Raw genomic sequence first — 113,880 nt, 5'->3', positions numbered from 1 at the left:
ACTCACCAGAGTGGGCAAAACATCGCGCTGTGTACGACTGCCCCTATTCCGATGAATGGCAGGAGTGGGCATCCCGTGACAAGCATCCCATGAACCAGACCGATTTTGCAGAGTTCCTGGAAAACCACATCCAAGATATCGCGCCGATCAGTGATAACTATAAAGGCCCATCCGGTACAGAACTGCTCGAAATGGTGCTGGCTTTCCAAGAGACGCGTAAAGCTGAGTTCAAGTCTGTGCGTCGCCTGCAGGACGGTACGTTCCAGATGTCCTACAGCGATGAAAAGGATGGCTCTGGTAATACTTCCCTGCCTGAAAAAATCAGTCTGGCTATCGCACCATTCCACAACGGCGCGCCTTACCAGGTTGAGGCCCGTATCCGCTACCGCCTGAAAGACGGCGGCTTAGCTCTTTGGTACGAACTTATCGAACCGAAAAAAATCGTTGAGCACGCTTTTACTGAGATCGTCGTAGACCTGGAAAACCAGCTCGAAAACATCCCGGTTTATGAAGGCTCAATTAAATAAAGTGCAGTCTTATGCGCCACCGTGTGTGGCGCATAGTGAAGCATTTTCACCCCCTCAGAATGGAAGATAATTATGGCAACTTTAAGTCAGCGTTATGCAGCTCGTGAAAGTATTGGTTCTGATATTTCTACCCGGAAAACTTTTTTAGTTCCCCTCAATGAAATTTATGCCGAGGAAGGCTATAACGTCCGTGAATTAAACCAAGCGCATGTTGAAGAATTTAGGGACGCGTTTATTGCTGGGGAGTTTATTCCGCCGCTGGCTGTCGAAATAACAGAGCAAGGCGTGAAAGTTATCGACGGTCACCACCGCTTCCACGGCGCGTTGCTGGCTACTGCTGCCGGTCATGAAGTGAAACGCCTTGAGTGTAAAGATTTCGAAGGCACCGAGGCCGATAAAATCGCATTCATGGTCACCAGCTCACAAGGGCTGGCGCTTACCCCTATAGAGCGCGGCGCGGCTTACCTACGCCTGGTTAATCAGGGTTGGACTAACGCGGAGATCGCCAAGAAAGTTAAGCGTTCTGAGTCCGATATCCTCCAGCACCTGCAATTGCAGGAATGCAGCCCCTACATCAAGAGCCTGGTGCGCGCGGGTTCCATTAACTATGCCCTGGCTATTCAAATTAACCGCGAGCATGGCGTATACGCCGACCGTGAAGCCGCGCGCTTAATGAAAAAAGCCGAGGATGCAGGTAAGACAAAAATCACCAAGAGCGTCGCTCAGCCACAATTTAGCGCCAAGAAAGCCCGGCGATTGCTTGAGCTGCTGTTTGATGCTGTGCCAATCGTTCAAGGCGATACAGATTCGCTGATGTTGGCTAAAGGCGTTAAGGACGAGGTCATGAAGATAATTAATGATTATCGCAATGAAGGCCACCAGCAATGAGTATCAACCTGAATAATGCGCCTTTGTGGATTACTGCAAAGGCGCTGGAAAAATTAAAACAGTTCCGCGCCGGTCGATTATTCCCCAAAAGAACCTATGGCAAGAAATACCTGACCCTTCGTGTAAATAAACGCTGGCGCTTACTTTCAAAAGACGACGGACATAATTGGCAATTGCTTACCCACAATGATTACAACTGCGTGATCGATAAATAGAGGGAGTGGTAATGATCCACTATCACGGCGGCCCTATTACGCCTGATACGTGCGCTATGAAAGCCTGGCGTGCGCGGCATGCGTTTATCTCTTTTGTGCACGACAGTCAGCTCGGGTTGGCTGCTGAAATCTGCCAGTCGTTTGCCATCGACAACGGCGCGTTTTCTGCGTGGAAGGCGGCAGGCAAAAACAAAATTGACTGGTCGGATTATTACGCGTTTGTTGAGCGCTGGAAAAATCACCCTGGATTCGACTTTGCGATTATCCCCGATGTGATCGACGGTGGCGCAGCTGAGAACGATGCATTGCTCGGCGAGTGGCCGCACGGAAAATTCGTCGGCGTGCCGGTATGGCACATGAACGAATCAGACGATCGGTTTATCCGTCTATGCCATGAGTATCCCCGCGTTGCCATCGGCAGCTGCGGCGAGTATGACGTGCGCAGGCCAGTGCTTGCAGTTACACGGATGAAAGACATTATCCGGCACGTTGTCGATAAGCACGGCCAGCCGATTTGCAAGTTGCACGGACTACGCATGCTGAACCCACAGATATTCACGAAATTGCCGCTCTCCAGTGCTGACAGCACGAACGTAGCCCGCAACATCGGCATCGATAAAAAGTGGAAAGGTGCGTATTCGCCAGCGTCGAAAGAAACGCGGGCAGCAGTTCTGGCTGAGCGAATCGAGGCATTTAACAGCCCAGGCACGCTCGAATACAACGCAGAGGCTGAACGATTCACACCTCAGCTCTCACTGGAGGTTTAACGTGGGTAAGTTCATGCAATCCTTCATCCCGCGTCGCCAGTTTAAGCACAACCCAGAACGCTTCAATGTGCTTTCGAGCGGTGGCGGAACCCAGAGCAACGCAATGATCTGCCTGATTCATGCTGGCGTCTTGCCAAAGCCCGACGTGATCGTTATGTCGGACACCGAGCGCGAAGCAAGCAACGTTTTTACATACCAAGCCAAGCATATCAAGGTGCTTTGCGATGAAGTCGGCATCGAATATCACATCGTTCCGAAAAGCCTTTACGCCACCTACGACATCGTCGGGCCAGATGAAGATGAGCCATTGCCTGGATACTTCTCCACGCGGAACGGACGTGACAAGGACGGGGGGTGTACAGGCAAAAAGCCCGCCTTCTGTAGTGATAAGTGGAAGCGCGAGGTAATTCAGCGATTCCTCAATGATAAATACGGAGAAAGGTATCTCACAAAGCGCGGCGTTGATATGTGGATGGGGATCAGTATTGAAGAGGCGGCGCGTCGCATGAAGGTCACAGATGGGAAATGGCGCCGCCGTTATCCACTCATCGACATGATGCTGACAAAGCAGATGTGCATCCAGTGCGTAGAAGATTACGGCCTCCCAACGCCACCCGCATCGCTCTGCTGGATGTGCCCAAACCGCGATGACGACCTGTGGTTGTTCATGAAAGAGAACGTTCCTGAAGACTTCCAGCGGGCCTGCGAGCATGAGAGGGAGATCCAGAAAATTTGGCCGTGGTTGTGGCTGACAAAATATGGTGTCCCACTTGCTGAGGCACCACTAAAACCAAGCGGCGGCAAAGGCGCTCAGATGGATTTGGTGCAGTTCTGTGATTCTGGAATGTGTTTTGTATAGGGCCGAGGCCTAGGAGAAAGAACAATGAATATATTCATCGGTGTGATTCGTACACTAATTTTTGTCGCGTCAGTGCTTCTGGTTTCTGCCATGAAAGTCACTGCTTCAGGCCCTTTCGGTTACTTCATCGCTGGCGTGTTACTCAGCCTCTACTGCTGGATCATTCTGAAGGCGCTGGACTACATGAAGGATTACCGTCATGGACAATAAGCTGAGCGAACTGAGCAAGCCGGTGGCGTGGACTGACGAGCGCGGGAATCTGTGCACCAACCGAAACAAAGAACGCGGGCTGGAGAGTCGATACCACCAAGACTACGAGAAATACACGACACCTTTCTACTCGCAAGAGTACGTCTCCGCCCTGAAACACGAATCCGCTGTTAACTGGGAGGCAGCGGCATCGCTGAACGTTGAAAACCAGGAACTGAAAAAGCGCATCGCCGAGCTGGAAGCCAAGCTGGATACGCCGGTGCGGTTGCCTCCGGCGGATAGCCAGGGGCGTTACCACGGGATGATGACGCGGTTTGCTATCAAGAAGGCTGGCTTCACCGTAGAGGGGGATGAGTAGGATGGGAACTGCTGACTATCTGTATGACGTGCTTGTCCCGGCAGCGTCAGAATTCAATAAAACGCTTATGGATCGCAGCCGTGGATTTATGGCCATTCGCAAGGGTAAATCATGCCGGGCAAAATTCTTCTCCAAGGCCGCAGAAAAGGCTTGGGTCAAGCTCTGTGCTGAGCGCGGGCTTAAAAACGATACGAAACTGGAATATTGACCATGACACTAACGCCTAACACCCAGGATAAATATAGATGAACCATTTGATGCTTGACCTTGAAACGCTGGGTAAGAAGCCCAGCGCCCCTATCTTGACTATCGGCGCTGTGCTTTTTAATCCGCACACCGGCGAACTTGGCGAGCAGTTCTACACCGCCGTAGACCTGCAAAGCGTCATGGCCGGTAAGGCGACACCTGACGCCGATACGATTATTTGGTGGATGAAGCAAAGCAGCGAAGCCCGCGCAGCTATCTGCGTTGACGGTGCCCCGTCGTTGCTGTCTGCGTTATATGACCTGAATAAGTTTATCCGGGCCAATGTCGCCAATCCTCGTAGCCTGCGCGTGTGGGGAAACGGCGCTGTATTCGATAACGTGATCCTGCGTGAGTCTTACCAGCGTGAATGCGTTCCGTTGCCGTGGGAGTGGTACAACGACAGGGATGTGCGCACTATCGTTGAGCTAGGCCGCGAGGTTGGCTTTGATCCTAAGCGTGATATGCCGTTTGACGGCGAGCGCCACAACGCCTTAGCCGATGCTATCCACCAGGCGAAGTATGTTTCCGCAATTTATCAGCGCCTTTTTCCAGCAGCAGAATAACCCACCAGCCTTCCCGAGGTAACTATGCAAGACATCAACCTAATCCCTGAAAAGGAGGTCATGGCGAAGCTTGGCATTTCGTCACGATCGACCATGTACACCTACCAGAACAAACACTGTTTCCCTAAGCCGGTTCGCACTCACCCAAAAGCATATTTAGAGAGTGCGGTTAATCAGTGGATACTCAACGGCGGAATCAACCAGAAAGCTGCTTCTTAACATGCCAGAAAAGCTTATCGGCATGTATCTCATACCCTTCCTTTTGCCCTTCTATCCAATCATGCTTGTTGTAGACGGCCATCACTCCACCCAGTTCATGCCCCAACATTCTTTCCGTAATGTGTGGGGCTACTCCCTCCTCTGATAGGCGTGTCACCAACGTCCGCCGGAAATCGTGCGCACGCCAATACCCTATATCCAGACATTCACGAATGCGTTTTATGTAACGATTGGCAGCAGAGATCGTTAGAGGTTCCGTGATCAAATTCCCTGGGAAAAGAACCTTGTCATACGTCAGCATTGCCTTTTCCAGCAACGGCTCAATTTGCTTGAAGATCGGACGCCGGATTTCCTTTCCTGTTTTGCTGTGCTCTTTTGGTACAGTCCAGAGCATTTCTCTCAGATCAAACTCATGCCGTTCAGATAACCTCAACTCGGACAACCGCGCTCCCCAGAGCATGAGCATTTGGTGCAAAAGCTTATTTGAAGTGGATGCCCTGCTGCGCTCTATGGCGATCCAAATTTCTGCCAGCTCAAAATAAGTAAGAATTCTATCCCCGGTTTCAGAACGGCTCCCTACGTCACGAGGCTCAACCTTCATTACTGAGCAGTCGGGTATAAAATGCCGACGGATACACCACCCCATTGCTGATCGCAACTGGACAAGTAGTTGCCGCGCCCGCCTGCTGTTTTCCCTTTCCTCTTGAGTAAACAAATCAACCCATTGCTTAACAGTAATCTCTGCTACTGGACGCCCTTCAAAAGCATCACTTAAACGTTTAATGACAGTCGATTTATACAGCTCTCTGGTGTTATCACGAAGCGAGACATCGACGTAGTTTTCCTTCCAATAATTCAAACAGTCCTTCACCGTTGCCCTGTTGCAGATATCTCCGCTTTTATCAAAATACTGGCGCGGGTCTACCCCTCGGTCATAGAGAGTTCGCAGCTCTGATGTGATTGCACGAGCCTCTTTCAAAGCGACTGCAGGATACCTGCCAATCCCTAATCGTTGGGCTTTACCATGCCACCGGTATCGATACTGAAAGTTGATTACCCCTTTGGGCGAAATGCGGGCGCTAAGCCCATCGGCATCGGACACTTCAGGACTTCCCGAATATGGTTTACCATGTAGTGAGCGCAGTTTTGTATCGCTGAGAGCCATAATAATTTTTTGTACGCAGTTGATTTAAGGTTATGTACCAAACCTGTACACAATAGCACATGGACGAAGGCAAACAAGTGAATACAATCTTATGCAAGAATGGACAAACAAGGCAGTTAAAGCGCTAAAAAACACTTTTAAATCGGTACGTTAAATAACAAATGCGGACAACCCTAGACAGTGAAAGACAACGATAGACAGAATACTTTCTATATTCACGACTATGAGACCTTCGGCAAGAGCCCGTCGCTGGACCGCCCGGCGCAGTTCGCCGGCGTGCGCACCGATATGGATTTCAACATTATCGAAGAGCCGCTGGTCATCTACTGCGCCCCGGCCGACGACTACCTGCCGGAACCCGAGGCGGTGATGATCACCGGCATCACGCCGCAGGTGGCGCGAGCCAAAGGCGTTAACGAGGCCGAGTTCACCCGCCAAATCCATCAGGCCTTCAGCGTGGCCGGCACCTGCATTCTCGGTTACAACAACATCCGTTTCGATGACGAAGTGAGCCGCAATATCTTCTATCGCAACTTCTACGATCCCTATGCCTACAGCTGGCAAAACGGCAACTCGCGTTGGGATCTGCTGGATGTGATGCGCGCCTGCTACGCTCTGCGCCCGGACGGCATCGTCTGGCCGGAAAACGAAGACGGTTTCCCCAGCTTCCGCCTCGAACACCTCACGCGCGCCAACGGCGTCGAACACACGCAGGCTCACGATGCGATGTCGGACGTTTACGCCACCATCGCGATGGCCAAGCTGGTCAAGCAGGCGCAGCCGCGGCTGTTCGATTTCCTGCTGCAGCACCGCAACAAGCACAAGCTGAACGCCCTGATCGACGTCGCCGACATGACGCCGCTGGTGCACGTCTCCGGCATGTTCGGCGCGGCGCGCGGCAACACCAGCTGGGTGTCGCCGTTGGCCTGGCACCCGGACAACAAGAACGCGGTGATCATGTGCGATCTGGCCGGCGACATGACGCCGCTGTTGACGCTGAGCGCCGAGCAACTGCGTGAACGGCTGTACACCCGCCGCGACGATCTGGCGCCGGATCAGGCGCCGGTGCCGATCAAGCTGGTGCACATCAACAAATGTCCGGTGCTGGCGCCGGCCAAAACCTTGCTGCCGGAGAACGCCGAGCGGCTGGGCATCGATCGTCAGGCGTGTCTGCAAAATCTGCAGCTGCTGAAACAGCATCCGGAAGTGCGCGAGAAAGTGGTCGCGCTGTTCGCCGAAGCCGAGCCGTTCAAAGGCGCCGACGACGTCGACGCCCGCTTGTACGACGGTTTCTTCAGCGACGCCGACAAGGCGGCGATGAGGATTATCCAGCAGACCAAGCCGCAGAACCTGCCGGCGCTGGATCTGGCCTTCAGCGACGGCCGCATGAAAGAGCTGCTGTTCCGCTTCCGCGCGCGCAACTACCCGAATACGCTGGACGACGCCGAGCAGCGCCGCTGGCTGCAACACCGTCAGGAAGCCTTGAGCGCGGAGCGCGTGCAGAGCTATCTGCTGCAGCTCGAATCGCTGTATAACCTGCACGAAGGCGACAAAGAGAAAACCGCCCTGCTGAAAGCGCTGTTCGATTACGGCAAAGAGTTGGTGGGATAAAAACCCGCAGCAAGCAGAAAAGGAAAAGGCCGCGAAAGCGGCCTTTTTTGTGGCTGAGGAGACGGCTCGCGCTTAGGCGGCGTCTTCGCTCGCTTGCGGCACCGGCAGACGGAAGCTGCGGGTGACGAAGGCCAGGTAGATCAGGCCGATGGCCGCCCAGACCAGGCCCAGCGTCATCGAGCTGGCTTCCAGGTTGATCCACAGCGCGCCGACGGTCAGTGCGCCCATCACCGGCAAGATCAGGTAGTTGAACGTGTCCTTCACGGTGCGGTTCATCTTGTCGCGAATATAGAACTGCGAGATCACCGACAGGTTGACGAAGGTGAAGGCCACCAGCGCACCGAAGTTGATCAGCGCAGTCGCGGTCACCAGGTCAAACGACACTGCGGACAGCGCGATGGCGCCAACCAGCAGCACGTTCAGCGCCGGGGTACGCCACTTCGGATGCACATAGCCGAAGAAGCGAGTCGGGAACACGCCATCGCGGCCCATTACATACATCAGACGCGAAACGCCCGCGTGCGCCGCCATGCCTGACGCCAATACCGTCACGCAGGAGAACACCAGGATCACCGACTGGAAGAACTTGCCCGCCACGTACAGCATGATTTCAGGCTGCGACGCGTCAGGATCCTTGAAGCGCGAGATGTCCGGGAAATACAGCTGCACGAAGTAAGACACCACGATAAAGATGATGCCGCCGATCAGCGCCGTCAGGAAGATGGCTTTCGGGATCACTTTCTCTGCGTCTTTGGTTTCTTCGGACAGCGAGCTGATGCCGTCGAAGCCCAGGAACGAGAAGCACAGGATGGTCGCGCCGGTAATCATCGGCACCACGTGAGCGTTATCGGACCAGAACGGGCGGCTGCTGACCAGCGTACCGGCGCCTTCGCCGTGGTAAACGCCGTTGATCACCAGGCCCAGGAATACGATCATGATCGCCACCTGCACCACCACGATGATGGAGTTCAGGTTAGCCACCAGCTTGATGCCGCGCAGGTTGAAAATCGTCATCAACCCGACCAGCACCGCCACGAAGATCCAGGACGGGACGCCCGGGAAGATCGCTTCCAGGTAAATCTTGGCCAGCAAAATGTTGATCATCGGCATGAACAGGTAGTCCAGCAGCGATGACCAGCCCACCATAAAGCCGACGTGCGGACTGATGGCTTTCTGGGCGTAGGTGTAGGCGGAACCGGCGGAAGGGAACTTCTTCACCAGCTTGCCGTAGCTCAGGGCGGTAAACAGGATCGCCAGCAGAGCGAAGGCGTACGCGGTCGCGACGTGACCATCGGTCAGGCCGGATACGATGCCGAAGGTATCGAAGATGGTCATTGGCTGCAGATAAGCCAGACCCATCATCACTACCGGAACCAATGTCAGGGTTTTACGCAGCTGAGTGCGCTGAGCCGGAGCGGCGTTAAGGGTGTTATCGGACATTGTTCAGCCCCCCCTTACCTTGAGCCTTGCGGATGGCGGACACGCCAAGACTTAAGGTTGCGGGGAAACTTCGCAACGAGCGACTTAATTCTAAAAGAAGGGGATTGTAAGCTGGATAACGGGTCGAGTTAACCTCGGCTGCTCCATAGTCGCTGCGGCCACAGCGGAAACCGGCGGGCACCGGCGCTAAAGTGAAAAATTGCCCCATCTTTCTAATCCTCATGAGTCACGACCATAAAGTTTTGTTTGATCGTGCACGAAACTATTTATCTATCCGGATCGGTGTCCGGCCTCGCTTGGTGTATGAAACGCTACGTTGGTAAAACTAAATGCAAAAAAAATAACCGACGCTTTCAAAACGTCGGCTATCTGCATTTGAGATATTTTGCACCAGAATGCCTCCGGATGACAAGATCCGGAAGCCCTCAAATACAAATTCTTTTTGTCGATCGAACGGAAAACCAGCCCGGCAGGCGAATTAATCCGCTACCGGCAGGCCGGTCGCCCGCACATACTTCTTACTTTATACGCCCATTCAGGCATTTTTCAACATCCAGTCGATCTCTGTTTCCGTCACCCGCCGTTCAAACTGCAGCAATTCGTCCGTCTTGCAGGCGTGATAAACCTGGGTGAAACGCTCGCCCAGATAGTGGGTCAACGCGTGCTGATGTTCAAACTCGTACAGCGCATCGCTCTGGCGGATCGGCAGCGGCAGCCCCTCCTGCTCCAGCCCGTTGCCGGTCACCGGCTCAGGCAACGGCAGCGCGTTGTCCAACCCGTACAGCATGCCGGCCAGGATCGCCGCCATCACCAGATACGGATTGGCGTCAGCGCCGGCCACGCGGTACTCCACCCGATGATTCTCCGGTTCGCCGCAGGGGATGCGCAGCGCCACGGTGCGATTGTTGTGGCCCCAGGCGGCCTGGATCGGCACATACATCCCCGGCTGGAAACGCCGATAGGCATTGACGTTCGGCGCCAGCAGCGCCATCGACGCCGGCATCAGGGTGATCATTCCGGCCAGCGCCTGTTTCAGCAACGGTGAATCCTCGCCTTCGCCGTCGGCGAACAGGTTGTTGCCCGCCCCGTCCTGCATGCTGACATGCACGTGCATGCCGCTGCCGGCGTAATCCTCATAGGGTTTGGCCATAAAGGTGGCGTGCATACCGTGGTTCTCGGCCACCAGCCGTACCAGCCGCTTCAGCGCCAGCGCGTGATCGCAGGCCAGCAAAATATCGTCGGTATGACGCAGGTTGACCTCGAACTGCCCCGGCGACGCCTCCGCCACCGCGCCGTCCGCCGGCAGCCCCTGCAGCTTCGCCAGCGCGTCGATATCGTTCAGCACCTCAGCGAAATGGTTCAGGTTATCGACGGAATACACCTGGCTTTGGGTGTTGCGCTCCTGGGTGCCGGGCGCACACGGCGGCTGCAAATCGCCTTCCGCGTCGCGCAGCCTATCGATGAGATAAAACTCCAGCTCTACCGCTGCCACCGGGAACAAGCCGCGCTGTCGCAGCGCCTGCCACACGCGGTTCAGCACATTACGGGGTTCAACGTCAAAGGGAGTGCCATCTTCATCCAGCATGGTCAGCAACACCTGGCCGATATGCTCCGGATCGGCGGCCGACGGCGTCAGCGAGCCGGGCACCGGCAGACAAATGCGATCAGGCTCGCCGAGCTCCTGCCCAAGGCCGGTCTCCTCCACCACGTTGCCGAGGATGTCCATGGCGAACACCGACGCGGGGAAGTAGCTGCCTTTTTCCAGTTTTTTCAACCCTGAGACGGGTATGCGCTTGCCGCGGAAGGAACCATTGAGATCGGTGAGAAGGATATCGACATACTGCGTGGCGGGATGGCGTTCCAAATAATGAGCAACCTCATTTTGGAACGCGCTACTTCGCCTCTCTTCATGATGCTGTGCAAAATGTTCAACTGCTGCGCTATTGGTTTGCATACGTCACCCGCCATTATGCTCTTAAGGCGCGTTAGCGCCCGTCCGCCGTTCGATTCAACACATGATTGGATTTCTCGCCAGGTCGCGCCGCTGCCGGGCGCTCAAAATAACATCCACAATATGAAACATAGTATTAACAGAATGGGTTTGCAAATGTTACAATCCTGTTTGATTATTCATCACCGACTGCTAAATTGATAAAATATTGACCGAAAAGGCCTTGCTGCCATTTTTACGTCAACTATTTCGTCCAACGCACCGAGAGTGAATATGGGCAATATATTTTCCAAACCCACCCTAACTACCGATATCATGCAGCATCGTTATCGACCAGACAGGCACCCGATAGCGATCTTCATTTCTACCTGTCGCCCTTACCAGAAGGAAGTACCGCTATGAGCGAAGCCAGCTTGGCACCGGGCAAACGCCTGTCACAGATCCGTCAGCAATTGGGTTTGTCGCAGCGCCGGGTCGCCGAACTGTCCGGGTTAACCCACAGTGCGATCAGCACCATCGAACAGGACAAGGTCAGCCCGGCCATCAGCACGCTGCAAAAGCTGCTGAAGGTGTATGGCCTGTCGCTGTCTGAATTCTTTGCCGAACCGGAGGCCGTCGACGAACCGCGCGTGGTGATCGACGCCGAAGATCTGATTGAGATCGGCAGCCAGGGGGTGTCGATGAAGCTGGTGCACAACGGCAGCCCGACGCGCAACCTGGCGATGATGCTGGAAACCTACCAGCCCGGCACCACCACCGGCGAAAAGATCAAGCATCAGGGCGAAGAGATCGGCACCCTGCTGGAGGGCGAGATCGTGCTGACCATCAACGGCCAGAGCTATTGCCTGACCGCCGGTCAGAGTTACGCCATCAACACCGGCATTCCGCACAGCTTCAGCAATACGTCGGCGCGCATTTGCCGCATCGTCAGCGCACACACCCCTACCACCTTCTGACCGCTTCTCGCACCGGCGCAGCCTGACGCGGGTTGCGCCCCTGCCTCTCCACGTTTTTCATCGCCGTTATGCCATTTTGTTGGTTGCCAACGGCGCAATCTGTGTTACAACAGAGCAAAACAGCCATCTAAACATCTAAACGGCCTTACTACCCTATGTCAACCGCAACGCCTTCACGCCTCGAGATGCGCAATATCTCGATCGCCTTCGCCGGCTTCAACGCGCTGCAGGACGTGGACTTCACGCTGCAGGGCGGATCAATCCATGCGCTGGTCGGCGCCAACGGCGCGGGTAAGTCGACGCTGATGGCGATCCTCTCCGGCGCCCACGATCATTATCGCGGCGAGATCCTGATCGACGGCCAGCCGGTGGCGATCCACTCCCCGCTGCAGGCGCGCCGTCACGGTATTCACGTGGTGCAGCAAGAGGTCGACGTCGCGCTGATCCCCACGCTGTCGGTAGCGGAAAACATCATGCTTGACTGGCTGAACGAGCCGGGCCACTGGCTGAACTGGGCGGAGCTGCACCGCCGCGCCGCGCAGCTGCTGCAGCAATGGGCGCTGCCGCTCAACCCGCGCAGACGCCTGGCGGACTGCACGCTGGCGGAAAAACAGCAGGTGCTGCTGGCGCGCGCGCTGTCGCACCGCTGCCGTTTTCTGGTGCTCGACGAGCCGACCGCGCCGCTCGATCGCGCCGAGAGCGAGCGCCTGTTTAACGTGGTGCGCCGCCTGCAATCCGAAGGCATCGGCATCGTGTTTATTTCCCACCGCATCCATGAACTGAGCGACATTTGCGATCGGCTGACGGTGCTGCGCGACGGCCGGCGCGTCAGCGAAGACGCCATGCGCGGGCTGAGCGGCGAACAGGTCGTCGAGAAGATGCTCGGCCATCGGCTGGACGACATTTTCCCGCCGCCGCGCCCGCCGCACCCAGAGCGAACGCTGCTGCAGGTGGAGGGCTTGCGCGATCGCCATAAGCTGCGCGACGTTTCGCTGCGGTTGCATGAGGGCGAGATCCTCGGCATCGCCGGGCTGGCCGGGGCAGGCAAAACCGAACTGTGCAAGGCATTGTTCGGCGCCGGCGCCGTGCAGCTCGAGCGCGGCGAACTGCGCGGGCAGCCCTGGGCGCCACGCGCGCCGCACCTGTCGGTCGAACAAGGATTGGCGCTGGTGCCGGAAGAACGCCGCAAAGAAGGCATTTTCATCGACGAGGCGATCCCGATGAACCTGAGCGTCAGCGCCGACGACAGCTTCTCGCGCTGGAGCCTGTTCAACCGGCGGCAAGAACTGCGCTGGGCGCGCGAGATCATGCAGCGTCTGAACATTCGCGCCTCCGGCCCGCAACAGCGGCTGGCGCGCCTGTCAGGCGGCAATCAGCAAAAAGTGGCGATCGGCAAATGGCTGCGCGGCGACGCCGAGGTGCTGATCTTCGATGAGCCGACCAAGGGCGTGGACATCAAGGCCAAACAGGAGCTGTTCAGCCTGATCGACGGCCTGGCCCGCGCCGGCAAAGGCGTGATTTACGCCTCCGGCGAGTTCGCCGAGCTGATTGGCCTGTGCGATCGCATCTGCGTGCTGTGGGACGGCCGCATCGTGGCGGAGTTGAACGCCGCCGACATCGACGAAGAAACCTTATTGCTCTATTCCACCGGAGGAACCCCTGCGTGAGTAAAGAATTTGCCTTGCGGCCGGCGCTGCCCTGGCGCCAACAGCTGTTCGATTTCCTCTACAAGTGGGGCATGCTGCTGACCGTGGCGGCGCTGATCGCCCTGTTTGGCCTGGCGTCGGACAATTTTCTCGATGCCAACAACATCATCAATATCCTGCGTTCGATCGCCATCGTGACAGTGATCGCCATCGGCGTCTCCATCTCGCTGTCGGTCGGCGGTTTCGATCTGTCGGTCGGCTCAACCGCCTCGTTGGCCAACGCGCTGGTGATTTCACTGTTCGTCTGGCACGGGTTCGGCACCACCGGCGCCATCGTGGTGACGCTGCTGCTGTGCACACTGGTCGGCCTGTTCAACGCCCTGCTGATCGTGGTGTTCAGAATTCCCGATATGCTGGCGACGCTGGCCAGCCTGTTCGTGATCCAGGGCGTGGCGATGACCTACAGCTACGGCGGTTCCATCACCCAAAACATGGTGCTGCCGAATGGCGACATGGCGGAAGGCCTGATCCCGGAGGTGTTTTCCGCCCTCGGCCAGGTGCCGGTGATCGTGCTGATCATGCTGGCGGTCACCGTGGCGGTGCAGCTGTTTCTGTCGTTGACCAAGCACGGCCGCCGGATGTACGCCATCGGCGGCAACCCCGAGGCGGCGCGTCTGTCGGGCATCCGCACCGTGCGTTACAGGGTTGCCGCTTACGTCATTTCCTCTTGGCTGGCGGCGCTTGGCGGCATCTTGCTGGCGTCACGTATCGGCTCTTCGCAGGTCAATGCCGGCGGCGGCTATCTGATGGACGCGGTGGCGGCGGCCTATATCGGCTTCTCGCTGGCGGGCTCCGGCAAACCCAATGCGCTCGGCACCCTGATCGGCGCTGTGATCCTCGGCGTGCTGCAAAACGGCCTGGTGATGCTGTCGGTGCCCTACTACGCCATGGACATTATCAAAGGCCTGGTGCTGGCGCTGGCGCTGGCCATCACCTACATCCAGAAACGCTGATCCCCCCGGCGCACGCCCGCTGCGCCGCTTTTCCCTTTAATTCATCCGGTTACCCTTTCCCGCCAGCATAACAAGCATACAAATGATATGAATTATCATTAGCGTTTACATTCAGTAAAAAATCCTTACAATACCCTCACGCAACGCTGACGAAGCGAAGTATTTCTCAGCGAACGATGAATGATTTCATTAGAAATTCAATTGGTTAATTACTTTCACTTCAATCCAGGAAAGGTTCACCTCATGGAAACGCCACGTTACAGCAAGCTCGCCGCTCTGGTGATTGCCTCACTCAGCGCCACCGCCGCACTGGCCGCGCCGCAGAACGACACCCAGGACACCATGGTCGTCACCGCCTCCGGCTTCCAGCAAAAAATTCAGGACTCCGCCGCTTCCATCTCGGTGATCCCGCGCCAGCAAATCGAAGACAAGGCTTACCGCGACATCACCGACGCGCTGAAAGACGTGCCGGGCGTGGTGGTCACCGACGGCGGCAGCAAAAGCGACATCAGCATCCGCGGCATGTCTTCCAAGTACACCCTGATCCTGGTGGACGGCAAGCGCGTCGATACCCGCGGTACCCGCCCGAACAGCGACAACGCCGGCATCGAACAAGGCTGGCTGCCGCCGCTGGAAGCCATTGAGCGCATCGAAGTGGTGCGCGGGCCGATGTCTTCGCTGTACGGTTCCGACGCCATGGGCGGCGTGATCAACGTCATCACCCGCAAAACCTCACGCACCGAGTGGAAAGGCTCGCTGCACGGCGATGCCACCCTTCAGGAAAACCGCGATTCCGGCGACCTGTTCCAGACCAACGCCTACGCGTCCGGCCCGCTGGTTGAAGGCCTGCTCGGCCTGCGGGTCAACGGCCTGCTCTCACGCCGCGCGGAAGATAAAATCGTCAACGGTTACAATGAACAGCGCATGCGCAGCGGCACTGCGGTGTTCACCCTGACCCCGGACGAAAAAAACGAATTCGACTTCGAAATCGGCCGCTCGCTGCAGGATCGCAACAGCACGCCGGGCAAATCGGTGGTGGCGGAGCGCTGCAGCAAAGGCAAATGCACCCCAACTTCCCGCAGCGAAGATCTCTACACCCGTACCAACTACTCGCTGACCCACAACGGTTATTACGACTTCGGCAACTCCACCAGCTACGTTCAGCGGGAAGAGACCAACAACCCGGGCCGCAAAATGAAGATGTACAACACCATCTTCAACACCCAGAACCAGTTCGAGCTGGGTTCCCACATGCTGAACCTCGGCGGCCAATACCGCTATGAGAAACTGGGCGACAGTGGCAACCAGCTAAGCTCGGCGCAAGACGTCAATCAACTGACGCGCTGGAGCTGGGCGCTGTTCGCCGAAGACGAATGGGCGCTGACCAATGACTTTAGCCTGACCAGCGGCATCCGTATGGACCGCGATCAGAACTTCGGCAGCCACTGGTCGCCGCGCATGTACGGCGTTTGGCACCTGACCGAGCAGTGGACGCTGAAAGGCGGCGTATCCGCCGGCTACCGTTCGCCGGATCTGCGCCAATCCTCCGCCAACTGGGGCCAGGTCACCGGCGGCGGCGTGCGTAAAGGCATCATCGTCGGCAACCCGGATCTGCAGCCGGAGAAGAGCCTGAGTGAAGAGATCGGTCTGATGTGGGATAGCCTGAAAGGCGTCAACGCCGGGGTCACCGTCTTCAACACCGACTTCAAGAACAAGATCACCGAAGTGCGCCGCTGCGAAGACACGCCGGACTGTAAGATCGGCAATGACGTCTACGACTTTATCAGCGATCGCGTCAACGTCGACAAAGCCAATATGCGCGGCGTAGAAGCCACCTTCGGCTGGCAGATCAACAAAGACTGGAAGTGGAACACCAACTACACCTACACCTCTTCCGAGCAGAAGAGCGGCGAGTTCCAGGGCAAGGCGCTCAACCAGATGCCGAAGCACATGGTTAACACCGTGCTGGATTGGCGCGCCACGCAGGACCTCAGCCTGTGGTCGCGCGTTAATTTCCGCAGCAAAACGTCTGAGTATCTGAGCCGTACCTCGATGGCCAAGAGCACGCCGTCCTACACCTTCGTCGATGCGGGCCTGAGCTACCAGGCGGCGAAAAACCTGCAGCTGACCGGCGGGGTCTACAACATCCTCGACAAGACCGTGGATTACGATCACTACAACACCACGCTGGACGGCCGCCGATACACCGTCGGCATGACCTACAACTTCTGATGCCCCTGGGCGCGCGCCGCGCGCCCTTTTCATTCCATCACCGTGAGGAAGCTCCATGAAATTACGCCGCTCCCCCCTGATGATCGCCCTGCTGGCCGCGATGGCGCTGGCGGGTTGCCACAGCAAAACCGATACGCAGGTAGCCGCTACCCCGGCCACCGTCAACGTCCAGCACCTGAACGGCAGCACCGAGGTGAAGAAGCACCCGCAGCGCATCGTGGTGCTGGATTACGCCTCGCTGGAAACGCTGCAGCTGCTGGACGTCGAGCCGCTGGCGCTGCCCGGCAACCGCAAGAACTTGCCGGATAGCCTGAAGCGCTATCAGGACGACAAATACCTCAATGCCGGCACCCTGTTCCAACCGGATATGGCCGTGCTGCGCGCCGCCAAACCGGATCTTATCCTGATCGCCGGCCGGGCGTCCAAAGCCTATGACGAGCTGAACACGCTGGCGCCGACGTTGAACATGTCCGTCGATCAGCAGGATCAGTTGGGCAGCCTGAAACAGCGCACCTTGCAGTTGGGCGAGCTGTTCGATAAGCAGCAACAGGCGCAGGCGGCGATCGACAAGCTGGATGCGCAGATCGCGGCGGTCAAACCGCAGGCCGCCCAGGCCGGACGCGGGCTGGTGGTGCTGTTCTCCGGCGGCAAGATCAGCGCTTACGCCCCCAAGAGCCGTTTCAGCTTCGTCTATGACGCCCTCGGCTTCGCGTCCGCGTTGCAGTCCGATGAAAAAGACGTGCGCGGCAACAAGCTGACGCCTGAGCAGGTGGCCAAGCTGAATCCGGACTGGCTGTTCGTCATCGACAGAGACGCCGCGACCGGGCGGCCGAACGCGGTGGCGCCGCAGAAAATCCTCACCGGCACCGCACTGAAGAAAACCACGGCGGTGAAAAAAGGCCAGGTGGTTTACCTGCCGGCGGCCGAGGTCTATCTGTCCGGCGGCATCGTCACCGCCCAACACGTCGTCGAACGCGTGAGCGAGGCGCTGAATCACACTGCGCGATAAAGAAAGCCCGGCGATGCCGGGCTTTTTCTTGGGTTAAATCGTCGGCTGGTTTACCAAACCGTCTATCAGCACCTGCGGCGTGCCCTGCGAGCAACGTTCGATGCGCCCGCGCACGCCGTAGACCCGCGCCAGGCTCTGCGGCGTAATCACCTGATCCGGCGCGCCATCGGCGATCAGATCGCCATCCTGAAGCATCAGCACGTGGTCGCCGTGACGCAGCGCGATGTTGATGTCATGCACCACCACCACCGTCACGATATTGCGCTTGCGGGTTTCACGGCGCACCAAATCCATCACGTGGAACTGATAGTTGAGATCGAGCGCGCTCAGCGGCTCATCCAGCAGCAGCAGCGACGGCTGACGGATCAGCGACTGCGCCAACCCCACCAGCTGTTTCTGCCCGCCGGACAGCTGATCGAGATAACTCAACGCCAGATGGGCGATGCCCAGTTGCTCCAGCAGGGCCATCACCTCCGCTTCGCTGCCGGCGTTGCTGCGGCCGCCCGAGGCGCGCTGCGCCACGATAATCGACTCCAGCACGTGCAGGTGCACCCCGGCGGGCAGCGACTGCGGCAGATACACCACTTTCTCCGCGCGACGGGCGAACGGCATCTGCATCAGATCGCCGTCGTCCAGCCACAGCTTGCCCTGCGCCGGGTTCAGCCCGGCCAGCGAGCGCAGCAGCGTCGATTTGCCGCTGCCGTTCGGCCCCAGCAGCACGGTGATTTGCCCGCGCGGCAGCATCGGCACCGAGAGATCGTCGATCACCTGACGTTTCGGGTAGCCCGCCGAGAAGTGTTCTATGCGCAAGCCCTGGTTCATACGTTCCCCCGATGGCGCAGAATAATGCTCAGGAAGAACGGCACCCCGACCAGCGAGGTGACGATGCCCACCGGAATGATCACGCCGGGCACCAGATTTTTCGACGCCACCGAGGCCATCGACAGCACCAGCGCGCCAATCAGCGCGCTGGCCGGCAGGTAGAAACGGTGATCTTCGCCGAAGATCATGCGGGCGATGTGCGGCGCCACCAGGCCGATAAAGCCGATCGGCCCGACGAAAGCCACCGCCAGCGCCGAGAGCATGCTGATGCGCAGCAGCGTGGTCAGCCGCAGACGACGCACGTCGATGCCGAAGCTCACCGCCCGGTCTTCCCCCAGACGCAGCGCGGTCAGTTTCCACGAACTCATCATCGACAGCGGCAGCAGCACGGCGAACACCCCGAACAGAATGCCCAGCTTGTCCCACGAGGCGCGCGCCAGGCTGCCCATGGTCCAGAACACCAGCCCCTGCAGCGTGTCCTCGCTGGCGATGAATTGCATCATCGAGACCAGCGCGTTGAAGGTAAACACCAGCGCGATGCCGAACAGCACTACGCCGGAGGTGGCGACCCGCGTCCAGCGCGTGATGCCGTCGAGCATCAGCGCGGCGAACAGCGCGAAGATAAAAGCGTTGGCGGAGATGAACCACTGATCGGGAATGCCCGGAATGCCGATGCCGAGCACGATCGCCAGCGCGGCGCCAAAGGCCGCGGCGGAAGACACCCCGAGGGTGAAGGGACTGGCCAGCGGGTTATTCAGGATGGTCTGCATTTCCGCCCCGGCCAGGCCGAGCGCAAAGCCCACCACCACCGCCATCAGCGCATAGGGCAAGCGGATGTCCCAGACGATCACCCGCGTGCCGGCATCGGCCGCGGCGGGGTCAAGCAGCGTTTGCCATAAGGAGGACAGCGACAGGCCGGACGGCCCCATGGTGAAATCCAGCAGCAGCGAGCCCAGGATCGCCAGTGCCAACACGCCCATCATCAACAGGCGATGGCGAAGAATATGCTGATAACGCCCCATCACGCCGGCGTTGGGTTGCCCCTTGGCGTCAGTCATGGGATCGGTGGATACGCTCATTCGTTAAGATACCTGTTACAACCATCATGACAGCGGCGCGAAGGCGTCCGCCGTAAACCGGAAAGCGCGCGGCGACCGCCTGCGCGCAGCCGCCCACAATAAAGCAAACGATAATACTTATCAATCATATCAATAGGTGAAAACAGCGTTGTCGAAATGTAATAATTTGTTTTTTCTCGCCATTTTTCAAACCACCACGCTTTCCCCCGCCAACGGCCAGTAGGTTAATTATTCTGAAAATTATTCCTGATCCGACCAGACTCTGACAAATAGCGGCAAAACCACATAGAATCCAAAACCACAGCACCGCGCGTGCAAAAAACTTTCAGGCCGCCGCAAGAGCGGCCTTATTGACGAGGCTGTAATGAGAAGTCCATCTCCGGCGGTAACGCCCAAACGCCCGGCGCTGCTGAACTGGCTGTTGCACAGCCCGCTGCACGCCGATGACGAACCGTTTCAACGCCAGCTGCGTCTCACGCTGACGCCCTCTCCTCTCACCCCCTGGTTGAATGCCGTGGGGCCGGCCGCGCTGTTGGCGGGGTACGCCTGGCTGAACCAACCGCTGGTCGGTATCGGCCTGCTGCTGCTGTTGCTGCTGTTGACCGCCGGGCGCGCCAGGTTGGCGCAAAGGCGCCAACCCGCCTGGCCGAACGCCATGCTGGTGACAGTGTTGTTGTGGGCGCTGCTGGTTGGCGCCAGCGCCGCGCTGGCGATGCTGTCGGGCCGCTTCGTGCTGATCCTGTTCGCCGGCCTGACCATTACCGCCCTGGCCTGCTGGCTGATGCAGCGCCATGCCGCCGCGCCGCGCTTCGCGCTGCTTGAGGTGATCGCGCTGACGCTGCCCTACCTGCTGGCGGCGCCGCTGTCGCGCGTGCAAAATCTGTTTGTCCTGGCGGATCTCGCGCCGCTGTGGCTGGTGCTGGCCCATGGCATGATCGCGCGCTACCATCGCCAATTGGTGCAGCACGTCACGCTGGCCTGGGAGAAGCAGCAGGCATCGCACCGCGATCGCCTGACCGGCTTTCTCAACCGCGCGGGCGGCGAGGTGGTGATGCGCAGCATCTGCCGCCCCGCAGCGGCGCAGCCGATCTCCCACCTGTTCATTCTCGAATTCGGCCCGCTGGCGGCGCTCTACCAAAGTCACGGCGTCCAGATCGGCGACGACGTGCTGCGCACCGTCGGCGAGCGCCTCAAGACGCTGATCCGCCCGAACGACTACGTCTGCCGCTATACCGGCGGTCTGTTTCTGATTCTGGTGCACGATCTGCCCTACGGCGCGGAAAGCGAGTTTCTGGCGCGCATTGTGCCGCCGCTGGAGGCGCCCTACGATTTTGGCGCGTTCGGCGAGGTGAACATGCGGCTTAACGCCGGCATTTTGGCGCTGACGCAGAATTACGCGACGGTAGAGAGTTTGATGAGCTCGGCGCAGCAGGCGCTGGCGGAAGCCAAAGGCGGGAAAAAGTAAACCCAAACGCGGCGGGAACTCCCGCCGCGTGTCACTCACCGAAGATTACTTCACGTCCATCTTCGGGAATTCCATTTCGCTGTACTTCACGACACGGGTGCCTTGCGACAGCTTGTAACCGAACCAAATCAGCAGGAACAGCGGAATGCCGATGTAGGTCGCGGTCACGCCGTACCAGTCAATCTTGTCTTGCAGGAAAGCCTGGTAATTCTGGCCCAGGGTAATGATCAGGCACAGCACGAAGGCGAAGATCGGCCCCAGCGGGAAGAACCCGGAACGGTACGGTAAGTCGTTGAGATCGCGCCCCTGCAGCATGTAACCGCGACGGAAACGGTAGTGGCTGATGGCGATGCCCAACCAGGCGATGAAGCCGGTCATGCCCGAGGTATTCAGCAGCCACAGGTAAACCGACTGGTTGCCGAACATCGAGGTCAGGAAGCACAGCCCGGCCACCACGCAGGTCGCGTACAGCGCGTTGCGCGGCACGCCGCCTTTCGACAGCTTGGCGAAGATGCGCGGCGCTTTGCCTTCGGACGCCAGGGTGAACAGCATGCGGGTCGATGCGTACATGCCCGAGTTACCGGCGGACAACACCGCCGTCAGGATCACCGCGTTCATCACCGCCGCCGCCGACAGCAGGCCGGCATGCTGGAACACCAGGGTGAACGGGCTGACGCTGATGTCTTTCACATCATTGCGCAGCAGGCTCGGATCGGTATACGGAATGATCAGGCTGATGATCAGAATGGCGAAGATATAGAACAGCAGGATACGCCAAAACACCTGACGCACCGCGCGCGGGATGTTTTTACCCGGATTTTCCGATTCGCCGGCCGCGATGCCGATAAGTTCTGTGCCCTGGAACGAGAAGCCGACGATCATGGCCACGCCGATCATCGCCGAGAAGCCGCCGGCGAACGGCGCATCCCCAATGGTCCAGTTCTGCCAGCCGGCATGCTCGCCGCCTTTCAGAATGCCGACAATCATCAGCACGCCGACGGCGATGAAAATAATCACGGTGCTAACCTTGATCAGCGCGAACCAGTATTCCGCCTCGCCGAACCCTTTCACCGAAATGTAGTTCAGCAGGAACATCAGGCCGAGGAACAGCGCGCTCCAAACCCAGCCGGGAGTGTCCGGGAACCAGTAGCTCATCACCAATTGCGAAGCCACTAGGTCAACGGCGATGGTCACCGCCCAGTTGTACCAGTAGTTCCAGCCCAGTGCGAAGCCGAAGCCTTCTTCCACGTATTTGGCGCCGTAGGTGGAGAATGAACCGGAGACCGGCATAAAGGCCGCCAGTTCGCCCAGACTGGTCATCAGGAAGTACACCATCAAACCGATCAGAGCGTAAGACAGCAGCGCCCCGCCGGGGCCTGCCTGAGAAACCGTGGCGCCCGAGGCGACGAACAGGCCGGTGCCGATGGAGCCGCCGATGGCGATCATGGTCAAATGCCGGGCTTTCAGCTCGCGGCGCAATCCGGGAGCTTGCTGCCCCGATGTTTTTATATCCTGCTGAGCCATTCGTTCCCTATCTATCTGCTCTTCGAAAAATGAGGGCGGATTGTAACAAATACCCGCCGGTGAACTAGCAACATTGCACCGATATAAGATAGCTTCATAATTCAGAGGCAATTATTAGCCGCGGCCCTTATGGCCTTACTTACTCTCATTAATGTGAGCGCGCGCAGGTTTTTATGCTTTCTTTTGCCTGCGCGGCGATAGAAGACGTGACGCGCTGTCGATTACAGCGCGCAATAGCTGAGAAAACGCTGCAAGGCGTTGGAAATGTGCTTTTGCCGATGGCGGATCAGGTACAGGGTGCGCCGCAGCGGCGGCAGCGGCACCGGCAGTTCCACCAGCGCGCCGCTGGCCAACTGCTCCGCCACCACGCGCCGTGACAGGCAACTGATGCCGATACCGTGCCGCACCGCATGCTTGATCGCCTCCGAGTTGCCGAGCTCCATCACCAGCTGGAAGTGCGGCAGGTGCGCCAGCAGCAGATGATCCAGCACCTCGCGGGTGCCCGAACCGCGCTCGCGCAGGATCCAAGGCGCATTCGCCAGCGCCTCCAGCGTCGGCGGCTGGCGGGTCAAGGGATTGTCCGGCGCGGCGAACACCACCAGCTCATCCTCCAGCCACGGCTGCGTCACCAGCTCCGGCATATGGCAAGGCCCTTCGATCAGCCCCAGATCGACGCGGAAATCCGCCACCGCCACGATCACGTCCTGGCTGTTGCCAACGTTCAGCTCCAGCGGCGTGGCCGGAAAGTCCCGGCGGTAACGGGCGATCATCTCCGGCAGCATGTAGTTGCCGATGGTGCTGCTGGCGGCGATGCGCAGCGCCCCCCCGTCATGGCGAAACAGCTGCTCGATCTCCCCCGCCTGCTCCAGCAGCGCCAGCGCCTTGGGATACAGCAACCGGCCGTGTTCGTTAATCACCAGCCGTTTGCCGACGCGATCGAACAGCTGCACGCCCAGTTGCCCCTCCAGATCCGCCAGCGCCGCGCTGACCGCCGACTGCGACAGCGCCAGCACCACCGAGGCCTGAGTGGTCGAACCGCTTTTCAGCACTTCGGTGAAGACTTCCAGTTGACGCAACGTGATATGCATAGCCGTCCCGGTATTGAAAAAGGGTTCTGCCAGAGAACCGCAAAATTAATGTCAACATGATGTGGGTAGCCCGGCCAGGCTACCCCGTTTGCGGCCAGTTCGGCGCGCTACTTGCCCAAGGCGACCAGCTGCGCCGCCGCGGCCAGCGCCGCCTCGCGCGGCGTGCCGGCTTCGTCCCGCTGTATCAATTGCAGCATCGCCACGAGATGGTCGCGGTCGATCGCCTTGTTTTCTTCAATCAACCGCCGCACCGCGCGCCCCACTTCCTGATCTACCTGCTCTCTGCGTTGATCGTCGGTATCCATCGCCTGCTCCTGTTCAGTTGGAAAGTTGACGGCGGCTTGCCGCTCCACCTCACCCTAGCCGCAATGCGACTTTATGCCAATGCCTGACGCAATACCACTTATTCAGATAGGTTATAAATATATAATCAATTTCTCTTTTATTCAGCCCAAACGTACTCTTAGCAGCAAGAAACAGACTGAAGGACTGACTTTTATGGCGACTGATACCACTCACACTTACCCCGAGCGACGCTTTCCGCTGTTCGGCCTGCCGCGGCTGGTGCCGGGGCTGGCGCTGACCGGCGCGCTCACCGCGCTGGCCGTCTGGGCCGGCGATATTCCCTGGGTGGCGGAGCTGGGGCTGGGGGCGTTGACGCTGGCAATCCTGCTCGGCATTCTGGTGGGCAACACGCTGTACCCCCGCTGGCAAACCGTTTGTCACGGCGGCGTGCAGCTGGCCAAACAGCGCCTGCTGCGTTTGGGGATTATTCTTTACGGCTTCCGGCTGACCTTTCAGCAGATCGCTGACGTGGGCGCCAGCGGCATTATCATCGACGCGCTGACCCTGATCACCACCTTCCTGCTGGCCTGTTGGCTCGGCAAGAAAGTGTTCGGCATCGACAGCCAAACCGCGATACTGATTGGCGCCGGCAGCAGCATTTGCGGCGCGGCGGCGGTGATGGCCACCGAGCCGGTGCTGAAGGCCGATTCCAGCAAAGTGGCGGTGGCGGTTTCGACCGTGGTGGTGTTCGGCACCCTGGCTATCTTCGTCTATCCGTGGCTGTATCAGTTGAATGAACACTTCCAGTGGCTGCCGTTCAGCCAGGAAACCTTCGGCATCTACGCCGGCTCCACCATTCACGAAGTGGCTCAGGTGGTCGCCGCCGGGCACGCCATCGGGCCGGACGCCGAAAATGCGGCGGTGATCGCCAAGATGATCCGCGTGATGATGCTGGCGCCGTTCCTGCTGCTGCTGTCGGGCTACATCAGCCGCGGCAGCGCAGGCAAGGCGGAAAAATCCGCCATCACCATTCCGTGGTTCGCCGTGCTGTTTATCGCCGTCGCCGGGCTGAACTCCTTCAACCTGCTGCCGGCCACGCTGGTGCGCCATCTGATCACCGCCGACACCTGGATGCTGGCGATGGCGATGGCGGCGCTGGGGTTGACCACCCACATCAGCGCCGTGCGCCAGGCCGGGGTGAAACCGATTCTGTTGGCGACGCTGCTGTTCGTCTGGCTGCTGGTCGGCGGCGGCGCGATAAACCAACTGGTGCAACACCTGCTGTAATCGCCCTCGGCGGCCCGCTTCAGCGGGCCGCCGCTTTTCGCCATTCAATCCGCCCGCCATCAATGCCATAATGTCACCGATAACACAGGAGAATGAAGATGAAGTTTGTCGGTGCACATGTCAGCGCGTCAGGCGGCGTGGATCAGGCGGTTATCCGCGCGCACGAATTGGAGGCGACCGCGTTCGCCCTGTTCACCAAAAATCAGCGTCAATGGAAGGCCGCGCCGCTGGCCGCCGACGTTATCGATAAGTTCAAGAGCGCCTGCGCCCAGTACGGCTTCGGGCCGGGGCAGATCCTGCCGCACGACAGCTACCTGATCAACCTGGGGCACCCGGTAGCCGAGGCGTTGGAAAAATCGCGCGAGGCGTTTATCGACGAGCTGCAGCGCTGCGAACAGCTGGGGCTGACGCTGCTGAACTTCCACCCCGGCAGCCACCTGCTGCAAATCGATGAAGACAAGTGCCTGGCGCGCATCGCCGAATCGATCAATATCGCGCTGGACAAAACCGCCGGCGTGACGGCCGTGATCGAGAACACCGCCGGCCAGGGCAGCAACCTGGGCTTCAAATTCGAACACCTGGCGGCGATCATCGACGGCGTGGAAGACAAAAGCCGCGTCGGCGTCTGCATCGACACCTGCCACGCCTTCGCCGCCGGGTACGATCTGCGCACCGAAGAAGAGTGCGAGCGCACCTTCAAGCAGTTGGGCGACATCGTCGGTTTCAACTACCTGCGCGGCATGCACCTGAACGACGCCAAGAGCGAGTTCAACAGCCGCGTCGACCGCCACCACAGCCTGGGGGAAGGCAACATCGGCAAAACGGTGTTCAGCTACATCATGCGCGATCCGCGTTTCGACAATATCCCGCTGATTCTGGAAACGGTAAACCCGGACATCTGGGCGGAAGAGATCGCCTGGCTGAAAGCGCAGCAGTAACGCGGCGCCCAAACGACAAAACCGGAGCCTGGGCTCCGGTTTTTTTATGGCTGGATCGCCGTTACGCCACGCTGGCCGCCGGTACTTCAGCACGTTTCAGCAGGGCATAAGCCACCCCGGCCAACAGCGTGCCGGCGGCGATCGCTACCAGGTACAGCAGCACCGGCGAAATCGCGCCTGGGATCAGCAGCACGAACAGCCCGCCGTGCGGCGCCATCAGTTTGGCGCCGAACGCCATCGACAGCGCGCCGGTCAGCGCCCCGCCGGCGATGCAGCACGGCAGCACGCGCATCGGATCCCGGGCGGCGAACGGAATCGCCCCTTCGGTGATGAAGCACAGCCCCAGCACCAACGCCGCCTTGCCGCCTTCCTGTTCGGATTTCGGGAACTTGCGGCGCGCCAGCAGCGTCGCCAGACCCATCGCCAGCGGTGGCACCATGCCCGCCGCCATGATTGCCGCCATCGGCGCATACACCGAGGAACTGAGCAGCGCCACGCCGAATGCATAGGCCGCTTTGTTCACCGGGCCGCCCATGTCGGTGCACATCATGCCGCCGAGGATTGCCCCCAGCAGTACGGCGTTGGCGGTGCCCAGCGATTGCAGCCAATGGGTCAGGCCTTCCATGATTTTCGCCACCGGCGTGCCGACCACGTAAATCATGATAAGACCGGTGATCAGGCTGGCCACCAGCGGAATGATCAAGATGGGCTTCAGCGCTTCCATACTCTGCGGCAGACGCAGCTTGCTGCTGATCGCCTTGGCGACGTAACCCGCCAGAAAACCGGCGATGATGCCACCGAGGAACCCGGCGCCGGTGCTCACCGCCAGCATGCCGCCGATCAGGCCCGGCGTCAGGCCCGGACGATCCGCGATGGAAAAGGCGATGAAACCGGCCAATACCGGCACCATCAGCGCAAAGGCGGAGCCGCCGCCGATCTGCATCAGCGCCGCCGCCAACGTGCCTTTGACTTCAAACGCCTTGATGCCGAACACGAAAGACAGCGCGATACACAGGCCGCCGGCCACCACCATCGGCAGCATGTAGGACACGCCGGTCAGCAGGTGACGATACGGGCCGTTGCCCTCTTTCTTCTTCGCCGCCGGCGCCGCGCCGCCGCGCTGCTGCGGCTGGAACACTTCAGCTTCGGCCAGCGCCTTGTCCAGTTCCTGCGCGGTTTTCTTCAGCGCCAGACCGGTGGAAGTACGATACATCGGTTTACCGGCAAACTTGTCCAGATCCACCTCGATGTCCGCCGCGACGATCACCAGATCCGCCGCCGCCACTTCTTCCGGGGTGATGGCGTTACCGGCGCCCACGGAGCCGCGCGTTTCCACTTTCACCCACCAGCCGCGTTTCTTCGCTTCACTTTCAATGGCTTCGGCCGCCATAAAGGTGTGCGCCACGCCGGTTGGGCAAGCGGTGATCGCCACGATGCGTTTTTGCCCATCGGCTTTCACCGGCGCCGCCGCCTGCGGTGCCTGATAGGTTTCAGCTTCGGCCCTGGCGCGCGCCAGAAAAGCGTCCGGTTCACGCACCGCCTGTTCTACATCGCCCACATACACCAATTTGCCGTTCAGCCCGGCGTCAGCAGGGGCAGCCTGCCCCGCCACCGCCACCAGTTCGGCGTCCTGCAGCGACTCGACCAGCGTCAGGCCGGTTTTGGCCGCGGCGGCCTCCAGCATGCGTTTCGCCAGGTGGCCACGGGCCTGCCCCAGCGAACTGTCTACCATCAGCAGCGTTTTCATTCTGCCTCCTGCTATTGATTGAAAGGTTTCAGATCGACGCGCGCCATCATCGCGGCCAACTGGGGACGATCGGTCACGCCGACGTTGCTCTGGCTGACCGCCAGCGCCGCTACCGCCGTGGCCAGACGCAGAGTGTGTTCGCTGGATTCGCGCATCAGCAGGCCGTAAATCAGACCGCCTACCATCGAATCGCCGGCGCCCACGGTGCTGACCACCTCACAGGACGGCGGTTTGGCGATCCAGGCGCCGGATGCGTTAACCCACAGCGCGCCTTCCGCGCCAAGGGAGATAACCACGTGGGCGATGCCCTGCTCGCGCAGCGCATGCGCGGCCTCGACCACGTCCGCCAGCGTCGGCAGCGGGCGACCGGCCCAGATTTCCAGCTCGCGGCGGTTCGGTTTGACCAGCCACGGCGAGGCCTTCAGCCCGGCGACCAGCGCTTCGCGGCTGCTGTCGAAAATGATGCACGGGCACTTGGCGCGCAGCTGGGTCATCCAGTCGGTAAAGGCGTCGGGATCGACGCCGGCCGGCAGGCTGCCGCTCACCGCCACCATGTCAAATTGGCCCAGCCAGCTCAGCGAGTCGCTGACGAAGCGATCCCAGTCCTGCGGCGTCACTTCGAAGCCGGAGAAATTGAAATCGGTCACTTCGCCGTCTTTTTCCGTCAGCTTGACGTTGATGCGGGTGCGCCCCGGCACCACCTGAAAGCGGTTGGCGATCCCCAGATCGCTGAACAGCAGCTGGAAACCGTCCTGATTGTCTTTGCCCAGGAAGCCGCCGACGGTGACGTCGATGCCCAAATCCTTCAACACCTTGGCGACGTTGATGCCCTTACCGGCGGCGTGCAGGCCGGCGGTTTTTACCCGGTTGACTTCCCCGCGCTCGATCTGCGGGCAGAAACCCACCAGATCGTACGCCGGGTTCAGGGTGATCGTTGCTACTCTTCTGCTCATGCTGCGCCCTCGCCCAGTCCTTCATTAATCGCTTCGCCTATCGCCTTCAGCGCGGCTTCAGCATCTTCTCCATTGGCGGTAAAGCGCAGGTGATGCCCTTTCTTCACGCCCAGCGCCACCACCTTCATCAGGCTGCGCCCGTTGGCCGGCTTGCCGCTGCCGTCCAGGTTGGTGACGGTGATGTCACTGTTGAAACTTTTGATCACGTTGACCAGCGCCGTGCCCGGCCGCGCGTGCAGACCATGCTCGTTGCGGATCACGAATTCGGCGCTCAGCACGCTGCTTTCCTCAGCCACTTCACTGGTCAGCAGCGCCAGCACCCCGGCGGCATCCGCCTTCAGCAAACGTTCAGCTTTACTGGCCAGCAGCAGATCGCTGAGGTAGTTGAGCACCGCCAGCGGCTGCGCGTCGGCGACCGACACCGTCAGCAGCAGCGCCACCGGCTCGCCGTCTTCCACGAAAGCCTGCGCCGGGCGGCTGACGGTGGCCGCGCTGGCCAGGTTGCCTTCGACGCTGTCGCTCAGCCAGATGCCCTGCCCCAGGTTCAGCGGCTTGCGGGTGATGACATCACTGACGAACTGCGCGTTGACCGCGCCGGCCTTTTGCAGCCGGCCGGCGTTCAGCGCCTGCAGCGTCATCAGGCTGTCGGCGGCGACGTCGAGCGCAATCAGCGAGACGTCGAACTGGAATTCGGCGCTCTGCTGTTCGCCCATCAGCAGGCTGCGCAGTTCCTCCGCAGAGGTGGTTTGCGCCAGCCGCTCCGCCACGCTGTCATCGCTCAGGACGTGAGTGAGCTGGCGCAGCAGCGCCAAATGCTCGTCGGAGCGGGCGGCGATGCCGATCGCCACATAGGCGGTCTGGCCTTCGCCCCACGCAATGCCCTGCGGGAACTGGAACACCTGCACGCCGGTTTTCAACACCAGATCGCGAGTATCGGTGGTGCCGTGCGGAATGGCGATGCCGTTACCCAGATAGGTGGACGTCTGCAGTTCGCGCTGCAGCATGCCGTCCACGTAACCGGCGCTGACGCAGCCGGCGTCGGTCAGGGCGGCGGCCACCAGGCGGATGGCCTCTTGCTTACCGTCGGCAACGGCGCCCAGATGAATGTCTTGCGGTGACAACTGGAACATGATTCTCCTCTCCTGCTGAATTGAATCGTTTCAGCTTCATTGAGAAAAAGGAGCGTTACCCGTTCGCCACAAGCGGCCGGACAACGCTGAAACGTTTCAAGGAGTGTGTGAGCTGCACAAGACGAAAGCAAGCTTTCTCCCTTTCGCCATTGCAGATTTTTGAGCTTACGCACACTTTCATCGGCTCATTGGTCAGCGCCGGAGCAAAATGACATACTGTGCTGAAACTTTGCTGACGGAGAAAAGCATGAACGTAGTGACGGGCGTCGGGGTGATCATCGTCAACTCTCAAGGCGAGATTTTGTTGGGTAAACGCTGCGGCTCCCACGCGCCCTTTTGGTCGATCCCCGGCGGGCATCTGGATGCCGGTGAAACCTTCGAGCAGTGCGCCCAGCGCGAAATCGCCGAAGAAACCGGGTTGCTTATCGATCCGCCGCGCTTCGTTGGCGTCAGCAACAATCTGCAAACCTGGCGCGCCGAAGGCAAGCACACCGTGTCTATCTGCCTGCAGGTGGATCACCCCGGCGGCAACGCTGAGCTGAAAGAGCCCGAGAAATGCGCCGAATGGCGCTGGTGCGCGCCGGACGCCCTGCCGGAACCCCATTTCGAAGCCAGCCGCACGGCGATCCGCCTGTGGCTGAGCGGCCAGGCCTATCTGCCCACGGCCTGACCCATCGCGAGCGCGCGCTGCGCCGCCCACCGCTATATAAAATAGAATATAACGCTATTTTTTGCGATATATGCCATTTTTTTGACTACGAATAACCCTATAGGGTTAACCCTCTTCTATCATTACCCCTGCAATCGACGTGGCATTCTGACCTCCGGTCGGTGGCCTTTTGGCAAGATTTTATTTTAAATTCATAATTATAAGCGGGTTTACCATGAGCAAAAAACTGACTGGCTTTGAAAAAAAGCGCCGGTGGGGATGGCTATGGCTTTTGCTGCTGGGGATTATCCTCGGCGCGGCGCTGTTGGCCGGGACCGCCACCGTCTTCCATAAAACCAGCGATACCACCTTCTGCGTTTCCTGCCACACCATGCAACAGCCGCTGGCCGAATATCAGGGCAGCGTCCACTTCCAAAACACCAAGGGCATCCGCGCCGAGTGCGCCGACTGCCACGTGCCGCACCAGCCGATCGACTACCTGTGGACCAAGATCCGCGCGGTGAAAGACATTTACGGCGAGATGGTCGGCACCATCGATACGCCGGAAAAATACGAAGCGCACAAGCTGGCGATGGCGCAGTCGGTCTGGAAAACGCTGAAAGAGAACGACTCGGCCACCTGCCGTTCCTGCCACAGCTACGACGCCATGGACATCACCGCCCAGCGCCCTGAGGCGCGCCTGCAACACCCGGTGGCGATCAAACAGGGCGAAACCTGCATCGACTGCCACAAGGGCGTGGCCCACATCCTGCCGGACATGAGCGGCGAAACCCAGGCCGGCGCCGCCGAGCTGGCGAAGGCCGCGGCGTTGACCGCCCCGGGCGCCACCACCCTCTACACCATCGCCACCGAACCGTTCTTCCTCGGCGCGGACGACAGCCATAACGCCGGCAACCTGATGCCGTCCACCGAAGTGCAGGTGGTGAAACAGGAGGGCGACAAGGTGCTGGCCACCGTGAGCGGCTGGCAGCAAGACGGCGTCAGCGAAGTGTTTTACGCCGCGCAGGGTAAGCGCATCCTCAGCGTGCTGCTGGGTGAGGACGCGCGCCAACAGCTGAAGACCGCGTCGACTCAGACCGATGCGGAAACCGGCCTGGTCTGGCATCAGGTTTCTTTGCAGGTGTGGCTGCCGCGCAAGCAGCTGATCGACGATCAGCAAAAAATCTGGCGTTACGCCGCGGACATGATGTCGGCCAACTGCACCGGCTGCCACGGGCTGACCGCGCTCGATCGCTTCAACGCCAACCAATGGATCGGCGTCATCAAAGGCATGGCGCCGCGCACCTCGCTGACGCAGGAACAGCTGCGCGTGCTGACGCAATACGTACAAAAACACGCCAGCGACATGCCACCTGCCGCACCGGCCAAGCTTTAAGGGAGAAGCGCAATGAGCAACCAACAACCGTTAAAAATGAGCCGCCGCCGCTTCCTGACCGGCGCCGCCGCGCTGACCGCCGCCCCGCTGCTGGCGGGCTTATGGCCCAAAGCGGCACTGGCGCAGGCCATCAGCGAAGCGCTGCCGCAGTTCATCGTCTTGCGTCAGGCGCAAAAAGGCATCCTGACCGGCGCCCACTGGGGCGCGTTTGAGGCCATCGTGCAGGACGGCAAGATGGTCGGCGTGCAGCCGGTGCAGGACGATCCGTATCCCAATGAGCTGATCACCATGGCGCCTTATCAGGTGCACGCCGAGAACCGCATCAAATACCCGATGGTGCGCAAAAGCTGGCTGGAAGGCGGCCCCGGCAGCCGCACCGAGCTGCGCGGCCGCGATGAGTGGGTGCGCGTCAGCTGGGACAAAGCGACCGAGCTGGTGTGCAATGAGATCGTTCGCCTGCAGAAAGATCACGGCCCACAGTCGATCTACGCCGGTTCCTACGGCTGGAAAAGCGTCGGCATGCTGCACAACAGCCGTACGCTGCTGCAGCGCCTGATGAACCTGACCGGTGGTTTCCTCGGCTACGCCGGCGACTACTCCACCGGCGCGGCGCAGGTGATCATGTCGCACGTGGTCGGTTCGATGGAGGTCTACGAACAGCAGACCGCCTGGCCGAACGTGATCGAGAACAGCGAGTTGGTGATCCTGTGGGGCTGCAACCCGATGGTCACGCTGAAGAACAGCTGGAACGTGCCGGATCACGTCGGCCAGACCGGCTTCGAAGCGCTGAAGAAGAAAGGCACCCGGGTGATCAGCATCGATCCGGTGCACAATGACAGCGCCAAGTTCGTCAATGCGCAGTGGATCGCCCCGCGCCCTTACACCGACGGCGCCATGCTGATCGGCATCGCCCACACGCTGCTGACCGAGAAGCTGCATAACCCGGACTTCCTGAAAACCTATACCGTCGGCTTCGACAAGTTCCAGGCCTACCTGCTGGGCGAGAACGACGGCGTGGCGAAAACCGCCGAATGGGCGGCCGACATCAGCGGCGTCGATGCCGACACGCTGCGCGCGTTGGCGCGCGAGATGGCGAAGAGCCGCACCATGATCATGGGCGGCTGGGGCATTCAGCGTCAGCACCACGGCGAACAGCAGCACTGGCTGTTGGTGACGGTGGCGGCGATGCTCGGCCAAATCGGCCTGCCGGGCGGCGGCTTCGGCTTCAGCTACCACTATTCGTCCGGCGGCAGCCCGACCGCCAAGGGCGGCATCATCGCCGGCATCTCCGCCGGCAATGCGCCGAAGAACTCGCCGGCGCCGATCCCGGTGGCGCGCATCGCCGAATGCCTGAGCAATCCGGGCAAAACCATCGACTTCAACGGCGCCAAGGTCACCTACCCCGAGGTGAAAATGGTGTATGTGGCGGGCGGCAACACCTTCCACCAGCATCAGGACACTAATAACCTGGTCAGAGCCTGGCAGCGGCCGGACACCATCGTGGTCAACGAGCCTTACTGGACCGCCACCGCCAAGCATGCCGATATCGTGCTGCCGGCCACCACCAGCTACGAGCGCAACGATCTGGAAATGGGCGGCGACTATTCGCAGCTCTACGTGTTCCCGATGCATCAATGCGTGCCGCCGCAGCACGAATCGCGCAGCGACTTCGACATCTTCTCGGCGATGGCGGCCAGGCTGGGCGTGCAGGAAGCCTTTACCGAAGGCAAGGACGAAACCCAGTGGCTGAAAGGCATGTACGACGACATGAAAAACCAGGCGCGCGCCGCGCGGGTGGCGCTGCCGCCGTTCGACATGTTCTGGCAATCCAACAACTACGTGCGTTTCCCGGTGCCGGAGGCCAATAAGCAGTGGGTGCGCTTTGCCGACTATCGCGACAACCCGCTGCTTAACCCGCTGGGCACGCCGTCGGGCAAGATCGAAATCTACTCCGACGCCATCGCCAAAATGCATTATGCGGATTGCCCCGGCATCCCGACCTGGATGCCGCCGCACGAGTGGTATCGCGGGCCGGAAGCGGCCAAGTATCCGCTGTCGCTCAATACCGCGCACCCGACCAATCGGCTGCATTCCCAGCTCGACAATACGCCGCTGCGCAAGAAATACGCGGTGGCGGATCGTGAGGCGATCCTGATCCACCCGCAGGACGCGCAGCCGCGCGGCATCACCGGCGGCGATCTGGTGCGGGCGTTTAACGATCGCGGCCAGATCCTGGTGGGGGCGGTGGTCAGCGAAGACGTGCGGCCCGGCGTGGTGCGCATCAGCGAAGGCGCCTGGTTCGATCCGGCCGATCCGGCGCAGCCCGGCTCGCTGTGCAAGAACGGCAACGTCAACTGCCTGACCTTCGACATCGGCTCTTCCAGCCTGGCGCAGGGCAACTGCGGGCAGATGGCGCAGCTGCAGATCGAGAAATATCAGGGGCCGGCGCTGAAAAATACCGCACACGCGGTGCCGCAAGGCGCCTGATTTACCGGCAAGCAAGGGGGCGCGGCGCGCCCCTGTTTTCCTCGTCGCCGCGCGACAGAGTCGCTGACTCTGCGCCGAGGGATAGCGGTTTGCGTTTCTTTTCAACGGGCGTATGATGCGCGCGAGCTCCCTTTTTCGACGAATTATCAACCGCCATGCCGACTTCATCCGCAGTAACGCGACGCACGCCCGATCTCACTTCGCTGGCCTTTTTGGCGGTGGCCTTCCTGACCGGCATCGCCGGCGCGTTGCAAACCCCGACGCTGAGCCTGTTTCTGGAAACCGAAGTCAAGGTGCGGCCGGCGCTGGTCGGGCTATTCTTTACCGGCAGCGCGGTGATCGGCATTCTGGTCAGCCAGTTTCTCGCCGGCCGTTCGGATAAAAAAGGCGACCGCAAATCACTGATCTTCCTCTGCTGCATGCTGGGCGCGTTGGGGTTCACCCTGTTCGCCTGGAGCCGCAACTATTACCTGCTGCTGCTCGTCGGCGTGCTGCTCACCAGCTTCGGCTCCACCGCTAACCCGCAAATGTTCGCGCTGGCACGCGAACACGCCGATCGCACCGGGCGCGAGGCGGTGATGTTCACCTCTATCATGCGCGCCCAGGTCTCGCTCGCCTGGGTAATCGGCCCGCCGATCGCCTTCGCGCTGGCGCTGGGATTCGGCTTCAAGACCCTGTATCTGGCGGGCGCGGCGGCCTTTGTGTTGTGCGGCCTGCTGGTGTGGCAGCGGTTGCCTTCGATGCCGAAAGCCGTGGCGACGGGCGCCCCGCTGGCCGCGCCGCGGCAGCATCGCCGCGATGCGCTGCTGCTGTTCGCCGCCTGCACCCTGATGTGGACCGCCAACAGCATGTACCTGATCACTATGCCGCTGTATGTAGTGCACGAACTGCGGCTGCCGGAGCGGCTGGCCGGGATATTGATGGGCGCCGCCGCCGGGCTGGAGATCCCGATCATGCTGCTCGCCGGGCTGGCGGCGAAACGCTGCGGCAAGCGTTTCCTGATGCGCGTGGCGGTGGCCGCCGGCGTGCTGTTCTACGCTGGTCTGCTGCTTATCACCGGCAGTGGGCAACTCATCGCTCTGCAGCTGCTGAATGCGGCGTTTATCGGCGTGCTGGCGGGGATAGGCATGCTCTATTTCCAGGATTTGATGCCCGGTCAGGCCGGCACGGCCACCACGCTGTTCACCAATACCATTCGGGTGGGTTGGATCATCGCCGGCGCCCTCGCCGGCGCGGTGGCGGAAATCTGGAGCTACCATGCGGTGTTTTACGCCGCGCTGGCGATGGCGGCAGGCGCGACGCTGTGTCTGTGGCGGTTGAAAGACGCTTAAGGCGCGGTGTCCGCTTCCAGCCTGGCGAGATAAATCAGCGCCTGATCGCGGTGATCGTGGCACATGTCGCGGCTCGGCTGCAGGCTGCCGCACACCTTCGGCCGCAACGGCGAATGAAACAGGCCGCAGCGCAGCCGTTCATCCAGATGAATGCAGCGGGTATTGGCGGGCTTGCCGTTTGGCATGCCGGGGATCGGGCTGGATATTGACGGCGCGATACAGCAGGCGCCGCAGTCGCTGCGACAGTCCATCAGCGCTACTCCTGGCGGGCTGGGGAAAAGAAGCGCGACAATAGCAGCCGCGTGCGGTGGCCGCCAGCAGAATCCCTGCGCCTTGGCGATCTTTACACTCGTCCCGCAACCCTCTTACCCCGGCCGATTCACCGCATGGCGAATAAACGCCCAAAAAGCCGCAATTTAAAGACAAAAACGCGTGAAGCGTGCAATTCCCACGCTTTACATGCGCCATACACACATGTACCATTGAGCTAGTACAAAAGAACCTCTTCCCTCAGGAGCACGCATGTCTACGGACACCATCCAGAAGCTGGCCCGCCCTTCCGTCCTCGGCGGCGCGATGATCATTGCCGGAACCGCCGTTGGCGCCGGCATGTTTTCCATTCCGATCGTCACTTCCGGTGTCTGGTTCAGCGGCTCCGTCGCGCTGCTGGTGTATACCTGGGCCTGCATGCTGCTTTCCGGCCTGATGATCCTCGAAGCCACGCTGCACTACCCGAGCGGCGCCAGCTTCAACACCATGGTCAAGGATCTGCTGGGTAAGGGCTGGAACGCCGTGAACGGCCTGTCGGTGGCGTTCGTGCTGTACATCCTGACCTACGCCTATATCTCCGCCGGCGGCTCGATCATCGCGCACACGCTGGAGGGCATCGTCGGCGTCGGCCAGACCACCGCCGGCCTGGTGTTCGCGCTGGTCGTGGCGTTTATCGTCTGGCTCTCCACCCGCGCGGTCGACCGCCTGAGCACCATTCTGATCGGCGGTATGGTGATCACCTTCGTGATGTCGGTGGGCGACATGTTTACCCACGTGCAGCCTGCGGTGCTGTTCAATACCGGCGATGACCAGGCCAGCTATCTGCCTTACGCCCTGGCGGCGTTGCCTTACCTGCTGACCTCGTTCGGCTACCACGGCAACATTCCCGGGCTGGTGAAGTACTACCACAAGGACAGCGGCTCCGTGGTGCGCAGCCTGGTGTACGGCACCCTGTTGGCATTGGCTATCTACATCCTGTGGCAGTATGTGATTCAGGGCAATATCGCGCGCGACGCCTTTAAGCAGGTGATCGCCGAGGGCGGCAACATCGGCAGCCTGCTCAAGCAAATGGGCAACGTCTCCAGCAGCCAAACCGTCAGCCAACTGCTGAACGCCTTCTCCTATATGGCGCTGGCCAGCTCGTTCCTCGGCGTGTCGCTGGGCCTGTTCGACTACCTGGCGGACTTCTGCAAGTTCAAGGACGACGCCGTCGGGCGCAGCAAGACCGCGCTGGTGACCTTTGTGCCACCGACCCTGGCCGCGCTGCTGTTCCCGAACGGTTTCCTGTACGCCATCGGCTTCGCCGGGCTGGCGGCCACCATCTGGGCGGTGATCGTGCCGGCGCTGATGGCGCGCGCCAGCCGCCGCCGCTATCCGCAGGCCGGTTACCGCGCACCGGGCGGCAACGGCGTGATCCTGTTCGTCATCCTGTTCGGGTTGATCAACGCCGCCGCGCATATTCTGTCGCTGTTCGGCCTGCTGCCGGTCTTCCGGTAATCCTCGAAGGGAGAGCGCCTGCTCTCCCTTTCCCGCACTGTTTTTACGCCGGGCTATTGCCTGAAATCGGCGGCGCGAGTACCTTGTCGCAACTTCTCTAATACTCTTCATTGCGGATGAATTGAAATGGCAAGAGCTAACGAAATTAAGCGCGGCATGGCGATCAGCTACAACGGCAAGCTGCTGCTGGTAAAAGATATCGACGTGCAGAGCCCGAGCGCCCGCGGCGCCAGCACCCTGTACAAAATGCGCTTCTCCGACGTGCGCACCGGCCTGAAAGTGGAAGAACGCTTCAAGGGCGACGATATCCTGGACACCATTTCCCTGTCGCGCCGCAAGGTGAACTTCTCCTATATCGACGGCGAAGAATACGTGTTCATGGATGACGAAGATTACACGCCGTACATCTTCAAGAAAGACCAGATCGAAGACGAGCTGCTGTTCATTCCGGAAGGCGGCCTGCCGGGCATGCAGGTGCTGACGCTGGATGGCCAGGTGCTGGCGCTGGAGCTGCCGCAGACCGTGGATATGGAAATCGTCGAGACCGCGCCGGGCATCAAAGGCGCTTCCGCCAGCGCCCGCAACAAACCGGCCACCATGGCGACCGGTCTGGTGATCCATGTGCCGGAATACCTCAGCGCCGGCGACAAGATCCGCATTCATATCGCCGAACGCCGCTACATGAGCCGCGCCGACTAGTCGCGCCAGCGGGGCCGATGCTCGGCCCCGTTTCATTTTCCGCTACGGTAATTCCGGGAAAAAGCGCCGCTTGAGCGCCAGCTCGACGCCGCGCAGCTCCGCCAGCCCTTTCAACCGCCCGATGGCCGAATAGCCCGGATTGGTTTTCTTTTTCAAATCGTCCAGCATCTGATGCCCATGATCGGGGCGCATCGGGATCGGCCGCCGATCGCCCGCCCGCTGCCGACGCAGTTCTTCGTTCAGGATCGCTTCGATCACCGCCACCATGTCCACATCGCCCTGCAGATGCGCCCCCTCGTGGAAGCTTTTCGGGTTTTCCTCGCGGCAGGTGGCGCGCAGGTGGGTAAAGTGAATGCGATCGCCGAAGGTTTCAATCATCCGCACCAGATCGTTGTCGGCGCGCACGCCGTAGGAACCGGTGCACAGGGTGAAGCCGTTATGAATGCTGTCGACGGTCTGCTTCAGCCATTGCATGTCTTCAATCGTGGAGACGATGCGCGGCAGGCCGAGGATCGGCCGCGGCGGATCGTCGGGATGCACCGCCAGCCGGATGCCGGCCTCTTCCGCCACCGGCACGATGGCGCGCAGAAAGACCGCCATGTTTTCGCGCAGCTGCGCCTTGTCGATGCCGTCGTATTCCGCCAGGCGGCGGCGGAACTGCTCCAGCGTATAACCTTCTTCCGCCCCAGGCAGCCCGGCGATGATATTGCCCGTCAGCGTGGCTTTCTCCTCCTCGCTCATGGCGGCGAAATAGGCTGCCGCCTGACTGCGCTCTTGCGGCGTATAGTCGGCCTCGGCGCCGGCGCGCTGCAGGATATGCAGCTCGAACGCGGCGAAGGCGATCTGATCGAAACGCAGCGCTTTGGCGCCGTCCGGCAGCGAATAGGCCAGATCGGTGCGCGTCCAATCGAGGATCGGCATGAAGTTGTAGCAGACGGTATCGATGCCGCAGGCCGCCAGGTTGCGCAGCGTCTGCTGGTAATGGGCGATATGCCGCTGCCAGTCACCGCTGTGAGTTTTGATTTCCTCATGTACCGGCACGCTCTCCACCACCGACCACACCAGCCCCTTTTCCGCCAACAGCGCCTGTCGCGCGCGGATCTCGTCGATCGGCCAGACTTCGCCGTTCGCGATATGATGCAGCGCCGTCACCACCCCGGTCGCCCCGGCCTGACGCACGTCGTCCAAAGAAACCGGATCGTTCGGGCCATACCAACGCCATGTTTGTTCCATGTATTGTCCTTATGCCTGTCTCGCACCGCAATGCTGTTATACCAGTTTAATTTAGATGTCAGTTATCTTTAACTTACTCTTTCGCCACGCGCTGTCAAAACCGAACCCCTCATTGGTTGATCCACTTCACGCTTCTGGCTTATTTTGGACTGACCAATTCCTTTAACCGGCCGACATCCTTACACTGGTCGCAGTTTTTTATCGCCGGCGCCACCCTGTCTATGTGGCAGAAAACTGGTCTGCTAACTTGGCGCAAGTGGCCCGCCAGCTGTCTTACACGCTTTGGAGATGAGATGAAAACGATCGCCAACACCCCGCTGCCCGGCGCCGTCCGGCAGCCGGGCTATGACCGCCGGGCCCTGCGCAGCCGCATCGTGCACCTTGGCTTCGGCGCGTTCCACCGCGCGCATCAAGCGCTGCTGACCGATCGGGTGCTGAACGCCCACGGCGGCGACTGGGGCATTTGCGAGATCAGTCTTTCCGGCGGCGTGCCGCTGTTTGAGGCGCTGCGGCAACAGGATCATCTGTACAGCGTGCTGGAGAAAGGCGCGGACGGCCATCAGGCCATCGTGGTCGGCGCGGTGCATGAGAGCCTGCACCGCAAGCTGGAGGGCATCGCCGCGGTGCTGGAGAAGCTGGCCGAACCGCAGGTGGCGATCGTCTCGATGACCATCACCGAAAAAGGCTACTGCATCGAACCCGGCAGCGGACGGTTGGATCGACAGCATTCGGGGATCGTCGCCGATCTGGCGTGGCCGCATCAGCCGCAGACCGCGCCCGGCATTTTGGTGGAAGCGCTGCGGTTGCGGCGCGAACGCGGCCTGCCCGCCTTCTCCCTGCTCTCCTGCGACAATATTCCGGAGAACGGCCACGTGTTGCGCCGGGCGGTGCTCGATCTGGCGCAGGCGCGGGATCCGTCGCTCGCCGACTGGATCGCCACCGCCGCCACCTTCCCCTGCACCATGGTGGATCGCATCGTGCCGGCCGCCACGCCGGCCACGCTGGATGAGATCGCCGCCGCGCTGGGCGGCGTGCGCGACGAATGCGCCATCGCCTGTGAGCCCTTCATTCAATGGGTAGTGGAAGACAACTTCACCGCCGGACGCCCGGCGTGGGAGCTGGCCGGCGCCCAGTTGGTCAGCGATGTGCTGCCGTTTGAACACATGAAACTGCGCATGCTGAACGGCAGCCACTCGTTCCTGGCTTACTTAGGCTACCTGGGCGGCTACCGCTATATCAACGAGTGCATGGCGGATGAGCACTACCGCCGCGCCGCCCTGCGGTTGATGCTGGACGAACAGGCGCCGACGCTGAGCGTCACCGGCATCAGCCTGCCCGACTACGCCGCGCAGCTCATCGCGCGCTTCAGCAATCCGGCGCTGCAACACCTCACCTGGCAGATCGCCATGGACGGCACGCAAAAGCTGCCGCAGCGCCTGCTGGACGCCGTGCGCTGGCATCTGCGGCACGGTGGCGACTATAGCGGGCTGGCGCTGGGCGTGGCGGGCTGGATGCGTTACGTCGGCGGCGTCGATGACGCCGGTGAGCCGATCGACATTCGCGATCCGCTGGCAGACGTGCTGAAGCAGACGATCGCCGCAACGCCGGACGATCGGCGGCGCGTAGCGGCGCTGTTGGCGTTGAAATCGGTATTCGGCGAAGCGCTGGCGGCGCATGCGGCATTTACCGACGCGGTGACGCAAGCCTATTTGTCGCTGCGCGATCGCGGCGCGCGTGAAACGGTGAAGGAGTGGGTGATGCGGTGAGGAGCCTGCAGGGCCGAGAATAACCATGCCGGCGTAACGTTACGCCGGCATGGCGGAACGACTTAACGATAAACGACCGTCATAACAGCGAGTTTCTTCTGTTGGTCCACCCACTTCATTTCGGTTGTGCCTAGATTTAGCGGAAGTTCTTTGCGTGTAGCATCAAAACCTGACAACGCTTGCTGGGCCTGATAACGCTGGCCGTTGCGGTAACATTGCGTATTCGCCTTAGAATCTGCAATCTTGACCGTGCAAGGACTTTCAACGATAGAACCGACGAAGCGAATTACCCCACCGGCCACGCCTGCATGACTCACTGCCGTCCATGAAAACAACATTCCTACGATCAAAAATAACCGAAAGGTATTCATGGCAACCTCATTTTTAGTTAAGCCAATTTAACCATAGAGGATCTTGTTAGGAATAATCGCAAGGAAAGGGACAGGATTTGATCGTTAATCGCGTCATTAACAATGTAAAAACAAGCTACTAACAAAAGTTAACCGTATCTAATACAGGGTTTTATCTAAGAATTTTCTTGCAAAGAAAGGTGGATTTTATCGGTTGAAAAGCGCAGGGTGACGTGCAAAATTTGCGAGATAGAGCACAAATTAAATCGCGGTCGTTTCACCGATACGGCTGCGTAACTCATTTATTAAGCAGGTTAATTTTTGCGCCAGGAATGATTAATGACCAAAACCAATTTGATTACCGGTTTCCTCGGCAGCGGCAAAACCACCGCTATCCGCCATTTGCTGGCTCATAAGCCCGAACATGAACGCTGGGCGGTATTGGTCAATGAGTTCGGCGAGATCGGCATCGACGGCGCGCTGCTGGCGGACAGCGGCGCGGTGCTCAAAGAGATCCCCGGTGGCTGCATGTGCTGCGTCAACGGCCTGCCGATGCAGGTGGGCCTGAATATACTGTTGCAGCAGGCCAAACCGGACCGGCTGCTGATCGAGCCGACCGGGCTCGGGCATCCGAAACAAATCCTGTCGCTGCTGACCCAGGAGAGCTATGCCGGCTGGATCGATCTGCAGGCTACCCTGTGCCTGCTGGATGCCCGCCAGCTCAGCCAACCCCGCTACCGCGACAACGAAAACTTCCGCGATCAGCTGGCCGCGGCCGATATTATTTTGGCCAGCAAAAGCGATACCTACCGGCCGGAAGACAGGCTGGCGCTGGAGGCCTGGAAGGCGCAAGACCCGCTGCAACGGCCCTGCTACGCCATCGTGCAAGGCGAAGCGGATGTCGCGCTGTTGTCACTTCCGCGCACGAATCGTACAGAATTGCCGGACGCGCAGCATCATCATGGTCAGGCGAAAAAGCAGGGGCTGGCGGCGCTGCGGCTACCGGAGCACGCCCGCTGGCGGCGAGCGTTGAATGAAGGGCAAGGCTTCACCAGCTGCGGCTGGATTTTTGACGGCGATACCCGGTTCGACACCGTCGGTTTCATGGAATGGGTGCGACTCGCGCCGGTCGAACGCGCCAAAGGCGTGGTGCGCATCCCCGAAGGCACATTGCTGATCAATCGTCAGGGGCAGGATCTCAACATCGAAACCCGCCCGGTCGCGCCGCTCGACAGCCGAATTGAGCTTATCCACAGCGAAAATGCCGATTGGAATGCCCTGCAATCCGCCTTGTTTAAGATTCGTTTAAGTTAGACCCCGTACCGTTGCCCCCCGGTTGCCGCAGGGTAGCCGGGTTTTATTTCGTTTTCATTTTTCCAACAGGTTATGTCATGACACGCCGCAATTTACCCTTCATTCTCTTCTTCAATTTACTGGGCGTTGCGCTGTTTCTGTCCTGGTTCCTGCCGGCCAATCACGGCGGCTGGTTTACCCTGGATTCGGCGATCTTCTTCTTCTTTAACCGCCATCTGGCCACCGACCCGGCGTTTTTGCATCTGGTCGCCATCACCAACAACCGCGCGTTCGACGCGATCTCGCTGCTCGCCATGGGGCTGCTGTATCTGTACTTCTATCTGAAGCAGGACGCCGCCGGCCGCCGCCGCCTGGTGATCACCGGCGTGGTGATGCTGCTGACCGCCGTGGTGCTGAACCAGCTTGGCCACCTGCTGCCGGTGAAACATCCAAGCCCCACCCTGACCTTTGACAATATCCATCGCGTCAGCGAGCTGACCGGCATCCCCACCAAGGACGCTTCTGGCGACAGCTTCCCCGGCGACCACGGCATGATGCTGATTATTTTTTCCTGCTTTATGCTGCGCTATTTCGGCCGCGGCGCCTTCGCCGTCGCCCTGCTGATTACGGTGGTCTTCTCATTGCCGCGCGTGATGATTGGCGCCCACTGGTTTACCGATATCGCCGTCGGCTCATTGTCCGTAGTGCTGGTTGGCGCCAGCTGGGTGCTGATGACGCCTTGCAGCGACTGGATCGTCGATCGGTTGAATCGCCTGTTGCCCGGCAAGTACCGCCCCGGCCAACCATAATTTGTGTCTATGACTCATTCCGGGAGGCGCCCGCCTCCCGTCCTCTCCCCCTCGCCGCGCGCAAAAATTTCCCCGCCGTTCGTTAACGCTTTTGCAACCTGATTTCACGCCAGATTCATACATCGGACAATTGGCGTTTTTTATATGAAGATTTACATTATGTTACATCACAAATTCATATAAAAAAGACGGGAAAAAGGCTCGCAATCCCCTATTGGTTCCGGTAATCTCAGATGCGTTTGTGCCTGGTTTAAGTCGAATCAGTATGAAATCCGATAAAAATGTGCGTTCTCGCACGTTTTCAACGGTAACTGGTTGTCGATGCAACAGGTGCGGACTAGGCTCGTTTCGTTTGGCATTTTTCAGATAGCGACTTTCGTCGTTAAGGACTTCAAGGGAAAACAACAACAATGGTCAAATCTCAACCGTTTCTGAGATATTTTTTGCGGGTAGTCCCTGCAATTGCCGCTGCGGTTATGCTGTCAGCGTGCAGCTCGACTCACACTTCGAACTTGAATAACGCACAAACTGAGATGCGTGCAGTTAATGACAAAGACGGTCTTTTACTGCAAGCCTCTCAGGATGAATTCGAAGCGATGGTCCGCAACGTTGACGTCAAGTCAAAGATTATGGATCAGTACGCGGACTGGAAAGGCGTTCGCTACCGCTTAGGCGGTGACACCAAGCGCGGCATCGATTGCTCGGCGTTTGTGCAGCGCACCTTCCGCGAACAGTTCGGCATGGATTTACCGCGTTCAACCTATGAACAGGAAGATCTCGGCAAGAAAATCCAGCGCACCAAGCTGCGCGCCGGCGATTTGGTGCTGTTCCGCGCCGGTTCTACCGGGCGCCATGTCGGCATCTATTTAGGCAACGATCAGTTCGTTCACGCCTCCACCAGCAGTGGGGTCATGATTTCCAAGCTGACCGATAACTATTGGAATAAACGTTATCGAGAAGCGCGCCGGGTGCTGACCAACGGCTGACGGCGCAACGCCCTGAAGATCCTGAATACCAAACGAGCGATAAGCGCCGCCCACGGGCGGCGTTTTTTTTGGGCTGTCGAGCGGGTATCATCAAGATTGATCCCTGCCTTATCGTCACCGTTCCCCACTTAACACTGCCGCACGTCGTTATTTTGATAAACTGTTGGCAGGAAATCGCACCGTCGAGGAAAAACTCGCCTATTATCGTCAGATGACGGCAACGGCGCCCCGGCGTTATTTAAAACGTTTCCGCTGATATTATGCGCATGATATTTCTGTCGGCGACGCCGCATATTTAAACGGCGCCGCCGGTTGGTACGGGATAAAAAGGCAAAAATGAAAAAAAAGCCGCTGGCACAATCCATTAACTGGCTGCGCGACACGCCTGACGCCCTGTTGCAGAGGGCTCGGTTATGGGCTTGAAAAGAGCTTTCGCCCGCAGCGTGTCTCACCGACAACGCAGCCTGGCCAAAAGCGGTGTCGCCGCCCTGGTATTTTTTACGCTATTCACCGCGGTCACGCTTTCTTTGATCAATCACCAGCGCACGCAATATCAACATAAGGTCGAAGCGCGCACGCAAAAGTTCACGCTGGGTTATATCTCGCATCTGACGGCGGTGATGCGGCAAATGATGCCGCTGCTGGACAAGCCTTGCCTCTCCAGCCAGTCGGACATTACCTACCAGGCGGCCTTTACCAGCGGCGTACGCACCTTCCTGTTGGTGAAGGACGGTTACGCCTATTGCTCCTCCGCCACGGGCGACATGATGTTGCCGATGAAAAATATCTACCAGGATATCGACTGGGATCTGCCTCTGGATCTCAAGCTGCAGCAAGGTACGCCGATGGTGCCAAACAAACCGGCGGTTGCGGTTTGGCTGCGGCATCCCGGCGAAAAGGCCACCGGCATCCTCGCTACGCTGGACATCGATCTGATGCCCTACCTGCTGTTCACCTCGCACGACGAACAGGCGCCGGGCATCGCCATCGTGATGGGCAACCGCGCGCTGACCACTTTCAGCCCGAACCTGATGCCGGTCAATCAGCTGCCGAAGGGCAAGGCGGATAACCTGACGCTGCCCAATCTGCCGCTGACCATCCTGTTCTACAACGAGAAACTGACCCCCAACGACATTCGCCTGACGCTGCTGGGCAGCTTGGTGCTGTCATTGATGACCGGCGTACTCTGCTACTACATGCTGCTGCTGCGGCAAAGCCCGGAACGCGCGCTGCTGCGTGGCATCAAGCGCAACGAGTTCTTTATCGAATACCAGCCGGTGTTCCACACCGACAGCAACAGCATCGGCGGGCTGGAAGCGCTGATCCGCTGGCAGCATCCGATCGAGGGCCGTATTCCGCCCGATGTCTTTATCCCCTACGCCGAAAGCAACGGGCTGATCGTGCCGCTTACCCGCCACCTGTTCAGGCTGATCGCCGAAGATGTGCCACAGCTCGCCAAAGCGCTGCCACGGGGAGGTAAAGTTGGCCTCAACATTTCCCCCGCCCACCTCAGCGCGCCGTCGTTCCACCAGGACGTGTATGAACTGTTGACGCAGCTGCCGGGCGATTACTTTACGCTGGTGTTTGAAATCACCGAACGCGGCATGGTGGAAGAAGAGAGCGCGCTGGCGGAGTTTGACTGGCTGCACAAACAGGGCATCGAGATCGCAGTGGACGATTTTGGCACCGGGCACAGCGCGTTGATCTATCTTGAGCGCTTCACCATGGATTATCTGAAGATTGACCGTGGCTTCGTCAACACCATCGGCCAGGATACGGTCACCGCGCCGGTGCTGGATGCGGTGATCTCGCTGGCGAAAAAGCTGAAAATGCTGACGGTGGCCGAGGGCGTGGAAACCGCCGAGCAGATGCAGTTCCTGCAAGAGCACGGCGTCAACTTCATGCAGGGGTACTACTTCAGCAAGCCGCTGAGCATCGATGATTTCGTCGCTTACTGCAATGCTCATCAGGTCTTTGATTATCAGGAAAAAAATAGTTAATCTTTAAGCATCTTTACCCTGCGCCCGCCCGAAGAATGTTATGCTGGGCGCAGGCTGTACTTTATTCCACAGCAGGAGCTTACCGTCTGATGTCCGTGCGCATTTTCGCTGCTCTGGTGCTCTCGGCACTGAGCTTCGGTCTGCGGGCCGAAGCCCTCAACGAAAGCTACGCTTTCGCCCTTCTCGGTGAACCGAAATACGCCACCGACTTCAGCCATTTCGACTACGTCAACCCGGCGGCGCCCAAGGGCGGCGACGTGCGGCTGGCGGCCATCGGCACCTACGATAACTTCAACCGCTTCGCTACCCGCGGCGTGCCCGGCGAGCGCACGATGGAGCTGTACGATACGCTGTTCACCAACTCCGACGACGAACCCGGCAGCTATTACCCGCTGATTGCCGAATCGGCCCGTTTCCCGGCCGACATGCGCTGGATGGAATTGGATATCAACGCCCGCGCCCGCTTCCAGGACGGCAGCCCGATCACCGCCGCCGACGTGGCCTTTACCTTCAATAAATTCATGGCCGAAGGCGTGCCGCAGTTTCGCTCCTATTACAAAGGCGTCACGGTCAAGGCCATTTCCCGGCTGACGGTGCGCATCGAGCTGCCTAAGGCGAACCGTGAGCAAATCCTCAGTCTGCTCAGCCTGCGCGTATTGCCGGAAAGCTTCTGGAAAAACCATAAGCTCAACGAACCGCTCAGCACCCCGCCGCTCGCCAGCGGCCCGTATAAAATCGGCGATTACCGCCTCGGCCAGTACATCATCTATCAGCGGGTGCGCGACTACTGGGCCGCCAATCTGCCGGTGAACCGCGGCCGCTACAACTTCGACAGCATTCGTTACGATTATTACCTGGACGATAAGGTATCACTGGAAGCCTTCAAGGCCGGCGCTTACGATTTCCGCATCGAGCCGTCGCCCAAAAGCTGGGCCACCCAATATCAGGGCGGCAACTTCGCGCGCAACTACATCATCAAGCAAGACGAGACCAACCAGGCGGCGCAGAATACCCGCTGGCTGGCGTTCAATCTGCAAAAACCGCTGTTCGCCGATCGTCGGATACGGGAAGCGATCGGCCTGGCTTTCGATTTTAACTGGATGAACAAGGCGCTGTATTACAACGCCTATCAGCGCGCCGACAGCTATTTCCAAAACACCGCCTACGCCGCCCGCGGCTACCCGGACGCCGCTGAACTGGCCTTGCTGGCACCGCTCAAGGGCCAGATACCGCCGGAGGTATTTACCAGCATCTACCAACCGCCCGCCTCCGACGGTAGCGGCAACGATCGACAAAACCTGCTGAAGGCGACCCAACTGCTGAAAGAAGCCGGTTGGGTGGTCAAAAATCAAAAGCTGGTCAACGCCAAAACCGGCCAGCCGTTCACCTTTGAACTGATGTTGCTGAGCGGCAGCAACTTCCAGTACGTGCTGCCGTTCCGCCACAACCTGCAACGGTTGGGCATCGATATGCAAATCCGCGAGATTGACGCCTCTCAGTACACCCGCCGCATGCGCGAGCGCGATTTCGACATGATGTCGACGGTGTATATGGCGATGCCGTTCCCCAGCGCCGATCTGCAAATTCTGTGGGATTCGCAGTACATTGATTCCAGCTATAACACCCCCGGCGTCAAAGATCCGGCGGTCGACAGCCTGGTCAGGCAAATCGCCGCCCATCAGGGCGACGAAAAAGCCCTCTTGCCGCTCGGCCGCGCGCTAGACCGGGTGCTGACCTGGAACAACTACATGCTGCCGATGTGGTACTCCAACCACGACCGCTACGCCTATTGGGACAAATTCTCCACGCCGTCGATTCGCCCGGCCTATGCGATCGGCTTCGACAACTGGTGGTACGACGTCAACAAGGCGGCGCGCTTACCGGCTCAGCGGCAATAAGGAGTCGGAATGGCGGCCTATCTGATACGCAGACTGTTATTGGTGATCCCCACGCTGTGGGCGATCATCACCATCAACTTTTTTATCGTGCAAATCGCCCCCGGCGGTCCGGTCGATCAGGCCATCGCCGCCATCGAGCTCGGGCACGGCAGCGGGTTTGGCAGCGGCGGTGTCGGCGAAGGCCTGGGCCACGCCCGGACGGGCATCGCGGCTGGCGACGGCCAATATCGCGGTTCGCGCGGCCTGGATCCGGAGGTGATCGCCGAGATCACCCAACGTTACGGTTTCGACAAACCGCTGCACGAGCGCTACTTCACCATGCTGTGGAACTATATGCGCTTCGACTTCGGCGACAGCCTGTTTCGCGGCGCTTCGGTGATGCAGCTGATCGGCCAGAGCCTGCCGGTCTCCATCACGTTGGGCCTCTGGAGCACGCTGATCATCTATCTGGTGTCGATCCCGCTCGGCATCCGCAAGGCCGTCCACAACGGCAGCGCGTTCGATACCTGGAGCAGCACGCTGATTATCATCGGCTACGCCATTCCGGCTTTTCTGTTCGCCATTCTGATGATCGTGCTGTTCGCCGGCGGCAGCTACCTGGACTGGTTCCCGCTGCGCGGCCTGGTATCGAGCAACTTCGACACCCTCTCATGGCCGGCGAAGATCGCCGACTATCTGTGGCATATCACCCTGCCGGTGCTGGCGACGGTGATCGGCGGCTTCGCCACCCTGACCATGCTGACCAAAAACGCGTTCCTCGACGAGATCCGCAAACAGTACGTCACCACCGCCCGTGCCAAAGGGCTGGACGAGAAAAAAATCTTGTACCGCCACGTGTTCCGCAACGCCATGCTGCTGGTGATCGCCGGTTTTCCAGCCACCTTTATCAGCATGTTCTTCACCGGCTCACTGCTGATTGAGGTGATGTTCTCGCTCAACGGCCTGGGGCTGCTGGGTTACGACGCCACGCTGCAGCGCGACTACCCGGTGATGTTCGGCACGCTGTATATCTTCACCCTGATCGGCCTGCTGTTGAATATCCTCAGCGATATCACCTACACCCTGGTCGATCCGCGCATTGACTTCGAGGCCCGCCAATGAGCCGCCTTAGCCCGATCAACCAGGCGCGCTGGGCGCGTTTTCGCCGCAACCGCCGCGGCTACTGGTCGCTGTGGATCTTTTTGGTGCTATTCACCCTGAGCCTGGCCGCCGATCTGATCGCCAACGACAAACCGCTGTTGGTGCGTTATGAAGGCCGGTTGTACCTGCCGTTTATGATTAGCTACAGCGAAACCGCCTTCGGCGGCGAACTGAATACCGAAGCCGACTATCAGGATCCGTTCGTGCAGCGGCAGATCGAACGGCACGGCTGGGCGGTCTGGGCACCGATCCGCTTCAGTTACGACACCATCAACTTCGCCACCGAGGTGCCCTTCCCTTCGCCGCCTTCGCGGCACAACCTGCTGGGCACCGACAGTAACGGCGGCGACGTGCTAGCCCGGGTGCTGTACGGTTTTCGCATTTCGATGCTTTTCGGCCTGGCGCTGACGCTGTTTTCCAGCCTGATCGGCGTGTGCGTCGGCGCGACGCAGGGGTATTACGGCGGGCGTTTCGATCTGTGGGGGCAACGCTTTATCGAAGTGTGGTCGGGCATGCCGACGCTGTTTCTGATCATTCTGCTGTCGAGCATCGTCCAGCCCAATTTCTGGTGGCTGCTCGGCATCACCATCCTGTTCGGCTGGATGAGCCTGGTGGGCGTGGTGCGCGCCGAATTCCTGCGCACCCGCAATTTTGACTATATCCGCGCCGCGCGCGCCATGGGCGTGCCGGATCGGGTAATCATGTCCCGCCATATGCTGCCCAACGCCATGGTGGCGACGCTGACCTTCCTGCCGTTTATCCTCTGCGGCTCGATCACCACCCTGACGTCGCTCGATTTCCTCGGTTTCGGTCTGCCGATAGGCTCGCCGTCGCTCGGCGAATTGCTGCTGCAAGGCAAAAACAATCTGCAGGCGCCGTGGCTCGGCATCACCGCCTTCCTGGTATTGGCAGTGCTGCTGTCGTTATTAATCTTTATCGGCGAAGCGGTGCGCGACGCCTTTGACCCCAGCAAGGCGCATTGATATGGCCACTCCTTTGCTCGCTATTCAGGATCTCAGCATCGCCTTCCGCCAGGGCGACACCGTCACGCCGGTGGTCAACGAACTCTCGCTGCAAATAGCGCCGGCGGAAACGCTGGCGCTGGTAGGGGAATCCGGCTCCGGCAAAAGCGTCACCGCCCTGTCGATACTGCGTCTGCTGCCCGCGCCGCCGGTGGTTTACCCTGCCGGCGATATTCTGTTCAACGGCGAGTCGTTGTTGCATGCGCCGGAAGCTGCACTGCGCAAGGTGCGCGGCAATCAGATCGCGATGATCTTTCAGGAACCGATGGTGTCGCTCAATCCGCTGCACACCATCGAGAAGCAACTGGCGGAAGTGCTGATGCTGCACCGCGGCCTGCGGCGCGAAGCCGCGCGCGCAGAGATCGTCGAATGCCTGGAGCGCGTCGGCATCCGTCAGGCCAAGAGCCGGCTGCAGGATTACCCGCATCAGCTGTCCGGCGGCGAACGCCAGCGGGTGATGATCGCCATGGCGGTGTTGACCCGCCCGAAACTGCTGATCGCCGACGAGCCCACCACCGCGCTCGACGTGACTATCCAGGCGCAGATCCTGACGCTGCTGCAAGAGCTGAAGCAAGAGATGGGCATGGGGTTGCTGTTCATCACCCATAATCTGAATATCGTGCGCCGCCTGGCGGACAACGTGGCGGTGATGCGCCAGGGGCGCTGCGTAGAGCAAAACGGCCGCGCGCAGCTGTTCAGCCGGCCGCAGCATCCCTACACGCAGCAGCTGCTGGCCGCCGAAGACGTCGGTGAGCCGCTGCCGTTGCCTGCCGCGGCCAACGCGCGCTCCGGTGACGAGCGGCCGCTGCTCAAGGTGGAAGATCTGCAGGTGCGCTTCCCCATTCGGCGTGGCCTGCTGCGCCGCACGGTGGATTATCATTATGCATTGAAATCATTGAGTTTCGAGCTGCGCGCCGGGGAAAGCGTCGGGCTGGTGGGAGAATCCGGCTCGGGTAAAAGCACCACCGGGCTTGCGCTATTGCGTCTGCTGGCCTCGCAGGGCGCCATCTGGTTCGACGGCGAACCGCTGCACCCGCTCACGATGAAACAGATGCTGCCCTACCGCAGCCGAATGCAAATCGTCTTCCAGGATCCTTATTCCGCACTGAATCCGCGCCTGAGCGTGCAGCAGATCATCGCCGAGGGGCTGGAGGTGCACCAGCGACTTAGCCCCGAGCAGCGGGAACAACGCGTGATCGAGGTGTTGCGGGAAGTCGGCCTGGATCCGCAGCTTCGCCACCGCTATCCCACCGAGTTCTCCGGCGGCCAACGCCAGCGCATCGCCATCGCGCGCGCGCTGATCCTGCAGCCGCAGCTGCTGATCCTCGACGAGCCGACCTCTTCACTGGATAAATCGGTGCAGGCGCAGATCCTGACGCTGCTGAAATCGCTGCAGCAACGCCATCGGTTGGCATATCTGTTCATCAGCCATGACCTGCAGGTGGTGCGTTCGCTATGTCATCAGGTCATCGTACTGCGACAGGGGGAAGTGGTTGAACAGGGAGACTGCCGGGCGATTTTCGCGGCGCCCGCGGCCGACTATACCCGTCAACTGCTGCAGTTGGCGGATTAGCGGCGAATTCAGAAGGGGTATTGCGCGCTGAGCGGTTCGGCGATCGCGGCACCGACGTTTTTCAGGCGGCACATGGTGGCGCTCTCGTCGCTGCGCTGCACGAACAGGCAAGGTTCCCCTTCCCATTCGACGATCGCACAGTCGACCTGAATCTCCTGCAACGACAGATTGAGCTGTTGCATGACCTGCCAGGCCTCGGCTCCTTCATGGCTGAGCAACTTCAGCCCAATCAGGTTGTTATCTTCGTCTATTCCGTTAAACGGAATCGGTTCGACCTTCACGCCGGTGAAACCGGATAGCCAACGATAACTTTGCGGCAAGCGATGCACTACCGAAAGTTGGATACTCTCCACATGAAATCCCTAGTTTGAAAAGGTGAAACACTTTTACCTGACAGGGTTACTAAGTTATAGCCGTTGACTCCCGACTCTGCCGCGCACAAATGTTATTTAAATGTAAATTTTGCCGCAAGCCATTAACCTGACCCCGTGCTTGCCGATGCCGTGCCACTTTTTGGCGCGCCGTGCGGTGTTATTTCACGGCATTTTGCGACTCAGCTCGCATTTTTGCGTTATATGTAACCCTTTCCCGCAGCGATCTCAACTCTTTTTTCTTGCAATGCGACTACTTTTTCGTCGCCATATTTTTACAATGAAGAAACATCTTACCCGTCACGTTAGCGCAGGCACTGTTGCTAATACCTTGATTTACATCAACCCTAATACAAACCCCCCGCGCTGCTCAGCCAACAGCGCGCCGCGCTACTCGGGGAATATTGGGCGGCACGCTGGCGGATTTTTTTAACAAAAAGCACACAGATGGGAAAACGGCCAATTAATTAGCTTGCGTATATTTAGCAACAAATTTTTCATTGCCGGTTGCTCCCTGAAATGGCAGGGCGCAACCCCGTGACGATGCGGAGCGACACGCCCCGCATCGGGAGAACATCAGGCTGCGCGATCGCGCGGCCGGCTGGCGTAAACATAGAACAGCACCGCCACGATGCTGCACAGCGCCATCGAGGTGACCATTGGCCAAGCGCTTTTGCCCGGCGCCATCGACAGCACCGCCCCCACCAGCGCACCGATGCTGAAGCGCAACGTGCCGGCCAGGGAAGAAGCGGTGCCCGCCATATGCGGAAAATCATCCAGGATCACCGCCATGGCGTTGGAGGAGATCATCGCGATGCACCCCAGATAGACCGCAACGCCGATCACCAGCGCCCAGAATCCCAGGCCCACGGTGCTCACCGCCATCAGCCACAGCCCCATCGCCAGCTGTACCAGCAGCCCCAGCTTGAACATCTTGACCGCACCGAAGCGCCGCACGTTGCGGCTGTTGATCAGCGTCGTCAGGAACAGGAAGACGATGTTCAGCGCAAAATAGTAACCGAAATGCTGCGGCGAAACGTGGTTCAGTTCGATGTAGACGAACGGCCCGGCGCTGAGGAACGAGAACATGCCCGCAAACGAGAAGGCGCTGGCCAACATATAACTCAGCACCCGCTTATGGCGGAACAGCGAACCGAAGTTGCCCAGCGTGGTGCGCAGGTGGAACCGTTGTCGCCGCTCTTTCGGCAACGTCTCCTTGATGAACAAGGCTACCAGCAGCGAACCGATCAGCGCCGCGGCGCCCATGGTCCAGAAGATGGCGTGCCAGCTGAACCACAGCAACAGCGCACCGCCGATCATCGGCGCCAGCAGCGGCGCAATGGTCATCACCAGAATGACGAACGACATCATGCGCGAGAACTCATCCTTGGTGAACATATCGCGCATCAGGGCGTTGATCACCACGCTGGCGGCCGCCGCCGCCAAACCGTGCAGGAAACGCAGCCCGATCAACTGATCGATAGACTGCGCCATGGCACAGGCGCAGCCGGCGATGGCGAAGATCAGCGTTCCCCACAGGATCACCGGCTTGCGGCCGATGCTGTCCGACATCGGCCCATAGAACAGCTGCCCGAAGGCGAAGCCGAGCATATAGGCGCTGAGCGTCATCTGCACGCTGCCGGACTCGACGCCAAACTGGGCGGCGATCACCGGCATGCTGGGCAGGTACATGTCGATGGCCAACGGCATCAACATGGACAACAGGCCCAGAATGAAAATCAAACCGAGATGAGAGGTTCGGTTCTGTTGCACGTTCCACGACTCCTTAATCGGCCGCAATCAATGATCGGTTATCAGTCCTGCAGGTGCGGCGCGCCCACGCTGGCGATCTCTTCTTCCGTCAATGGGCGGTATTCGCCCGGCGCCAGATCGTCATCCAGCGCGATGGCGCCGATGCGCTCGCGGTGCAACGCGATCACCCGGTTACCGACGGCGGCGAACATCCGCTTCACCTGGTGGTAGCGCCCTTCGCTGATGGTCAGGCGCACCACGTGCTCGTCGACCTGCTCCAGCGTCGCCGGCCGCGTCAGATCTTTCTCGTTGTGCAGTTGCACCCCTTCAGCGAAACGCTGCGCAGTGTCTTCCGCCAACGGGTGCTCCAGCGTGACCAAATAGGTTTTCTCGCAGTGGTGGCGCGGCGACGTGACGCGGTGCGACCATTGACCGTCGTCGGTCATCAGCACCAGCCCGGTGGTGTCGATATCCAGCCGCCCGGCGGCGTGCAGCTTGTACGCGACCGGCTCATCGAGGAAATACAGCACCGTCGGATGATCGGGATCGTCGGTAGAGCAGACGTAGCCCTGCGGTTTGTTGAGCATGAAATAGCGCGGGCCGTTCTGCTGCTGCAGCGGATTGCCGTCGAACGCCACTTCTTGCTCCGGGGTCAGTTTAATCGCCCCGCTCTTCACCACCTCACCGTCCACGGTGACGCGTTTAGCCCGAAGTTCGCGCGCGACCAGCGCACGGCTGATGCCTAACTGCTGAGATAAAAACTTGTCCAATCGCATGGGATCTGCTTTGCCTGTCGTTGTTATGATCGCATTGATCGTATTGCCAAAATATGACGCCCGCCGTTGCACCGGGTGCAAATAGCAGGTTCAGGGGGGAAATCGCGTGGGGGAACAGCGATTGCTGTCACACAAGTATAGCGACACTACGCGTTGCCCGACAGAGGTAATTTTCACGCTTCTCGCACCGCGCGTGCGCAGAAGGCATAATAGTAAAAATTTTTCGGCCGCCCGGGGCGTAAAATGTCGCTGTTTCTGTGGGAACGGAGGCGACAAGATCTGTACCCGGCGGCCCATTCCACTCTACGGCGTTCATTTATGGCCTTTACCCTACGCCCCTACCAACTGGAAGCGGTCGAAGCCACCATCAACCATTTCCGGCGGCGTCCCGAACCGGCGCTGATCGTGCTGCCGACCGGCGCCGGCAAAAGCCTGGTGATCGCCGAACTGGCGAAGCGCGCCCGTGGGCGGGTGCTGGTGTTGGCGCACGTCAAGGAACTGGTGGCGCAAAACCACGCCAAATACTGCGCCTACGGCCTGGAGGCGGACATCTTCGCCGCCGGCCTGCAACAAAAAGAAAGCGCCGGCAAAGTGGTGTTCGGCAGCGTGCAGTCGGTGGCGCGCAACCTGCCGCTGTTCAACGGCGCCTTTTCGCTGCTGATCGTCGATGAATGCCACCGCATCAGCGATGACGACGACAGCCAGTACCAACAAATCATCCTGCATTTGCAGAAAACCAACCCGCAGCTGCGGCTGCTGGGGTTGACCGCCACGCCCTATCGTCTGGGCAAGGGCTGGATTTACCAGTATCACTACCACGGTTTCACCCGTGGCGACGGCGCCAGCCTGTTTCGCGACTGCATCTATGAGCTGCCGCTGCGCTATATGATTAAGAACGGCTTCCTGGTGCCGCCTGAGCGGCTGGACATGCCGATTGTGCAGTACGATTTCAGCCGGCTGGAGGCCAGAAGCAACGGCCTGTTCAGCGAAGCGGATCTGAACCGCGAGCTGAAGCGGCAAAACCGCGTCACGCCGCACATCATCAGCCAGATTGTGGAATACGCAGAGGATCGCAAAGGCGTGATGATCTTCGCCGCCACCGTCGAACACGCCCGCGAAATCCACGGCCTGCTGCCGAACGGCGAAGCCGCGCTGGTCAGCGCCGAAACGCCACCCGCCGAGCGCGATGCGCTGATCGAGGCGTTCAAACAGCAGCGGCTGCGCTATCTGGTCAACGTCGCGGTATTGACCACCGGTTTCGACGCGCCGCACGTCGATCTGATCGCGATCCTGCGCCCGACCGAGTCCGTCAGTCTGTATCAGCAGATCGTCGGCCGCGGGCTGCGGCTGGCGCCCGGCAAGGAAGATTGTCTGATCCTCGACTACGCCGGCAACCCGCACGATCTGTTTACGCCGGAGGTCGGCGTCAGCAAGCCGCACGGCGACAGCCAGCCGGTGCAGGTGTTCTGCCCGGCCTGCGGCTTCGCCAATCTGTTCTGGGGCAAGTGCACCGAGAACGGCGACATTATCGAGCACTACGGCCGCCGCTGCCAGGGGTGGCTGGAAGACGACGACGGCCACCGCGAACAGTGCGATTACCGCTTCCGGTTCAAGAGCTGCCCGCACTGCGGCGCGGAGAACGACATCGCCGCACGCCGCTGCCATCAGTGTCAGGAGGTGCTGGTCGATCCTGACGACATGCTGAAGGCGGCGCTGAAGCTGAAAGACGCGCTGGTGCTGCGCTGCGGCGGCATGGAGTTGCAAAGCGGCCGCGATGACAAGGGCGAATGGCTGAAGGCCACCTATTACGACGAGGACGGCACCAGCACCAGCGAGCGTTTCCGCCTGCAGACGCCGGCGCAGCGCAAAGCGTTCGAGATGCTGTTCCTGCGCCCGCACCAGCGCGCGCCGGGCGTGCCGTTCGCCTGGCACACCGCCGCCGACGTGCTGGCGCAACAGCAGGCGCTGCGCCATCCGGATTTCGTGGTGGCGCGCAAACGCGGCCAGTTTTGGCAGGTGCGCGAGAAAGTGTTCGATTATCAAGGCCGTTTCCGCCGCGCCAATCAGTTGGCCTGAGCGAACGGCCCTCAATCTGGGCAGGTTTTCGTTGCCCTGCGGGCGGCTTTCCGTTAAAATGCCGCGCGCTTTACCTGGGCCTGCCCAGCGTTAAAGCGGAATTCCGAACTTGCTACTTGGGTCGCCTGTAGCAGGGTAAATTTTCTTTTAAGAGAAAAAACAATGTTCACTATCAATGCAGAAGTACGTAAAGACCAGGGTAAAGGTGCGAGCCGCCGCCTGCGTGCAGCAAACAAATTCCCAGCTATCGTTTACGGTGGCAAAGAAGCTGCAGTTTCCATCGAATTGGACCATGATTCTGTTAAGAACATGGAAGCTAAACCAGAATTCTACAGCGAAGCAGTAACTCTGGTTATCGACGGTAAAGAAACCAAAGTTAAGGTTCAGGCTGTACAGCGTCACCCGTTCAAGCCAAAACTGGCTCACATCGACTTCGTTCGCGTTTAATCGCTACGTTTTCGAACCTTTCGGGACGCCGAAATAAAGAACGCCGCAATTGCGGCGTTTTTTATTGTCTGCGATTCGGCACGCTTACTTGCCGCTGCCGGTCCGGCGTTGCAGCTGATCGCGCAGGTTCGGCGGCGTGCCTCTGATGGTCAGCGTGTCGGTGGCCGCATCCCAGAAAATGCGCTCGCCCAGCAGCATGGCGTCGAAATTCAGGCTGATGCCGCCGCCGCTGCCGGCAAATTTGGTCAGCTGGCGCAGCGTGCCGCGATCCGCCGGGAAGCTTTCCTCCAACTCATACCCTTGCTCGCTGGAGAACTGCATGAAGTCTTTCTCGCCGACCGGCGACAGCTCCTGCGACAGGGCCTGCAGTTCAATCTCTTCGCCCGCCTGCAGCTGTTCGTTGCAGTAGCTGTACACCTGTTGGCGCACCGACTGGCGCTCGTTCTTGTCCAACTGCGCATCGGCGCAGTAGTCGTCCACCGCCTGCAGCAGCCCACGGTTTTGCGCCTTGGTGTCCAACCCTTCGGACGCCGCCAGGAAATCCATGAAGAAGTCGGCGACCTTGCGGCCTACGCGCCCGCGCAGGAAGGTCAGATAGCGGGTCGATTCCGGGTTGGTTTCCCATTCGGTCAGATCGATGCGCGCGACGATATCGGCGTTGTTGATGTCCAGATAGTGCGTGGTGTTGATATCCAGCTCTTCGTTGACGCGCATGCTGTTACGGCTGTTCAGCACCGCGATCAGCAAGTACTCCACCGCCAGATAACGGTATTGGCCGAACAGCACCACGCCGCCTTCGGCAAACGGATACTTCGCCAGTTCGTCGCGCAGGCGGCCGGTCGCCGCGCGGCTGAAGGCCAGAAAGTCCTTATCGTCCTTGCGGCAAGTGCGCAGCGCTTCCGCCAGCTCGCTGCCTTCGTTGAACAGGCCCAAGGCCTTGCTCTTGGCGCTGTAGACGCGATGCAGTTCCGTCATCATTTCTTCCACCGCCGCGTTGGTGGGAAGCAAGGTATCGCGCAACACCACGTCCAGCGTTTGCTCGTCGCGTTTCACCAATTGGTGCAGAGCGATCTGGTCGATATCCAGACTCATGATAAATCCTCCTGTTCTTTAGGCGCGTATTCAAACACTGAAGACCCCGCCCTGCAATACTAAAAAGCCGCGGCAAACCGGAAAGGCGCTGCGAGGAGCAGCCCCGCCGCGGGCGCCCCCTTCCCCAAATGACAGGAAGTGATAAAAGAGCGGAAAATCACTGCCCTATACGGTAAGATAGGGCACTTTGCAGATTACTAAGCGCAATTTTATGCCACAATCATCCCGTTACAGTGACGAACACGTTGAACAACTGCTCTCAGAGCTGGTCAATGTTCTGGAAAAACACCATACCCCCACCGATCTTTCCCTGATGGTGCTGGGCAACATGGTCACTAATTTGATCAACACCAGCGTTGCCCCCGCGCAGCGGAAAACCCTGGCAAGATCGTTCGCGGAAGCCCTGCAGGCTTCTGTCCGTGAAGATAAAGCACATTAATATTGACTTATGGTGACAAACCGTCAGCGTTATCGTGAAAAAGTCTCCCAGATGATCAGCTGGGGGCACTGGTTCGCCTTATTCAACATCCTGCTCGCCCTTGGGCTGGGCAGCCGCTACCTGTTTGTCACCGACTGGCCCGCATCCCTGCTGGGCCGGGTCTATGCCTTTGTCAGCCTGCTGGGGCATTTCAGCTTTATCGTGTTCGCCGGCTATTTGCTGGTGATCTTCCCGCTCACCTTCGTGGTGATGTCGCAGCGGCTGCTGCGATTTATTTCCGCCGCGCTGGCCACCATCGGGCTCACGCTGTTGCTGGTCGACAGCGAAGTGTTCTCCCATTTCCACCTGCACCTCAATCCGGTGGTGTGGGATCTGGTGGTCAACCCGGATCAAAGCGAACTGTCGCGTGACTGGCAGCTGATGTTTATCTGCGTGCCGGTGATCTTCCTGGTGGAGATGCTGTTCGGCACCTGGAGCTGGCAGAAGCTGCGCAGCCTGAACCGCCGCCGCTTCGGCAAGCCGCTGGCGGCGCTGTTTATCAGCGCCTTTTTCGCGTCGCACCTGATTTATATCTGGGCCGACGCCAACTTCTATCGCCCGATCACCATGCAGCGGGCCAACCTGCCGCTCTCGTACCCGATGACCGCGCGCAAGTTCCTCGAAAAACACGGCCTGCTCGACCAGCAAGAGTATGAGCGCCGTCTGGTGCAACAGGGCAACCCGGAGGCGGTGTCGGTGGAGTATCCGCTCAGCGATCTCAGCTACGGCGATAAAGGCAGCGGCTATAACCTGCTGATGATCGTAGTGGACGGCATTCGCGCCAAAGACGTGGCGCAGGACATGCCAACCCTGACCCGCTTCGCCCAGGAAAACGTGCGTTTCAGCGATCATTACAGTTCGGGCAACCATGCCGATACCGGGCTGTTCGGCCTGTTCTACGGCATTTCCCCGACCTATCTGGACAGCGTGCTCGCCGGCCGCAAGCCGTCAGCACTGATCAATGCGCTCGGCGATCGGGGCTACCAGCTGGGGCTGTTCTCCTCCGATGGCTTCAATGCCAGCCTGTACCGCCAGGCCCTGTTGACCGACTTCTCGCTGCCGACGCCGGCGCCGCAAAGCGACGCCCAGACCACCCAGCAATGGCAGCGTTGGCTGGCAGACCAGGGTAGCAAAGAGCCGTGGTTCTCCTATATCAACTTCAGCGGCGCCGAGCCGACCGAAGGCGACAAAAAACCGGTCCCGGCCGACTTTATTCGGCGCTATCGCGCCGGCGCACAAGATGTGGATACCCAGATAGCCCAGGTGCTGGACACGCTGAAACAGCGCGGCCTGCTGGATAAAACCGTGGTGGTAATCACCGCCGAGCACGGCGTCGAGTTCAACGACAGCGGCAAAGGCCAATGGGGCGCCGGCACCGCCTTCAACCAGGCGCAGCTACAGGTGCCGTTGGTGATCCACTGGCCGGGCACCCCAGCGCAGACCATTAGCAAGCTGACCGGCCATAACGACGTCATGCGCACCTTGATGCAACGCCTGTTGCACGTGAAAACCGCGCCGAAAGACTATTCGCAAGGCGAGGATCTGTTCACCGCCCAACGCCGCAACAACTGGATCGCCACCGGCGATGGCAACCAGCTGGTGATAACCACGCCGACACAAACGCTGATGCTGGACAACAGCGGTAACTATCGCGTCTACGATCAGAACGGCGAAGAGATAAAGGACGAGAAACCGCAGCTTGCTCTGCTGTTGCAGGTGTTGACCGATGTAAAACGCTTTATCGCCAACTAACTGCTTAAAACTAAAGCAATCAAGTGGCGAGGCGCTTGCATTAACATCGGGAATCGGTAGTATGATTTTTCATAGCGTCGGCATGTAGCGCAGCCTGGTAGCGCACCGTCATGGGGTGTCGGGGGTCGGAGGTTCGAATCCTCTCATGCCGACCAAATTTAAGAAAACCTGCTGTAACAGCAGGTTTTTTTTCGTCTGCACGTCGAGAGGATGAGAATCTCCGAAGGAGGTTTGAGCCGAACGTAGTGAGACCACGTTGCTTTAGCAACGGCCCGCAGGGCAAGCATCGAAGATGCGCATAATCCTCTCATGCCGACCAAATTCAAGAAAACCTGCTGTAACAGCAGGTTTTTTTCGTCTGCACGTCGAGAGGATGAGGGCGCAGCCGCTGCGCCACTGTCTCCCCCAACGATCATTGCGCGCCTCGCTTTCACGACGGCCTTTCGCCTTATCAAGCTCAGGCTGAAATTTTGTCTTGTTGGTTTTCGGGCGCCGCGGCGATGAACGCCGGGAGCTGAGTACAGGCGTCGTAAACCGCCTTACAGCGCGGATACCCGCTCAGATCGCACCCCATCCGCAGGGCATTCGCCCACTGAGGGATCAGGCAGCAATCCGCCAACGTCGGGGTATCGCCAACGCAGAAGGGGCCTGGCGGCCTCTGGAGCAACAGCTGTTCTACGGCGCTCAGCCCTTGGCGGATCCAGTGCGCATACCAGCGTTTTTTCTCTTCATCGCCCACCTTCAGCTCTTCACTCAGGTAGCGTAACACCCGTAGGTTATTGACCGGGTGAATATCACAGGCAATGACATAGACGATTTCCAGTACCCTGCTGCGCGCCGGATCGGCCGCCGGCAACAGCGGCGACTGAGGGAAATGGCGATCCAGCCAGTCGGTAATCGCCAGCGACTGGCTGAGAGACTCGCCGTCGTCCGTGAGCAGCGTCGGCACCAGCCCGACCGGGTTCATGCGCCGATAAGCCAGCTCATTCTGCTGCCCGATGCGAATATTGACCCCCACCGTCTGGTAATGGAGGCCTTTCAGCGCCAGCGCAATGCGCACGCGATAGGAGGCTGAGCTATTAAAAAAACTGTACAGCTTCATCATTCACCTCTGAATCGGCCTCAGACAATCTTCACGGCGATAGGGGTTAGCCCCTCTACATTGCCGGTAATCACATCGCCTTTCACCACCGCGCCTACCCCTTCCGGCGTGCCGGTAAAAATCAGATCGCCGGGCTGCAGCTCAAAAAAGCCGGACAGATAGCTGATGGTTTCATTCACCGACCAGATCAGATGGCGGATATCGCTGCGCTGGCGATCGCTGCCGTTGACCTGCAGCCAGATAGGCGCGTTGTTCACGTCTGCGCTGTCGCCGGCTTTATGCAATGGCGCGATGGGCGCAGAAAGATCGAACGACTTGCCGATTTCCCATGGGCGCCCCATCTGACGCATGTCCATCTGCCGATCGCGGCGGGTCATGTCCAGGCCTGTGGCATATCCCCAAATGTATTCATGCGCCTTTTCCAGCGGAATATCGCTCCCCCGTTTACCAATCGCCACCACCAGTTCGATTTCGTAGTGATAGTTGTCGGTTTGCGACGGATACGGCAACGCCAGCGTTTCGCCGGCCGCCACCGGCACCACCGCATCGGCAGGCTTGCAGAAGAAAAACGGCGGCTCACGATCCGGGTCAAAGCCCATTTCGCGGGCATGCGCGGCATAGTTGCGCCCGACGCAGTAGACACGGCGCACGGGAAACTGTTTATCACTCCCCACGACAGGAACCGTCACGGGGGCTTGCGGTGCAAATACGTATTGCGTCATTTTGTCTCTCCCAAATTAATAACGTGCTTCACGGAACAGTCCCAGAGCTTCCTGAACCGGCCGGTCCGAAAAACTGAATAACACGGTGTCTTCGTCCGCCTGGAACGACACGTCGAACCAGGTCGGCGCCACGAAGATATCTTTTGCCGAAAAGTGAAGGGTTTCGCTGCCGATGCTGACCTGACCGCGCCCTTCCACCACGTGATAAATGGTGCTGTCCGTGGTTCGCGCTTTCCGTGAGGAAAAGCCTTTCGGCAGCAGCTGCAGGAAGGCGCCCATCGAGGGCATGGGGTAGCCGCCGGTCACCGGGTTGGCGTAGCGCATCTTGTACCCTTCCCATTCGTCGGCGTCCCCCATGCGGGTGAGGTCATGCAGCGCTTCCCGGCTGCGATCGTAGCGGTAGTTGAAAATGGGCGATGAGTTGCCTTTCTGGTGGCGCAGCGGCAGCATATTGGCCGCATAGCGCGGTAAATAATCCCCCTCCTGGCGCGTCACGGGCTGCTGCTCTTGCGGATAGTCTTCCGCGAAACCGCAACCCAGCAGGTTCACCAGCGGCAAATCCAGCCCGTCCAGCCATACCACCGGCTCCTCGCCGGGATTACCGTGATCGTGCCAGCGCCACTGCGGCGTCAAAATGAAGTCGCCTTCATGCATTTGCGTACGTTCACCGTCAACGGCGGTAAATGCCCCTTTCCCTTCGACGATAAACCGCAATGCCGACTGATTATGGCGATGGCTCGGCGCGACTTCGCCCGGCATGATCAACTGCAATCCGGCATACAGCGTCGGGGTAATGGAGGTCTGTCCGCGCAGCATCGGGTTTTCCAGCACCAGCACGCGGCGAACCGCCTCTTTGGCGCCAATCAACTCGCCGCTGGCCAGCAGATGCGGGCGAATCGCCTGATAGTTCCAGTAAGCCGGGGCGCAGTTTGCATTCGGCGTCGGCGGCACCAAATGGTGCAGCGACTCCCACAATGGGGTCAGGTTCTGCCCTGAAATATGCCGGTAGAACTGCTGGCGGCTGGGATTAACATCCTGATTGCGTTCAGGCATAGGGATTCTCCTTTTCATTCACGACGCTGCGCGAGGCAACGTATCAGGGGCTGGGGCAGACTGGCGAACGACAGCCGTCAGCAGCATTAACATCACCGTACTGATCGCCGCCGGCACGGCAATAATGAAAAATAGCGTATCGAATGAGAAATTCATCGCCATCATCACGCCGCCGGCAAGCGAGCCGACAATCGCGCCGCAGCGGCCAATGGCATTGGACCAGCTGACGCCGGTCGCCCGGCTTTGCGTCGGATAGAGCGTGGCGGTCAAGGCATTCAGCCCAACCTGCGAACCGCTGATGCCGATGCCGGTGCCGAAGATCGCCAGCGCCATCGGCCATAGGCCGTTCTCACTCAGGCCAATCATGGCGATACAGACGGCGCCTAAGGCGTAGCTCACCGCCAAGACCCGGAAGGGATTGTATTTGTCCATCAACGCGCCCAGCCCCAGCGCCCCCACCGTGCCCCCCATCTGGAAAGCGGCGGTCACCCAGGAGGCATGCTGCAGATCAATACCGCGGTGGTTAAGCAGCGTCGGCAACCAACTGGAGAGCAGGTAGATGATCAGCATGCTCATAAAAAAAACCGCCCAGAGCATAAGGGTGATACGCAACTGGCGGCCGGCAAACAGCGGGCTGATGCTGCCTTTGGCCGCCGTGGCGGCTTCGCTCAGATAAAAATGGGTTTCTTCATCGCACTCTCGGGTGATGGCGCTGACCGTTTTGGCAATCACCTTGTGCGGCAGTTGGCGGCGAACCTGCCAGCGCGGGGATTCCGGCAGGGCAAACAGCAGCACCACAAAGAGTATCAGCGGCAAAACGCCACCGAGCACCAAAATGCCGTGCCACCCCATCACCGGCACCAGTTGGGCGCTGACGATCCCGCCCAGGGCTGAACCGAGCGTGAAACCGCAGAACATCAGCGTGACCAGCGCGCCACGGCGGCGAGCGGGCAGATATTCAGAGGTCATCGTGATGGTGTTCGGCATCGCGCCCCCCAACCCCAGGCCGGTGAGAAAACGCAAAACGACCAGCGTTGACAGATCGGGGGAGAAGGCCGAAATCAGGCTCAGCGCGCCAAACAGCGCCACGCAAAGCTCGATGACACGCTTGCGGCCAAAGCGATCAGCAAGCGGGCCGCAAAGCAGTGCACCCGCTGTCAACCCCAGCAGCCCCGCGCCAAACAGCGGCGCCAGTTCACCGGCGGTCAGTTGCCACTGGGCGCGGATGTCGGGTGCGATGAAACCAATGGCGGCGGTGTCAAAACCATCCAGCATCACCACCAAAAAGCAGCAGATGATAACGCGCCACTGCGTCTTACCGATGGGAGCAGCATCGATCAGAGCTTGTAAATCACGCCATTGAGTCATAGTGAGCGCCTCGGTGCGGGTAGGGAGATGTCTGTCTTGTTTTAGGTATGTTACGAATTTGTATCCTTAGCGATAAAATGTACAATGGCTTTTCAGGCGGAGACATAACCGGAGGGTTATAGCAAATGGCGAACTGGGCGCAGAAAATGAAACTTCACCATCTGCAAATGTTGGTGGCGTTGGGCGAGCAGGGAAATCTGACCCACGTTGCCCGGATGATGAACATCTCCCAACCCGCTCTGTCAAAATGGTTGTCACAGCTCGAAGATGAGATTGGGATCACGCTGTTTGAGCGGCATAGCAAAGGGCTGCGCCCCTCCGAGGGGGGAAAATTGCTGCTTCAGCATGCGCAGCGTTTGATCAATGATCTGGAGCGTTCGCAGTCTGAAATCGCCCGCTTTAAGCAAGGCGGGCTGGTGGGAAGCCTGAAAATCGGCTGTTCGCCGGTCGCCACCGACTGCGTTTCGCAGGCCATATTGAGCCTGCTGCAAGAAATGCCAACGCTGCATCTCAATATTGAGGAAAAGGTGATGACCCCGCTGCTGCACGATCTGCTCGCGGGCGCGGTGGACGTCGTCGTGGGCCGCGTTGGCGGGCGGGCGCTGCAACTGCCGCTCAACTATCAAGTGCTCTACACCGAACCGGTATGCTTTGTTGCCCGCCCTCACCATCCGCTGGCAAAATTCGCCTCCCTCACCTGGCACGATCTCACCCACTGGCGCTGGATTGTCTGGCCGACCGGCACGCCCATCCGCCTCAGCATTGATAATGCGCTGGCGGATAACGGCGTGATGCTGCCCGAAAACACGGTTGAATCGGCATCCATGAACGTCAGTACCAACCTGCTGCAAAGCAGCGATATGATCTCCATTCTTTCCCTACGGCTGGCGCAGCGTTATGCCAGCCAGGGGCAGTTGGCGATCCTGAATCTGCCGAAGATAGAGCAGAAAGGCAGCGTGGGCGTCTTCTGGCGCAACAGCGAACCGCCTTTTGCCGCGCTGAGCCGCTTTTTGCAGCTGCTGACGCAGGCTTAATACCCCCACCTGCAGCCACAGCAGATTTACGGCTGCGCCTACGCGGAAAGCTTGACGATGGTCGCAGGGATCCCCTGACGCACCGCCGCACCGGTCACCCAATCCAGCCAGGTATTCGGCACTTCGCGCGTCGGATCGGCAAAGCCCAAATCGTTGAGGTTGATGCCGGCGGCGATGCGCTCATCCATCGCCAGCGGTTCGCCGTCCAGGTAGTGCTGACTGGCCCCCATCTCCCGGTGGCCGTAGCCGTGTTCCACCGCGATCACGCCGGGCATCACGCCCGTCAGTAAACTGATCTGCGCCTCTCGACTGCCGCCCGGCGTGCTGATGCGCACCCGGTCGCCGTGTTGAATGCCGAAACGTGCCCCGTCTGCCGGGTTCAGCGCCACCAGGTTCACCGACTTCACGTCGTGCAGGCGCCGGATCACCGCGGTAGAGCTGCTCATCACATTGGATTTGAAGGACATCAGGCGCAGTGGCCACTGCCGTTCAGGGTAGAGCGCTTCCACCGCGCGGCCGTCCGACAAACGCGCCGGATAGCAGGTGGGGCAGCCGCTGAAGCGCTCGCCGGTGATCGCATGCCGGTGCTTCGCCACTTCCGCATTCCAGATCTGCAGCGGTTTCTCCCAGCGGTTGCCCACGCTGCCGTCGCGGCGGCCGCTGTCATGATCCGCGAATCGGCCGCCGCGGCTGTAAATAAACGCCACGCGGTCGATTTCCTCGGCGCGCAGCGTCTGCGCAAGCTGCGGCAACAAGCGATCGACGCCGCTCAGCGTCAGTTCGTCCGCCCTCACGGCCGGCACCGGCGCCTTGCCGGCAAACGCCACGTTGGCGGCGGCGCGCAGATAATAATCCTCGGCGCGGTTGAGCGGCAGCAGCCCGCCCTGACCGTCGCCGATAGCGCGATCGCCGAACCCCGGCAGCGCCAGGCGTTTAGCGACGGCGATGCAAAACGCCTCCATGGAAATCGGCTGCCCTTGCGCCGTTTTCGCGGTCGCCGGCGTCACTATCGGCCAGCGCGCGGTAGTGGCCTTGCTGGCGACGCCGCCCCAGGGGGCGCTGAACCCCCAGCTCTCAAAATTATGGGTGTCCGGGACGATATAGTCGGCCAGCGCCGTCGTTTCGTTGATAAACGCATCGATGGCGATAAACAGCGGCAAACGCGCCGGATCTTTCAATCGTTCCTCCGCCACGCCGCGCAACCCGGCGATACCGTACAAGGGGTTGGTCATGTTCGAGATCCAGGCTTTCAGCCCGTACGGATACCCCGCCAACGCCGATGTCAGCAGTTCGGTCAGTTGCCCGGCGACGAACGGATACCAGGGCGCCCTGGCCGGCCAGGGGGAAACGCCCGCCGCCACTTTTTCGCGGTATTCGTCAGAGGTTTCATAGGCGGCCTTGCTGCGCGCGATATTCAGCCCCTTTGGTTTTACCAGGCCGGGAAACTCGACCAGGTTATAGCGCGGCCCCTCGGCGAAGCCATTGAATTTACCGCCGCCAACGAACACGCCCCCCGCCAGGCTCAGGTTGCCGATCAGCACGTTAAGCATCATCACCGACCAGGTATTGTAAAACCCGTTCGCCGCCATCATCCCGCCATGGGCGATCACCGCCGCCTTGCGCCCGTGGGCGGTAAAAGCCTCGGCCAGTGCCGCGATGCGTGCCACCGGCACGCCGCATTGCCGGCTGTACGCCTCCGGCGACAGCTTATCGGCGGCCTCTTTCAAACACTGGAAGCCGCTTTTCACCCCCACCTGCGCGCCATCGTGCAGCGTCACCGTACGGCTTACCCACAGCTCTGCGCTGTCGCACGTCTCGGCCGCCACCAGCTCACCCGCGCCGTTGACCACCAGCGGCGACGCCGACCCGGCGCCGTTCAGATCGGCCAGCGTCAAATGCTGCCCCGCGCGCGGATGCTCGTTCTCGGCGATCACCAGATGCGTGGCGTTGGTCCAGCTCTTCTCGCCGGCGCGTTGCATGGCGGCCTCCGACGGGATGGCGAGATAAGCGGCCTGATAACGCCGGTTGTCGAGGATCCAACGGATCATCGCCATCGCCAGCGCCGTGTCGGTGCCCGGCAATATCGGGATCCAATGGCCATGATCGTCCGCCAACGTGGTGGTCAGCGGCAGCGCCGGCGCCACCACCGCATAACGGAACTCGCTGCGCAATCTGGCGCTGGCCAGTTGCCGAGCCTGGCGCTTGAACGGGTTGCCGGACTGCGCCGGCGAAGTCCCCATAAACAGTGCGAATTCGACCTGTTCCCAGTCGGGTTTCACATGCGGGTTCTTGTCCAGATCGTTCATCAACGCGCCGGAACCGGCACGGTAGGCCAGCCCGCAGTAAGCGCCGTGCGCGCCGAAGTTTTTGCTGCCGAAACTGTTCTGGGCAAAGCGCCGCAGGAAGCTATCGCGCCCGTCGTCACCGGCGTTGGTCACCAATAGCTGGTTGGCTTTCGGCCCCAGCCCCGGCCGTCGGGCATCGATCGGCGTCTCCAGATCGCGGATCGCCCGCAGGCCGTCCACATGCCCCTCGCCGAACAGATCGCCGCCTTCCACCACGTCGGCGATCAACTGCTCAAAGCTGATGCGTTGCCACTTGCCCTCGCCGCGCTTGCCGACGCGCTTCATCGGCTCCAGCACGCGCAGCGGGCTGTAAAGCCCCTCCAGCAACGTGGCGCCGCGCGCGCAGGCGGTGGAGCGGGCGTCGAGGCCGCTTTCGCCGCCCAGCTGCGCCAACGCGTCCTGCAGCGGCAACGCAGAGTCGACGTGCCGTTCCTGAGACAGCGGATGGTACGGGTTGCCGGCAATGCGCAATACCCGGTCGGTCTGCCTGTCCACCCGTACCCGCACGCCGCATTGCGTCCAGCAACCGAAACATTGGGTCATCGAGATGGCCTGCTGCGGATTGCCTTGCCACTCCGGCATTGCCCGTCCTTCGGGCGGCAGGGAGTTGCCGTAGATACGATCCAGAGTCACCCGCCCTGAAGTGCCGTGAATCAAGCCGTCAATCGCCCGTTTGGCGACTTCGCGATAGCTCAGGCCGAAAGCGGACAATCCGCCGAAGGCCAGGCCCACTTTCAACCACTGACGCCGGGTGAATTTAGCCATGTTGTTTTCTCCGCAGTAAAAACGCCTGTGCTTCACGCACCATGATCATTAACGCCAGCCACAACCCGAAGGTGCCGACGATCGCCAGCAAACCGTCGGTGCCGAGCGGCAGGCTATAAGGGGAGTTAGACGCGTTGTATTTCGGAATGGTTTGTACCTCGATCAACAGCGTCCAGCGCATCAGCCAGCTCAGCCCCAGTGCGCCGGCCACCAGCAGCGGCGCGCCGCCGCGCGGCAAGCGCCGATAGCCGGTCCAGGCGGCGCAGGCCAGCGTCAGCCCCCACAGCGCAATCCATCCCGCGGCGTACCGGCGCGCCATCGCCTGCGTCTGCAGCCAGTGGCGTACCGCCGCGCCGGATAACGTATCGCCGCATCCCCACAGCAGGATCGCCCCGCCAAGCAGCAGCAACGTCAGCAACATCGCACGCGCCAGCGGCGCTTGCAGATCGGGCCGTTCGCGCAATGTCAGCAGCAGCAAAGCCAAGAGCGCCGGCAGCGCGCTGAGGAACATCACGATCGGAAATCCGTAGCTGAACCAGATTGGGCGGGCGCGCACGATGGAAACCTCTCGCCCGGTGTACAACAGCAGGCCGATAGCCACCAGCGCGCAGGCGGGCGCGATCCCACGCAGCAGCGCAACCGGTCTGCCCGTCAGCCGCGTAAATTCAATCGCGATAAACCACAGGCCGATCAGCAGGGTAAACAGCGGCAAGAATAGCGCGCCCCACGGCATCCACGACCAGGGCGTCGGGTAGGCGTAGAAATGCCAAAAGCGGGCGGTTTGATGCAGGTCGGCGGTCAACGCCAGCGGCGCGGTGATGGCGCACGTCAGCCCGATAAACAGCGCCGCACGCTCCAGGCGTGCGGCGTTGTCCCCTCCGCGCCAGCGCCACACGCAGGCCAGCAGCGCGGCGCAGGCGGCGATGCCGATAAAGAAGAAATATTGCACGGCCCACGGCAGCCAGCTCACTGCCTGCGGCTGGCTCAGTACTTCTGCGATCATCAGTTGGCGGCTCATCGTCCCTCCCCCCATAAGGCGACCTGCGCCCGCCCCGGCAGCGGCGTGACAAAGGCGTCATCCAGCCCCAGATAAAACACGTGGGGCGCGGTTTGGTTCTCCGGCTTGAGGACCTTGATCTCGGCCTCGTGGCGCCGCAGCAGCTTGCTCAGCGTGCTGTGCGGATCGCGCATATCGCCGATGATCCGCGCCCCACCCACGCACGACTCCACGCACGCCGGCAGCAATCCCGCTTCCAGCCGGTGCGCGCAGAAGGTGCATTTGTCCGCCGTTTGGGTGGCGTGATTGATAAAACGGGCATCGTACGGGCAGGCCTGCACGCAATAGGCGCAACCCACGCAGCGTTTGTTGTCGACCACCACGATCCCGTCCTCGCGCTGGAAGGTGGCCTGTACCGGGCATACCGGCACGCAGGGCGGGTTGTCGCAGTGGTTGCACAGCCTGGGCAGCAGCACGTTGGTCGCGACGGATTCGCCTTCGAGGCTGACCTGGTACTGGTTTACCGTGGTGCGGAACTCACCGTGCGGCGTCTGGTTTTCAATGGCGCAGCTCACGGTACAAGCCTGGCACCCTACGCAGCGCCGCAGATCGATCAGCATCGCGTAACGGCGGCTCGCATCCCCCTCGCGCCGCGTCGGCGCTAACGTCAGCCCGGCCTCCGCCACGGGGATCAGCGAAGCCCCCGCCGTCAACACGCCCAGCCGCTGTAAAAACTGCCGTTTACCGAAATCCATGCGCCTCTCCCACGTCCTGGGCATCACCCCGATCACGCTATTGATGCCCGTTAGATGAATAAACAATGTCGATGATTTACAGTGTAAAAATGACATTGGGCTCAGCTCTATTGTGGTTAACCACATACCGAACCTAACGTTGATCTAAAACAAGTGACGGCAGGCAGATTGCCCATCAGGAGGGGCTGTGAGGGTCGTGTTATTACTGCTGTTCAGTCTCGGCTGGGGTATGGCGGCACAGGCGGGAGAGTGGTCGGTCGGCGTGCTGGCGATGCGCGGCGATGCGGCGACCGCGCGTGACTGGCAGCCGCTGATCGACAGTCTCAACGGCAGCGTCGGCGGTGAACGCTTCCGCCTGCAGCCGCTCGATCTGGCGCAGATGCGCGAAGCGGTCAATCGGGGCAGCGTGCAGTTCGTGGTCACTAATCCGGCGCAGTTCGTGCAGTTGAACAACCACTATCATCTGCGCTGGCTGGCGTCGTTGCGCGCCGCCAACGGCGATCGGGCAACGGGTAACATCATCGGCAGCGTGATTTTGGTGCGGCGCGACAGCGGCATTACGACGCCGCAGGCGCTGATGGGCAAAACGGTGGGCGCCATCGATCCGCAGGCCTTCGGCGGCTATCTGACCGGTTATAAGGCGCTCAGCGACGCCGGCATACGGCCCGAGCGCGATTTTCACCTGCGCTTTACCGGTTTTCCTGCCGATGCCCTGCTCTATCTGCTGCGCGAGCGCGCCATTCAGGCCGCCATCGTTCCCGTCTGTTTGCTGGAGAAAATGGATCGGGAAGGCCTGATCAACCCAGCGGATTTTCGCCCGCTGTTGCAACGGCCCACATCGGTTCCCTGCGTCACCAGCACGCCGCTTTACCCCAACTGGTCGTTCGCCGCCCTGCCCGGTCTGGATAACTCACTGGTGGATGCGGTGGCAAGAGCCTTGCTGACCGCCCCACCGCAATCTCCCTTCCTGTGGGGCGCCCCGGCCTCGACCAGCGAGGTGGAAGCCTTGCTGCGCGCCGTCAACCAACACCCGGAACAGCGGCGGCTGTGGCTGGACATCAAGAGCTGGCTGATCCAGCATCAGACGGCCGTCGGCCTGTCGCTGGCGGTGCTGGCGCTGTTGATCGTCAACCATATCTGGATCGCGCTGCTGGTACGCCGGCGCGGGCGGCAGTTGCTTCATGCCGGAGAGCAACTGCGGCGACAGGAGCAGGCGCTGGAGAATGCCAGACAGCTGAACGTATTGGGGGAAATGGCCTCCGGCTTCGCACACGAGCTCAATCAACCGCTGGCGGCTATTCGCCACTATGCGCAGGGGTGCCTGATCCAACTGCGCAAAACGGACGCCGGGCACCCGCTGCTGACGCCGCTTGAAAATATCGACCGGCAGGCGCAGCGCGGCGGCGAGACGATTCATAACCTGCGCCAGTGGGTCCAGTCCCCCAGCGAGAAGGGAGACAGAGCGAGCTGGCGCCCCATCGCGGTGAGCGAAACCGCCGAGCGGGTGTGGACACTGTTGCGCCTGACGCAGCGCTATCCCGACCTGACGTTGTTCAACAATGTGGCACCTTCGCTGACGCTAATCCTGCCGCCGGCGCTGCTGGAACAGCTGCTGGCGAACCTGCTGCTGAATGCGGCGCAGGCCGGGGCCAACGCCGTCTGGCTTTCCGCCGTCCAGAGCGAACGGGCGATCGAGTTGCATCTGCAGGACAACGCGGGTGGGATGAGTGCGGCCGGGCTGGAACAGGCTTTTCGCCCCTTCAACACCACCAAAGCCGGCGGCATGGGGCTGGGGTTGGCCATTTGCCGGCGCCTGGCCCGCTATGGCGGCGGCGAGATCCTGCTGGCTAACCGCCTCGCCCCCGACAGCCGCAAGGGGCTGTGCGTAACCCTGCATTTCATATTGAACGATGAGGAAAACCATGTCGCTAATTCATCTGGTGGATGATGACGTCGCCGTCACCGACGCCTGCCATTTTTTGCTGACCAGCCTCGGCCACGACGTGCAATGCTGGAATGACAGCGCCGGCTTTTTGGCGCAGGCCGATCTGTTTCAGACCGGGATCGTCTTGCTGGACATGCGGATGCCGATACTCGATGGGCATCAGGCCTACGCTGAGCTGCGCCGCCGTGGCAGCACGCTGGCGGTGGTGTTCCTGTCCGGCCATGGCGACGTGCCGATGGCGGTGGAGCAGATGAAGTACGGCGCGGTGGATTTCCTGCAAAAACCGATCGCCGCTGAACCGCTGATCGCCGCCCTCGAACGGGCGCAGCAAGTCTCGGCCAAAGCCTGGCGACGCCATGAAACTTGCGGCCGTTACCGCACGCTCACGCCGAAAGAACGCGACATCGCGCAGTTGGTGGTGCGAGGCATGATGAACAAAGAAATGGCGGAACGGTTGAATATCGCCCTGCGCACCGTAGAGGTCCACCGGGCAAAAGTGATGGAGAAAATGCAGGCCGCCAGCCTGGCGGAATTGGTGATTCAGCTGCAGGTTTTACCGCACGCCGCGCAAGAATGATCGCATCAGGCAAAATTCCGCGCGCCCTCTTGCCAACCGGTCTTCCTCAGGCCAGAATACTGTACATTAAATCAGTGTTTACAGGTGAGTCATGTTTGTAGAATTGGTGTACGACAAACGCAACGTCGCTGGGCTGCCCAACGCCGCCGAGATTATTCGCAACGAGCTGGAAAAACGCGTGCATGCGTTGTTTCCGGAAGCTGACGTGCGCGTAAAACCGATGCAGGCCAACGGCCTGAACTCCGACGCCAGCAAAAGCGATCGTGAGAAGCTGAACCGAATGTTGGAAGAGATGTTCGAAGAAGCGGATCAGTGGCTGGTCACTGATATTTGACGGGCAGCAACGCTATTGACTCCCACTCAGCGGGAACCTTGCCGGGCAGAACGGGCAGCGTGTTTGCCCGAGCCTCTCGGTGATAATGCCGGCGCCGATGCAATAGGCGGCCAATAACCTACTGCACCGGCATTTACCTGGCATCCACTTTATTTATGAAACCGCGTTGGTTTCCGATGACACGTCATCGTTTGATACCAGCGCGTCCGGCGGCAACACCTCCACCTCTTCACGCGCCGGCATGGCGAGGCGCAGATCGATCCAGCGCCCTTCAGGAATATCCATCGCTTCGCCGGCCACGACCGTCGCGGTATCGATGTCAAAACGGCGTTTGCTGATTTTCACCGTAATAACGCCGTCGCTGTCGGTGGCGGTTTCTACAAAGCACAGGCGGTTGCCGTTCACGTCCTGCGGTACTTCGATGGTCCAGCCCTCCTTTGCCAACCCCAGCGAACCACTCAACTGATAAACGCCGGTGGAGATTCGCTCTGCGCTCACCCCCGTCGCCTCACCGTTAACGGCGACACAGCCGGCCAGCGCAAAGCCGCCGTCCAGATAGTCAGCCTGCATATGCTCGGGTGCCGCGGACAATCTCGCGATCGGCGAGGCTTTCTTGATAAAACCGTTGCCGTCAACCGTGGTGTTGGCTTCCGACCACATCCAAACCCAGGGGGTAAACGCGGTGCCATTCCAGCTGCGCACGGCAATTTTTCCCGTCTGTGCAGCACTCACGCCATAGCCGTAACAGGTTTGCACCGTTCGATAGCTGTCGTCGGTTCCCGCCTGCGTCACCGCCCATGAGCGCGTATCGAGGAAATATGTGCCAACGTCTTTGAAGGGGTTGCCAATGGGATCCGTGCTCACATAACCGCGCCGGCTTTGCATTTGCGCATTGAAGTTGCCTTTACTCGCCGCCGTCACGCCTTTACTCAACCCCCAGTCCTTCAGGTTTGGAATGTCTGCGACAGTGGGTTGATCGGACGAGCTGAATAACCGCGACCACGTGATGGTCGAAGGCAATGCGGTAGAGGAACTCCCCACCCAGGCCTGCCGCGAAACCGATGTGGCAAAATACGCGCACGACGGTCCGCCATCCACCGGCAGCGTTAATAGCCCCCCAGACACATTGCCCGGCCGATTGGCCGTCGCCACCGTGTAGCGCTGAATGGAAGATTTATTATCCTTCGCGAATGCATCCTCAGTATGAACCGGCCCGATCCCAAAACCGGCGATAGCAGATTGGGCGACCGTGGCATATTCGGGCAACGCCTGGGATTGCGAGAACGAAACGCCCGTACGCATATCAACTTTCATCACCCCGACCGGTTCCACCGATTGTTTTACCGCCTTATGCTCCCAGCGCAGGCCGGCAGCGTTCGCGTAGGTGATTTGCTCAACCGTATACCAGCAATTGAGTGAAAATGCATTAATTTTCAAATAGATATCATAATTATCTCGGCTAGATTCAATAACCTGAATATCCAAGATCGCCGTTCCGGTATCGTTAATAAAGGTGCCACCGATACGGTTGACCTTGTTGGTCGAATCGCTGGCGCTCTGATTGCCCGTTCTCAACATCAGACGTGACATGCCCGCGTTATAAGTAAAACCGTTAAAACCATTTGAACCATAAAAATTGAGGGCAACGCCTACGCCATTTTGCCCCGCATTTTTAAACTGCCCCAGCAGGAACCAGGCAGAGGTACTGGTATTGTTCTCCGGCAGCTTAAAGCGCACATTATCAAAGGCGGTCACCACCTGAGCGGCGCTCTTCGCCGCATTTTGCTCGCTCACTTTTGCCGCAGCAGCAGAGGAAGAAGCCTTGTCGGCGGACGCTGCCGCTTCAGCACGCAGACGATCGACGGTCTGCACAATCTCCGGCGTGATATCGCTTTCCCCTGGCCGACGCAGGAAATCATTGAGCGTGCCGGGCAGCGAATCGTTATAAACCTCGATAGCCCCCACTCGCTCCGGCTGCGCGCCATACACCGAGATGATGACCTCGTAAGCGCCCGGCTCCACGGGTAGGGAATATTTACCGCTATCATCCGTCACTGATTGTGATTTAGCCAAGCTCAGGACCGTTGACGAGGTTCTGACTGCGCGCAGGGTAATGGTTACGCCGGAGCGAGGATCGCCGTAAGGGCCTTTTAATACGCCGCTGATTAATGTCATTGTACTTTCTCCATAAGTTCTTTGATTAATTCATCCTGGCGATCGATTCTATCCAGAGCCTGATTCAATGCGGCCAGGGCCACATATCCCAGCGTTGAATAATCGACGGATTTTACTTTTTCGATATTTCTACCATCTTTTAATGTGATAGATCCGCCATCACTGATTAATAACGGCATCGTCTTTTCAATTTCCTGAGCAATTCCACCTATCTGTGGCTTGCCATCACGATTGAAAGAATAAAGCTTCAAGCCTCGAACAAGGGAAATAGGATCATTAATAACTTCAATGTCAGTTTTTATTCGAAGATCGGACCCGGTCACCCAACTTCCTGTCATGTTATTAATGTTCCCGCTAGCCAACCAGCGAGCCTCATGCCAATTCCCGACATAGTCCTGATATGAAATATACCCATAGTCTTCAATGCCAATCTCGCGACGTAACGCCATGACCATCGCGGTTTTCAAACCGTTTTGCTTCAGCGTTGATAAAAAAGTCCCTCCTGTTACTTGCCCAGCCATGGCGGTCGATGTGCGATGACAGATGACTGAGGGAGATTCATTATTTCCCCCATCAGCAATGAGTCCTTTAGGAGAAAAAATTGTATCATCAAATGTCGTTGACTTACGGAAGCGTGAATATCCCCCAACGTCAAGGTTTGCCGTTTGCCCTGTCACCAAAGAACCCTGTAAAGACAGTGAACCTTTAATTTCCTGGGCAGCGCTAATCGTCTTGTCTAACTTATTATTGAGTGAAGCTGAAATATTATTCCAGGCCGGGCCGCTATAGGTGCTGCCATCCGGCAACTTAACGGTAATATTTCCGGTATTGCTGAAGACCTGCTGCCAGTTCTCTTTATCGAGGTTCAGCCCACGCAGGGCTTTGGCCGTCTCAGCGGCCAGTTGGGCGGTGATGACGTTCATCGCGTCGCGCGGAACGGCATACCATGCTGCGCCCGCCTGCGTTGGGCCATCATAGGCTTTAATCAGCGTGGCCTGCGTGGCGTTATCAACGGTTTTCACCGGCAGCGTATAGGTGACGCCGCCGACCACGCTCACGATGAAATCACCGGATTTTAATTCGGTATTAAAGGCCGTTCCGGTACCTTTTACTATTATGGAATTACTCGTTAGGGTGAGAGTGCCTGCTGGCATAAGTATCCTCCTGAATTAGCCTGATAAAACCTCGTTACGGAGGTGATGATTACTCCAGCGCAAAGGCCGTATATTGTGGCGTGGCAAAAATGTTCACAATGAAGGTCGTTGAATGTCCTTGTCCTTGATCGAGTTCTCCTGAAGCAAGCTGCCAAAAGGCAGTCGAAGATTTCCCAATTAATGCATCGACATAAACGATGGATACCGAAGGTTGCCCGCTACCTGAACTGGAACTAACGGGAACCTCTGGCATATAGCCTCCACCGGTTGCATTTTGCCTAACCCCGCCATAACCGTGAGGATAGCCGCGTCCGCTTCTTCTAATTTGAATCTGTCCAAAAACACGAACGGGAATAACATTATTACCGCCAAAACGTAATAACCGACTCTCATTAGTATGATAACCCGTCCAGCTTAACATCGAGCCATCCATGATCGCGCCCTCGATATTTGCGGCGGAAAGTTTTCCCTCAATGGAACAGTTTTCAAGAATTCGACAATTGCCAATCACACCATTTTTAAACTCACCGGTGTCGGCATATATTGCTCCACGGGCGCTAATGTTATTGAATTGTGCCCCACCATCTTTATTTATCGCCCAGCCACGCTGCCCACTTATCCAATTAGAAGATTGGATATGCTGTGCGATCTTTGCGCTATCGATAGTGCCATTGCGAATAAACGCGTCGCTAATAAACACCTGCCCATCCACCACGGCAAACGGCGAATACTGATTGCTGTTGTTGCCGCTCATCAGCACGAACTGATTGGCGTTAAAGCCGACGCGAGTCGTGACAGGCCTGCCGTTTTCCGCCAATACCGCGATCGACATGCCGGCGTTATAGAAGGTGCCGTTCACCCGCACGCCCGCTTTCAGCGTATGGATGGCCGTGGCGCCGTCGGCGTCTACCGTCGCCGTCAGTTTGTCTTCCAGCACCGCCGCCACGTCGTCAATCTGCGCCTGCACTTGGGTTTTCATCTCGGCCAGCCCGCGATCGACCTCCGCGATGGTGGTTTTCACCACCATGATGTCGGCACGCACTTCACCATACTGCGCCCACTGGTGATCCACCGTCGCATTGTTTGCCAGCGCATTCTGCAAGATGGCGTCGATGTTGGTGTCGATATCGCCCACCAGCCGCTCGCCGTCTTTAGCGGTCAGAAGATCGTCGCCGATGTTCTCGAGATAATCGCCGGCGTCCGCGTTCGCCTGCCCGGCGCTCCAGCCAGTCCAGTCGCCCTGATTGCCCGTGCGGTCTTGCAGCCGCGCGCGGAACCAGAAGCCCTGTCCCGCCTTCAGCCCGGCCATAGCGTGGGTGTGCAGCGGATACGGGATATCAGCCAGCAGCATCGCGTTATTTCCGGCCGCGTTGTCCGCATACTGAATTTCGGTCTTGAGCGTATCTTCAGCGCCGGTAGGGAACGCCCAGTCGAGCTGGATGCCCCACAGCAAAGGCGATGCCTTGAAGCCGACAGGCATCGGCGGTTTACCCTCTTTGCCCTTGAGGTAGGTTTCCATCGACGTCGCCCAGATAGACGATACGTCACTGGCGTTGATGGCCCGCACCCGCACCCGATAACGACCGGCGTAAATCCCCGGCACTTCAAAGCCGAGCGCCGAGGTGCGCGGCACCGACACCCAGTTGCCGTTATCTTTGCGCCATTCCGCCTCATAGGCGATGGCATTTTCAACCGCACCCCAGGCGGCGCGCAGGGTGGTAATGGCGATACCCTGACTCACCGAGGAGTAGCTGTCGATGGTGATGTTTTTCGGCGGCGCCTGCACGCCGGGCGGAATGATGGAGATCGGACGATCGTCGATACGCGCGCCGGTATCGATGCGGGCGTACTTGTTCGGATCGTGTTCCGCGGCGTTGACGGTATAGGTGTTATCGCCGTTGTCGGCGATGCCCACCACGCGGTAAAGCTGCACCGCCAGATCGTCCGCATCGATGGACCAAGCCGCTTCCGGCGCCGGCGTCTCGCTGTAGGCGGTGGTGACGGTCACTACGCGATCATTCACCGCCTGCACGGTGCGCGCCTGCGCTTTACCTGAAGGCAGGTTAACGATCAGGCGATCGCCGGCTTTAGCGCCCGGCCTCCTGTCCAACGTCAGTTTACGTCCGTCCACGCCGCTGAGGCGCCCGCCAATCACTCGTCCGGCCAGCATCTGGTCCGCCACGCCGACGATATGCCCCGGCATGGGGATCATACCGTCCAGCCCCACGGAGAAGCTGACCGTACGATCCTTGCTGTTGGTCAACAGCGCCCAGCGGCCGCGGCGGTTCGCTTCGCTCGGCGTGGTGCAGCCGATGGCCGTCAGTTCGGTCTGGTTCACGTCGTAGCGGCGCACCAGATCGCTGTCGAATACCGCCTCTATCGCATCGGCGTAATGGTTGCCCGGATCGGACCAACTGACCATCGCGGTGCTGTAGCGGGTGCGCTCGCTGGCGGACGAGTAGGTAAACTTGCCGTCGATCACGTTGGCGCGGGTGTAGGTGAAGTCCATATCGCGCGGCATGTCCGCCAGGGCGACCATTTGGTTTTGCCCCCAATAGGTCATGCCGCGGAAGATGCCGGCCAAATCGCTCAGCACCGTCCAGGCCTCTTCCCGCGACTGCAGATAAACGTTGCAGGTGAAGCGCGGCTCCATGCCCTCGCCGCCGCGCCCGTCCGGCACCGGCTGATCGCAATACTGCGCGATGCGGTACAGTTCGGACTCGGAGACCTGGGAGGCGTCGATGCGATCGCCCAGGCCGAAACGCTCGGCCAAAATAATGTCGTAAAACACCCACGCCGGGTTGTCGCTGTAGGCCCACTTAAAGCCGCCGCTCCAGATGCCGGTATAGCTGCGCGTTTGCGGATCGTAATTGTCCGGCACGCGGATCAGGCGGCCGCGCGGTTTGCAGCTGATCTTCGGGATGTTGGGGAACTGCTTTGAGTCGAACTCCACGTAAAGCAGCGCAGTGTTCGGATAGCGCAGCTTGGCGTCAATGATTTCGGTCAGCGCCTCGATGTTCATGCGGTCGGCGATCCGGGCGCTGTTGGCGTTAGGCGTCAACCGGCGCACGCGCAGCTGCCATCCCGTGGTGGCCTTCGGCAAATTGATGCGATGCGAGCGTTCATACAGCGAGGTGGTTTTATCGTCGATCGCCGCCGTTAACACCTCCTGGTAACTGCCGCCGTCGGTCGCCACGTCGATGGCGTACTCGATGCGATAGCCGTTGACGTCGCCGTTGTCCGCCTGCTTTTGCAGCATGGGCCACCCCAGGCGCAGGCGGACGGCGGAAAGTTGCAGGTTAGAGACGGAGCGCACCCACGGCGCGCCGCTTTTCAGTTCGCTGCCGACCGAGATCTCATTTTCAACGGCGGGAATGCCCTGGATATATTCCTGCGCCTGCGAGCCAGGGCGGAACTCCCAGCGGAAACCGGGAAAGTTTTCCGTTCCGTCGCTGCTCAGCACCGGCGTACCGTCAACAAAAATGTTTGTGCCATCCAGCCCGCCGGCAAATTCTCCTTCGCCCAATGCGAACAGCATCTTCGCTCTGGCGATCGACTGAATGCTGTCCGGCGATTCTACCGGCGTGTGGCCGCCACCGCCGCCGCCTTTTCGCCCACGGATCATGTTCTGTGCCATATTTCGCCCATAAAAAAAGCCGCTATTGCGGCTGTCTGTTCAAACGGATGTCGTTATTGCTGGTCTTCGGTATAAATGCCTGCGGAGATAATCGCCCCGCCAATTTCACGCGTGCCGTACAGCACGCCGACGGGATTGCCCTGCGCCGTGGTGTTGACCGGCCCGCCAAAGGCATAGCTCGGTTTATTTTCCGGGCCTTGCCGCATGCGCAGCCCGCCCATTTGCGGGGAAAGCATTTGGACGACGCCGCCGAGGGCCATTGCGGCACCGCTCATTGCCAACACCCCACCGAACGTACCAGTCGAACCAAAAGCCGCCCATCCAGCAGGGCCGGTTAGCATCGCAGCCCCAATCAAAGCGACACCTAAAATAGTTTGGAATAGACCTGCACGTTTGCTCCCAATCACGACAGGAACAAGGTGAATATCTTCCGTCCCTTTGGTTAATTCCAGTTCCTCCTGCCCGACATTGCGCTTACCAACGAAAACTGAAAATGTCAGACCGCGTTTGTGAGCTTCAAGCATGTAGCGCTCAAAGCCGGGCAGCAGATTTTTCATGGCATCAATAGCCTTTGGTACATTGCGAGCACGATACTCAAATTTTTTTCCAAATATGCCAACCATCGGGCCATGGAATCGTATTGTTCTCAATGGTATCTCAATAAAAGTCATAATGCCTCGATAAAATATTTTTAAATCCCTACAAGCAAGATTTAATCGCTATTAAGGTCACTTTTATTCTCCGCTCAGGAAAAAGAACGGACCTTGTCCCCTCTCCATAATAAACAACTTTCGTTCCGGTATTAATTTTAAGTAAATCGATAAACTCCAGTCCAGCCAGTGGAACTAAAGTTACTCCATTTTCTAAAGGCTTAACTGTTGTATTAATTGCAGGCCCATTATAAGTTTCACTATCTAATTTTGGAATTAAACATGTTTCCATTTGCTCCAGTGTTTTGGTTGTCGAAAAGGTTTGCGTTGGATTTTTTCTAATGTCTGAATAACTCATTGCACATCCCGCCAACCCCAGTACCACCAGCCCAATCATTAACTTTTTCATTACCCTTTTCCTTAAGCTGAAAAGTGGAATGATAGCATCACATCAGGACTTTGTGCCGCAACACCTTCACCGTCCGCTCCTTCCAATAACCGCCGTAAGGCACCCGCTGGCTAAGCATGCCGTACATATGGTGCAGCAACAGGCCATCTGCCAGCAGAATGCCGGCGTGGTTGGCCACCGGTGCCGAAACCTGCATGATCGCCATGTCGCCTGGGCGCGGCGGGCCATCGAACTCGCGAAAGCCGCAGGCATGCCAGTTATCCAGATAGCGGTTTTCACCCCGCTCCCACCACGGGTAATCAATGCGGTAATCCTGGAGCGTTATGCCGTGTTCCTGGCGGAAATAGCTCATGACCAGCCCCCAACAGTCGGTATGCCCCAGCACGAACTGGCGGCCCACCAGCGGCAGTTCGCCGCGCGGCAAAATGGTGCGCAAATCCCCCTCCGGCCAGCTGGCTATCGCCCAAGGCAACTCCATCGCGTCGCACTGCGCCTTGTCCAGCTCACTCGGCTGCGTGGTGGCGTCCGGGTGGCTGTGCACAATGAGGGTGATGGTGCCCCATTCGGCGGCGGCCACGTAGTCTTCCGGCGCCAGATGAAACTGCTCGGTGGGGTTGTCCGCCAGGTTGCGACACGGGAAATAGCGCTCCACGCGGGATTTTTGCGCCACCACGCCGCAGCATTCGCGCGGGTACTCGGCCTTGGCGTGCGCCATAATGGCCGCCGCGGTTTTTTCTTTCATACTCGCCCCCTACTGCCGGATTAACGCCGCGCCCGGGAAGCCGCCAAACGGCAGCGGTTCGTGCTCGCCAAAGCGTTTCTGGCAGTCGCTCAGCAGCCCGCCGCAGCGATCCTGGCTCGGGTCCTCCACCGGGTTGCCTTTGTCGTCAAAGTAACGGCTACCGGCGTAATCGCAGCCCTTGCCGGTGCGATAGTCGCCGCGCGAGCACCAGGTGCACAGGCTGTGGATTTGCCGGGTCGGAATGCGCAACCCCCGCAGATCCGCCGGGCTGGAGAGTTCGAACTCCACCGCCTCGTCGCTTTCCGTCGCCTTGCGATCGATGTAGAACACCTGCAGCTTTTCCTGCAGCGGATCGGCCGAAGAGTTTCCCTGCGGGAAATTGCGGGCGTCAAGGTAGTGCACCAGCGTGTCGTGGATCCGCACCTTGGCCTGCGCCATGTCCTCAAACTGCAGGCAGAGCGCGCTGATCAGGCCGTTGATATTGGCGACCGACAGCTTGGGCGCGTTGCCCTGGCTGTCGGCGGAAATCTCCAGCCCTTCAATGCTAAACGGCCACGGGCCGTACTCCAGCCCCTGCCACCAGACCGATTTCGCCGGCAGTTTGCTTTCATCACCGCCCGCAGCGGCCAGCTCTTGCGGCGTAAACGGCAGGGTATCGCAATGAAAGCGCAGAATATCGGCGCCAAACCGGGTGCCGTCCACCTCAATCAGGCGGATGCGGTTGCCCGGCTCCAGCTTTTGCAAATCTGAATTCAGCATCATCTCCCCCGATTAAACGTGAAAGGCCTCGGTAAACGTGGCCGTCAGTGAATAGTTGCCCCCGCCCATCGCGACCGGCTTATAACCCTCGCAGCGGTAAAGGCCGGGAACCTGCGTCGGTGGCGTCCATTGGAAGGACTTCACCCCATGATGATTTTCCAGAAAGACGATGATCGGCGTGATGTAGTCATACTTGCCGACAAAGGTCAGATCCCAGGAGCGCACGATCGGGTTAATGCCGTCGCCGGAGACCTGCGCATAGCCGTCGCCGAACTGCGCCTTTCTGACGCGAAAGCGCATATCGCCGGCGGCATTGACGCGCGCCGGAAATTCAAATGTCTGAATGCCCATTACATCCCCTTGATTGCTTTCCAAATCGGCTGGCCCGGCATCAGGTTGCGGTTGATCACCTTCTGGCTTTCCTGCGCGGCGATATTGCCCATCCGTTTACCGAACTCGCCCCATCCCGGATCGGCCTGCGAACTGACGTTGCCGCCGTTCTCGATAGTGATGTAGACATTCGGCGCCGCCGCAGACTGCTGGCCGCCGCCGATCGCCCGCACGCCGAGCGAACCGTCCGCGCCGCGTTTGAGCGGCATAATGGCCTCCGGCCCGGCTTCGCCCATCAAGCCGGCGCCTCTGGCGAACGCGAACAACGTGGGATTGCTGACGATCTGGCCGCTGAATGCGCTCAGCGAAGGCGAGGCGTATACGCCGCCCTTGGCGTTGGGGACATAGCCTTGCCAACCGGTCGGCATGCCCATCGCGCCTGAACCGGCCGCGCCCGCGCCGGCGCTTGCAGCCCCGCCCAGCAAACCGCCGCCGATGTTCATAAAGGTAGAGAGAAAGGTTCTGGTTAACAGCGCCTGCATCGCCAGATCGATCAGTTGCTGAATGATGGACTGCGTCATGGAGGTCATCAAACCGAGCATGCTTTGCTTAAAGTTTTGCGTCCCGGTCAGCAGATCGAACATCATGCCGGAGGTCCGTTCCCGCATCATGTCCACCAGCCCCAGCGCCATCTTGTGCACGCGGCTCTGCCCGCCGAACAGACTCAGCGCCTGCTGATACTGAGCGTCCGACGATTCTTGCGTCGACGCCTGCATCAGCTGTTCATAGCGCTGTTTATCCAGCAAGCCTTGCTGGTAGTAGGCCTGGTATTGCGCCTGCTGCTGCACCAATTGGTTGTTAAGCCGAGCGACAGGGTCCACATCACCGGCAATGTTCATACGCGGCGCGGCGAGCGCGTCGGTTTCGGCCTTCAGCCGCTGGCGCGTCATTTCTTGCTGCTGCATCCGGCTGGCGGTGTGGTACTCGCGCTCGGTCAACAGCCGCCCGTCATACAACGCCTTCAGCTCCTTGCCGACCTCTTGCTCTTTACGCACCGCCGCCTGCCCTGGCGCGTATTGTTCAGCGAGCTGTTGCCGCTGCCGCTGGTACTTCTCGGCGTTCAGCGCCATCGCACGCTGCACATCGGCCTGCCCGGCACCAGCCGCCTTGGCCGCTGACGCCAGCTTGGCCTGTGCGCTTTGTTCATCCTGGGTGATTTTGTCGAGGCTGCTCAGATGCGCCTGCTCGATTTCCTGACGCAGCTGTTGGTACTGATCAAGAGCCTGCTGTCGCTTACGACCACGATTATCTGTACTTACCATATCCAATGGATAATCGGGGGGTGGGGGGCCCATCAATTGTGCTGGCGCAGTAACGGGCAAAATATTGCCGGCTGGCTGATTAAATTGACGAGCAGCCCCTGTCAAAACAAGAAGGTTAGCTTGGTCAATATTTTGCATACTAGTGCGAGTATTTTGAATCCCGATGTCAATTGACTCGAGAGCCGCTTCTGCACGCACCCGCGTAGCTTGCATCTGCTTTTCAACACCAAATATGTCGCCCAGCCAACCAGGGTTACTCTGGATTCGTTCTATTCTCTCGTTTGCGTAATTCAACAAATTCTGCTGCTTATCTCGCTCACTAAGCTGTTCTTCGAGCTGCTCACTGAGATCTAATTTTCTCAGGGCAAGTTGCTTACTAGACAGTTTGATAAGCTCTGACGTAGTTAGAATCGCAGCATCTTTCAGACTTACCGCAGCCTCTTTGGCTTGCATTGTTTGCTCATAAAAGTATGCCATCCCCAATCCCGCCTGGATGGCGACACCGATCGGGCCGCCAAGCACACCCAGCGCGACATTGGCGACACGAGACGCCGCGCCGACGCCCGATGTCGCCTGAGCCGCCCCGCGCGCCGCCGCCGCCTGATCGCGCCAGGCCGCCGCGCTGTCATTCAGGCCACCGGCCAGTTTCAGCATCTCCTCCGCCCGGCTGCCACCTTCGCCGGAAGCGCTGCTCGCCTGGCGAGCCGCGTCGTCCAACTGTTTCATCTGCGCCGTCGCGGCGACGGTGATGGACGCGAGTTCGGTGAGCGCCTGCCCATACTGGCGCGAGGTGGCTGCGAGGCCCTGCAGCGACAGCTCAACGCCGGCCAGCCCCGCCAGTTTCCCCGCCAGGCCGCCAAGCGTGCCACCGATGCGTTGATACGACTCGTCGGTCTTCTTCGCGTCCTGCTGAGCCTGGCGGTTAAATTTGGCGGATTGTTCCCCGGCGGTACGGTAAGCCGCCGTCAGTTTGTTTTTAAAGTTGGTGTCATTCAGTTGCAACCCGACGACCAACTGTGCGGTATCAGCCATTTCCCAGCACTCGCATAACGTCAGCACACTGCATATCAATACTGCTTTGCGCGGGCTGACCGGATTGATGAACGGGGGCACTCTCCGCCGCATCGGCCGTCATGCCTTGCAGTTTGAAGTATGCCCGCCAGTGATTCAGGATGTGCGCCGGCATCGCGGCGATCTTGCGAGGATCCGACTCACCCCAGCGATCGGCCAGTTGGAACACCAACATCAGCCAGGGCGAGTCAGTCAGTTTTTTTCCGCTTCCTCCAGGCTGCCGACCGCATGGCGCTTGACGGCGCCGATGGCTTCGACCAGCGTCGGGTTGTCGTGCGCCGCCAGCAGATCGTCTACGCTCGGCAAGGCGCCGGCCGGGATGCGTTTGCCGTCCGGCGTCATCAGGCAAGACAGCAGAAGCTGCACGTTGAGCTGCGCGGCTTTGTTCATGTCACCGCTGTCGATGGCGGCCTTCATGCCGTCTTCGTTTTCCTGCAGTTCCGCGGCTTTCAGGCGACGGATAAAGGCTTTGGCGCCAAAGATCTGCGTTTCAATCACGTGATCGTCGGATTTCAGCAGCGCCGCTTTCAGCGCTTTCAGATCGTATTTCTCACTCATCGGTTTTTCCTTGTTCAATTCGGTTTACTCTGTAATAAGCAGGTTGCCGCAGGCCACATGGCCCGCGGCGGAAGCGTTCGCCTTCAGGCGTTAACCCGCGGCAAACCGCCAATGGGTCACACTTTCGGGGTGACCGAGCCCCAGGTGTTACTGTTTTGCTTGCCCTGGACGGTAATCTGAATGACTTCGCTCGCCGGGGCGGTGATCTCATTCATTTTCCAGCCGGACAGCGACAGGATGGAGGTGGAGGTGCGGCCATTTGGCAGCTCGACGTAGAACTGCACCGTTTCGCGCTTGTCCGCCGCATTCAGCAGCGCCGCGAAATCGGCGTTGGACGGATCGTCGATGAAACCGATGGACTTCTCCGCGCCCTCCGGCAGGTCGGAAATAAACTGCTTGGCGGTATCCAGCAGCGTGGTGCAATCGACAAAACCGCCGGTTTGCCCCATTTCACCTACCGCTTTACAGTTGGTCAGCGCCTTCATGGCCGTCGGTGCAGCCCCAACGGTGCCCCATTTGACGATAGTGCCGGCAGGCAGCATGGCGTATTCTGGCGAGGTTTTATCAGCCATAGTTTTTCTCTCTCTTTTTTGATGAAGGATGGTAGCGGTCGCTACCGGTTTTCGATGCCATAGCGGACGTTAGCCGCCAGGATGCGTAACACTTGGTGCTTATGGTGATCCAGCGCAGGGCGAATAAACGGGGCGGCGGCTTGCGTTGCCGTGCCGTACTCCTGCGCCAGAGCTCTGTGGTAATGCTGTTTACTGGGGCCGACACGCAACGTCACCGCGTTCCATCCGGTAACGGCCGGGCGTATCGCGATGCCGGCGCTCAGCGAGGGTTCGCTGTTTGACGCCCCCCGCTCGGCACACTGCCGCATCGTGCTAAGTAGCGGCGCCAGCGCGGCGTGGCCGGCCTCCGGCAGAATGTGACTGGCGACCTCGCGCCGAATCGCTTCCAAGCGGCGAGTCAATTCCGCCATGCCGGTAACGTTTATGGCGATCACGCCGCCACCTCGGAATGGGTGATGAGGTAATCACGGGCCATCCGATACTGGACGCGGTTATCCGCCAGGGGCGTGGCGCTCTGCAAAAGGGTGCTGCGCGTGACCGCTTGTACCGGCCATTCGCCGATATGACCATGTCGAACCCCTTCCCAGGCGTTCAAAACCGCTTTATCCAGAGCGATCAGCCGGGAGTAATCGTCGATTACGTACAACACGACCTGAAAACGGCTCTGCACCAGCGAGCTGTCAACCAGACCGGTGTTCACTTTCAGATCGCTGATCTTCTGATAGGTCACGCCTTCTTGCTGCGGATCCGGCAAGATCAGCGGATGAACCGCCAGATGGGTTAGCGCGGCCAGCGAGCGTTGGATTTCATCTTCAATCATTTGGGCAAGGTCTCCGTCGTTTTGAGGGGGAATTGTTTTACAGACGCATTCAGGCATCAGGTAAGGAACAGCGCGCGTTCCGCCGCGCGCCGGGCAACCAGCCCATCGAGCCGCACACCGCCCGCATTCACCCATCGGCCGAACTGGTCGGCCGCCCCCTGCCGATCGCCGGCGTTCAGCCGGCGCAGCAGCGTCGAGTTCTCCAGCGCGCGCAGGCCCAGGTTATAGGCGAAGCTCACCAGAGCATCGAACTGCCCCTGCGTGATCGTCACCGCCACCAGCCGTTCGACGCCCCGTTCGAATTGGGCGACACCGCACACCAGCAAACGCTCGGCCGTTGCGACATCGATCGCCATGCCGGCCCCAACTTTTCGTCCCGCTACCGGTTGAGTCCACCCGTAGCCGATGGTCCAAACGCCGACCGAGTCCTGATAAGCCTGCAAACGCAGGCCTTCGAAACGCTTAATCAGCGCCATGCCATCATCACTTATCTTCATTGGTTTCCTCCTGACGCTTTATTGAGAAATCGGCGTTCCAATGCCTTGATCAGCGATGCTCCCGACCACCCCGCCATGCCGCATACGCCGCCCATCACCTCCGAAGGCCAGTCGTAATGCAGCGCAATCATCACCATGGTCAAACCGGCGAAAATAGAGACGAACAACTGCAAAAACAGCGTCCTCCAGCTAAAGGTTTCGCCGTTCAAAACCTTGAAGGAATAGCTGGCGATCGCCCCCAGCAGCGTCATGCCGAAAGCAAGCAGCATTGAAAGGATGTTTGGTTCATTTTTCCAAGGCATAATCATCACCCTCCCCTTACCGGGGCATAGCCCGATCGTCGGGAGTCATGGAAAAGAGCGGCTAAATGCGGCGCCCCTCTCCGTCATTCCTGTTCCATTTAAATAAGCGGCCATTTACGCTGTCGAAAATGGCTTATCCGTTCTGCTCAACCTGAGAAGAGAAATAAGGATTGCGCCGTTTTATAAATGAGAAGGATTAGCCTCCCGCCGTGATCATTCAACGACAGTCATTATTCAGTGAGTGATTGACCGTTTTGACAAGGAGGCTAAAAATGAAAAACCCCGCCGGAGCGAGATTTGGCTATCGTGCAGCGGTGCCGGCAACGACTCAGTTTTATCAGGTTACGCGCTTATTTGCGTACGCGTGAGTCTTTTATTATAAAAAAACAAAACCCCGCCGGAGCGAGGTTTGGCTATCGTGCGGTGGCGCCTGCAACGACTCAGTTTTATCAGATTACGCGTTTATTTGCGTACGCGTGAGTCTTTTATTATAAAAAAACAAAACCCCGCTGGAGCGAGGTTTAGTTATCGTGCAGCGGCGCCGGCAACGACTCAGTTTTATCAGATTACGCGTTTATTTGCGTACGCGTGAGTCTTTTATTATAAAAAAACAAAACCCCGCCGGAGCGAGGTTTAGTTATCGTGCGGCGGTGCCGGCAACGACTCAGTTTTATCAGATTACGCGTTTATTTGCGTACGCGTGAGTCTTTTATTATAAAAAAACCAAAACCCCGCCGGAGCGAGGTTTAGTTATCGTGCGGCGGTGCCGGCAACGACTCAGTTTTATCAGATTACGCGTTTATTTGCGTACGCGTGAGTCTTTTATTATAAAAAAAACAAAACCCCGCCGGAGCGAGGTTTAGTTATCGTGCGGCGGTGCCGGCAACGACTCAGTTTTATCAGGTTACGCGTTTATTTGCGTACGCGTGAGTCTTTTTTTAAATTATTGCAACGCGCATACGCCATTATTATTCCTGATGTCACAGTGAAACGAGAAATAAACCCTCATCAACTTCAACGGCAGCAGTTTCAGCGATCCATAGTCAACTTTATATCCAACATCGCCAGGCATCCCCCGATGAACCCTTCCGCCGTTTGCATCTCTTTACGTATCGTACCGTCTGAACATTTCCTTTTCAGGGCGATCTTACGCAGAGATATGCCATAAACATGGTGGGCAATGATGAGATCGAACTCTTCGGGTTTGTATTTCTTCAATCTGCCCACGCAACCGTCGATCACCAGGCCATCATCATCGCAACAGGAACGCTCGCCTTTCGATTTATAGGACAACAGCCCTCTGAACCCGGCAGCAATGGGGGAATAATCGATGCCGCTATTATCCCTGGCCCATACGCCCCACCGCTCCAACACTTCATTCATATCTCTCATGCTTCCACCTCCTTTGGGCGTTTGCCACATCGCCAGGGCTCCATGTCGTTGACCGACGTCGGTCGAGCCGCTCTTCTGCTCGGCGTGCGCCAACACGCAACAACCGCTCCGCCCGGCGTGCTCGCCGAGGGCATTACACCAAATACTGTATAAATAACCAGTATCAAGTATACCCAGAGGTATCTTTTTTTCAATAGCGAAAATCCATTTACCTGCAGGTAAATTTAGGTACGATGGCCTCATGAAAAACGAGCAAAAAATGCACCTCCAGGAGATGCGGCGAGAGCGCCTGATCATCCTGATCGATAACCTCGGCGTCGGGGGGCAAAAGCGCCTTGCGGAGGCGCTCGGTATTGCCGCAGACTATGTCTCTCGCCTGCTCTACCCGCCGGGCAAGAAAGGCAAAAAGGGCATCAGTGGCGACATGGCGCGAAGGATTGAACAGTACTTCGCCGTGCAAATCGGCTGGCTGGATGGCCTGGAGCAAATCGGGCTACGCCCCGTCAGGCAGAAGGCTTCGCAGGCCTTGGGTAAAACGCTGCCGCTGCTGACGTGGACATTGCCGTTGTCTCATGAACAGCTGCGCAAAGGAACGACCGTCCACTACCCGGCGATGGTGCAATGCAGCGCTCAGGCCTACTGGTTGCCGGTGCGGGATAACACGATGAACGGCTCTGCCGGCGCCAATTACCCAAAGGGCGCCTTGATACTTGTCGAACCCGTTACTGCCGGCATAACCGAGCTCGCGTCCGGCGATAAGGTGATAGCGAAACGCTGTGACAGCGCGGAGCTCATCTTTAGAAGGTATGTCGAGGAAGCCGGGCATCGATGGCTTAAGGGAAGCATGCCGGGTTGCCCGGCGCAGAATGCCGATGAGTACGCGATTATCGGGGTGGTGCTTGGCGCCTGGCTGCCCTAGTCCATGCGCGCCGCGTTGAGAACCGCGTAAAGCAAAAAACCGCCAACCTTGCGGCTGGCGGTTTTTTAGCACTCATGGTGCCGGCTACCGGAATCGAACTGGTGACCTACTGATTACAAGTCAGTTGCTCTACCTACTGAGCTAAGCCGGCTGAATTTGGCGGAAGGACAGAGATTCGAACTCTGGGAGCTGTTACACTCGACGGTTTTCAAGACCGTTGCCTTAAACCACTCGGCCATCCTTCCAATGGGCGCTGATATTAGCGATACCGTTATGAAATGTCTATCATTTTGATGCAAAAAAATGGCATGGGCGGTGCGGTTGCCTAAACTTCAAGCCTTAAACGCTTAAAAAATGAAAAGCCCCGCGAAAGCGAGGCTTTTATGTTCGGCTGAAACGCGTTTACTTCGGCTGCGAATCGTAGTCGGAACAGGTTTGATAGCCCTTGTTCATGACATGGCCCGTGTCGTTGTAGCTGACAAAGTACGTTTGCACTTTGCCATCGCGCGGCGCGACCGCATAGGTATCGCAAGTGCCTTGCGCATGAATCAGCGTGGCGGACGTCGACGGCGGACCGGCAATCGCCCGCACCTGCTGCTTGGTCATCCCTACTTTGACATCGCTGACCACCGGCTCATTGACATAACTGGTTGCACGGTCATAGGCGGTGCAGCCGGCAAGAATGGAAAATACCGCCGCAGTACCGACGGCCAAAACCAACTTCTTCGTCATAGCTTGTCCTCTTGGAGTACGTTTGTTGTCCCCTAAGTCTAGAAGCGGAAAGGCTTTTCTACAAATTCCCGTTTGTCGATCGGTGCGCTTTTTCTCGCGATCGGCCGGCGCGGGCACGACATCGGATTCAAAAGCCGAAATCGCTCAGCGACGGGACATCGTCCGGGCGCCGACCGAGTGGCCAATGAAAACGCCGATCCTGTTCGCGAATCGGCATGTCGTTGATGCAGGCATGGCGGTTAATCATCAGCCCCTCCTGATTGAACTCCCAGTTTTCATTGCCGAAGCTGCGATACCAGTTGCCGGAATCGTCGCGCCACTCATAGGCGAAACGCACCGCGATGCGCGCGCCGTCAAACGCCCACAGTTCCTTAATCAGCCGATACTCCAGCTCTTTCGCCCACTTACGTTGCAAAAATGCGACCACCGCCGCGCGGCCGTCGACAAATTCCGCGCGGTTACGCCAGTGGGTATCGAGGGAATACACCTGCGACACCCGCTCAGGATCGCGGCTGTTCCAGGCATCCTCCGCCAGCCGCACCTTCTCGATAGCGGATTCGCGGGTAAAAGGCGGCAATGGGGGTTTAATGCTCATGCTTATCTCCTGAGTGAAGGCATGTAGACAATTCTGTCTACATCATTACGCTAGCGCATGTAGACAGAGTTGTCTACAATCACTCGAAAATAGCTTGGAGAAAATGATGACCGTCGATCGCAATACCTTACCCGCCCGCCAGCGCATCCTGCTGACGGCTCACGATCTGTTTTATCAGGAAGGGATCCGCGCCACCGGCATCGATCGCATCATCAAAGAATCAGGCGTCACTAAAGTGACGTTTTACCGCCACTTTCCCAGCAAGAACGATTTGATTACGGCGTTTTTGGCCTATCGCCACCAGCAGTGGCTCACCTGGTTCAGCACAGCGCTGGATCGCCATGTGGCACAAACCGGCGGGTTGCTGCCGGCGCTGGCGCCCTGCCTGGCGGAATGGTTCGACGATCCGCGCTTTCGCGGCTGCGCGTTTATCAATACGGCGGTAGAAATCGCCGACCTGCTGCCGGAAAGCCTGCAAATCGCCGGCCGGCATAAGCGGCAAATGACGGATGAACTGGCGCGTCACCTGCCCGCCGGCCCACAGCGGGAACAGCGGGCGGCAATGCTGGCGATGCTGATCGACGGCGCCATCGTCAGAGTGCAGATAGAGCGGCAACCGCAGGCCGCGCTGCAGGTGCTGAATGCCGCGTTGGACATGTTGGCGCAAGGCGGGTTCGATCAGTAATTGGCCCAAATGCCCGGCGTCACCAGTTCCAACAGGTGGGCGTCGGGATCGCGAAAATAAATGATCTCCCCGCCGTGTTCCCAGCGCATCCGCCCCTCAATCTCCACGCCGTTGTCCACCAGATGCCGTTCCCAATGCGGCAGTTGCTCTTTCGTCACCGCCAGCCCGATATGCGCCGGCCCCACGCCATCGTGTGCAGGAATAAACCCGGTCGGATAGTGCGCCCCGCGCAGCGAATCACCTTCGATAAACAGCAACAGTACGCTCCGATCGCCGACGTTGTAGGCGCGAAACCGTTCGTTGGCGGCCATCGTCGGCAACTTCAGCACCTCCCGGTAAAAAGCGTCCGCGCGTTCAATATCGCTGACGTACAGCACCGTTTCGATCACCCTGTCGATCTTGAGTTCCATATCACCTCCGCTCTGTTTTCCGTTCTGACAGCGTAGGTCGAACAGAGGCTATCCGAAGCGCTTCCCGAGCCGATAACGGATCAATCCGTGCTTTTTACCAGCAAAAAAAACGCGGCCCAAAGGCCGCGCTGTGTCATTCACACGCTGGTGCTTAGAACTGGTAAACCAGGCCCACGGCAACCACGTTGTCGGTGTTGATGCCGGCAGCGTCGGTGAAATCGTTGTTGTCCACCAGGTTGATTTTGTAATCAACATAGGTGGACATGTTTTTGTTGAAGAAGTAGGTCGCACCCAGGTCGACAAATTTGACCAGATCTTGATCGCCGTAGTCCTTGCCGTTACCGGCGCGGCCCAGGTCTTTACCTTTGGTCTGGTTATAGCCGACGAACGGACGCAGACCGAAGTCGAACTGGTAGTGCGCATAGGCTTCGAAGCTCTGCGCCTTGTTGGCGTAGCCGTAAACGCTGCTGTCGGAGCTACCGAAACGCGCCGCGTTGTAGGACTGGGTGAACATCACCGCCAGGTAGACGTCGTTGGCGTCATATTTCAGACCGCCGGAGTAGCCTTCGGCCTTGTCGCCGCGGCCCATAATATTGCGGTACGCGCCGGCGCCGTTCTGCTCGCTGGTGCGGCGAGAGTTAAAGAAGGCGCCCGCCGCGCTGATGCCGTAGCCCATGTCATAGCTCATGGACATGCCGTAGCCTTCGCCGTTTTGGCCCAGAACGTCACGACCGTTGTTGGTCTCTTCGCCGTTGCCGTTTTTACCCTGGTACTGCAGGGCGAAGTTCAGGCCGTCAACCAGACCGAAGAAGTCGTTGTTACGGTAGGTCGCCAAGCCGCTGGAACGCTGGAACATGAACTGGTCGGCGCCGTAGGTCATACCGTCGAACTCAGGCTGCAAGTCGGTATACGCCGCGACGTCGTACAGCACGCCGGTGTTACGGCCGTAGTCGAAGGAGCCGTAGTCGCCGAATTTCAGACCGGCGAAGCCGTAACGGGTGAAGTTCTTGTTGTCCTGGCTTTCAGCGTGGTTCAGGTTCGCCTGATATTCCCACTGGCCGTAACCGGTCAGCTGATCGCTGATTTGCGTTTCGCCGCGCAGGCCAAAACGCATATAAGACTGATCGCCGTCCACGCCGTTGTCGCTGGAGAAATAGTGAAGACCGTCGACTTTACCGTACAAATCCAGTTTATTACCGTCTTTGTTGTAGATTTCCGCCGCGCCTGCTGTGCCTGCAACCAGCAGTGCGGGTACCATCAGAGAGAGTACTCGAAGTTTCATCGTTATTATCCTCGTTAATTATGTCGAGCTACGGCCACTGCCCTTTTCGAGCATTATTAGCACGACTGTGCATTACCATTCTGGTAACAAGGGTTATATTAATCCAGAAAGAAAATGATACCAAGTATCCGATAGTGTTTCATTGTAATTAATAAAGGTTTCAAAATGTAAATACGCGCGAACTTTCACAAAACATTACAGACAAACAAAATAAAGCACTTAAAGACAAAGAATAGATTAATTGATAAAAAATCATGTAGTTATACATATCTTTAAGAAAAAAAAGCCAACCATACAATTGAGCCAGACAATAAGCACATTGTGCCAAAACGCAGCCCACACGCAGCCGCTATAATCACCTCGCTATCATCATTATTTTCATTATTACCTTCATTATCCGAAGATAATTTCTGCATTCCTTTAACCGGCTTCTGGCCGGTTTTTTATTTTCCTCCATACTCTCCTCACAATTTCAGCCCGTACAAATAGCACGCAAATAAATAACCTAATGATATAGTTTCATTAATTCACTTTCGCACTAATTGCTAATCTTTTCCCTTATTTTAGTCTACAAATTGAACTTGCTTTTCATTTCGTGCTTTATCGCATCAATTATTTCCCGCCGCAGGCACCATTAGCCGCCGAGTTTCAGTTCTGGTAATCTGAAAAAAGCGCACCTTCAGCGAGTAAAATTCATGATGCCCTTTCAACCCGACGTGCTGTGGCGGCGGCTGCAAAGTTCCCCCTTCCGCGCTCGCTTCCGTTTAAATGCCAAAGACCAGACTTATCTCGATGGCAAGGGATTGCCGCTGATCCTCAGCCATGCCCGCGATTTTATCGACCGCCGCCTGGCCGCCGCCCATCCTAAAAACGACGGCAAGCAAACCCCGATGCGTGGCCACCCGGTGTTCGTCGCCCAGCATGCCACTGCCACCTGCTGCCGCGGCTGTCTGGAAAAGTGGCACGGCATAGCGCAAGGCGTCGCACTGGACGAGCAGCAAAAGGACTATATTGTCCAGGTTATCGCGCTGTGGCTGGTGCGCAGAGGCGGCGCCGGGGATGTGTCAGGCACGAATATTTTCGACCCGGATCGCGGATTGTGATAAAAACTGTCAGTAACTTTCACCATTCTTTTGACCCAAGATCCTGACGCTTACATGACAGCCACCTTGTGCAATGAACAGCAAACGCCCGGCGTTCCTCAACAGATCGCCACCCGTCTGGCCTTTTTCGTCGCCGGTCTCGGCATGGCCGCCTGGGCGCCGCTGGTCCCCTTCGCCAAAGCGCGCATCGGTATCGATGATGGCTCGCTCGGCCTGTTGCTGCTCTGTATCGGCGCCGGCTCCATGCTGGCGATGCCGCTGACCGGTTTCCTGACCGGCAAACTGGGTTGCCGTGCGGTGATCCTGATGGCCGGGCTCGGGTTGTGCATCGATCTGCCGCTATTGGCGCTAATGGATTCCCTCGGCGGCATGGCCGCGGCGCTGCTGCTGTTCGGTGCGGCGATCGGCATGATCGACGTAGCGATGAACGTGCAGGCGGTGATCGTCGAACGCGCCAGCGGCAAGGCGATGATGTCCGGTTTTCACGGTTTCTTCAGCATCGGCGGCATTGCCGGCGCCGGCGGCGTCAGCGCGCTGCTGTGGCTGGGGCTGACGCCGCTGCAATCCACCCTGCTCACCGTGCTGGCGGTGATCGCGCTGCTGACGCTGGCCAGCCGCCATCTGCTGCGTGAGAGCGGCGCCGATGACGGCGGGCCGATGTTCGTCTTGCCGCGCGGCTGGGTGATGTTCATCGGCATTCTGTGCTTTATCATGTTTCTGGCGGAAGGATCGATGCTCGACTGGAGCGCGCTGTTTCTCACCACATTGCGCGGCGTCGAACACAGTCAGGCCGGTCTGGGCTATGCGCTGTTTTCCATCACCATGACGCTCGGCCGGCTCAATGGCGATCGGGTGGTGAACTCGCTGGGCCGCTACCGGGTGCTGCTGCTGGGCAGCCTGTGCGCCGCTCTCGGCCTGAGCCTGGCCATCACCTTCAATCACGCGACCGTTTCGCTGGTCGGTTTCATGCTGGTCGGGCTGGGCGCCTCGAACGTCGTACCGATCCTGTTCAGCGCCGCAGGCAACCAGCGCGACATGCCGGCCAATTTGGCGATCGCCTCCGTCACTACCGTCGGCTATGCCGGTATTCTGGCCGGCCCGGCGTTGATCGGCTTCATCGCTCAGTTTTCCAGCCTGACGGCGGCCTTCGCTTGCGTAGCCGTTCTGCTGTTGGCGGTGGCCGCCAGCGCCAGGGCCGTCACTCGCTGATTCAGGAATGCGCAGCCACTATGCAAAATAAACAATTGACCATAAGCTCCAGCAACATTACCCGCTGCTTCCTGCTGTTTATCGTGCTGCTGACGATCGGCATCGGCCTGTATGGCTACAACTACACCAACGCCTGGCTGGCGGAAAAGAAGTACACGCTGAACAGCATCGCCGGTTCGCTGCAAAAGCGTATCGATGCCTACCGCTATATGACCTATCAGGTCTATGACAAATTCGGCAATGCGCCGGCGCAGAATGTCGATCCCGGTTTGCAGGAAACCCGCCTGCGGCCCGATGTCTATTATGTCGAGAAACCGCACAAGAAAACCGACGCGGTGATCTTCGGCAGCCATGACGAAAACACGCTGGCGATGATCGCCAATATCTCGGACTACCTGGACACCCGCTGGGGCGCCAAGACCGAGAACTACGCCATGTATTACCTCAATGGTCAGGACAATAGCCTCAGCCTGATCACCACCCAGCCGCTCAAAGAGCTGGCTTCGCGCTTTCGGGAAAGCTACCTGACCACCTCGGCGGATGAACGCCGCGCCGAGATGCTGCAACAGGCCAATATGCTCGACGAACGCGAGAGCTTTTCCGACCTGCGCAAGCAGCGCTTCCAGAACGCCTATTCGTTCTCGATTCGCACCACGTTCAATCAGCCGGGGCATCTGGCGACGGTGATCGCCTTCGATTTGCCAATCAACGACATCATTCCGGCCAATCTGGCCCGCGCCAATTTCCTGCTGCTGCCGGATGATGTCGATCTCGACGATAGCGCCATCCCGGCGGACACCGTCCTCGGTACCCATGCGACGATGAGCGGTGGCTGGGTGGAGTTCAGCGCCGCTCTGCCCAATGCGCCGCTGAAGGTGGTGTATCGCGTTTCGGCCATCAATCTGGCCATCGATCTGCTGCGCAACAACATCTGGCTGATCGCAGTCAACTTGCTGCTGCTGGCGCTGTCGATGCTGAGCATCTACTTTATCCGCCGCCAGTACATTCGCCCGAGCGAAAACATGGCGGTAGAGCTGGAGGCCGAGCGCGCGCTGAATCAGGAGATCATCTCCAGCCTGCCCTCCGGCCTGCTGGTCTACAGCTTCGCCAACAATACGGTGATCGCCAGCAACAAAATCGCCGAGCACCTGCTGCCGCACCTCAGCCTGCAAAAGATCGCCCATATGGCCGAACAGCATCACGGGGTGATCCAGGCGACGGTCAACAACGAGGTGTATGAAATCCGCATTTTCCGCAGCCAGCTGTCGCCGGACACCTACCTGTTCCTGATGCACGATCAGGATAAAGAGGTGATGGTGAACAAGCGGCTGCAGCAGGCGCGGCGCGAATACGACAAAAACGTTCAGGCGCGCAAGCTGATGCTGCACAATCTTGGCATCGAGCTGAATCAGCCGGTACGCAAGATGCACGATCTGGTCGACCGTCTGCACAGCCGGCCGGATGAGGAACAACAGCAAGCTCTGCTGGGCCAGCTGACGGCGGCGTCGGCTTCGGTGCTGGAGTTGATCGATAACATCACCCTGCTGACCCGGCTGGAAACACAGGACTGGCAACCCACGCGCGAGCCGTTCAACCCGACGGCGATGATCGACGAGTTGCTGCTGGAGGCCCTGCCTGCCCTTAATCAGAAGGGGCTGGCGCTGTTCAAGCATTTCCAGCTGGACGTCGAGCAGAACTATATCGGCGACGCCAACGCGCTGCGCAAGGTGATCTCGCTGCTGGTGCATTACGCCATTATCACCACCGCCTGCGGCAAGGTTTCTCTGGTTATCGACCATGAGCCCGAGCACCCTGATCGCCTGATTTTCCAAATCAACGACACCGGCTCCGGCATCTCCAACGAAGAGATCAGCAACCTTAACTATCCGTTCCTCAGCCAGACGCTGGTGGATCGCTTCAACCACGGTTCCGGCCTCACGTTCTTCCTGTGCAATCAGCTGTGCAAGAAGCTTAACGGCCAGTTGGACATTCGCAGCAAGGTGGATATCGGCACTCGCTACACCATTCGCGTCGCCATGGAGATGGAGAAAAAAGAGTCGAAGGAGCAGGAAAAGCTGCTCGACGGCGTCACCGCCTTGCTGGACGTTACGTCGGATGAAGTGCGCGGCATCGTGACTCGTCTGCTGCAGGCCTACGGCGCCGACTGCCTCGTCGCCGAAGATCGCGCGGTCAACCGCGATTATGACGTGCTGCTGACCGATAACCCGCAGCGCGCCGATGATTACACCCTGTTGCTGGCGACCGATGAACCGGGCTGGCAAGCGCTGGATAAACGCTACATTCGGGTGAACTATAATCTGAACGGCGCTTTAATCGACGCCGTGCTGATGCTGATCGAACAGCAAATGGCCGCGCTGGAACAGGAAGAAAGCCCGCTTTCATTGAGCTCAGAAGATATCCAACTCTATGAAAAACAATTGAAATCAAGTGATTACTATGGGCTGTTTGTCGATACAGTACCCGACGATGTCAAAAAACTGTATACTGAGGCGGGCAGCAGTGATTTCAATGCGCTGTCACAAACCGCACACCGCCTGAAAGGCGTGTTTGCCATGTTAAATCTGCTTCCCGGCAAGCAGCTGTGCGAATCGTTAGAACAGCGCATCGCAGAAGGTGATGCGCCCGAGATCGAGAATAACATCAGTCAGATTGATTTTTTCGTCAGCAGACTGCTGAAGCAAGGTAGCCAACAACATGAATAACCTGAACGTAATTATTGCTGATGACCATCCTATCGTACTGTTTGGCATCCGGAAGTCACTTGAGCAAATTGAATGGGTGAATGTCGTTGGGGAGTTCGAAGACTCAACCGCACTGATCAACAATCTGTCCAAGCTGGACGCCAACGTGCTGATCACCGATCTGTCGATGCCGGGTGACAAGTATGGCGACGGCATCACGCTGATTAAATACATCAAGCGCCACTATCCGCAGTTGTCGATCATCGTGCTGACCATGAACAACAACCCGGCGATCCTGAGCGCGGTATTGGATCTGGATATCGAAGGCATCGTGCTGAAACAAGGCGCGCCGACCGATCTGCCGAAGGCGCTGGCCGCCCTGCAAAAAGGCAAGAAGTTCACGCCGGAAAGCGTCTCCAAACTGCTGGAGAAGATCAGCGCCAGCGGCTATGGCGACAAACGCCTGTCGCCGAAAGAGAGCGAAGTGCTGCGTCTGTTCGCCGAAGGTTTCCTGGTGACCGAAATCGCCAAGAAACTCAACCGCAGCATCAAAACCATCAGCAGCCAGAAGAAATCGGCGATGATGAAGCTGGGCGTCGAAAACGACATCGCCCTGCTCAACTACCTCTCGTCCGTCAGCATGACGCCGTTGGACAAAGACTAAAGCCCGCCTCACGGCAGGTTAACGCCAAACAGGCACGGCATCCGCCGTGCCTGTTTGCTTTTCAGACCTCGCTGCGGTTGTAGCGTACCCGTTGGCTGTAATATGCCAGCGTCTGCTCCAGCGTCTCCAGCGTGACCGGCTTCGACAGGCAATTATCCATGCCCGCCTCGAGGCAGCGCTGTTTCTCTTCCGCCAACGCGTTCGCCGTCACGCCAATCACCGGCGCACTGAACTGCATCTGCCGCAGGGTCTGCGTCAGACGATAGCCGTCCATGTTCGGCATATTGACGTCGGTCAGCACAATATCGACGTGGTGCTGTTTCAGCACGCCGAGCGCGTCGACGCCATCATTGGCGGTCACCACCTGATACCCCAGCGACCCCAGCTGATCGGAAAGCAGGCGACGGTTGATCGGATGATCGTCAACCACCAGCAGATAAATATCGCCGTTGTCCGCCGCACTGGCCTTGGCGGGCACCGGCAGTTGCACCAGCGCCTCTGCCGCGCCGTTGCCGACGCCGAACAACCGGTTGATTAAGGTCAGCGTTTCACGCGGCGTAGAGGTGCTGTGCATCCAATAGCCCGGCCGGGTTTCCTGCGATGGACCGATATGTTCGGTGGAGAATTGGATCTGAGCCAGCAGCGGCGTGTTCATCATCAACGGGTAATCGCTGAGCATCACCTCGCCGGCGGCGGTATCCTGCCCGTCATAGCGCTGGATATCGGCGCCGTAGCCGCCCAGAATCGCCATCAGGTAACTTTCCAGGCGCTGATTGCGGATATCCAGCCACAGCCGCCGGCCCTGCCAGGTATCGCTGGCCTGCGGGATCGGGAACTGGGCGTTAAACAATGGAATGCGAATGCTGAACAAGCTGCCCAGCCCCGGTTCGGACTCGACGGAGACGTCGCCGTCCATCAGGTTGACCAACTTCTCGCAGATCGCCAGCCCCAAGCCGGTTCCCTGGAAGTGGCGCTGCACGCCGGTCCCCACCTGGAAGAACGGATCGAACAGGCGCGAGATTTCCTTCTCCGGGATGCCGACGCCGGTATCGCGCACGCTGAACTCCAGGTAGCTGCCGCGGGTGCAGACCTGCAGCACGATACAGCCGGTATCGGTGAACTTGATGGCGTTGTTCACCAGGTTGGAGAGCACCTGCTGCAGCCGCACCGGATCGCCGAAAATGCGCTCCGGCACGTTCTGTTCGATAAAGCAGTACAGCCCCAGACGTTTCTTCACCACCAGCGGCAAATAGTTGCCGGCGATATGGGTGATCACCTCCAGGCAGGAGAACTCGCGCGGTTCGATCTTCAGCTGTTCGGACTCGATTTTGGAGAAATCGAGAATATCGCTGATGATTTTCAGCAGCAGGCCGGAAGAGTTATTCATCGCGTTGACCAGCCGATCGACCCCTTGCGGCAGCGCCTTGGTCTGCAGCAAATCGAGATTGCCGATAATGCCGTACAGCGGCGTGCGCAACTCATGGCTGACGGTGGCCAGGAACATCGATTTGGACTGGCTGGCCTGCTCCGCTGCCGCCGCCATCTCCTGCAGCGACTCTTCCATCTTCACGCGCGCGCTGACGTCCACCAGCACGCAGATCGCCACCTCTTCGTTGCGGTAGCGCGAGTGGACAAAGCTGATCTGCAGGTTGTTGTTGTTGCTGGTCATCACATCGACGAAATTCGCCTGCTGTTCGCAAATGATGCGCGTAATGCGATCGCGATCTTCGTGGGTCAACAGGTTGATGTAGTTATGCGCCAGTTCGTTACTCAGGATATTGGTGCCGTCGCTGATACGCAGGATGCAGATGCCCACCGGCGCCGAGGCGACAATCTTGCGGTTGAACTGCTCGTGTTCTTCCAGACGGAAGGCGTTCTCCTCCGCCGGCAAGAACATCTTGCGCTCAAACAGCCAGGCCAGCGTGAACAGCACGATAGCCGATAACAGGTTCAGCAACAGCGCGTTGAGGATCAGCATCTTGAAGCGTTCCACCACGCTTTTCACCGGCAGCGCATAAACGATGCTCAGCGATGAAGGCGGCAATGCTTTCTTCAGGATCAGGTCGCGGTAATTGTCGACATAACCGAAGTAAGCATGCTCTTCGGGGTAGCTGTTGAGCGCAGCGGCATAGCGATCGCCGTCCGCCAGACGCAGCACCGGCTCGTTGTTCTCATCCAACAGCGTGACGCCGATCGGCAGGCTGCCGGCGGTGACGAAATCTTCCAGCCGGACGGTTTGCTCGATGCCCAGCAGCGCCTCCAGCTTATTACCGATATAGAGAGGGGTCAGCACATACAGATAACCGATGTCGGGCCGCTGCGCGCTGGGGCTGATCCAATACAGGTTGTTGTCTTTGTCCAGATTCTTGGCGTTGCGGTATTTCAGAATGCGCTCATGCAGGGACTTCAGCACGTTTTCCCGATTGGCGCTCGCATTGCCGCCGCCGAATTCCGCCATACACAGGCTGTCGCCGCCGATGAAGAACACCCGGTTAAGATCGTAGGCCGCCACGAAGTTCTCTTTCCAATACTGGATCAGGCCGCTCAGCGAATCGAGCGAACTGCGGTAGGTGGTGCTCAGCGTGCAGTTGGACTCCGGGTACAGCGGAAAGAATTGCGGCGGGCTGCCTTTGCCGGGAAACACGCCGCTGAACATGTCCAGGCTGCTGACCGAACCGTTGAGGCGATTCTCCGCCATATACTTGATGTCGCGGATGATGTCGGCGGAATGGCGGATGTAGCCCTGCGCCTGATCGAAGTTGAGGTTGTACTCCTGGCGGATGTCAGATTCTTTCTGATGCAGGATATTCAGAATATAAAAGGTGGTGAGCAGCGCCCCCAACGACCACAGCAAAATCGCCAGCACCCGGAACAAGTAGCGGGATATTTTCAGCGTAGTTCGAAAAGAGGCTAAGTATTTCAATCGGATACCATACGAAAGTCAGTGACGGCGCGCGTTGTCGCCGGCGCGGCGGCCGGCGGCTCGGTGCGCCAATTAAACCATATAACTGAAAAAGGGCCTAGCATCGCTGCCAGGCCCTTTTGTCTCAGTGCATTACGGTGTCGGCATGCCGACGCCCTCACCTTGCTTAAACGTTGTCGTCGTCCACCGGCTCAGCCGCGTCGTCGCCATCGTCCAGCGGCGTGGTGTCTTCTTCCACAGCTTCCGCGCCCGGTTCCAGGCTGTCCAGCTCTTCGTCTTCCACCGGTTCGGCCACCCGCTGCAGACCGACGACATTTTCGTCTTCCGCCGTGCGGATCAGCGTCACGCCCTGGGTGTTACGACCGACCACGCTGACTTCCGAAACGCGGGTACGCACCAGCGTGCCGGCATCGGTGATCATCATGATCTGGTCGCTGGTTTCCACCTGCACCGCGCCGACCACCTGGCCGTTACGCTCGCTCACCTTGATGGAGATAACCCCCTGGGTGGCGCGTGACTTGGTCGGGTACTCGGTGACTGCAGTACGTTTACCGAAGCCGTTTTGCGTGACGGTCAGGATGTCGCCCTCGCCGCGCGGCACGATCAGTGAGATCACGCTATCGCCTTCGCCGAGGTTGATGCCGCGCACGCCGGTCGCGGTACGGCCCATCGAACGCACCTGCGTTTCCGGGAAGCGCACGACTTTACCGTTAGCGGAGAACAGCATCACTTCGTTGCTGCCGTCGGTCAGATCGACGCCGATCAGTTCATCGCCCTCGTTGAGGTTGACGGCGATGATGCCGGCGCTGCGTGGGCGGCTGAACTCGGTCAGCGCGGTTTTCTTCACGGTACCGCTGGCGGTGGCCATGAACACGTGGCGCCCTTCTTCATACTCGCGCACCGGCAGAATGGCGGTGATACGCTCGTCGGCTTCCAGCGGCAGCAGGTTGACGATTGGGCGGCCGCGCGCGCCGCGGCTGGCTTCAGGCAGTTGGTACACCTTCATCCAGTACAGGCGGCCACGGCTGGAGAAGCACAGGATCGTATCGTGGGTGTTGGCCACCAGCAGGCGATCGATAAAGTCTTCTTCTTTAATACGCGCGGCGGACTTGCCTTTGCCGCCGCGGCGCTGCGCTTCATAGTCGGACAGCGGCTGATACTTCACATAGCCCTGGTGAGACAGGGTCACCACCACGTCTTCCTGGTTGATCAGGTCTTCGATGTTGATGTCGGAAGTATTGGCGGTGATCTCGGTGCGGCGGCCGTCGTTGTACAGCTCTTTGACCGCCACCAGCTCTTCGCGGATCACTTCCATCAGGCGCTCTGGGCTTTCCAGAATAAAAATCAGCTCGGCGATAAAGTTGAGCAGCTCTTTATATTCGTCCAGCAGCTTCTCGTGCTCCAGGCCGGTCAGTTTCTGCAGGCGCAGATCCAGAATCGCCTGAGCCTGCTGCTCGGTCAGGTAGTATTTGCCGTCGCGGATGCCGAACTCCGGCTCCAGCCACTCAGGGCGAGCGGCGTCGTCACCGGCGCGTTCCAGCATGGCGCTGACGTTGCCCAGATCCCAAGGCTGCGCCACCAGCGCGACTTTCGCTTCCGCCGGGGTCGGCGCACGGCGAATCAGCTCGATGATCGGGTCGATGTTGGCCAACGCGATAGCCAGCGCTTCCAGAATATGGGCGCGGTCGCGGGCCTTGCGCAGTTCGAAGATGGTGCGGCGGGTGACCACTTCGCGGCGGTGGCGCACGAAGGCTTCGAGGATGTCTTTCAGGTTCAGCAGTTTAGGCTGCCCCTGATGCAGCGCGACCATGTTGATGCCGAAGGTGACCTGCAGTTGCGTCAGCGCATACAGGTTGTTCAGCACCACTTCGCCGACCGCGTCACGTTTGACTTCGATCACGATGCGCATGCCGTCTTTATCGGACTCGTCGCGCAGTGCGCTGATGCCTTCCACGCGTTTTTCTTTCACCAGCTCGGCGATCTTCTCGATCAGACGCGCCTTGTTCACCTGATACGGGATCTCGTGAACGATGATGGTTTCGCGCCCGGTCTTGGCGTCGGCTTCCACTTCCGCGCGCGCGCGCAGGTAGACTTTGCCGCGCCCGGTGCGGTAGGCCTCTTCAATGCCGCGGCGACCGTTGATGATCGCCGCCGTCGGGAAGTCCGGCCCCGGGATGTGTTCCATCAGCCCTTCGATGCTGATGTTTTCATCGTCGATATAGGCCAGGCAGCCGTTGACGACTTCCGCCAGGTTGTGCGGCGGAATATTGGTAGCCATGCCCACGGCGATGCCCGACGAGCCGTTGACCAGCAGGTTCGGGATCTTGGTCGGCATGACGGCCGGGATCTGCTCGGTGCCATCATAGTTAGGCACGAAGTCGACGGTTTCTTTTTCCAGATCCGCCAACAGTTCGTGAGCAATCTTGGACATGCGCACTTCGGTATAACGCATCGCCGCCGCGGAGTCGCCGTCGACGGAGCCGAAGTTACCCTGACCGTCCACCAGCATGTAGCGCAGTGAAAACGGCTGAGCCATACGCACGATAGTGTCGTAAACCGCGCTGTCACCGTGCGGGTGATATTTACCGATCACGTCCCCGACGACACGGGCCGATTTCTTGTATGGTTTATTCCAGTCGTTACCCAATACGCTCATCGCGTACAGAACGCGGCGGTGAACCGGCTTCAGTCCATCACGAACATCTGGCAGGGCACGTCCGACAATAACGGACATCGCATAGTCCAGATACGAGTTTTTCAACTCGTCTTCGATGTTTACCGGTGTGATTTCTCTGGCAAGGTCGCTCATGGAGCTGCTATCCCTCTACTAATGATTCATCTGCCCGCTGCCATAGTGGCAAAGGTGTAAAACTATATCACAAAGCACGCTTTACGGGAAAATAACCGCCGCTGTTTCACGGAAATTGTGCAGATAAGTGCGCTAAAAACGCATCGGCACAGACGATGCCGCGCCGGAACATGTATAATCCGCGCAACGAGAACAAGGAGCCAGACAAGCCCATGAACGCAGAATCATCCAGCCGAGTGCAAAACGTTGACCACCAGGAAATCGCCAAGTTCGAGGCCGTCGCCTCCCGCTGGTGGGATCTGGAAGGCGAGTTCAAACCGCTGCACCGCATCAACCCGCTGCGCCTGAACTACATCATGCAGCGCGCCGGCGGCATTTTTGACAAGCAGGTGCTCGACGTGGGCTGCGGCGGCGGCATTCTGGCGGAGAGCATGGCGCGCGAAGGCGCCAAGGTAACCGGGCTGGACATGGGCGCGGAGCCGCTGCAGGTCGCCCGGCTGCACGCCCTGGAAAGCGGCATGGACGTCACCTATGTGCAAGAGACAGTGGAAAGCCACTCTCAGGCCAACCCGCAGCGCTACGACGTGGTCACCTGCATGGAGATGCTGGAGCACGTGCCGGATCCGGCCTCGGTGGTACGCGCCTGCGCCCAACTGGTGAAACCGGGCGGCCACGTGTTCTTCTCCACCATCAACCGCAACACCAAAGCCTGGCTGATGGCGGTGATCGGCGCGGAGTACGTGCTGAAGATGGTGCCGCAGGGCACCCACGATCATAAGAAGTTCATTCGCCCTTCCGAACTGATCGGCTGGGTCGACGGCACGCCGCTGCGCGAAAAACACATGATCGGCCTGCATTACAACCCGATCACCGATCATTTCAAGCTTGGGCGCAACGTTGACGTGAACTACATCGTGCACACCCAGCACGAAGGTTAAACGCGGTAAACCGCGCCGGCCCTGCATTACCGGGGGGCGGCGCCATTGACGTATTCGGAAAAATACCTAATTTTCGCGACTTCGATCAAAATAGCGGTTGTAAACAGTTTTTTAGAATATTAAATCAGATCAATATGCCGTTTTTTTCTAACGTTTAATAAAGCGCCAAACGATCGGTTTTTTCAGTTTTTAAGGAAAATCTGATCTCGCTTATTGACAAGCTTGTCGCGCCAGTCACGGCGCGCACTGCGAAAGGCAAGTGACATTTCACCCCCAAGTTATCCACAAATTAGGCGGGTTTTGTTCACTTGCAAACGCCGTTTTTTCTCACTATCTTGTTACCTCACCGACATACAACCCCTATATATAGTGTTTACATACTGAGCAGAGCGACTACACTTCTGCTTAGGGGCACCATACGGACAGGTAAAACACCACATGAACCAAAGTCTGCTTGTAACTAAACGCGATGGCCGTAAAGAGCGCATCAACCTCGACAAAATCCACCGGGTCATCGATTGGGCCGCAGAAGGATTACACAACGTCTCGGTTTCTCAAGTAGAGTTGCGTTCCCACATTCAGTTTTATGACGGCATCAAAACCGCCGATATTCACGAAACTATCATCAAAGCCGCTGCCGATCTGATCTCCCGCGATGCGCCGGACTATCAGTACCTGGCCGCTCGCCTGGCGATCTTCCACCTGCGCAAAAAGGCTTACGGCCAGTTCGAACCGCCGAAGCTGCACGCTCACGTGACGCGCATGGTCGAGATGGGCAAATACGATAAACATCTGCTGGAAGACTACAGCGCTGAAGAGTTCGAGCAGATGGACTCCTTTATCGATCACTGGCGCGACATGAACTTCTCTTATGCCGCCGTCAAGCAGCTGGAAGGCAAGTATCTGGTGCAGAACCGCGTCAGCGGCGAGATCTACGAAAGCGCCCAGTTCCTGTACATGCTGGTGTCCGCTTGCCTGTTCTCCAACTACCCGCGTGAAACTCGTCTGGACTACGTCAAACGTTTCTACGACGCGATTTCCACCTTCAAGATTTCGCTGCCAACGCCGATCATGTCCGGCGTGCGCACCCCAACCCGTCAGTTCAGCTCCTGCGTGCTGATCGAGTGCGGCGACAGCCTGGACTCCATCAACGCCACCTCCAGCGCCATTGTGAAATACGTTTCGCAACGCGCCGGCATCGGCATCAACGCCGGCCGCATTCGCGCGCTGGGCAGCCCGATCCGTGGCGGGGAAGCTTTCCATACCGGCTGCATTCCGTTCTACAAACACTTCCAGACCGCCGTCAAATCCTGCTCGCAGGGCGGCGTGCGCGGTGGCGCGGCAACGCTGTTCTACCCGATGTGGCACCTGGAAGTGGAAAGCCTGCTGGTGCTGAAAAACAACCGCGGCGTTGAAGGCAACCGCGTGCGCCACATGGACTACGGCGTGCAGCTGAACCGCCTGATGTACCAGCGTCTGATCAAGGGCGAAGACATCACCCTGTTCAGCCCGTCCGACGTGCCGGGGCTGTATGACGCATTCTTCGCCGATCAGGACGAATTCGAACGTCTGTACACCCAGTACGAAAAAGACGACAGCATTCGCCAGAAGCGCGTGAAAGCGGTTGAGCTGTTCTCGCTGATGATGCAAGAGCGCGCCTCTACCGGCCGCATCTACATCCAGAACGTCGACCACTGCAACACCCACAGCCCGTTCGATCCGCAGATCGCGCCGGTGCGTCAGTCCAACCTGTGCCTGGAAATCGCCCTGCCGACCAAGCCGCTGGAAGACGTCAACGACGAGAACGGCGAAATTGCGCTGTGCACCCTGTCCGCCTTCAACCTGGGCGCGATCGACAGCCTGGACGATCTGGAAGAGCTGGCGACCCTGGCGGTGCGTTCACTCGACGCCCTGCTGGATTATCAGGATTATCCGATCAAGGCCGCGCACCGTGGCGCGATGGGTCGTCGCACCCTGGGCATTGGCGTGATCAACTTCGCCTATTACCTGGCGAAAAACGGCGTGCGCTACTCCGACGGCAGCGCCAACAACCTGACCCACAAAACGTTCGAAGCCATTCAGTACTACCTGCTGAAAGCCTCCAACCGCCTGGCTCAGGAACAAGGCGCTTGCCCGTGGTTCAACGAAACCACCTATTCGCAGGGCATCCTGCCGATCGACACCTACAAGAAAGACCTGGATGCGATCTGCAACGAGCCGCTGCACTACGACTGGGAAACCCTGCGCAAAGAGATCCAGGAAACCGGTCTGCGCAACTCGACGCTGTCCGCCCTGATGCCGTCGGAAACCTCTTCGCAGATTTCCAACGCCACCAACGGCATCGAGCCGCCGCGCGGCCACATCAGCATCAAGGCGTCGAAAGACGGCATCCTGCGCCAGGTGGTGCCGGAGTATGAGCGTCTGAAAGACAACTACGAGCTGCTGTGGGAAATGCCGAGCAACGACGGCTATCTGCAGCTGGTGGGGCTGATGCAGAAATTCATCGACCAGTCGATTTCGGCCAACACCAACTACGATCCTACCCGCTTCCCGGGCGGCAAGGTGCCGATGAAGCAGCTGTTGAAAGACCTGCTCACCACCTACAAGTTCGGCGTGAAAACGCTGTACTACCAAAACACCCGCGACGGCGCGGAAGACGCCCAGGAAGATTTGCAGCCTGCCAAGGCCGGCGATGACGACTGCGAAAGCGGCGCCTGCAAGATCTAAAGTTTGACCTAGCGGGCCGGAGTTTTCCGGCCCCTTCATTTAGCCACGTTACGATGGATTCAGGCTTATGGCTTACACCACTTTTTCTCAGACCAAAAACGACCAGCTGCAAGAGCCGATGTTCTTCGGCCAGTCGGTAAACGTTGCGCGTTTCGACCAGCAAAAGCATGAAATCTTCGAAAAGCTGATCGAAAAACAGCTCTCCTTCTTCTGGCGCCCGGAAGAAGTTGACGTTTCCCGCGATCGCATCGATTATCAGGCGCTGCCGGAGCACGAGAAGCACATCTTCATCAGCAACCTGAAGTATCAGACGCTGCTGGACTCCATCCAGGGCCGCAGCCCGAACGTCGCCCTGCTGCCGCTGATCTCGATCCCTGAGCTGGAAACCTGGGTGGAAACCTGGTCGTTCTCCGAGACCATCCACTCCCGTTCCTACACCCACATCATCCGCAACATCGTCAACGATCCGGCGCTGGTGTTCGACGACATCGTCACCAACGAAGAGATCAAGAAGCGCGCGAAAGACATTTCCGGCTACTACGACGATCTGATCGAGATGACCAGCTACTATCACCTGCTGGGTGAAGGCACCCACCAGGTGAACGGTAAAACCGTCACCGTCAATCTGCGTGCGCTGAAGAAGCAGCTGTACCTGTGCCTGATGAGCGTGAACGCGCTGGAAGCGATCCGTTTCTACGTCAGCTTTGCCTGCTCCTTCGCGTTCGCCGAGCGCGAATTGATGGAAGGCAACGCCAAGATCATCAAGCTGATCGCTCGCGACGAAGCGCTGCACCTGACCGGCACCCAGCACATGCTGAACCTGATGCGTTCCGGCGCCGACGATCCTGAAATGGCGGAGATCGCCGAAGAGTGCCAGCAAGAGTGCTACGATCTGTTCGTGCTGGCCGCCCAGCAGGAGAAAGAGTGGGCGGAATACCTGTTCCGCGACGGCTCGATGATTGGCCTGAACAAAGACATCCTGTGCCAGTATGTGGAATACATCACCAATATCCGCATGCAGGCGGTCGGCCTCGGTCTGCCGTTCGAAACCCGCTCCAACCCGATCCCGTGGATCAACGCCTGGCTGGTGTCCGACAACGTGCAGGTAGCGCCGCAGGAAGTGGAAGTGAGCTCCTACCTGGTTGGCCAGATCGACTCGGAGATCAACGCCGACGACCTGAGCGACTTCGAACTGTAAGCGATGACGACGCCAACCGTGACGCTGCGCGCCGCCGGCACGCAGCTCTCTTGCCCTAACAGTGAAAACTGCCTGCTCGACGTGCTGGAACTGCACGACGTGCAGGTGGAGTACCAATGCCGCTCCGGCTATTGCGGCGCCTGCCGCCTGAAGCTGGTGAAAGGCGAAGTGGCCTACCGCCAACAGCCGCTGGCGTTTATCAACGCCGGCGAAATCCTGCCTTGCTGCTGCATGCCGCTGACGGATATCGAGCTGGAAATGTAAAGTCGGGTGCCGGAAACCGCGCCTGAAGACCAGAAGGCGGGGTTGCCCCCGCCCTAGGATTACCGCTTCACCTCACACGCCAACCTGATCAGGATAGTGATATTTTCCTGGTAGATTTTCAGCTCGCACAGCGAGTCTCTTATCATCCAGATAAATAACAAAACCGTAATACATACAACGGTTAGCGAGTGAAACACATGCCTTAAGCGCATGCTTGCCTCCTTGCTGTGAAGGGGCTACCATAGCGGTGTCTAGGCGTTAGGGCTGCCCCATTCTGATTGAGAGTCAGTCTGGGGCTTTCATCTATCCGCCTTGTCACACAATGCCCAAGACGAACAGTCTCAAGCACCCGTCAAGAGAGTAACAGCATTCCCTCACCGCGAATATCCCCTATAAGATTATGATTAATCAGGGATATATAACTATCCTCAAAGTATTTCGCTTAGTGCCCCTTTCCCGCCGATGTGTAAAAAAGCACCGCGTTGCGGGCGCGCGTACGGCATATCTCGCAGGGATGGGCACCCGCCTTGCAAACGGCGTTAGCGTTGGCGGATCCTCTGTCGCTCAGCGTGCGGACGGTGCAGGTTACGGCGGCGATGCCGGAATGGCACAGCGAACGCATCGCCTTTCTCGGCGACGCCGTGCACGCCATGAGCCCGGCGGGTGGGCTCGGCGCCAACACCGCGCTGGTAGACGCCGTCAGCCTGGCGGCGCATCTGGCGCACTCAGACAGCGCCGGGCAGGCACTCAGGAACTACGGTACAGAACTGCAAACGCGAGGCGCGGCCGCAATACGTCTTTCACGCCTGGCGTCCGAACGGCTGATGCAGCGCGATGAGGCCGACAAGACGGGAGACTCAGCAACGCCGATGCCCGTCACTCGATAATTTCCACCACTTCCAGCCAGGCGTTTTTACCGCACGCCTGGCTCCCATTCAGCCAGCGGCGCAGCATATCCAACGCCAGCATCGCCACCGACTCCTGACGCAACCGCAGACCGTGGCGCGACGCGCGATAACGCACGGTCTGGCCAATGCCGCCGCGCGGCGTGTGCAGCGCAATGCTCACCTGCTCATCGCGCATGGCGCTGACCGCCAACGCCAACGGCGCGCCGGTCAATTCCGCCAGCGAGCGGGCGCGCGTCAGCGTCGTTTCCAGCGTTTCGATGCAGTGTGCCGGCAGCAGCTCGCCACCCGCCAGCGGCGCCCCTTCGCTCTGCAGCTGCAGATTGATCAAACCGCCACTGAACTGCTCGCTCAACGCCAGCTTCAGCCCTTGCTGATTCAGGCGCTGCGTCAGCGTCGCCGGCAACCCGTCGGTGCCTTCAAAAATACAGTTGTCCCCCGCCACTTCGCGCACGCGTCGCCAGGCCAGCTCCATTTCCGCACGCCGGCTTTCCGGCCCGGTCAGCTTCAGTTCGATGATCGGGCTGGAGGAACGGTAACCCAACACCACATCCGGCGGCAGCGGCATGCCGTCCAGCTCGGCGGCCAGATCGCTCTCGGAGGTGCCGAAGGTCGTCAGGCGCAGGCACAGCGGCGGCGCCGGCAAGGTGAAGCGCTGGCGCAGACGCGGTACGATCTGCTGCTCGACCATCACTTTGAATTCCGACGGCACGCCGGGGGTGAAGAACATCAGGCATTGGTTCAGCTGCAATGCGAACCCGCAGGCGGTGCCCACCGGGTTATCCAGCATTTCCGCGTTGGCCGGGATCTGCGCCTGCTTGCGATTGGAAGGGGCCATCGGCCGCCCGCGCTCGGCGAAATAGGCTTCCATGCGCGCCAGCCAGTCAGCCCGTTCGACCAGCTCTACGCCGCTGGCTTTCGCGGCGGCCAGCGCGCTGAGATCGTCGCTGGTCGGCCCCAGGCCGCCGTTGACGATCAACACATCGGCGATATGGCTGCGTTCCTGCAGGATCTCGATCAACGCAGAGAGGCTGTCCCCGACCGTTTCACGCCCGCTCATCAGCACCCCCTGCTGGAACAGGTAGTCCGCCA

The 113,880-nt window shown here is 59.1% G+C and carries 102 protein-coding genes, 3 tRNA genes and 1 other RNA gene (2 of these 106 only partly in view); 55 read left to right on the top strand and 51 right to left on the bottom strand.

The genetic code is table 11. The annotated features are described in order from the left end of the window. The 10 genes from ACJ8PL_RS09505 to ACJ8PL_RS09460 form a co-directional block, all read left to right on the top strand. Positions 1-527 carry the 3' portion of a YfdQ family protein gene (locus tag ACJ8PL_RS09505; RefSeq protein WP_442531103.1) on the top strand. It extends 295 nt beyond the left edge of the window, so the window shows 527 of its 822 coding nt (coding positions 296-822); the start codon falls outside the window, past its left edge; the stop codon is at positions 525-527. 72 nt (positions 528-599) lie between these two features. Beyond that, the gene (locus ACJ8PL_RS09500; protein WP_442531102.1) at positions 600-1,415 is read left to right on the top strand and encodes a ParB/RepB/Spo0J family partition protein; all 816 of its coding nucleotides are present in this window, start codon (positions 600-602) and stop codon (positions 1,413-1,415) included. Next, the gene (locus ACJ8PL_RS09495; RefSeq protein WP_442531101.1) at positions 1,412-1,630 is read left to right on the top strand and encodes a ParE family toxin-like protein; all 219 of its coding nucleotides are present in this window, start codon (positions 1,412-1,414) and stop codon (positions 1,628-1,630) included. The genes ACJ8PL_RS09500 and ACJ8PL_RS09495 overlap by 4 nt, the downstream gene beginning before the upstream one ends. An 11-nt stretch (positions 1,631-1,641) precedes the next feature. After that, a complete protein-coding gene (locus ACJ8PL_RS09490; RefSeq protein WP_442531100.1) occupies positions 1,642-2,397 on the top strand; it encodes a hypothetical protein in 756 nt (251 codons plus the stop codon). 1 nt (position 2,398) lies between these two features. Continuing rightward, positions 2,399-3,256: a hypothetical protein gene (locus tag ACJ8PL_RS09485; RefSeq protein ID WP_442531099.1), complete on the top strand. Its 858-nt coding sequence runs from the start codon at positions 2,399-2,401 to the stop codon at positions 3,254-3,256. Between the two features lie 24 nt (positions 3,257-3,280). Continuing rightward, positions 3,281-3,466 carry a hypothetical protein gene (locus ACJ8PL_RS09480; RefSeq protein WP_442531098.1) on the top strand — a complete coding sequence of 62 codons (186 nt, stop codon included), beginning with the start codon at positions 3,281-3,283 and terminating at the stop codon, positions 3,464-3,466. After that, positions 3,456-3,824 carry a hypothetical protein gene (locus ACJ8PL_RS09475; RefSeq protein ID WP_442531097.1) on the top strand — a complete coding sequence of 123 codons (369 nt, stop codon included), beginning with the start codon at positions 3,456-3,458 and terminating at the stop codon, positions 3,822-3,824. Before ACJ8PL_RS09480 ends, ACJ8PL_RS09475 begins: the two co-directional genes overlap by 11 nt. Position 3,825: 1 nt before the next feature. Then, complete coding sequence (locus ACJ8PL_RS09470; RefSeq protein WP_442531096.1) at positions 3,826-4,032, top strand: hypothetical protein; 207 nt, start codon at positions 3,826-3,828, stop codon at positions 4,030-4,032. 37 nt (positions 4,033-4,069) lie between these two features. Further along, positions 4,070-4,633, top strand: a complete 564-nt coding sequence (locus ACJ8PL_RS09465; protein WP_442531095.1) for a 3'-5' exonuclease — start codon at positions 4,070-4,072, stop codon at positions 4,631-4,633. Positions 4,634-4,657: 24 nt separating this feature from the next. Then, positions 4,658-4,852 (top strand): helix-turn-helix transcriptional regulator, encoded by a 195-nt coding sequence (locus tag ACJ8PL_RS09460; protein WP_072008405.1) that lies wholly within the window; start codon positions 4,658-4,660, stop codon positions 4,850-4,852. Here ACJ8PL_RS09460 and ACJ8PL_RS09455 read toward each other — a convergent pair. Beyond that, positions 4,830-6,017 carry a tyrosine-type recombinase/integrase gene (locus ACJ8PL_RS09455; RefSeq protein WP_442531093.1) on the bottom strand — a complete coding sequence of 396 codons (1,188 nt, stop codon included), beginning with the start codon at positions 6,015-6,017 and terminating at the stop codon, positions 4,830-4,832. The two genes, ACJ8PL_RS09460 and ACJ8PL_RS09455, sit on opposite strands and share 23 nt — an antisense overlap. 180 nt (positions 6,018-6,197) lie before the next feature. Here ACJ8PL_RS09455 and sbcB point away from each other — a divergent pair, with 180 nt between their 5' ends. Next, positions 6,198-7,628, top strand: a complete 1,431-nt coding sequence (gene sbcB / locus ACJ8PL_RS09450) for an exodeoxyribonuclease I (RefSeq protein WP_079450253.1) — start codon at positions 6,198-6,200, stop codon at positions 7,626-7,628. A gap of 72 nt (positions 7,629-7,700) precedes the next feature. Here the strand turns inward: sbcB and ACJ8PL_RS09445 are convergent, their stop codons facing one another. Both ACJ8PL_RS09445 and ACJ8PL_RS09440 read right to left on the bottom strand, forming a co-directional pair. Continuing rightward, positions 7,701-9,068, bottom strand: coding sequence for an APC family permease (locus tag ACJ8PL_RS09445; RefSeq protein WP_004935642.1), 1,368 nt, complete (start codon positions 9,066-9,068; stop codon positions 7,701-7,703). A gap of 535 nt (positions 9,069-9,603) precedes the next feature. Next, positions 9,604-11,022, bottom strand: coding sequence for a glutamine synthetase family protein (locus ACJ8PL_RS09440; protein ID WP_028127730.1), 1,419 nt, complete (start codon positions 11,020-11,022; stop codon positions 9,604-9,606). A gap of 395 nt (positions 11,023-11,417) precedes the next feature. On the opposite strand from ACJ8PL_RS09440, the gene puuR reads away from it, so the two are divergent. The 5 genes from puuR to ACJ8PL_RS09415 all read left to right on the top strand — a co-directional run bounded on the left by puuR (position 11,418) and on the right by ACJ8PL_RS09415 (position 17,875). Beyond that, positions 11,418-11,975 carry an HTH-type transcriptional regulator PuuR gene (gene puuR / locus ACJ8PL_RS09435; RefSeq protein WP_016927000.1) on the top strand — a complete coding sequence of 186 codons (558 nt, stop codon included), beginning with the start codon at positions 11,418-11,420 and terminating at the stop codon, positions 11,973-11,975. 155 nt (positions 11,976-12,130) lie between these two features. Further along, positions 12,131-13,642: a sugar ABC transporter ATP-binding protein gene (locus ACJ8PL_RS09430; RefSeq protein ID WP_028128354.1), complete on the top strand. Its 1,512-nt coding sequence runs from the start codon at positions 12,131-12,133 to the stop codon at positions 13,640-13,642. Further along, positions 13,639-14,634, top strand: a complete 996-nt coding sequence (locus ACJ8PL_RS09425; protein WP_016926998.1) for an ABC transporter permease — start codon at positions 13,639-13,641, stop codon at positions 14,632-14,634. The genes ACJ8PL_RS09430 and ACJ8PL_RS09425 overlap by 4 nt, the downstream gene beginning before the upstream one ends. Positions 14,635-14,877: 243 nt before the next feature. Then, the gene (locus ACJ8PL_RS09420) at positions 14,878-16,866 is read left to right on the top strand and encodes a ligand-gated channel protein (protein ID WP_033639853.1); all 1,989 of its coding nucleotides are present in this window, start codon (positions 14,878-14,880) and stop codon (positions 16,864-16,866) included. 55 nt (positions 16,867-16,921) lie between these two features. Further along, positions 16,922-17,875, top strand: a complete 954-nt coding sequence (locus tag ACJ8PL_RS09415) for a siderophore ABC transporter substrate-binding protein (RefSeq protein ID WP_016926996.1) — start codon at positions 16,922-16,924, stop codon at positions 17,873-17,875. Positions 17,876-17,908: 33 nt separating this feature from the next. Here the strand turns inward: ACJ8PL_RS09415 and ACJ8PL_RS09410 are convergent, their stop codons facing one another. Both ACJ8PL_RS09410 and ACJ8PL_RS09405 read right to left on the bottom strand, forming a co-directional pair. Beyond that, positions 17,909-18,697 (bottom strand): ABC transporter ATP-binding protein, encoded by a 789-nt coding sequence (locus tag ACJ8PL_RS09410; RefSeq protein ID WP_016926995.1) that lies wholly within the window; start codon positions 18,695-18,697, stop codon positions 17,909-17,911. Continuing rightward, the gene (locus tag ACJ8PL_RS09405) at positions 18,694-19,776 is read right to left on the bottom strand and encodes a FecCD family ABC transporter permease (RefSeq protein ID WP_004935667.1); all 1,083 of its coding nucleotides are present in this window, start codon (positions 19,774-19,776) and stop codon (positions 18,694-18,696) included. The genes ACJ8PL_RS09410 and ACJ8PL_RS09405 overlap by 4 nt, the downstream gene beginning before the upstream one ends. Before the next feature lie 364 nt (positions 19,777-20,140). Here ACJ8PL_RS09405 and ACJ8PL_RS09400 point away from each other — a divergent pair, with 364 nt between their 5' ends. Continuing rightward, positions 20,141-21,241, top strand: coding sequence for a GGDEF domain-containing protein (locus ACJ8PL_RS09400; RefSeq protein WP_079452218.1), 1,101 nt, complete (start codon positions 20,141-20,143; stop codon positions 21,239-21,241). 45 nt (positions 21,242-21,286) lie between these two features. Here ACJ8PL_RS09400 and ACJ8PL_RS09395 read toward each other — a convergent pair whose 3' ends face one another. From ACJ8PL_RS09395 to ACJ8PL_RS09385, 3 genes are all read right to left on the bottom strand, one after another. Next, positions 21,287-22,765: an amino acid permease gene (locus ACJ8PL_RS09395; protein WP_028127733.1), complete on the bottom strand. Its 1,479-nt coding sequence runs from the start codon at positions 22,763-22,765 to the stop codon at positions 21,287-21,289. Positions 22,766-22,986: 221 nt separating this feature from the next. After that, positions 22,987-23,853 (bottom strand): DNA-binding transcriptional regulator YeiE, encoded by an 867-nt coding sequence (yieE, locus tag ACJ8PL_RS09390; protein WP_016926991.1) that lies wholly within the window; start codon positions 23,851-23,853, stop codon positions 22,987-22,989. Between the two features lie 107 nt (positions 23,854-23,960). Then, positions 23,961-24,158: a hypothetical protein gene (locus ACJ8PL_RS09385; protein ID WP_016926990.1), complete on the bottom strand. Its 198-nt coding sequence runs from the start codon at positions 24,156-24,158 to the stop codon at positions 23,961-23,963. 193 nt (positions 24,159-24,351) lie between these two features. Between ACJ8PL_RS09385 and ACJ8PL_RS09380 the strand changes: the two genes are divergently transcribed. Both ACJ8PL_RS09380 and nfo read left to right on the top strand, forming a co-directional pair. Next, positions 24,352-25,425: a YeiH family putative sulfate export transporter gene (locus ACJ8PL_RS09380; RefSeq protein WP_016926989.1), complete on the top strand. Its 1,074-nt coding sequence runs from the start codon at positions 24,352-24,354 to the stop codon at positions 25,423-25,425. Between the two features lie 98 nt (positions 25,426-25,523). Continuing rightward, entirely contained in the window at positions 25,524-26,363 is an 840-nt protein-coding gene (gene nfo, locus ACJ8PL_RS09375; RefSeq protein ID WP_016926988.1) for a deoxyribonuclease IV, read from the top strand. A 61-nt stretch (positions 26,364-26,424) separates the two neighbouring features. Here nfo and fruA read toward each other — a convergent pair whose 3' ends face one another. From fruA to fruB, 3 genes are read right to left on the bottom strand one after another with little or no spacing between them, the layout of a single operon-like run. Beyond that, positions 26,425-28,110 carry a PTS fructose transporter subunit IIBC gene (gene fruA / locus ACJ8PL_RS09370; RefSeq protein ID WP_033639847.1) on the bottom strand — a complete coding sequence of 562 codons (1,686 nt, stop codon included), beginning with the start codon at positions 28,108-28,110 and terminating at the stop codon, positions 26,425-26,427. A gap of 11 nt (positions 28,111-28,121) precedes the next feature. After that, positions 28,122-29,063 (bottom strand): 1-phosphofructokinase, encoded by a 942-nt coding sequence (fruK, locus tag ACJ8PL_RS09365; protein ID WP_015378523.1) that lies wholly within the window; start codon positions 29,061-29,063, stop codon positions 28,122-28,124. Continuing rightward, a complete protein-coding gene (gene fruB / locus ACJ8PL_RS09360; RefSeq protein WP_033639846.1) occupies positions 29,060-30,193 on the bottom strand; it encodes a fused PTS fructose transporter subunit IIA/HPr protein in 1,134 nt (377 codons plus the stop codon). Before fruB ends, fruK begins: the two co-directional genes overlap by 4 nt. Before the next feature lie 247 nt (positions 30,194-30,440). Between fruB and ACJ8PL_RS09355 the strand changes: the two genes are divergently transcribed. From ACJ8PL_RS09355 to ACJ8PL_RS09340, 4 genes are all read left to right on the top strand, one after another. Then, positions 30,441-30,863 carry a nucleotide triphosphate diphosphatase NUDT15 gene (locus tag ACJ8PL_RS09355; RefSeq protein ID WP_079450259.1) on the top strand — a complete coding sequence of 141 codons (423 nt, stop codon included), beginning with the start codon at positions 30,441-30,443 and terminating at the stop codon, positions 30,861-30,863. 214 nt (positions 30,864-31,077) lie between these two features. Beyond that, entirely contained in the window at positions 31,078-32,238 is a 1,161-nt protein-coding gene (locus ACJ8PL_RS09350; protein WP_016926984.1) for a NapC/NirT family cytochrome c, read from the top strand. Positions 32,239-32,250: 12 nt separating this feature from the next. Next, entirely contained in the window at positions 32,251-34,725 is a 2,475-nt protein-coding gene (gene torA / locus ACJ8PL_RS09345; protein ID WP_097101657.1) for a trimethylamine-N-oxide reductase TorA, read from the top strand. A 155-nt stretch (positions 34,726-34,880) separates the two neighbouring features. Beyond that, positions 34,881-36,056 (top strand): sugar efflux transporter, encoded by a 1,176-nt coding sequence (locus ACJ8PL_RS09340; protein WP_079452216.1) that lies wholly within the window; start codon positions 34,881-34,883, stop codon positions 36,054-36,056. Here ACJ8PL_RS09340 and ACJ8PL_RS09335 read toward each other — a convergent pair. Further along, on the bottom strand, positions 36,053-36,307 hold the full coding sequence (locus ACJ8PL_RS09335) for a YkgJ family cysteine cluster protein (protein WP_015378527.1): 255 nt from the start codon (positions 36,305-36,307) through the stop codon (positions 36,053-36,055). The two genes, ACJ8PL_RS09340 and ACJ8PL_RS09335, sit on opposite strands and share 4 nt — an antisense overlap. Before the next feature lie 271 nt (positions 36,308-36,578). Here ACJ8PL_RS09335 and mtr point away from each other — a divergent pair, with 271 nt between their 5' ends. Beyond that, entirely contained in the window at positions 36,579-37,823 is a 1,245-nt protein-coding gene (mtr, locus tag ACJ8PL_RS09330) for a tryptophan permease (RefSeq protein ID WP_047025330.1), read from the top strand. A gap of 126 nt (positions 37,824-37,949) precedes the next feature. Continuing rightward, positions 37,950-38,522 carry an elongation factor P-like protein YeiP gene (gene yeiP / locus ACJ8PL_RS09325; protein ID WP_004935725.1) on the top strand — a complete coding sequence of 191 codons (573 nt, stop codon included), beginning with the start codon at positions 37,950-37,952 and terminating at the stop codon, positions 38,520-38,522. A 42-nt stretch (positions 38,523-38,564) separates the two neighbouring features. Here the strand turns inward: yeiP and uxuA are convergent, their stop codons facing one another. Next, positions 38,565-39,755, bottom strand: coding sequence for a mannonate dehydratase (uxuA, locus tag ACJ8PL_RS09320; RefSeq protein WP_079452215.1), 1,191 nt, complete (start codon positions 39,753-39,755; stop codon positions 38,565-38,567). A 293-nt stretch (positions 39,756-40,048) separates the two neighbouring features. Between uxuA and ACJ8PL_RS09315 the strand changes: the two genes are divergently transcribed. Then, the gene (locus tag ACJ8PL_RS09315) at positions 40,049-41,521 is read left to right on the top strand and encodes a mannitol dehydrogenase family protein (RefSeq protein WP_049300475.1); all 1,473 of its coding nucleotides are present in this window, start codon (positions 40,049-40,051) and stop codon (positions 41,519-41,521) included. Between the two features lie 62 nt (positions 41,522-41,583). Here the strand turns inward: ACJ8PL_RS09315 and ACJ8PL_RS09310 are convergent, their stop codons facing one another. Next, positions 41,584-41,892, bottom strand: a complete 309-nt coding sequence (locus ACJ8PL_RS09310) for a type 1 fimbrial protein (protein WP_141967690.1) — start codon at positions 41,890-41,892, stop codon at positions 41,584-41,586. A 318-nt stretch (positions 41,893-42,210) separates the two neighbouring features. Here ACJ8PL_RS09310 and ACJ8PL_RS09305 point away from each other — a divergent pair, with 318 nt between their 5' ends. The 8 genes from ACJ8PL_RS09305 to yejF all read left to right on the top strand — a co-directional run bounded on the left by ACJ8PL_RS09305 (position 42,211) and on the right by yejF (position 52,592). Further along, the gene (locus ACJ8PL_RS09305; RefSeq protein WP_442531091.1) at positions 42,211-43,185 is read left to right on the top strand and encodes a CobW family GTP-binding protein; all 975 of its coding nucleotides are present in this window, start codon (positions 42,211-42,213) and stop codon (positions 43,183-43,185) included. Between the two features lie 77 nt (positions 43,186-43,262). Next, a complete protein-coding gene (locus ACJ8PL_RS09300) occupies positions 43,263-43,973 on the top strand; it encodes a phosphatase PAP2 family protein (RefSeq protein ID WP_261419446.1) in 711 nt (236 codons plus the stop codon). A gap of 410 nt (positions 43,974-44,383) precedes the next feature. Beyond that, positions 44,384-44,959, top strand: coding sequence for a bifunctional murein DD-endopeptidase/murein LD-carboxypeptidase (gene mepS, locus ACJ8PL_RS09295; protein WP_025303553.1), 576 nt, complete (start codon positions 44,384-44,386; stop codon positions 44,957-44,959). A gap of 413 nt (positions 44,960-45,372) precedes the next feature. Then, complete coding sequence (locus tag ACJ8PL_RS09290; protein WP_016926975.1) at positions 45,373-46,959, top strand: cyclic di-GMP phosphodiesterase; 1,587 nt, start codon at positions 45,373-45,375, stop codon at positions 46,957-46,959. Positions 46,960-47,048: 89 nt separating this feature from the next. After that, complete coding sequence (locus ACJ8PL_RS09285; RefSeq protein WP_123867391.1) at positions 47,049-48,857, top strand: extracellular solute-binding protein; 1,809 nt, start codon at positions 47,049-47,051, stop codon at positions 48,855-48,857. A 9-nt stretch (positions 48,858-48,866) separates the two neighbouring features. Next, positions 48,867-49,958, top strand: coding sequence for a microcin C ABC transporter permease YejB (locus tag ACJ8PL_RS09280; protein ID WP_016926973.1), 1,092 nt, complete (start codon positions 48,867-48,869; stop codon positions 49,956-49,958). Further along, the gene (locus ACJ8PL_RS09275; RefSeq protein WP_015378535.1) at positions 49,955-50,980 is read left to right on the top strand and encodes an ABC transporter permease; all 1,026 of its coding nucleotides are present in this window, start codon (positions 49,955-49,957) and stop codon (positions 50,978-50,980) included. Before ACJ8PL_RS09280 ends, ACJ8PL_RS09275 begins: the two co-directional genes overlap by 4 nt. Before the next feature lies 1 nt (position 50,981). Further along, on the top strand, positions 50,982-52,592 hold the full coding sequence (yejF, locus tag ACJ8PL_RS09270) for a microcin C ABC transporter ATP-binding protein YejF (protein WP_016926971.1): 1,611 nt from the start codon (positions 50,982-50,984) through the stop codon (positions 52,590-52,592). A gap of 8 nt (positions 52,593-52,600) precedes the next feature. Here the strand turns inward: yejF and ACJ8PL_RS09265 are convergent, their stop codons facing one another. The 3 genes from ACJ8PL_RS09265 to rsuA all read right to left on the bottom strand — a co-directional run bounded on the left by ACJ8PL_RS09265 (position 52,601) and on the right by rsuA (position 55,491). Next, on the bottom strand, positions 52,601-52,945 hold the full coding sequence (locus ACJ8PL_RS09265) for a YejG family protein (protein WP_004935763.1): 345 nt from the start codon (positions 52,943-52,945) through the stop codon (positions 52,601-52,603). A gap of 594 nt (positions 52,946-53,539) precedes the next feature. Next, entirely contained in the window at positions 53,540-54,736 is a 1,197-nt protein-coding gene (locus ACJ8PL_RS09260; RefSeq protein ID WP_015378537.1) for a Bcr/CflA family multidrug efflux MFS transporter, read from the bottom strand. A 41-nt stretch (positions 54,737-54,777) separates the two neighbouring features. Continuing rightward, complete coding sequence (gene rsuA, locus ACJ8PL_RS09255; protein WP_016926969.1) at positions 54,778-55,491, bottom strand: 16S rRNA pseudouridine(516) synthase RsuA; 714 nt, start codon at positions 55,489-55,491, stop codon at positions 54,778-54,780. 318 nt (positions 55,492-55,809) lie between these two features. Between rsuA and ACJ8PL_RS09250 the strand changes: the two genes are divergently transcribed. Next, positions 55,810-57,567 carry a DEAD/DEAH box helicase gene (locus ACJ8PL_RS09250; RefSeq protein WP_442531090.1) on the top strand — a complete coding sequence of 586 codons (1,758 nt, stop codon included), beginning with the start codon at positions 55,810-55,812 and terminating at the stop codon, positions 57,565-57,567. Positions 57,568-57,729: 162 nt separating this feature from the next. Next, positions 57,730-58,014, top strand: a complete 285-nt coding sequence (gene rplY, locus ACJ8PL_RS09245) for a 50S ribosomal protein L25 (protein WP_004935776.1) — start codon at positions 57,730-57,732, stop codon at positions 58,012-58,014. An 84-nt stretch (positions 58,015-58,098) separates the two neighbouring features. On the opposite strand, the gene yejK is transcribed toward rplY, so the two are convergent. Continuing rightward, a complete protein-coding gene (yejK, locus tag ACJ8PL_RS09240) occupies positions 58,099-59,106 on the bottom strand; it encodes a nucleoid-associated protein YejK (RefSeq protein ID WP_004935779.1) in 1,008 nt (335 codons plus the stop codon). Positions 59,107-59,317: 211 nt separating this feature from the next. Between yejK and ACJ8PL_RS09235 the strand changes: the two genes are divergently transcribed. From ACJ8PL_RS09235 to ACJ8PL_RS09220, 4 genes are all read left to right on the top strand, one after another. Continuing rightward, entirely contained in the window at positions 59,318-59,545 is a 228-nt protein-coding gene (locus ACJ8PL_RS09235; protein WP_004935782.1) for a YejL family protein, read from the top strand. Positions 59,546-59,554: 9 nt separating this feature from the next. Beyond that, the gene (gene yejM / locus ACJ8PL_RS09230; protein ID WP_016926966.1) at positions 59,555-61,336 is read left to right on the top strand and encodes an LPS biosynthesis-modulating metalloenzyme YejM; all 1,782 of its coding nucleotides are present in this window, start codon (positions 59,555-59,557) and stop codon (positions 61,334-61,336) included. Positions 61,337-61,414: 78 nt separating this feature from the next. Further along, positions 61,415-61,491: transfer RNA gene (locus ACJ8PL_RS09225), tRNA-Pro, on the top strand. Between the two features lie 34 nt (positions 61,492-61,525). Continuing rightward, positions 61,526-61,655, top strand: a non-coding RNA gene (locus ACJ8PL_RS09220) — RtT sRNA. 138 nt (positions 61,656-61,793) lie between these two features. Here ACJ8PL_RS09220 and maiA read toward each other — a convergent pair. Genes maiA through mhbT form a run of 4 tightly spaced genes read right to left on the bottom strand, consistent with a single transcriptional unit; the run spans position 61,794 to position 65,581 of the window. Beyond that, the gene (maiA, locus tag ACJ8PL_RS09215; protein WP_028127735.1) at positions 61,794-62,438 is read right to left on the bottom strand and encodes a maleylacetoacetate isomerase; all 645 of its coding nucleotides are present in this window, start codon (positions 62,436-62,438) and stop codon (positions 61,794-61,796) included. Between the two features lie 20 nt (positions 62,439-62,458). Continuing rightward, positions 62,459-63,160, bottom strand: a complete 702-nt coding sequence (locus ACJ8PL_RS09210; RefSeq protein WP_025303616.1) for a fumarylacetoacetate hydrolase family protein — start codon at positions 63,158-63,160, stop codon at positions 62,459-62,461. A gap of 15 nt (positions 63,161-63,175) precedes the next feature. Continuing rightward, positions 63,176-64,213, bottom strand: a complete 1,038-nt coding sequence (gene gtdA, locus ACJ8PL_RS09205) for a gentisate 1,2-dioxygenase (RefSeq protein ID WP_442531088.1) — start codon at positions 64,211-64,213, stop codon at positions 63,176-63,178. Positions 64,214-64,231: 18 nt separating this feature from the next. Beyond that, positions 64,232-65,581: a 3-hydroxybenzoate transporter MhbT gene (gene mhbT, locus ACJ8PL_RS09200; RefSeq protein ID WP_115436306.1), complete on the bottom strand. Its 1,350-nt coding sequence runs from the start codon at positions 65,579-65,581 to the stop codon at positions 64,232-64,234. A 125-nt stretch (positions 65,582-65,706) separates the two neighbouring features. Here mhbT and ACJ8PL_RS09195 point away from each other — a divergent pair, with 125 nt between their 5' ends. Next, entirely contained in the window at positions 65,707-66,615 is a 909-nt protein-coding gene (locus tag ACJ8PL_RS09195; RefSeq protein ID WP_016926961.1) for a LysR family transcriptional regulator, read from the top strand. 38 nt (positions 66,616-66,653) lie between these two features. Here ACJ8PL_RS09195 and ttrA read toward each other — a convergent pair whose 3' ends face one another. Genes ttrA through ttrB form a run of 3 tightly spaced genes read right to left on the bottom strand, consistent with a single transcriptional unit; the run spans position 66,654 to position 71,477 of the window. Further along, the gene (ttrA, locus tag ACJ8PL_RS09190; RefSeq protein WP_442531087.1) at positions 66,654-69,725 is read right to left on the bottom strand and encodes a tetrathionate reductase subunit TtrA; all 3,072 of its coding nucleotides are present in this window, start codon (positions 69,723-69,725) and stop codon (positions 66,654-66,656) included. Next, positions 69,718-70,743: a tetrathionate reductase subunit TtrC gene (ttrC, locus tag ACJ8PL_RS09185; RefSeq protein WP_442531085.1), complete on the bottom strand. Its 1,026-nt coding sequence runs from the start codon at positions 70,741-70,743 to the stop codon at positions 69,718-69,720. Before ttrC ends, ttrA begins: the two co-directional genes overlap by 8 nt. After that, positions 70,740-71,477: a tetrathionate reductase subunit TtrB gene (gene ttrB / locus ACJ8PL_RS09180; RefSeq protein ID WP_049300466.1), complete on the bottom strand. Its 738-nt coding sequence runs from the start codon at positions 71,475-71,477 to the stop codon at positions 70,740-70,742. The genes ttrC and ttrB overlap by 4 nt, the downstream gene beginning before the upstream one ends. Before the next feature lie 229 nt (positions 71,478-71,706). Here ttrB and ttrS point away from each other — a divergent pair, with 229 nt between their 5' ends. The 3 genes from ttrS to ACJ8PL_RS09165 all read left to right on the top strand — a co-directional run bounded on the left by ttrS (position 71,707) and on the right by ACJ8PL_RS09165 (position 74,333). Beyond that, the gene (gene ttrS, locus ACJ8PL_RS09175; protein WP_239044589.1) at positions 71,707-73,425 is read left to right on the top strand and encodes a tetrathionate respiration histidine kinase TtrS; all 1,719 of its coding nucleotides are present in this window, start codon (positions 71,707-71,709) and stop codon (positions 73,423-73,425) included. Further along, the gene (ttrR, locus tag ACJ8PL_RS09170) at positions 73,400-73,999 is read left to right on the top strand and encodes a tetrathionate respiration response regulator TtrR (protein WP_079450274.1); all 600 of its coding nucleotides are present in this window, start codon (positions 73,400-73,402) and stop codon (positions 73,997-73,999) included. The genes ttrS and ttrR overlap by 26 nt, the downstream gene beginning before the upstream one ends. Before the next feature lie 91 nt (positions 74,000-74,090). Next, entirely contained in the window at positions 74,091-74,333 is a 243-nt protein-coding gene (locus ACJ8PL_RS09165; protein ID WP_004935803.1) for a DinI family protein, read from the top strand. 153 nt (positions 74,334-74,486) lie between these two features. Here the strand turns inward: ACJ8PL_RS09165 and ACJ8PL_RS09160 are convergent, their stop codons facing one another. The 16 genes from ACJ8PL_RS09160 to ACJ8PL_RS09085 form a co-directional block, all read right to left on the bottom strand. Then, complete coding sequence (locus tag ACJ8PL_RS09160) at positions 74,487-76,508, bottom strand: phage tail fiber protein (RefSeq protein ID WP_075205920.1); 2,022 nt, start codon at positions 76,506-76,508, stop codon at positions 74,487-74,489. Beyond that, a complete protein-coding gene (locus ACJ8PL_RS09155; protein WP_049300463.1) occupies positions 76,505-77,662 on the bottom strand; it encodes a tail fiber domain-containing protein in 1,158 nt (385 codons plus the stop codon). The genes ACJ8PL_RS09160 and ACJ8PL_RS09155 overlap by 4 nt, the downstream gene beginning before the upstream one ends. A 49-nt stretch (positions 77,663-77,711) precedes the next feature. Then, entirely contained in the window at positions 77,712-81,299 is a 3,588-nt protein-coding gene (gene gpJ / locus ACJ8PL_RS09150) for a TipJ family phage tail tip protein (RefSeq protein ID WP_079452208.1), read from the bottom strand. 53 nt (positions 81,300-81,352) lie between these two features. Then, entirely contained in the window at positions 81,353-81,970 is a 618-nt protein-coding gene (locus ACJ8PL_RS09145; RefSeq protein WP_079450276.1) for a tail assembly protein, read from the bottom strand. A 28-nt stretch (positions 81,971-81,998) separates the two neighbouring features. Beyond that, complete coding sequence (locus ACJ8PL_RS09140) at positions 81,999-82,358, bottom strand: hypothetical protein (protein WP_131818044.1); 360 nt, start codon at positions 82,356-82,358, stop codon at positions 81,999-82,001. 37 nt (positions 82,359-82,395) lie between these two features. Further along, the gene (locus ACJ8PL_RS09135) at positions 82,396-83,100 is read right to left on the bottom strand and encodes a C40 family peptidase (protein WP_079452207.1); all 705 of its coding nucleotides are present in this window, start codon (positions 83,098-83,100) and stop codon (positions 82,396-82,398) included. 9 nt (positions 83,101-83,109) lie between these two features. Then, positions 83,110-83,862 (bottom strand): phage minor tail protein L, encoded by a 753-nt coding sequence (locus ACJ8PL_RS09130; RefSeq protein ID WP_079450278.1) that lies wholly within the window; start codon positions 83,860-83,862, stop codon positions 83,110-83,112. A gap of 9 nt (positions 83,863-83,871) precedes the next feature. After that, positions 83,872-84,210, bottom strand: a complete 339-nt coding sequence (locus ACJ8PL_RS09125; protein ID WP_019453671.1) for a phage tail protein — start codon at positions 84,208-84,210, stop codon at positions 83,872-83,874. Then, positions 84,210-86,624: a phage tail tape measure protein gene (locus ACJ8PL_RS09120; RefSeq protein ID WP_442531084.1), complete on the bottom strand. Its 2,415-nt coding sequence runs from the start codon at positions 86,622-86,624 to the stop codon at positions 84,210-84,212. The genes ACJ8PL_RS09125 and ACJ8PL_RS09120 overlap by 1 nt, the downstream gene beginning before the upstream one ends. A 150-nt stretch (positions 86,625-86,774) precedes the next feature. Further along, entirely contained in the window at positions 86,775-87,140 is a 366-nt protein-coding gene (locus tag ACJ8PL_RS09115; RefSeq protein WP_016926947.1) for a phage tail protein, read from the bottom strand. Positions 87,141-87,256: 116 nt separating this feature from the next. After that, on the bottom strand, positions 87,257-87,712 hold the full coding sequence (locus ACJ8PL_RS09110; protein ID WP_016926946.1) for a major tail shaft subunit: 456 nt from the start codon (positions 87,710-87,712) through the stop codon (positions 87,257-87,259). A 41-nt stretch (positions 87,713-87,753) separates the two neighbouring features. After that, entirely contained in the window at positions 87,754-88,146 is a 393-nt protein-coding gene (locus tag ACJ8PL_RS09105) for an HK97-gp10 family putative phage morphogenesis protein (protein WP_016926945.1), read from the bottom strand. Next, positions 88,143-88,532 (bottom strand): hypothetical protein, encoded by a 390-nt coding sequence (locus ACJ8PL_RS09100; RefSeq protein ID WP_016926944.1) that lies wholly within the window; start codon positions 88,530-88,532, stop codon positions 88,143-88,145. Before ACJ8PL_RS09100 ends, ACJ8PL_RS09105 begins: the two co-directional genes overlap by 4 nt. Before the next feature lie 56 nt (positions 88,533-88,588). After that, on the bottom strand, positions 88,589-89,029 hold the full coding sequence (locus ACJ8PL_RS09095; protein WP_016926943.1) for a lysozyme: 441 nt from the start codon (positions 89,027-89,029) through the stop codon (positions 88,589-88,591). Next, positions 89,026-89,337 (bottom strand): phage holin family protein, encoded by a 312-nt coding sequence (locus ACJ8PL_RS09090; RefSeq protein WP_028127738.1) that lies wholly within the window; start codon positions 89,335-89,337, stop codon positions 89,026-89,028. The genes ACJ8PL_RS09095 and ACJ8PL_RS09090 overlap by 4 nt, the downstream gene beginning before the upstream one ends. A gap of 1,023 nt (positions 89,338-90,360) precedes the next feature. Beyond that, positions 90,361-90,723: an antiterminator Q family protein gene (locus ACJ8PL_RS09085; RefSeq protein WP_016926941.1), complete on the bottom strand. Its 363-nt coding sequence runs from the start codon at positions 90,721-90,723 to the stop codon at positions 90,361-90,363. A 241-nt stretch (positions 90,724-90,964) separates the two neighbouring features. On the opposite strand from ACJ8PL_RS09085, the gene ACJ8PL_RS09080 reads away from it, so the two are divergent. After that, positions 90,965-91,642, top strand: a complete 678-nt coding sequence (locus tag ACJ8PL_RS09080; protein ID WP_079452204.1) for a S24 family peptidase — start codon at positions 90,965-90,967, stop codon at positions 91,640-91,642. A 75-nt stretch (positions 91,643-91,717) separates the two neighbouring features. Here ACJ8PL_RS09080 and ACJ8PL_RS09075 read toward each other — a convergent pair. The 4 genes from ACJ8PL_RS09075 to ACJ8PL_RS09060 form a co-directional block, all read right to left on the bottom strand. Further along, positions 91,718-91,793 (bottom strand) — tRNA-Thr (locus ACJ8PL_RS09075). 6 nt (positions 91,794-91,799) lie between these two features. Continuing rightward, positions 91,800-91,887, bottom strand: a tRNA-Ser gene (locus ACJ8PL_RS09070). 157 nt (positions 91,888-92,044) lie between these two features. Beyond that, the gene (gene osmE / locus ACJ8PL_RS09065; RefSeq protein WP_004935874.1) at positions 92,045-92,374 is read right to left on the bottom strand and encodes an osmotically-inducible lipoprotein OsmE; all 330 of its coding nucleotides are present in this window, start codon (positions 92,372-92,374) and stop codon (positions 92,045-92,047) included. 127 nt (positions 92,375-92,501) lie between these two features. Continuing rightward, on the bottom strand, positions 92,502-92,969 hold the full coding sequence (locus ACJ8PL_RS09060) for a nuclear transport factor 2 family protein (protein ID WP_016926939.1): 468 nt from the start codon (positions 92,967-92,969) through the stop codon (positions 92,502-92,504). Between the two features lie 106 nt (positions 92,970-93,075). Between ACJ8PL_RS09060 and ACJ8PL_RS09055 the strand changes: the two genes are divergently transcribed. Next, positions 93,076-93,654: a TetR/AcrR family transcriptional regulator gene (locus ACJ8PL_RS09055; protein WP_079452203.1), complete on the top strand. Its 579-nt coding sequence runs from the start codon at positions 93,076-93,078 to the stop codon at positions 93,652-93,654. Here the strand turns inward: ACJ8PL_RS09055 and ACJ8PL_RS09050 are convergent. Together ACJ8PL_RS09050 and ompC are read right to left on the bottom strand one after the other, a co-directional pair. Beyond that, a complete protein-coding gene (locus ACJ8PL_RS09050) occupies positions 93,648-94,064 on the bottom strand; it encodes a VOC family protein (RefSeq protein WP_442531082.1) in 417 nt (138 codons plus the stop codon). The genes ACJ8PL_RS09055 and ACJ8PL_RS09050 overlap by 7 nt on opposite strands. A 151-nt stretch (positions 94,065-94,215) precedes the next feature. Beyond that, positions 94,216-95,346: a porin OmpC gene (gene ompC, locus ACJ8PL_RS09045; RefSeq protein WP_028127739.1), complete on the bottom strand. Its 1,131-nt coding sequence runs from the start codon at positions 95,344-95,346 to the stop codon at positions 94,216-94,218. A gap of 695 nt (positions 95,347-96,041) precedes the next feature. Here ompC and ACJ8PL_RS09040 point away from each other — a divergent pair. The 4 genes from ACJ8PL_RS09040 to rcsB are packed head-to-tail and all read left to right on the top strand — an operon-like array spanning position 96,042 to position 101,024. After that, positions 96,042-96,449 carry a DUF4186 domain-containing protein gene (locus ACJ8PL_RS09040; RefSeq protein WP_028127740.1) on the top strand — a complete coding sequence of 136 codons (408 nt, stop codon included), beginning with the start codon at positions 96,042-96,044 and terminating at the stop codon, positions 96,447-96,449. A gap of 54 nt (positions 96,450-96,503) precedes the next feature. Continuing rightward, positions 96,504-97,658 carry an MFS transporter gene (locus ACJ8PL_RS09035; protein ID WP_016926934.1) on the top strand — a complete coding sequence of 385 codons (1,155 nt, stop codon included), beginning with the start codon at positions 96,504-96,506 and terminating at the stop codon, positions 97,656-97,658. Between the two features lie 20 nt (positions 97,659-97,678). Continuing rightward, entirely contained in the window at positions 97,679-100,381 is a 2,703-nt protein-coding gene (gene rcsD / locus ACJ8PL_RS09030) for a phosphotransferase RcsD (RefSeq protein WP_079450284.1), read from the top strand. Further along, on the top strand, positions 100,374-101,024 hold the full coding sequence (gene rcsB / locus ACJ8PL_RS09025) for a response regulator transcription factor RcsB (protein ID WP_004935900.1): 651 nt from the start codon (positions 100,374-100,376) through the stop codon (positions 101,022-101,024). Before rcsD ends, rcsB begins: the two co-directional genes overlap by 8 nt. Before the next feature lie 61 nt (positions 101,025-101,085). On the opposite strand, the gene rcsC is transcribed toward rcsB, so the two are convergent. Next, positions 101,086-103,947: a two-component system sensor histidine kinase RcsC gene (rcsC, locus tag ACJ8PL_RS09020; RefSeq protein ID WP_028127741.1), complete on the bottom strand. Its 2,862-nt coding sequence runs from the start codon at positions 103,945-103,947 to the stop codon at positions 101,086-101,088. Between the two features lie 166 nt (positions 103,948-104,113). Then, positions 104,114-106,756 carry a DNA topoisomerase (ATP-hydrolyzing) subunit A gene (gene gyrA, locus ACJ8PL_RS09015; protein WP_028127742.1) on the bottom strand — a complete coding sequence of 881 codons (2,643 nt, stop codon included), beginning with the start codon at positions 106,754-106,756 and terminating at the stop codon, positions 104,114-104,116. A gap of 212 nt (positions 106,757-106,968) precedes the next feature. Here gyrA and ubiG point away from each other — a divergent pair, with 212 nt between their 5' ends. The 4 genes from ubiG to yfaE all read left to right on the top strand — a co-directional run bounded on the left by ubiG (position 106,969) and on the right by yfaE (position 111,883). Further along, positions 106,969-107,694, top strand: coding sequence for a bifunctional 2-polyprenyl-6-hydroxyphenol methylase/3-demethylubiquinol 3-O-methyltransferase UbiG (ubiG, locus tag ACJ8PL_RS09010; RefSeq protein WP_442531080.1), 726 nt, complete (start codon positions 106,969-106,971; stop codon positions 107,692-107,694). A 438-nt stretch (positions 107,695-108,132) separates the two neighbouring features. Beyond that, complete coding sequence (gene nrdA / locus ACJ8PL_RS09005; protein ID WP_016926928.1) at positions 108,133-110,421, top strand: class 1a ribonucleoside-diphosphate reductase subunit alpha; 2,289 nt, start codon at positions 108,133-108,135, stop codon at positions 110,419-110,421. Between the two features lie 67 nt (positions 110,422-110,488). Further along, positions 110,489-111,619: a class Ia ribonucleoside-diphosphate reductase subunit beta gene (nrdB, locus tag ACJ8PL_RS09000; RefSeq protein ID WP_004935915.1), complete on the top strand. Its 1,131-nt coding sequence runs from the start codon at positions 110,489-110,491 to the stop codon at positions 111,617-111,619. Between the two features lie 3 nt (positions 111,620-111,622). Then, positions 111,623-111,883, top strand: coding sequence for a class I ribonucleotide reductase maintenance protein YfaE (yfaE, locus tag ACJ8PL_RS08995; RefSeq protein WP_016926927.1), 261 nt, complete (start codon positions 111,623-111,625; stop codon positions 111,881-111,883). A gap of 59 nt (positions 111,884-111,942) precedes the next feature. Here the strand turns inward: yfaE and ACJ8PL_RS08990 are convergent, their stop codons facing one another. Next, the gene (locus ACJ8PL_RS08990) at positions 111,943-112,095 is read right to left on the bottom strand and encodes a Hok/Gef family protein (RefSeq protein ID WP_004935921.1); all 153 of its coding nucleotides are present in this window, start codon (positions 112,093-112,095) and stop codon (positions 111,943-111,945) included. A gap of 270 nt (positions 112,096-112,365) precedes the next feature. On the opposite strand from ACJ8PL_RS08990, the gene ACJ8PL_RS08985 reads away from it, so the two are divergent. Beyond that, complete coding sequence (locus ACJ8PL_RS08985; RefSeq protein ID WP_442531078.1) at positions 112,366-112,770, top strand: FAD-dependent oxidoreductase; 405 nt, start codon at positions 112,366-112,368, stop codon at positions 112,768-112,770. Here ACJ8PL_RS08985 and ACJ8PL_RS08980 read toward each other — a convergent pair. Then, a protein-coding gene (locus tag ACJ8PL_RS08980; protein WP_442531077.1) for a nicotinamide mononucleotide deamidase-related protein YfaY crosses the window boundary here: on the bottom strand, positions 112,760-113,880 show its 3' portion. The gene runs 76 nt beyond the window's last position; the window shows 1,121 of its 1,197 coding nt (coding positions 77-1,197); its start codon lies beyond the right edge, outside the window; it ends in the stop codon at positions 112,760-112,762. The genes ACJ8PL_RS08985 and ACJ8PL_RS08980 overlap by 11 nt on opposite strands.

Source organism: Serratia sp. CY83965 (assembly GCF_052166375.1).
Lineage (GTDB): Bacteria > Pseudomonadota > Gammaproteobacteria > Enterobacterales > Enterobacteriaceae > Serratia > Serratia marcescens.
The sequence above is the reverse complement of the archived record's forward strand: the minus strand, read 5'-3'. Positions and strand labels throughout refer to the sequence as shown.

What these genes read in the sequence shown, in the direction of transcription:
- fruA (WP_033639847.1), bottom strand. Translation starts at nt 28,110, where the DNA reads ATGAAAACGCTGCTGATGGTAGACAGTTCGCTGGGGCAGGCCCGTGGC.
- gpJ (WP_079452208.1), bottom strand. Translation starts at nt 81,299, where the DNA reads ATGGCACAGAACATGATCCGTGGGCGAAAAGGCGGCGGCGGTGGCGGC.
- ACJ8PL_RS09310 (WP_141967690.1), bottom strand. Translation starts at nt 41,892, where the DNA reads ATGAATACCTTTCGGTTATTTTTGATCGTAGGAATGTTGTTTTCATGG.
- ttrB (WP_049300466.1), bottom strand. Translation starts at nt 71,477, where the DNA reads ATGGATTTCGGTAAACGGCAGTTTTTACAGCGGCTGGGCGTGTTGACG.
- ACJ8PL_RS09140 (WP_131818044.1), bottom strand. Translation starts at nt 82,358, where the DNA reads ATGAAAAAGTTAATGATTGGGCTGGTGGTACTGGGGTTGGCGGGATGT.
- yejM (WP_016926966.1), top strand. Translation starts at nt 59,555, where the DNA reads ATGGTGACAAACCGTCAGCGTTATCGTGAAAAAGTCTCCCAGATGATC.
- nfo (WP_016926988.1), top strand. Translation starts at nt 25,524, where the DNA reads ATGAAGTTTGTCGGTGCACATGTCAGCGCGTCAGGCGGCGTGGATCAG.
- nrdB (WP_004935915.1), top strand. Translation starts at nt 110,489, where the DNA reads ATGGCTTACACCACTTTTTCTCAGACCAAAAACGACCAGCTGCAAGAG.
- ACJ8PL_RS09250 (WP_442531090.1), top strand. Translation starts at nt 55,810, where the DNA reads ATGGCCTTTACCCTACGCCCCTACCAACTGGAAGCGGTCGAAGCCACC.
- yfaE (WP_016926927.1), top strand. Translation starts at nt 111,623, where the DNA reads ATGACGACGCCAACCGTGACGCTGCGCGCCGCCGGCACGCAGCTCTCT.
- ACJ8PL_RS09495 (WP_442531101.1), top strand. Translation starts at nt 1,412, where the DNA reads ATGAGTATCAACCTGAATAATGCGCCTTTGTGGATTACTGCAAAGGCG.
- ACJ8PL_RS09355 (WP_079450259.1), top strand. Translation starts at nt 30,441, where the DNA reads ATGAACGTAGTGACGGGCGTCGGGGTGATCATCGTCAACTCTCAAGGC.
- ttrA (WP_442531087.1), bottom strand. Translation starts at nt 69,725, where the DNA reads ATGGCTAAATTCACCCGGCGTCAGTGGTTGAAAGTGGGCCTGGCCTTC.
- osmE (WP_004935874.1), bottom strand. Translation starts at nt 92,374, where the DNA reads ATGACGAAGAAGTTGGTTTTGGCCGTCGGTACTGCGGCGGTATTTTCC.
- ACJ8PL_RS09300 (WP_261419446.1), top strand. Translation starts at nt 43,263, where the DNA reads ATGACACGCCGCAATTTACCCTTCATTCTCTTCTTCAATTTACTGGGC.
- ACJ8PL_RS09340 (WP_079452216.1), top strand. Translation starts at nt 34,881, where the DNA reads ATGCCGACTTCATCCGCAGTAACGCGACGCACGCCCGATCTCACTTCG.
- ACJ8PL_RS09080 (WP_079452204.1), top strand. Translation starts at nt 90,965, where the DNA reads ATGAAAAACGAGCAAAAAATGCACCTCCAGGAGATGCGGCGAGAGCGC.
- maiA (WP_028127735.1), bottom strand. Translation starts at nt 62,438, where the DNA reads ATGAAGCTGTACAGTTTTTTTAATAGCTCAGCCTCCTATCGCGTGCGC.
- ACJ8PL_RS09400 (WP_079452218.1), top strand. Translation starts at nt 20,141, where the DNA reads ATGAGAAGTCCATCTCCGGCGGTAACGCCCAAACGCCCGGCGCTGCTG.
- ACJ8PL_RS09235 (WP_004935782.1), top strand. Translation starts at nt 59,318, where the DNA reads ATGCCACAATCATCCCGTTACAGTGACGAACACGTTGAACAACTGCTC.
- ACJ8PL_RS09160 (WP_075205920.1), bottom strand. Translation starts at nt 76,508, where the DNA reads ATGACATTAATCAGCGGCGTATTAAAAGGCCCTTACGGCGATCCTCGC.
- yeiP (WP_004935725.1), top strand. Translation starts at nt 37,950, where the DNA reads ATGGCAAGAGCTAACGAAATTAAGCGCGGCATGGCGATCAGCTACAAC.
- ACJ8PL_RS09125 (WP_019453671.1), bottom strand. Translation starts at nt 84,210, where the DNA reads ATGGGCATTCAGACATTTGAATTTCCGGCGCGCGTCAATGCCGCCGGC.
- ACJ8PL_RS09445 (WP_004935642.1), bottom strand. Translation starts at nt 9,068, where the DNA reads ATGTCCGATAACACCCTTAACGCCGCTCCGGCTCAGCGCACTCAGCTG.
- ACJ8PL_RS09410 (WP_016926995.1), bottom strand. Translation starts at nt 18,697, where the DNA reads ATGAACCAGGGCTTGCGCATAGAACACTTCTCGGCGGGCTACCCGAAA.
- ACJ8PL_RS09195 (WP_016926961.1), top strand. Translation starts at nt 65,707, where the DNA reads ATGGCGAACTGGGCGCAGAAAATGAAACTTCACCATCTGCAAATGTTG.
- ttrR (WP_079450274.1), top strand. Translation starts at nt 73,400, where the DNA reads ATGTCGCTAATTCATCTGGTGGATGATGACGTCGCCGTCACCGACGCC.
- ACJ8PL_RS09480 (WP_442531098.1), top strand. Translation starts at nt 3,281, where the DNA reads ATGAATATATTCATCGGTGTGATTCGTACACTAATTTTTGTCGCGTCA.
- ACJ8PL_RS09415 (WP_016926996.1), top strand. Translation starts at nt 16,922, where the DNA reads ATGAAATTACGCCGCTCCCCCCTGATGATCGCCCTGCTGGCCGCGATG.
- ACJ8PL_RS09395 (WP_028127733.1), bottom strand. Translation starts at nt 22,765, where the DNA reads ATGGCTCAGCAGGATATAAAAACATCGGGGCAGCAAGCTCCCGGATTG.
- ACJ8PL_RS09275 (WP_015378535.1), top strand. Translation starts at nt 49,955, where the DNA reads ATGAGCCGCCTTAGCCCGATCAACCAGGCGCGCTGGGCGCGTTTTCGC.
- uxuA (WP_079452215.1), bottom strand. Translation starts at nt 39,755, where the DNA reads ATGGAACAAACATGGCGTTGGTATGGCCCGAACGATCCGGTTTCTTTG.
- ACJ8PL_RS09380 (WP_016926989.1), top strand. Translation starts at nt 24,352, where the DNA reads ATGGCGACTGATACCACTCACACTTACCCCGAGCGACGCTTTCCGCTG.
- ACJ8PL_RS09285 (WP_123867391.1), top strand. Translation starts at nt 47,049, where the DNA reads ATGTCCGTGCGCATTTTCGCTGCTCTGGTGCTCTCGGCACTGAGCTTC.
- ompC (WP_028127739.1), bottom strand. Translation starts at nt 95,346, where the DNA reads ATGAAACTTCGAGTACTCTCTCTGATGGTACCCGCACTGCTGGTTGCA.
- ACJ8PL_RS09465 (WP_442531095.1), top strand. Translation starts at nt 4,070, where the DNA reads ATGAACCATTTGATGCTTGACCTTGAAACGCTGGGTAAGAAGCCCAGC.
- ACJ8PL_RS09035 (WP_016926934.1), top strand. Translation starts at nt 96,504, where the DNA reads ATGACAGCCACCTTGTGCAATGAACAGCAAACGCCCGGCGTTCCTCAA.
- ACJ8PL_RS09145 (WP_079450276.1), bottom strand. Translation starts at nt 81,970, where the DNA reads ATGACTTTTATTGAGATACCATTGAGAACAATACGATTCCATGGCCCG.
- ACJ8PL_RS09335 (WP_015378527.1), bottom strand. Translation starts at nt 36,307, where the DNA reads ATGGACTGTCGCAGCGACTGCGGCGCCTGCTGTATCGCGCCGTCAATA.
- ACJ8PL_RS09430 (WP_028128354.1), top strand. Translation starts at nt 12,131, where the DNA reads ATGTCAACCGCAACGCCTTCACGCCTCGAGATGCGCAATATCTCGATC.
- ACJ8PL_RS09210 (WP_025303616.1), bottom strand. Translation starts at nt 63,160, where the DNA reads ATGACGCAATACGTATTTGCACCGCAAGCCCCCGTGACGGTTCCTGTC.
- ACJ8PL_RS09350 (WP_016926984.1), top strand. Translation starts at nt 31,078, where the DNA reads ATGAGCAAAAAACTGACTGGCTTTGAAAAAAAGCGCCGGTGGGGATGG.
- ACJ8PL_RS09385 (WP_016926990.1), bottom strand. Translation starts at nt 24,158, where the DNA reads ATGGATACCGACGATCAACGCAGAGAGCAGGTAGATCAGGAAGTGGGG.
- ACJ8PL_RS09455 (WP_442531093.1), bottom strand. Translation starts at nt 6,017, where the DNA reads ATGGCTCTCAGCGATACAAAACTGCGCTCACTACATGGTAAACCATAT.
- ACJ8PL_RS09100 (WP_016926944.1), bottom strand. Translation starts at nt 88,532, where the DNA reads ATGATTGAAGATGAAATCCAACGCTCGCTGGCCGCGCTAACCCATCTG.
- ACJ8PL_RS09040 (WP_028127740.1), top strand. Translation starts at nt 96,042, where the DNA reads ATGATGCCCTTTCAACCCGACGTGCTGTGGCGGCGGCTGCAAAGTTCC.
- rcsD (WP_079450284.1), top strand. Translation starts at nt 97,679, where the DNA reads ATGCAAAATAAACAATTGACCATAAGCTCCAGCAACATTACCCGCTGC.
- ACJ8PL_RS09155 (WP_049300463.1), bottom strand. Translation starts at nt 77,662, where the DNA reads ATGCCAGCAGGCACTCTCACCCTAACGAGTAATTCCATAATAGTAAAA.
- ACJ8PL_RS09405 (WP_004935667.1), bottom strand. Translation starts at nt 19,776, where the DNA reads ATGAGCGTATCCACCGATCCCATGACTGACGCCAAGGGGCAACCCAAC.
- ACJ8PL_RS09055 (WP_079452203.1), top strand. Translation starts at nt 93,076, where the DNA reads ATGACCGTCGATCGCAATACCTTACCCGCCCGCCAGCGCATCCTGCTG.
- ACJ8PL_RS09315 (WP_049300475.1), top strand. Translation starts at nt 40,049, where the DNA reads ATGAAAACGATCGCCAACACCCCGCTGCCCGGCGCCGTCCGGCAGCCG.
- yejK (WP_004935779.1), bottom strand. Translation starts at nt 59,106, where the DNA reads ATGAGTCTGGATATCGACCAGATCGCTCTGCACCAATTGGTGAAACGC.
- ACJ8PL_RS09305 (WP_442531091.1), top strand. Translation starts at nt 42,211, where the DNA reads ATGACCAAAACCAATTTGATTACCGGTTTCCTCGGCAGCGGCAAAACC.
- ACJ8PL_RS09475 (WP_442531097.1), top strand. Translation starts at nt 3,456, where the DNA reads ATGGACAATAAGCTGAGCGAACTGAGCAAGCCGGTGGCGTGGACTGAC.
- ACJ8PL_RS09490 (WP_442531100.1), top strand. Translation starts at nt 1,642, where the DNA reads ATGATCCACTATCACGGCGGCCCTATTACGCCTGATACGTGCGCTATG.
- ACJ8PL_RS09290 (WP_016926975.1), top strand. Translation starts at nt 45,373, where the DNA reads ATGGGCTTGAAAAGAGCTTTCGCCCGCAGCGTGTCTCACCGACAACGC.
- ACJ8PL_RS09420 (WP_033639853.1), top strand. Translation starts at nt 14,878, where the DNA reads ATGGAAACGCCACGTTACAGCAAGCTCGCCGCTCTGGTGATTGCCTCA.
- ACJ8PL_RS09060 (WP_016926939.1), bottom strand. Translation starts at nt 92,969, where the DNA reads ATGAGCATTAAACCCCCATTGCCGCCTTTTACCCGCGAATCCGCTATC.
- ACJ8PL_RS09500 (WP_442531102.1), top strand. Translation starts at nt 600, where the DNA reads ATGGCAACTTTAAGTCAGCGTTATGCAGCTCGTGAAAGTATTGGTTCT.
- fruB (WP_033639846.1), bottom strand. Translation starts at nt 30,193, where the DNA reads ATGTTCCAGTTGTCACCGCAAGACATTCATCTGGGCGCCGTTGCCGAC.
- ACJ8PL_RS09165 (WP_004935803.1), top strand. Translation starts at nt 74,091, where the DNA reads ATGTTTGTAGAATTGGTGTACGACAAACGCAACGTCGCTGGGCTGCCC.
- ACJ8PL_RS09115 (WP_016926947.1), bottom strand. Translation starts at nt 87,140, where the DNA reads ATGAGTGAGAAATACGATCTGAAAGCGCTGAAAGCGGCGCTGCTGAAA.
- ACJ8PL_RS08990 (WP_004935921.1), bottom strand. Translation starts at nt 112,095, where the DNA reads ATGCGCTTAAGGCATGTGTTTCACTCGCTAACCGTTGTATGTATTACG.
- mtr (WP_047025330.1), top strand. Translation starts at nt 36,579, where the DNA reads ATGTCTACGGACACCATCCAGAAGCTGGCCCGCCCTTCCGTCCTCGGC.
- yejF (WP_016926971.1), top strand. Translation starts at nt 50,982, where the DNA reads ATGGCCACTCCTTTGCTCGCTATTCAGGATCTCAGCATCGCCTTCCGC.
- ACJ8PL_RS09470 (WP_442531096.1), top strand. Translation starts at nt 3,826, where the DNA reads ATGGGAACTGCTGACTATCTGTATGACGTGCTTGTCCCGGCAGCGTCA.
- ACJ8PL_RS09110 (WP_016926946.1), bottom strand. Translation starts at nt 87,712, where the DNA reads ATGGCTGATAAAACCTCGCCAGAATACGCCATGCTGCCTGCCGGCACT.
- rplY (WP_004935776.1), top strand. Translation starts at nt 57,730, where the DNA reads ATGTTCACTATCAATGCAGAAGTACGTAAAGACCAGGGTAAAGGTGCG.
- ACJ8PL_RS09085 (WP_016926941.1), bottom strand. Translation starts at nt 90,723, where the DNA reads ATGAGAGATATGAATGAAGTGTTGGAGCGGTGGGGCGTATGGGCCAGG.
- torA (WP_097101657.1), top strand. Translation starts at nt 32,251, where the DNA reads ATGAGCAACCAACAACCGTTAAAAATGAGCCGCCGCCGCTTCCTGACC.
- rsuA (WP_016926969.1), bottom strand. Translation starts at nt 55,491, where the DNA reads ATGCGATTGGACAAGTTTTTATCTCAGCAGTTAGGCATCAGCCGTGCG.
- ttrS (WP_239044589.1), top strand. Translation starts at nt 71,707, where the DNA reads ATGGCGGCACAGGCGGGAGAGTGGTCGGTCGGCGTGCTGGCGATGCGC.
- mhbT (WP_115436306.1), bottom strand. Translation starts at nt 65,581, where the DNA reads ATGACTCAATGGCGTGATTTACAAGCTCTGATCGATGCTGCTCCCATC.
- ACJ8PL_RS09135 (WP_079452207.1), bottom strand. Translation starts at nt 83,100, where the DNA reads ATGAAAGAAAAAACCGCGGCGGCCATTATGGCGCACGCCAAGGCCGAG.
- ttrC (WP_442531085.1), bottom strand. Translation starts at nt 70,743, where the DNA reads ATGAGCCGCCAACTGATGATCGCAGAAGTACTGAGCCAGCCGCAGGCA.
- rcsB (WP_004935900.1), top strand. Translation starts at nt 100,374, where the DNA reads ATGAATAACCTGAACGTAATTATTGCTGATGACCATCCTATCGTACTG.
- ACJ8PL_RS09460 (WP_072008405.1), top strand. Translation starts at nt 4,658, where the DNA reads ATGCAAGACATCAACCTAATCCCTGAAAAGGAGGTCATGGCGAAGCTT.
- puuR (WP_016927000.1), top strand. Translation starts at nt 11,418, where the DNA reads ATGAGCGAAGCCAGCTTGGCACCGGGCAAACGCCTGTCACAGATCCGT.
- yieE (WP_016926991.1), bottom strand. Translation starts at nt 23,853, where the DNA reads ATGCATATCACGTTGCGTCAACTGGAAGTCTTCACCGAAGTGCTGAAA.
- gtdA (WP_442531088.1), bottom strand. Translation starts at nt 64,213, where the DNA reads ATGCCTGAACGCAATCAGGATGTTAATCCCAGCCGCCAGCAGTTCTAC.
- ubiG (WP_442531080.1), top strand. Translation starts at nt 106,969, where the DNA reads ATGAACGCAGAATCATCCAGCCGAGTGCAAAACGTTGACCACCAGGAA.
- ACJ8PL_RS09130 (WP_079450278.1), bottom strand. Translation starts at nt 83,862, where the DNA reads ATGATGCTGAATTCAGATTTGCAAAAGCTGGAGCCGGGCAACCGCATC.
- ACJ8PL_RS09050 (WP_442531082.1), bottom strand. Translation starts at nt 94,064, where the DNA reads ATGGAACTCAAGATCGACAGGGTGATCGAAACGGTGCTGTACGTCAGC.
- ACJ8PL_RS09095 (WP_016926943.1), bottom strand. Translation starts at nt 89,029, where the DNA reads ATGAAGATAAGTGATGATGGCATGGCGCTGATTAAGCGTTTCGAAGGC.
- ACJ8PL_RS09090 (WP_028127738.1), bottom strand. Translation starts at nt 89,337, where the DNA reads ATGATTATGCCTTGGAAAAATGAACCAAACATCCTTTCAATGCTGCTT.
- gyrA (WP_028127742.1), bottom strand. Translation starts at nt 106,756, where the DNA reads ATGAGCGACCTTGCCAGAGAAATCACACCGGTAAACATCGAAGACGAG.
- ACJ8PL_RS09280 (WP_016926973.1), top strand. Translation starts at nt 48,867, where the DNA reads ATGGCGGCCTATCTGATACGCAGACTGTTATTGGTGATCCCCACGCTG.
- nrdA (WP_016926928.1), top strand. Translation starts at nt 108,133, where the DNA reads ATGAACCAAAGTCTGCTTGTAACTAAACGCGATGGCCGTAAAGAGCGC.
- ACJ8PL_RS09440 (WP_028127730.1), bottom strand. Translation starts at nt 11,022, where the DNA reads ATGCAAACCAATAGCGCAGCAGTTGAACATTTTGCACAGCATCATGAA.
- fruK (WP_015378523.1), bottom strand. Translation starts at nt 29,063, where the DNA reads ATGAGCAGAAGAGTAGCAACGATCACCCTGAACCCGGCGTACGATCTG.
- mepS (WP_025303553.1), top strand. Translation starts at nt 44,384, where the DNA reads ATGGTCAAATCTCAACCGTTTCTGAGATATTTTTTGCGGGTAGTCCCT.